Genomic DNA, 113,938 nt, shown 5'->3' with positions numbered 1-113,938 from the left:
AAGGGCAGCAGACATTTCACGAGTGCTACTGGAGTGAAACACCAGACGGATTAGAACTTCCAGTGGCCCTTCGCCCCTTCTCAGATGACGATGAGTCACTTTTTGCTGATGTAGCAACATATTTCCCCACCTTTGTTCCTATAACGGCATACATGCATGTATTTAGTCGCCTTTCGATGCCGCAGTCGAAGCAGCGATTCAAGGATATTCAGCCCAGCCTTAATACGCATGAAGTTAAATCAGCTATCGGCCTTGCTATCGGAGAACTACTAACATCATCAGCGAGAAGCTCAAAGTTTTCAACGGAACACGTTAGTTACAGTGCATCGAGACGCACGCTTTCATTCGCAGTATATCGATCGGCCGCATTATACAGCACAGTCCCCTCAAGCCAGGTTGTCGAAAGATGGCTGCGTATCCGCGAGATCGTGGGCATGGAATCCCAAATGGACTTAGCGGCCTCTATCGCATGGGTGGCTGCTCTACAGAGAAGGACGACAGCACACGATATAGAAGATAATATTCATGCAACCCTTGCGGAAGTCATTGCAGGGCGAAGCCCATTGAATTCATTTGGATATGCGCTTGCGTCGATATCAAGCGATATGCGGCGACATATCGATGCGATACGAGGCCCCTTTGATAACAGGGTGGAAGCATTTTCCCAGTTGATCAAAACTGTGAAATCCGAATTTCCGAGCGGAGAAATTGGAGCCATTTGTATTGGGTATTTCTGCAATGAAATCCTGCCCGGATCATTATCTCATTTTAGATTGCTCACACCATTGGCATTTTCCCACCCCACCGTGCTTTTATGGTATAGCATGTTCGCAAGTCTTTCGGAGAGATTTGATTGGCAGCAGGCATTTTCAGGGTTCGGTTTGAAGATGGCACGGGATCTTCTAAAACCTTTTTCGCCAAATCGTCGGCCAACATGCGACATCGCTTATGAAGAACTGGAGGTCTTATCTCGATTACCCCTCAAGGCTGACATTGTGAAACCTGAGCATCCTAGAGTTTGCTTAGTCAGCGTATTTCCTGGCGTCGAAGGGTACTTTAGGTTTGGTAGTGAGGAGGAAACTATGACACCGACTGACACCCCTCAGAAACCACCAGAAGATCAATTAAGGCGTGAGGCATTGCTAAGGGATCTGCTTCGCGAGGCACTTGATCTTGTTGCGGAGCCAATGCCACCTCCGCAACCCTCCATCCAAAAGCGCACCAAACGATCTCGTGATAATTAGAATGGCTTTGCAAATGGAATCCTTTGAAACACTTCCTTTTTTACGAGGAATATCTACCAATAGTGCACATCCATTTGTGGCACATGTGCGAAAAGACCGACAACCAAGAGACTTGGCAATAGAACTTCATGAAGCCGCTGACGAATGGTTTCTCCGACGCTTCGGTATAAAATTTCGGAGCCAGTCGATTTTCGTGACCAGCCTTCATGTGGTCGCCTCAGGGTATGGTTGTCAAACTGTTCGTATTATTCCGCTTGGAAACTATAGATATTGTTGGTCAAGGACTACTTCGGATTTGCTACTACTGCTCAAGGGTAAAAGTGCGAATGAGGTTTGGGGAATTCTCGACGCTGCGCAGTACGTAGATTCAGATCTTTCTGACGCTCACAGCAAAGGCCACGAAGTCATGTTGCACTGTGAGGAGTATGTAGCAATTCCCTTTGGGGGCAGCACGGACTCAACGTCGCACTCTGGAGGCGGTGGCAGTCTGATCATCATTGACTCAAACTAGCTCGCCAACCCTCGCGCGGCGCCTAGAAACCGTAGGGACTGACTCTTCTAGCGAATAGCCGCCACCGTGCAAGCCAGTCTTTGCTTTTATCAAAGTGACTGACCACAGTGGATCAACTTCAGCCCTATTAAACAAAAACCACCTTGATACCAAAGCATCAGGTGGTTTTTAATTGATCCAACCTTAGCACCCTATTGAGTACTAAGGTCTGTCAGATCAGTGGAACTGCTCTTCTTCGGTCGAACCCGTCAAGGCCTTCACGCTGGACGAGCCGCCCTGGATCACCGTAGTCACGTCGTCGAAGTAGCCTGCGCCCACTTCTTGCTGGTGCGACACGAAGGTGTAGCCCTTTTCGCGTGCTGCGAATTCTGGCTCTTGCACCATTTCGGTGTAGTGCTTCATCCCTTCGCCCTGGGCGTATGCATGGGCGAACTGGAACGTGTTGAACCAGTTGATGTGGATGCCGGCCAGCGTGATGAACTGGTACTTGTAGCCCAGAGCCGACAGGTCTTCCTGGAACGAAGCGATCTGCTTGTCGTTGAGGTTCTTCTTCCAGTTGAACGATGGCGAGCAGTTGTACGACAGCAGCTTGCCGGGGCAGGCGGCGTGCACAGCTTGCGCAAATTCACGGGCGAAGCCGATGTCTGGCACGCCGGTTTCGCACCACACCAGGTCGGCATAGGGAGCGTAGGCCACGCCACGGCTGATAGCTTGTTCCAGACCATTCTTGACGCGGTAGAAGCCTTCTTGCGTACGCTCGCCAGTCAGGAAGGGCTTGTCGTTGGCGTCGTGGTCGGACGTGATCAGGTTGGCGGCTTCAGCGTCGGTACGGGCCAGAACGATGGTGGACACGCCCATCACGTCAGCGGCGAAACGTGCGGAGATCAGCTTTTCGCAGGCTTCTTGCGTAGGCACCAGCACCTTGCCACCCATGTGGCCGCACTTCTTCACGGCAGCCAGTTGGTCTTCGAAGTGAACGCCAGCAGCGCCGCTTTGAATCATGTTCTTCATCAGTTCGAAGGCGTTCAGCACGCCGCCGAAACCGGCTTCTGCATCGGCCACGATGGGCAGGAAGTAGTCGATGAATTCCTTGTCGCCAGGGTTGATGCCACGGCCCCACTGGATTTCGTCGGCGCGCTTGAAGGTGTTGTTGATGCGGCGAACCATGGTGGGCACCGAGTCGTAGGCGTACAGCGACTGGTCGGGATACATGGTTTCGCTGGTGTTGCCATCAGCGGCCACTTGCCAGCCCGACAGGTACACGGCTTCGAGGCCTGCCTTGGCTTGTTGCATGGCCTGCCCGGCGGAGATGGCGCCGAACGCGTTGACGTAGCCCTTCTTGGCGCCGCCGTTGATCTTGTCCCACAGCTTTTCAGCGCCGCGCTTGGCCAGCGTGTGCTCAATGGGCAACGAGCCGCGCAGACGCACCACGTCGGCAGCGGAGTAGCCGCGCTTCACGCCCTTCCAGCGGGGGTTGGTCGCCCAGTCTTTTTCCAGGGCGGCAATTTGCTGTTCGCGGCTCAGTTGTTCGTTGAGGGATTGGGGCATGAGATCACTCCAGAGGTTGGTTGAAAACGCCGGGCTGCTTGTGCCGCCCTTGGAGACAACTTTAAGTCTTCTATAAGACTTGTGCAAGCTCTTATGTCTTATAGAAGAGATAAATTTTCTCTTTGAAAAACAACAACTTAACCACAGCATTTCTCAATACAGAAATTGATTTCTCATATCGAGAAAAAATGCGGCAATGCAACATCTATCGTATTCCACATTGAGGAATCAAAATTCCGTATTGCAAAAAACAAGGATCGTCATTCACAACACGGCCGAAGGCGGCGCTTGCAGCCAGTCCCCCCCGGCAATCCGGGGTGCAGAGACTACATACCGGGGATTGATCTCATAGACTAGGCAAGGCACGCCCTGCCCGCCCACATCAACCACGATCTCGCGCTTCACATACTCGTCACTGGGGGTCGCCCCCAGGTCCTCGATCTCGTCCAGTACGGCTTCCAGCGCTGGCTCGATGGCATACACCTCCCCGTGCACCACCCCCAGGGGCCCGCCCAATGCCATGCCGGGATAGGCCCCCAGGTGGTAGAGCACCCCAGGCACCTGGGCGGCCCCCATGAATCTTGGCGCCGGGCGAAGGCGGGTGATGTCATTGGATCCGCCGCGCCGCAAGGTGCCATAGACAAAGACATGGCGTGCAGGGCTGGCGGGCGGGGTTTCGTCGGGCATGATGCGCACCTCCTTTTCGTTGAGCGATCACCAGTCTAGTGAACACCACTCCCAGCCGCCCCTTTGCCTACCTGTGCCTGGCCCTCAGCATGGCGCTGGTGGGCAGCTACGTGGCGCTGTCCAAACCGCTGGCCGCCGTGCTGCCGGTTTTTCTGCTCGCATGGATGCGTTTTGGCATTGGTGGCGTAGCCATGTTGCATTGGCTCCGCAAACCTGTGGATGAGCCGCCCCTCGCCCCACAAACCCGGCGGCTGCTGTTTCTGCAGTCGTTTCTGGGCAATTTCCTGTTCACCATCTGCATGATCTATGGCGTGAGCCTCACCGATGCGGTCACGGCCGGAGTGACCCTGGCCGCGATTCCCGCCGCGGTGGCGGTGATGGGCTGGCTCTTTTTGCACGAACGCGTGGCGCCACGCACCTGGGCCGCCGTGGTTTGTGCCGTGGCGGGGATTGCCTTGTTTTCGCTATCAAAACAAGAGCATTCAGCGCATATTGGACAAGCGCCAGGCACCCAAAATACTCAAAACCTTGCATGGTTGGGGCCCTTGCTGCTGCTGGGCGCGGTGGTGTGCGAAGCTGCTTACACGGTGATCGGCAAGATGCTCACCAGCAGTCTGGGCCCCAAGCGCATCACCTCGCTCATCAACCTGTGGGGCTTTGTGCTGTCCACGCCGTTCGGGCTGTACGCCGCCTGGCATTTTGACTTTGCCGCCGTAGGCTGGGGCACCTGGACGCTGCTGGTGTTCTACGCGCTGGCCGCCTGCGTGTGGACGGTGTGGCTCTGGATGACCGGGCTCAAGGCCGTGCTGGCTGCTCAGGGCGGCGTCTTCTCGGTCATGTTGCCAGTGAGCGCGGCCCTGGTCGGCGTGCTCGTGCTGGGCGAATCACTGACCGTCTGGCAATGGGCGGCGTTTGCCATCGCGCTGGCCAGCATGCTGCTGGCCACCCTGCCCTCACGCACAGCGCTGCGTGTCGGCCGACGCGACAATCAAGCAGGGTGACGATAGCCCGACCGCGATCGCTACGCAGCCAAGGGCTGTGTGCTGACCACGATGCCATCCGCATCGGCATACAGCCAGTCGCCCGGCCGCACCCAGACCCCCTGGATCTGCACGGCCACATCGCGCTGCCCCTCGCCACGGCGCTCGGTGGGCAATGGCATCAACCCCAGCGCACGAAGGCCGACGGCTGCCGCGTTCAGTTCGGCCACGTCACGCACGCAGCCATCCACCACCAGGCCGGCCCAGCCATTGCGCGCAGCGGCAGCCGCCAGATTGCCACCCACCAGAGCGCGGCGCAGCGATCCACCCCCATCCACCACCAGCACGCGGCCCTTACCCGGTGACTCCACAGCAGCCTTGACCTGCGTGTTGTCCTCATGGCACTTGACGGTGCTTACGGGGCCCGCAAACGCGGCCACACCGCCAAAACTCTGGAAAACGGGGGGCAAAACGCGGAAAGACCCGCTCATATCACCCTTGTGCTCGTCGCAAAAATCACAGGTGCTGAAGGGGGTGGAGGAAGGTGCAGCAGTCATGTTTCGAAAGCCTTTCAGGCGGAATGAACAACAGGGAAAGCGGCTAGGAGGCTGCGCGGCAGAAGGAACATCGGCTGCAACGTGCGATAAACCGGTCTCGCGCGTTTCGCTTCGACGCCTTCTGCCGCGAAGCCTCCTGGCGCCGGGCCACGCAGGTTGCCCCGCATTGTCATACAGCCCCAGGGGCAGGCCCTCAAACGCGGCCCGCGCAGGCCGCTTTGTCAAGGCAGGAGCGCAGCGTGGGCAACTTATTGGCCTGCACGCGGCACCACGGCTACAAATCGAGGCAAAAAAAGCCGTTTCTCCCTTGGAAACGCGTTTTTTTCCCAGTAGCATCAGCCTGCCAGTGGGAAAGCCTAGTTTTCGCTGGTGAAAATTTACTTCCAACAAGGAAAACCCAACATGGCAACTGCAAAAAAAGCTCCGGCAAAAACAGCCCCCGCAGCCAAGACGGCTGCTGCCCCCGCCAAGAAGCGCACCCCCAACGCTGCTTTCATGAAAGCGCTCACGCCCAGCCCCGCGCTGGCCGCCGTGGTGGGCTCGGCACCGCTGCCACGCACGGAGATCATCAGCAAGCTGTGGGTCTACATCAAGGCCAACAACCTGCAGGACGCCACCAACAAGCGCAACATCAACGCCGATGCCAAGCTCAAGGAGCTGTTCGGCAAGCCCCAGGTCTCGATGTTTGAGCTGGCTGGCCTGATTGGCAAGCACGTCAAATAATCCCCGCACCTGGTGCACCAAAGAAGCCGGCTCAGCCGGCTTTTTTTCGCCTGTACTCCGGCAGACTGTGGCGCATTAACATCAATGCAAATGAGAATGACCCGCATTTGATGTAACATAATGAAGCAAGTCGAAGCACAGCCATGTTGACCTAGCCACTGCCTCTCGCCTGCGCCTGGCGCCCCGCGCGCCATCAGCACATCCCCACCGACGGAGGCCATCTTGGCAAAACCACGCGCTCAGCGCCGCAGCTCCGTGCTGCGCCCACAACAATCTTCTCCTTCCTTCGTGTCCACCACACCGCGCGGCCTGTCGTCCGACAAGGCCCTGCTCCCGCTGGGCGCACTCATGTTGGCTGCCTCTGTGGGCGCCATGGCACAGACCACCACCCCCGAGAAAACGCTGACCCCTGTGGTCGTCAAAGAACGTGCCGAAGCCCCCGAGGGCAAAGACAGCGTGCGCGCCACCGAGACCACCATTGGCAAGGGCAAGCAGCAGCTGCGTGACATTCCACAGTCCGTCACCGTGGTCACCGAACGCCTGATCGACGACCGCAACCTCGACACCGTCAAGGAAGCCCTGAAGAACACCGCCGGTATCACCTTCCTGGCGGCCGAAGGCGGCGAGGAAGACATCCGCCTGCGCGGCTTTGCGCTGCAAAGCACGGGCGACATGTTCATCGACGGCATGCGCGACCCCGCGTTCTACGACCGCGACACCTTCAACCTGGACCGCGTCGAACTGCTGCGTGGCTCGGCCTCGATGCTGTTCGGCCGGGGCTCCACCGGCGGCGCGGTCAACCAGGTGAGCAAGGCCCCGCGCCTTATCGATTCGCACCAGGTCGACCTGACCCTGGGCAGCCACCAATACCGCCGCATCACGGGCGACTTCAACATCCTCACCGGCGAAAACGCTGCCCTGCGCCTGAACGCGATGAGCACCACGGCCGACAACAACGGCTCGGGCAGCAGCATCGAGAAGAAGGGCATTGCCGGCACCTACGCCTTTGGCATCGGAACGCGCGACGAGTTCTCCGTGAGCCTGTACCACCTGGACAACAAGAACGGCATGAACTACGGCATGCCCTGGATCCGCCGCAGCGCAGGCTCGCCCGCCAGCGACACCACGCTGCTGCCGCTGGACCCCAAGGCCTACTACGGCGCAGCCAGCGACTACAACGCCGGCAGTGCAAGCTTTGCCACGCTGGGCCACATCCACCGCTTTGACGGCGATGCCGAGCTCAAGACGCAACTGCGCGTGGGCCGCTTCGAGCGTGACCAGCGCGCCGGCGCCATCCGCCTGGCAGCGGCCGCCCAGCAACCCGGCGGCGTGGCTGCCACGCTGGAGAACTTCGGCCCGGCCACGCGCCTGACGCGCGGCACGCACCTGAAGATCCAGGACATGGACACGGTGCACCTGCAAAGCGACTTCAGCAAGAAATTTGAAGCCCTGGGCTACAAGCACGAATTGCTGGCAGGTGCAGACTTTTCCCACGAAAAGAAGACCGTGTATGGCGCACGCACTGCAGCGCAAGGGGGCGTCAATATCACGAAACCGCCAACCACCGTGGGCACACCGAACGACGGCGTCGGCGTGGACGAATCCCTGCGCGTGCTGCGCGACACCAGCAACTTTGAAGCCAAGGGCTTTGGCATCTATGCCCAAGACCTGATCCAGATCGCTCCGCACTGGAAGCTGCTGGCCGGCCTGCGCTACGACAACATGGACGGCCGCTACAACACGTTCGGCATTCCTGCCGATGCGCCAGGCCCCGTCACCACCACCAGCTACCGCCAGAAGATTTCCGAGTGGAGCAAGCGTGCAGGCGTGCTGTACCAGCCCAACGACCTGCAGTCGTACCACTTCTCGTACGGCACGTCGTTCAACACCTCGGGCGACACGTATTCGTACAGCGCTGCCACGGTGAACACGCCCCCCGAATCGAGCCGCAACATCGAAATCGGCGCCAAGCTGGACTCGGCCGACAAGCGCTTCACCACACGACTGGCCGTGTTCCACTCCACCAAGTACCGTGAGCGCAACACCGACCCCGACCTGAACATCGCCGTACTGTCGGGCAAGCGCCACGCCGCGGGTGCCGAGATCGACATCACCGGCCGCTTGACGTCCAAGTGGGAGATCTATGGCTCGTACATGTGGATGCCCAGCGCAAAGATCGACATCGGTGCTGAAGGCGCCGAAGGCCAGGGCACACGCCCCTCGCTCACGCCCCGTCACAGCGGCACGGTGTGGACCACCTACCAGATCACACCCGAACTGCGCGTAGGTGGCGGCCTGAACTTCCGCAGCTCGCAAACCCCCAACCGCAACCCCGGCTGGGAAGTGCCCGGCTACGTGACCGCCGACCTGATGGCCGAATACGCCATCAACGAGCGCTACACGATCAAGGCCAATCTGAGCAACGTGACGAACAAGCTCTACGCCGACTCGATCTACAGCGGCCACTACATTCCGGGCGCGGGCCGCGTCTTCCAGGTCACGGCCAGCATGAAGTTCTGACAGGGCTCGCGCAGACATAGATGGCCACCTGCAGCTCGACGGGGCAGGCAGGTGGCAACCCTCTGTTTTGCGCGAGTTATCTCTGACCTGCGTCACAACGTTTCTTCAAGGTATTTGCCGCCCCCTTACCGGGGCGGCTTTTTTGCTTTACAACCCCCGCCATGCTCCTCACGCTCCCCGATCTTCTCTCGCCCCATGACCTGCAGACCGCCCGCCAGCTGCTGCGCAGCGCCCCCTGGGCCGATGGCAAGGACAGTGCGGGCACGCAGGCGCGCCAAGCCAAGAACAATGAACAGTTGCCCCGCGACTGCGAGGCTGCGCAGCGCATTTCAGCCCTGGTGATGGCGTCGCTGGACCGCAGTGCGCTGTTCCTGACCGCCACCCTGCCCAAGCGCGTCTTTCCCCCGCGCATCAACCGCTACGGCGGCGGCGCCAACCACTACGGCGACCATGTGGACAGCGCCGTGCGTCAGATGGCGGACCGGCGCGAACGCCTGCGCACCGACATCTCGTGCACCGTGTTTCTGTCCGAGCCCGACGAATACGACGGCGGCGAGCTCTGCATCGACGACACCTTTGGTGAGCAACGCGTCAAGCTGCCCGCAGGCCACGCGGTGATCTACCCCGGCACCAGCGTGCACCAGGTGCGCCCCGTGACCCGGGGGCACCGTATGGCCTGTTTCTTCTGGGTAGAAAGCATGGTGCGCAGCGACGAGCAGCGGCGCCTGCTCTACAACATGGACATGGCCCTGCTGCGCCTGCGGCAGGAGCACGGCGAATCGCCGGAGACCGTGGCCCTGACGGGTACGTACCACAACCTGCTGCGCATGTGGGCGGATACGTGAGCCAGCCTGCCTCCGATCCCCGCACCGTCCTGCCGCCTGGTATCGTGAACCTGGCGGACCACGAAACCCATGCCGCCACCCACCTGGAGCCTGGAGCCTGGGCCTATTTCAACGGGGCTGCGGCCGACGAGATCACGCTGGCTGCCAACCGCCATGCCTGGGACCGGATGGGTCTGCTGCCCCGCGTGCTGCGCCCGCTGGCGGGCGGGCACACGCGGGTGGAACTGCTCGGCCGCACGCTGGCCCACCCCATCCTGCTGGCCCCCATGGCCTACCAGCGCATGGCCCACCCCGATGGCGAACTGGGCGCCGCCTATGCCGCAGCCGCCCTGGGCGCAGGCATGGTGCTGAGCACCCAGGCAAGCACCCGGCTGGAGGCCGTGGCCAATGCCATCCGGGACGACGCGGGGCGAGGGCCATTGTGGTTTCAGCTGTACCTGCAGCACGACCGAGACTTCACCCGCGAACTGGTCGAACGGGCCGAGCGCGCGGGCTACGAAGCCCTGGTACTGACGGTAGACGCACCCTGCCATGGCGCACGCGACCGCGAGCGCCGTGCTGGGTTCCGCCTTCCGACCGGCATCACCGCCGTCAACCTGCTGGGCATGCTGCCGGCGCCGGAAGTCCCGCTCGCCCCCGGCCAAAGCGCACTGTTCGACGGCCTTCTGCACCACGCCCCCACCTGGGCCGATGTGCAGTGGCTGCAGTCCATCACCCGGCTGCCCGTGCTGCTGAAAGGCGTGCTGCACCCCGACGACGCCCGCGAGGCCACCAACCTGGGCGTGGCGGGGATCATCGTCTCCAACCATGGTGGGCGCACGCTGGACACCACGCCCGCCACCGCCACCCAGCTGCCGCACGTGGTCGAGGCAGTCCGCGCGGTGAGCGCAGCGATGCCTGTGCTGGTGGACGGAGGCATCCGGCGCGGCACCGACGTGCTCAAGGCCATGGCCTTGGGAGCCAGCGCCGTGCTGGTGGGGCGCCCCGCCGTCCACGGCCTGGCCAATGCCGGCGCAGCTGGCGTGGCCCACGTGCTGCGTCTGCTGCGCGATGAACTGGAAATCGCCATGGCACTCACCGGCTGTGCCACCCTGGCCGACGCGTCCCCGGCGCTGCTGGTGCCGCGTTGAGGACCTGCTCGCTCCGTGGGCCTTGTCCTCGTTGCGGGAAATGATTTATTGCAAATGCGATAGATTCGTATTTATAATAAGATCACCTTCAACAGCCAGCCACACTGCCTGCCGCCATGATCGTCTGTGTTTGCCGCCGGATTTCCGACCGTGAGATTGCCCGCCACGCACGTGCAGGCATGAGCTTTGACGAAATCCAGTTTGAGCTGGGCGTGGCCACCCAATGCGGGTGCTGCGAAAGCTGCGCCCGGGATGTGGTGGCGCAGTGCAGTGCATCGAGTCCGGTGGCCGCCCTGCACAATGAGGCAGCGCCGAAAACGATCCAGCTTGCCAGCTCCATCCTGGAAAGCAAGTCATGGAACTCCTCTCTACACTCGCAGGCAGCCTGATCCTCGTCGCAGGCTCGGCCTGGTGGATCTTTCGCAAATAATCGAGGTCTTTTAGGGCGCTAGCGCTTGATTTACAAGCGCTAGCTGCTATCATTTTTATGTCTCACCCAGATCGATTTGCCACCCCCGGGGGGCTCAGCCGCAATACCGTGATCGTGGGCTCCGTCGTCGCACTGCATGTTGCGGGCCTCTGGGCCCTGCAATCGGGCCTGCTGCGCAAGGCCGCCGAAGTCATCGTGCCAGCAGAACTGCTGACCGAGTTCATCGCGCCCCCCGCTCCGCCCAAGGTCACCCCCCCGCCGCCAGCGCCACCCCCACCGCCCAAGCCCGCCCCCAAGGTGGCTCCGCGCCCCGCACCCATGCCGGTGGCCATTGCCGACCCCACCCCGGCGCCCAACGCCCCCACGGGCATCACCACACCACAGCCACCTGCGCCGCCCATTGAGGCGCCCGTCGCCCCGCCTGCGCCTGCGCCAGCCCCCCCGGCTCCGCCCGCACCGCCCAAGATCGAACTGCCGTCGAGCGACGCCGCTTACCTGAACAACCCCAAGCCCAGCTACCCCGCCATCAGCAAACGCATGGGCGAACAGGGCAAGGTGGTGCTGCGCGTACTGATCGGCATCGACGGCACCCCGCAGAAGGTGGAAATCAACAAGTCCAGCGGCTTCGACCGCCTGGACCGGCAGGCCCAGGAGGCCGTCATGCGCTGGCGCTTCGTGCCCGGCAAACGCAACGGCGTGCCCGAGACCATGTGGAACCTGGTCCCTGTCAATTTCGTTCTCGAATAACCGCATTCACCACCAATCATCGCTTTAGGGAGTTTTCTCATGGAATCGCAATTCGGCATCGCCAACGTCTGGATCCAGGGTGACTTTGTCACCCGCGCCGTCGCCATCCTGCTGCTGGCCATGTCGCTGGCATCGTGGATCGTCATCCTCATCAAGGCGCTGGACATCATCAAGTTCAAGAAACACGCCCGCGCCGCCCAGGATTTCTGGCACAGCGAAGACTTTGCCGCCGGCCTGACCAAGCTGGGAGCCGACCCCACCAACCCCTTCCGCCACCTGGCGCTGGAAGGCCGCGAAGCCACCGCCCACCACCGCAACACCAAGGCCCACCTGCACGACAGCCTGGACGTGAGCGACTGGGTCACCCGCTGCCTGCGCAACTGCATTGACGAGTTCACTGCACGCCTGCAATCGGGCTTGGCCATCCTGGCCTCGGTGGGTTCCACCGCCCCGTTCATCGGCCTGTTCGGCACCGTCTGGGGCATCTACCACGCACTGCTGGCCATTGGCACCTCGGGCCAGTCCACCATCGACAAAGTTGCCGGCCCCATCGGCGAGGCGCTGATCATGACCGCCCTGGGCCTGGCCGTGGCCATCCCTGCCGTGCTGGGCTATAACGCGCTGGTGCGTGGCAACAAGTCCATCCTGGGCGGCCTCAACAGCTTTGCGCACGACCTGCATGCCTACTTTGTGACCGGCGCCCGCGTGAATGCGCCCGGCGAGCAAGGCAAGGTCCTGCCCATGAAGAAAGGTGGCTAAGCCATGGCCTTCGGAACCCAAGACGATGCCGATGACGTGATGAACGAGATCAATATGACGCCCCTCGTGGACGTCATGCTGGTGCTGCTCATCATCTTCATCATCACCGTGCCGGTGATGAAACACTCGGTGAACGTGGACCTGCCCCGCGCCACCAACCAGCCCGAGAACATCAAGCCCGAGACCGTGCGCCTGTCGGTGTCGGCCGATGGCAAATACTTCTGGAACGAGTTCGAGGTCACGGAGGAAGAACTCTTCCCCCGCCTGCAGACCGAGGCCGCCAAGGAACCCCAGCCCGACCTGCACATCCGGGGCGACAAGAACGTGCGCTACGAGTTCGTGGCCCAGGCCATGGCCGCAGCGCAGCGCGCTGGCGTGCGCAAGATTGGGTTCGTGACCGAGCCCCAGTCCTGAGTGGGTCGGGGTTTTCAGGCGCAGTGAATCCATTTCGCCCGAATCAACACCGCCTGCAGGTCACTTTCAAGAACGCTTTTACGCCTGTGCCCGGTGCAGCGACGCTGCCCGGGCACAGGCGTTGAAGGCCCTCAGAACCTGTTCAAAGTCTTTTCAGGGTCGCACAGGCCATAAAAAAACAACAAAAAGAAACACCAAACCCGCTTGACTCGTAATTGCGAATCGTTATCATTAACAAAACGCACTGCAACGCAACAGGAATACTCTTCATGCAAGCCACACTGACCGCCGCCTCGCTCCTGCGTACTGCCCCTTCAGACCTGCCCGTGCCACGCACGGATCGGGACACGCCCCACCCTGCCGACGCAGTGGCTGGCGCCGTGGACAGCAGTGCCCTGCTTCAGGGTCAGAAAGCGGTAGCGATCAGCCACAACGGCTCGGTATATCGCCTGCAGGCCACCAAGCTGGGCAAGCTCATCCTCACCAAGTAATTGCACCAGGAACCAAGTTTCATCGTGGGGCGACTCCCGGGCTTGCAACAAGCTCGAAAGGGTCGTTTTTGCCAGCCAACGGGTTCGCCCGCGTAGCCAGGCTTTTTTTCTCCCCAGCTCTCCTCGCCCCAGGATTCATCGAACCCCATAAAAAAACCGGCCAGTGGCCGGTTTTTTTATGGGAGATGCTGGTTTGCCATGAAGGCTTAAAGCATTTTTGGCTGCTAGCGCTTGATGGAAAAGCGCCAGCAGCTATTAAGTCTATAGCAATCTCCAGCAACCCGTGGGTATCAAAGCCCCAGCGCTGCAATCCCGGCGCGGGCAATCTGCGCATCTTCCGTGGATTTCACACCGCTCACACCCACGGCGCCCAGGCACTGGCCGTCCTTGAGGATCGGCACGCCGCCTTCGAGCAGGCCGTCGATCGTGGGGGCGCTCAGGAAGGATGTGCGGCCACCGTTGATCACGTCCTCGTACACCTTGCTCTCACGGCGCCCCAAAGCGGCCGTGCGCGCTTTGGACGGGGCGATGTGGGACGACACCGCTGCGGCGCCATCTAGGCGTTGCAGCCACAGCAGGTGGCCGCCGTCATCGACGATGGCGATGGTCACTGCCCAGTTGTTCTTGAGGGCTTCGGCTTCGGCCGCTGCGGCGACGGCCTTGACGTCGGCCAGTTCGAGTTCGTGTTTGGTTTTCATGGTGCGATCCGAGAAATGGAAAAGTAGAGAAACAGAGAGATGAAATGGGGGCTGTGCGGCTGCCAACGGGCCAGCCCGGCACAAGAAGCGGCAAGCATAGCGGCATCCCAACCGCCCTTCACCCCCAATCAGGGTGAAAGAACCCTTACCAAAAGTAGGTGACCGGATGCGGGTATTGCAGGGCCAAAAACCATCACCACCTAAAATTTGTCATGTCTGCGTTGTGCAGGCCAACAAGGAGAGACACAAGATGAATGACCAAGTCACCACCCTGGGCCACTCTGCGGGCTATGGCATCTCGCAGGAAGAGCGCCACAAGGTGCTTCGCAATACTTACTGGCTGCTCGCACTGAGCATGATCCCCACGGTGCTCGGCGCCTGGGTGGGCGTTGCCACAGGCATCACCCAGTCGCTGCGCGGCGGCGTGGGCCTGATCGTGTTCCTGGGCGGCGCGTTCGCTTTCATGTTCGCGATCGAAAAGACCAAGCGCTCGGCCGCTGGCGTGCCTGTGCTGCTCGCCTTCACGTTCTTCATGGGCCTCATGCTCTCGCGCCTGATCGGCATGGTGCTGGGCTTCAAGAACGGTACCGACCTCATCATGACGGCGTTTGCCGGCACGGCGGGCGTGTTCTTCGTGATGGCCAGCCTGGCCAGCGTGATCAAGCGCGATCTGTCGGGCATGGGCAAGTGGCTGATGGTGGGCGCTCTGGTGCTCATGGTCGGCGCTGTCATCAACGTGTTCGTGGGCTCCTCGGTCGGCATGATGGCGATCTCGGTGGCGGCCATCGGCATCTTCAGCGCCTACATGCTGTATGACTTGAAGCAGATCCTGGACGGCGGCGAAACCAACTACATCAGCGCTACGCTGGCGCTGTATCTGGACATCTTCAACGTGTTCCAGAGCCTGCTGGCCCTGCTGGGCATCATGGGCGGGGAGCGCGAGTAACCCGCGCACCTGCAAGCAGGTGATTTCCCTCAAAGGCTCCTTCGGGAGCCTTTTTTCTTGCGGCTTTGCACAGCCCGGGGCTCAATAGCGCGCACGGCGTGCCGATAATGCAAGTACATGTATCGCAAACCTTCCTCCACCGCACTACGGCTGCTGGCTCTTTCCAGCATCCTGCTGCTGACTGCCTGCGACAAGATTCCCGGCCTGGGCCCGGATCCGCGCGTCGCCCAGCGTGAGGAAGAAGCCAAGGCCATCGGCGGCGCCTGCCGCCACGCGCTGCGGGGCCTGGAAGACTGCTACACCTTGAACCCCAAGGCCCCCAAGGCCTCGGTGTTTGCCGGGTGGAAGGACATGGACGCCTACATGCGCGAAAACAAGATCGAAGGCGCACCGTCAGTGCTCGGCAAGGTCGAGAAACCCGAGCGCACCGAACGATCCAGCGACATCGAAACCGAGCCACGCGACCCGGCTGCCAGCCGCAATCGCAGCTAGCCCGTCCGTCAATCGACACCTGAGGAGGCAGGCAGCGCCGTCATCGGCCTCCCCCCTTCGCTCAGTCGCGCTCGAACACCGCCATGCTCTCAACGTGTGCCGTGTGCGGGAACATGTTCACCATGCCCGCCGCCGTGCACCGGTAGCCCGCCAGGTGCACCAGCAGCCCGGCGTCGCGCGCCAGTGTGGCGGGGTTGCAGCTCACGTAGACGATGCGCTTCGGCGGGGCCCAGCCCTCCGCCCCGTTTGGCAGCGGGCCCGCGCCTTCGGCGCCGATGCGCGCCTGCTCGATGTCGGCAAGGGCCTTGGCCAGGGCAAACGCCCCTTCGCGGGGTGGGTCCACCAGCCATTTGTCGGCAGATCCGTCGGCCACCAGCATTTCCGGGGTCATCTCGAACAGGTTGCGCGCTACAAAATCAGTAGCTGCTAGCGCTTTATGGTCAGGCGCCACGGCCTGATTCAATGCATAGTTTTCGCGCGAACGGGCCACCAGGGCCTCGCTGCCTTCGATGCCCAGCACCTCGCGCGCCTGTGTGGCCAGTGGGAGCGTGAAATTGCCCAAACCGCAAAACCAGTCGATCACGCGTTCGTGCGGCTGCACATCCAGCAGGCGCAGCGCACGCGACACCAGAACGCGGTTGATGTGCGGGTTCACCTGGGTGAAGTCGGTGGGCTTGAACGGCATGGTGATGCCAAAGTCCGGCAGCGCATATGACAGCAGCTCGCCCCCTTCGTCCAGCAGCTTCACCGTGTCGGGCCCCTTGGGCTGCAGCCACCATTGCACGTGGTGTTCGGCCGCAAAGGCGCGCAACCGGGCGAGGTCATCCGCACTCAGCGGCTCCAGGTGCCGCAGCACCAACGCGGTTACGGTGTCGCCGCAGGCCAGTTCGATCTGGGGGCAGGTGTCGCGCGCATCCATGCCGGCAATCAGCGCGCGCAAGGGCATCAGCATGGCGTCCACATGGGGGGGCAGCACGGGGCACTGCTGCATGTCGGCCACATAGCGGCTCTTGCGCTCATGGAAACCGATCAGCACCTGGCCCTTCTTGATCACATGGCGCACCGACAAACGGGCGCGGTAGCGATAACCCCAGGACGGGCCTTCGATGGGCCGCAGCATGGTCTGGGCTTTGACCTTGCCCAGGTGCCAGAGGTTGTCTTCGAGCACGCGCTGCTTGACGGCAACCTGGGCGCCCACGTGCAGGTGCTGCATCTTGCAGCCACCGCAGGCACCGGCGTGCAGGCCAAAGTGCTGGCAGCCGGGGCGCACACGCTGCGACGATTCGCGGTGAATCGCCACCAGGCTGGCCTGCTCCCAGTTGTTCTTTTTGCGGTGGGTGTTGGCTGTGACCAGCTCGAACGGCAGGGCACCGTCGATGAAGATCACCTTGCCGTCGGGCTTGCGGGCAACGCCCTGGGCATCCAGGTCCATGGACTGCACTTGCAGCCAGCCTTCGGGCAAGTCGCTCTGGGAATCCTGCGCGGTGGGTTCAAACGAGGGGGATAGTTCTTTCGGTTCGCTCATCCCCCGATTGTCTCAGGCCCGGGACAGCCCCCGCACGGGCCGCTGAACCGGGCGCTCAGCTGCGGTCTGCGCGGGCGGGACGACCGCCCATGCCCATGGAACCCGTAGCCCCTTGAGCAGACGCCAGGGGAAGCTTGTTGATGGGGAGGTCGCAGTTGTGGTTGTCAGGCGAGAACACCAGCGTGGAGCCCGGGGCAACCTGTGGCAGGGTCTGGTGGATCTGGTAGGACAGGTCCACCGGTGGCTGGGGGGCGCGGTACACGATGTCCTGGTCGGGGCCGTAAACCACGTAGCACGAGGCTGCAGCCGACTGGCTGAAAAAGGCCGCCGCCAGCAGGGCAGCAGTAGCGTATGGAAAGCGGATCATGGTTCTTCTCCTCAATCTGACAGGTCTGCCGGGCATTATGCGGGCTTTGGCAGGCAACGCCAATGTGGCCGCTGGAGGCTGCGGCGCGGCATCACGAACCCCGTGGCTTTCACCGCAGATGAAGATGGTTGGTGTGCTTGACCTCTTCCATCACCGCATAGGTGCGGGTCTCGCGCACGCCGGGCAGCTGCCACAGCACATTGCCCGCGAACACGCGGTAGGCGTTCATGTCGGCCGAGCGGGTTTTGAGCAGGTAGTCGAACCCGCCCGCCACCATGTGGCATTCCATGATTTCGGGGTGGACCTGCACCGCCGCCTTGAACTGGTCGAACACATTGGGCGTGGTGCGGTCCAGCAGCACCTCCACAAACACCAGCATGCCCGCGCCCAGCTTCAGGGGGTTCAGGCGCGCCTCGTAGCCCAGGATGAAGCCGTCGCGGGTCAAGCGCTGCACGCGCGCCAGTACCGCCGTGGGAGACAAGGCCACCGCCTCGGCCAGCTTGAGGTTGGCAATGCGGCCGTCTTCCTGCAGGATTGACAGGATCTTGCGGTCAATCCGGTCGAGATCGGGTTCTGCTTGCATCTTGATTAGCGATTAATTCGACGTAGAAGCCAATTTTCGACCATTTATTCACCACCAACCCAAGGATCATCGCCAATAACGCGCCCCACCAACACTTTCCCCGTGTTGGGCCCCGCCAAACCCCTGAAAGACTCCGTCATGACGCAGCCCTCCGCCCCGTTTGCAGACTTCGCGCCCCGCACGCCGCTCTCCAACCCGCTGCGCGCCGCCATCACCGCCGCTACCCGCCGCCCCGAGCCCGAAGCACTGGCCCCACTCCTGGCCCAGGCCCGCCTGCCTGCTGATCAAGCAGCGTCGGCCCAGCAACTGGCCCTGCGCATTGCCAAGGCACTGCGCGAACGCAAGGCCAGCGCCGGGCGCGCGGGCATCGTGCAGGGGCTGCTGCAGGAGTTTTCGCTGTCGTCGCAAGAAGGCGTGGCGCTGATGTGCCTGGCCGAGGCCCTGCTGCGCATCCCCGACAAGGCCACACGCGACGCGCTGATCCGCGACAAGATCAGCCACGGCCAGTGGGATGCCCACCTGGGCAAAAGCCCCTCGCTGTTCGTCAACGCTGCCACCTGGGGCCTGCTCATCACCGGCAAGCTGGTGGCCACGCACAGCGAAGGTAGCTTGGGCAACTCGCTCAGCCGCCTGATCGGCAAGGGCGGCGAGCCGCTGATCCGCAAGGGCGTGGACATGGCCATGCGCATGATGGGCGAGCAGTTTGTGACTGGCGAGACCATCGACGAAGCGCTGCGCAACGCCCGCGCGATGGAAGCCGAGGGCTTTCGCTATTCGTACGACATGTTGGGTGAGGCCGCGCTGACCAGCGAAGACGCCCAGCGCTACTACGCCTCGTACGAGCAAGCCATCCATGCCATTGGCAAGGCCTCTGCCGGGCGCGGCATTTACGAAGGGCCTGGCATTTCCATCAAGCTCTCGGCCCTGCACCCGCGCTACAGCCGCGCACAGTTTGGCCGTGTGATGGATGAGCTGTACCCGCTGGTGTTGCGCCTGACCGCGCTGGCCAAACAGTACGACATTGGCCTGAACATCGACGCCGAAGAAACCGACCGCCTGGAGCTATCGCTGGACCTGCTGGAGCGCCTGTGCCACGAGCCCACCCTGGCGGGCTGGAACGGCATTGGCTTCGTCATCCAGGCCTACCAAAAGCGCTGCCCCTTCGTCATCGACTACGTGGTGGACTTGGCCCGCCGCACCCAGCGCCGGCTGATGGTGCGCCTGGTCAAGGGCGCGTACTGGGACAGCGAAATCAAGCGCGCCCAGGTTGATGGGCTGGAGGACTACCCCGTCTACACCCGCAAGGTGCACACCGACATTTCTTACATCGCCTGCGCACGCAAGCTGCTGGCCGCGCCCGAAGCCGTGTACCCCCAGTTCGCCACCCACAACGCCGAGACGGTGGCCACCATCTACCAACTGGCGGGCAGCAACTACTACGCTGGGCAGTACGAGTTCCAGTGCCTGCACGGCATGGGCGAGCCGCTGTATGAGCAGGTGGTGGGGGCCATCACCGCCGGTAAATTGGGACGCCCATGCCGCATCTACGCCCCCGTGGGCACGCACGAAACCCTGCTGGCCTACCTGGTACGCCGTCTGCTGGAAAACGGCGCCAACACCTCGTTCGTGAACCGCATTGCCGACGAAACGATTGCGCTGGACGAGCTGGTGAAGAGCCCCGTGCTAGTGGTGGACCAGCAAGCTGCGGCAGAAGGCACCGCTGGCCTGCCCCACCCCCGCATTGCAACGCCCCAGGGCCTGTACGGCGCGCACCGCGCCAACTCGCGCGGGCTCGACCTGTCGAACGAGAACACGCTGACCGAACTGACCGCCGCCCTGCAAGCCACGGCGGCCCATGCCTGGAAGGCGACTCCCTTGCTGGGCACAGATGCCCCTGCAGGCCCCAACCAGCCCGTGCGCAACCCTGCCGACCACAGCGACGTGGTGGGCAAAGTTCAAGAGGCCACCACTGCCGACGTGGACCAGGCCCTGGCCCATGCCGAGGCCGCCGCAGCCCCCTGGGCGGCCACACCGCCCGCCGAGCGTGCTGCCGCGCTGCTGCGCACGGCCGACTTGCTGGAGGAGCGCATCCAGCCCCTCATGGGCCTGCTGATGCGCGAAGCAGGCAAGAGCGCCAGCAACGCCATCGCCGAAGTGCGCGAAGCCGTGGACTTCCTGCGCTACTCCGCAGCCCAGGTGCAAAGCACCTTCGACAACGCCACCCACATCCCGCTGGGCCCAGTGGCCTGCATCAGCCCCTGGAACTTCCCGCTCGCCATCTTCATGGGCCAGGTGGCGGCCGCGCTGGCCGGTGGCAACCCCGTGCTGGCCAAGCCGGCAGAGCAAACCCCGCTGATCGCCGCCGAGGCCGTGCGCCTGCTGTGGCAAGCCGGTGTGCCCCGTGCGGCGGTGCAACTGCTGCCCGGCCAGGGTGAGACCGTGGGCGCGCGCCTGATCGGTGACGCCCGCGTGATGGGCGTTATGTTCACTGGCTCCACCGAAGTGGCGCGCATACTGCAGCGCACCGTGGCGGGCCGACTCGATGCCGCAGGCCGCCCCATCCCGTTGATTGCCGAGACGGGCGGGCAGAACGCGATGATCGTGGACTCGTCCGCGCTGGTGGAACAGGTGGTGGGCGATGCCGTGTCGTCCGCCTTTGACAGCGCAGGCCAGCGCTGCTCCGCCCTGCGCGTGTTGTGTGTGCAGGAAGACGCCGCCGACCGCGTGGTGGAGATGCTGCAAGGTGCCATGGGTGAACTTCGCGTGGGCAACCCTGGCGAGCTGCGCGTGGACGTGGGCCCGGTGATCGACGCCGAAGCACAAGCGGGCATCACCCAACACATCGAGAACTTCAAGGCCCAAGGCCATCGGGTGTTCCAGCACCCGCAGCACCTTGCGACCGCGACCAGCCAAGGCACTTTTGTGCCCCCCACGCTGATCGAGCTGAATCACATCGGCGAGCTGCAACGCGAAGTCTTCGGCCCTGTGTTGCACCTGGTGCGCTACGCCCGCAACGACCTGGACCAGTTGCTCGACCAGATCAACGCCACCGGCTACGGCCTGACGCAAGGCGTGCACACCCGCATCGACGAAACCATTGCCCGTGTGGTGAACCGGGCCCATGCTGGCAACGTGTACGTCAACCGCAACATGGTGGGCGCCGTGGTGGGCGTGCAGCCCTTTGGCGGCGAAGGCCTGTCGGGCACGGGGCCCAAGGCAGGTGGGCCGCTGTACCTGCTGCGCCTGCTGTCGCAGCGCCCGGCCGATGTGCTGGCGCGCACCTTTGCCGACGCCGACCGCGCTACCCCGCCCGAAGAGGCAGTGCGCGAGCGCCTGCTGGCGCCCCTGGCCACCTTGCAGCAATGGGCGCAGATCCAGGGCAATGCAGCACTGGCCAACACTTGCCAACAGTTTGCCCAGCAAACCCAAAGCGGCACCGCCCGCACCCTGCCCGGCCCCACCGGAGAGCGCAATGTCTACACCCTGGCCCCCCGTGGCCGCGTGCTGTGCCTGGCGCAAAGTGTTAACGACCTGCTGGTGCAGACGGCCGCCGTGCTCGCCACCGGTGGCACCGCCCTGTGGCCCAACGCCCAGGCCCACCTGCGCACGCCATTGCCCACGCTGGTGCAGGCGCAGATCCAGTTGCAGGACAACACGCTGAACGACGGCACGCTGGAGCTGGATGCTGTGCTGCACCACGGCGACGCCCCCTCGCTGCAGGCCGTGTGCATCGCCCTCGCCCGCCGCGCGGGGCCTATCGTGGGCGTGACGGCACTGCAGCCCGGTACCACGGACATCCCGCTGGAGCGCCTGCTGATCGAGCGCGCGTTGAGCGTGAACACAGCCGCAGCGGGCGGCAACGCGAGCCTGATGACAATTGGATGAGGGACCAGCATCGGGCCATCATCCAACCTGGAGAAATTTGAATAAAATTGGCTGCTAGCGCTTATTCATCAAGCGCCAGTAGCTATTAATTTAATAGCACTCAAGATACCGATGCCAGCGGCAGATTGAGCAACAGGTTCTGCGGCTTGATGCGCACCACGCCCTCGGCGTTGGTCGCCAGCCCCAGGTACACCGGCTTGCCCGCCACATCGGCACGCATCTCGGCCGGGTTGGCAAAGGTCAGCGTGAACAGGCTCACCAGCCGCGCCATGCGCTCGCCATCCACCGGCCGATCCTGGTATAGGTCGTTAAGGATGGCGGTGGACTCCACATCCAGCCCCACATGCCAGCGCCACGCGCTGTCGGTGACCTGGTGCACAGGCTCGATCTGCACTTGCACGCCCAGCAAGTGGCCGACCCAGCGCTCCAGCACCCGCGCCAGCGCCTTCAGGCCAGAACGGGCGCGGGTCATCTTGAAGGTCAGGCCATGGCTCAGGTCCTGCGTCAGCTCATGGGTCAGGTCGAGCAGAAAGTGGTGGCGGTCGCTCTCCTGCCAATATTGCGCCGCATTGTCGGCCGACAGCACCTTGACCTGCGCCGTGGGCTGCAGTGCACCGCTTTGCAGCAGCAAGCGGCCCACCTCGCCCAGGCCCGCGGTCTCGTTGAGCATGTCGAGCGTCGCCCGGTCGCCTGCCAGCATTTGCCCATCTTGCAAGGTAATGCGCTGCGACCGAAACAGCATTTCGGCAGCGCGTGCTTCGAAGGCGTCGTTGCAGTTGTCCAGCAGGTTGCGCAGCAGGGCCTGCACCACGGCGTCGATGAACACGGCGGGCACGTTCACCACCCCACTGCGCATGAGCTGCAAGTAGTACGCCTCCAGCGTGCCGGCGGCCAGCAGGCCATCGCGAAAACGCAGGAACACGGTGTAGTTTTCGCGGGCGTCGTCGTCCTGCACCGCTGCCAGTTCGGCCGACAAAACCACCCGTGCAGGCGATAAGGCCAGAGATTCGTGCAGGGCGATCTCGGCCGCGCAGGACTCTGGCACCAGCGCCAGTTCAGGCCGGGCAAGCAGCCACTGCAGGTATTCATCGGAAGGCACCAGCCAGCCGCGCGCATCCCGGGCCAGCGCCTGAAAGCCACATCCGGGCCAGAAATCAGCAGCTGGCGTCATGTGAAGGACCTCTGCCCCAGGAAGAAGAACGTTGTGGCGGCGCGGTGGGAAGCGTCAAGGGTCGGACCATGGAAGACGGGAGGTGAATGCTGGGGTGAATGTGGGTGGGCAACAAGTGGCTTCACGGGAAGGTGCGACGCGGCGTTGACACAGTCCGTGAGTGTAGTTGTCGCACTCCTCACGCCTTACGCTGTGTGCGAACGCCTCTCGCTACCGATACCGCCCCATGGACGCAAAGGGACCCCCTCCTCTCGAAAAGCACCGTTTTTCCGCTGCTTACCCCGGGATTGGCCTGATCGAATTCAGGGACTATCAAGGCAACGTCCACAGAACCCCCATCGGCCCGGTGATCCACCCGATGCCACACCATGGACTGCCAGATCACCCGAGGAGTCGCAACATGCTCGATATTTCACAAGCCACCAACATGCTGACGTCCCTGGGCGTCTCCAGTTCCATGGCGGCCAAGGCGGCAGAGCGCACGGCCCAGAACCACGCGGGCGCGGACCCTGTCACCTTTCTCAAAGAATTGCAGACCACGCTGGAACAACTGTCTGCCGAGGCTGCACAGGGAAAAGCGACTGGCACCAGCACCGCAGGGGCCACCACGGTGGACGCACAAACCAAACCCTACCAATCCACCGCCGCCCTCTACAGCACCAAAGATGCGGTGGACACCGGGACCACCGAGGCCGCAGTCAAGGCGCCCTTCAGCAACCTGGAAGAATTCCGCGCCTGGGAGCGTGGCCTGGGCGATACGTTTGCCGAAGACTACGAAGTGCCGGACTATGTGCGGATGACAGCGATGTCTTTGAGCGGAGGCGACCAGGAGGTGGTTGGCCGCTACATGTTCTTCAAGAACCACCCCGAGTTTGCGGCGGACTACGAAGCCATTCGCAGCGGCAAACTGTCGCAGTTCCCAACGGATGGCTCGACGCTCGTCAAAAGCGACCTGACCGCAATGCCGTCGGAGACCGCCTCGTTCTACAAGAAGAACCCCGACATGCTGCTGGCGGCCGAAGGCTTCAACATGGACCCGACACTCGCCAAGATGCGCACGGACGGGACCGTCGCAACGCCTGAGGGCGTGAATCCCTCTGAATGGCTGATGAGCAATAAATGGACGGCTGATGGGGTAGTCCCCCAAGACAACCGCTTGGTTCTGGCCCAAGCGCCCTACATCGGTCTGGACGGCAAAGGTGCCGACACCTACCGGCTGACCACTTACGACTCGGCCACAAACAGCATCATCAACTTCGACGGAACCGCCTACGACCCTGTCACCGGTGAAGCCAGGGCCTGACCGCAGCCTGGCCTGGGGTTTGCCGTCTTCCCAGGGCGGGGAAGACGTGGTCCACCATGATCTTCCTAAATGAGCCGTTTCAACCAGGGGGTACGGTGGAACACCAGCGCCACCACCAGCGCGCCACCAAACACCACAGCGGCCACAAGCGGCACCGTGAGCAGCGGCGCGTGGTCCTCAGGCTTGAAACCGTATTCCCTGAACGATTCCAGCAAAATCGGGTGCACCAGATAGACGCCCAGCGTTAACGGAGCAACCCTCTGAACGCACTGCGCCCATCCCCCCGCCAACGTGCATTGTTTGAGCATCAGCATCAAGCTGATCGACATGGGGATGACGGAAAAGCTCAGGTAGCCATAGAAATACAGTCCCCTGTCCAGCCCCTGCGCGCGGCCCAGCCAGTAGCAGCCCACGGCGGTGACCGCCACAGCCAACCCAAAGACCGCCATCAACACAGCCAGGGGGATTTTCCTGTCTCTGGTCTGGATCAGGTAGCCGCAGAGGAAATACGGCAGGTACGGCAGAAACCAGTTGATGAAAAGGCCCGCCCCATCGCCAGAAAAGACGCGGGAAAACTCGTTCACGCCAGACAGCACAAACATCAAGGCCACAAGCCACCACAGATCGCGCTGGCTTGTGTTGCGCACCAGCGTCCTCAGGAAGGGAACGAACAGGTACAGGCACAGGATCATGTACAGGAACCACAGGTGGTAGTGAGGCCACCCTCTGGCAACGCTGTGCAAGACATCCATCGCGCGCAGCTCGGCCAGGGCACCCCGGTGGTTCCAAAGAATGTAGACAGCACTCCAGAAGGCAATTGGCAGCAGGACCCGTGCCGCCCGCTTGCGGTAGAACTCGGCCACGCCCTCGGTCTTGCGCGGGTCGAGCAACAACGCGCCGCTCACCATCACGAACACCGGCACACACCAGCGCACGAGGGCGTCGTACAGATTGCCGTACCACCAACCAGGGGAACCCAGCGCCGCCACGGTGACCACGCTGCCGACCACGTGCAGGACCACCACGGCCATGATGGAGACGACCCTCGCTGCATCAAGCCAGATCATTGTTTCTAGGTCTTTGGCGTGACAGTGCTTGTTTATTCCCACTCGATCGTCGCTGGCGGCTTGCTGCTCACGTCGTACGTTACGCGGTTGATGCCGCGGACTTCGTTAATGATGCGGCCTGACACCTTCTTGAGCAGCGCATAGGGCAGTTCAGCCCAGTCGGCGGTCATGAAGTCGCTGGTCTGCACGGCGCGCAGGGCCACCACGTAATCGTAGGTGCGGCCATCGCCCATCACGCCCACGCTCTTGACGGGCAGGAAGACGGTGAAGGCCTGGCTGGTGAGGTCGTACCAGGTCTTGCCACTGGATTCGTCACGGAAGTTGCGCAGCTCTTCGATAAAGATCGCGTCGGCACGGCGCAGCAGGTCGGCGTATTCCTTCTTCACCTCGCCCAGAATGCGCACGCCCAGGCCGGGGCCAGGGAAGGGGTGTCGGTAGACCATTTCGGGCGGCAGGCCCAGGGCAACGCCGAGTTCGCGCACTTCGTCCTTGAACAAATCGCGCAGGGGCTCCAGCAGCTTGAGGCCCAGTTGCTCGGGCAGACCGCCCACGTTGTGGTGGCTCTTGATGGTGACGGCCTTCTTGCTCTTGGCCCCGCCGCTCTCGATCACGTCGGGGTAAATCGTGCCCTGCGCCAGGAAGGTGGCACCCTTGTGGCCCCCGTCGCCCGCCTTCAGTTTCGCGGCTTCCGCCTTGAACACGTCCACGAACAGGCCGCCGATGATCTTGCGCTTGGCTTCGGGGTCGCTCACGCCCGCCAGCTTGCCCAGGAACAGGTCGCTCGCATCCACGCGGATCACTTTGGCGTGCAGCTTGCCGACGAACATGTCCATGACCATGTCGCCTTCGTTCAGGCGCAGCAGGCCGTGATCGACGAAGACGCAGGTCAGCTGGTCGCCAATGGCGCGGTGGATGAGCGCGGCGGCCACGGACGAATCCACACCGCCCGAGAGACCCAGGATCACTTCTTCATCACCCACCTGCTGGCGGATCTGCTCCACAGCTTCGGCGATGTGGTCACGCATCACCCAGTCGCGACGGGTGCCGCAAATGCCGAGCACGAAACGGTCCAGCAACGCCCTGCCCTGCACGGTGTGCGTGACTTCGGGGTGGAACTGCACGGCGTAGAAGCGACGGCTTTCATCGGCCATGCCGGCGATGGGGCAGCTGTCGGTGCTGGCCATGAGCTTGAAGCCCGGGGGCAGCTCGGTGACCTTGTCGCCGTGGCTCATCCACACGTTGAGCATGCCGTGGCCTTCAGGCGTGGTGAAGTCGGCGATGTCCTTGAGCAGTGCGGTGTGGCCGCGCGCGCGCACGGCAGCAAAGCCGAACTCGCGCTTGTGGCCCATTTCGACCTTGCCACCCAGCTGCTGCGCCATGGTCTGCATGCCGTAGCAGATGCCCAAGACGGGCAAACCCAGATCGAACACCGCTTGCGGCGCGCGGTCGGTGGTGTCTTCGGTCACGCTGGCGTGGCTGCCCGACAGGATGATGCCCTTGAGCGAACCGTCCTTGGCATAGTCGCGCACCCATTCGTCAGTCACGTCGCAAGGGTGCACTTCGCAGTACACATTGGCCTCGCGCACGCGGCGGGCGATGAGCTGGGTGACTTGCGAGCCGAAATCGAGGATGAGGATTTTCTGGTGTTGCATGGTGGTGGTCCGTCAGAGGCGGGAGAGGTCGAGAAGTGGGACACCGCTGCGCCGTGCGGCAGCGGCCTGTTGGGGATCAAAGGTGGCCAGGGGCAAGCGCAGCGAGCGGGCGAGCCACAGATAGGCCGCATCAAAGGTGGGCAGGCCGGTCTCCAGTGCCACGTCGAGCACGGCCTTGTGCTGGGCAGGGGCCAATTCATGGAGCTCTACCCGGTGACGGATGGCTTCGAGTACACCCCATAGGCCTTCGACGGATGTGGCGGGGATGCGCCCGCTGTTCACGCCACTGGCCAGGATGTTGTGGCACTCCCAGTGCCAGAGGTTGGGCGCCTGGGGCTCCACCTCATCGCGGCGGATCAGGGTGTAAAGACGGCGGGTATGTTCGCTAGCACTGTCAGGCAGCAGCCAGGCGGCGGTGACCGAGGCATCCAGCACGAAGGCGGTCATGCGTTACTCCGACCTGTGCGACGCAGGCAATCCACCGTCGATGAACCTGCGGGTTGAATGCTGGCATGAAGCGCATCCATCTGGCCCAGCTCGCGCGCAATCTGCTCGTCAGAAATCACTGGGCGCCGACGCACGGGAAGCATGCGCACCACCTCTTTGCCATGGCGCGTAATGCGCACTTCCTCGCCCTGCTCGACCAGTTCGATCAAGGCAGAGAACCTGCTTTTCGCTTCGTAGATGCCAACGGACTGCATAAAGTAAAAAAGTCTGGCCTGAATGGTGAATTCAGACCAGACTATATCAGTCTGACCAGATTTTTTCAATCAGGCCAGATCGGCTTGCAACGATCAGTCAGCGCGGTAGTTCGGCGCTTCCTTGGTGATCTGCACATCGTGCACATGGCTTTCGCGGATACCAGCCGTGGTGATCTCGACGAACTCCGCTTTGTTGTTCATCTCTTCGATCGTGGCGCAACCGCAGTAGCCCATGGAGGCACGCACGCCGCCAGCCATCTGGTAGACGATGCTGACCATGGAGCCCTTGTAGGGCACGCGGCCTTCGATGCCTTCGGGCACGAGCTTGTCGGCGTTGGGGTTGCCGGTGCTCGACTCCTGGAAGTAGCGGTCGGCACTGCCCTGCTGCATGGCGCCAATGCTGCCCATGCCACGGTAGCTCTTGTAGCTACGGCCCTGGAACAGGATGACTTCTCCGGGCGCTTCTTCGGTGCCTGCAAACATGCCGCCCATCATCACCGTGCCAGCGCCAGCGGCCAGGGCCTTGGCGATGTCGCCGCTGTAGCGGATACCGCCGTCGGCAATCAGCGGCACGCCCGTGCCCTTGAGCGCGGTGGCCACGTTGTCGATGGCCATGATCTGGGGCACGCCCACACCGGCCACGATGCGGGTGGTGCAGATGGAGCCAGGGCCGATACCGACCTTGACGGCATCCGCGCCCGCCTCGGCCAGCGCCAGGGCCGCCGCGCCGGTGGCGATGTTGCCGCCGATCACGTCGATCTGCGGGTAGTTCTGCTTGACCCAGCGCACGCGGTCGATCACGCCCTTGCTGTGGCCGTGGGCCGTGTCCACCACGATGGCGTCCACACCGGCCTTGACCAGGGCTTCGACGCGTTCTTCGGTGCCCTCGCCCACACCCACCGCTGCACCTACGCGCAGACGGCCAGCGGCATCGCGGGCCGCATTGGGGAAGCTGGTCTGCTTGGTGATGTCCTTCACCGTGATCAGGCCCTTGAGCTCAAAGGCGTCGTTCACGACCAGGATGCGTTCGAGCTTGTGCTTGTTGAGCAGCGCCTTGGCTTCGGCCGGCGTGGTGCCCTCTTTTTCATTGACCGTGATGAGCTTCTCGCGCGGGGTCATGATCTGGTGGACCTTGACGTCGTAACGGGTCTCGAAGCGCAGGTCGCGGCCGGTGACGATACCCACCACCTTGCCGCCGTCGCACACGGGAAAGCCCGAAATGCCGAGCTGTTCGGACAACTGCAGCACCTGCAGCACCGTGTGCTCGGGCGTGATGACCACGGGATCACGCAACACGCCAGACTCGTAGCGCTTAACCTTGGCCACATGAGCAGCCTGCTCCTGCGGCGTGAGGTTCTTGTGCACGATGCCGATGCCGCCCTCCTGGGCAATGGCAATGGCCAGACGCGCCTCGGTCACGGTGTCCATGGCGGCGGACACGAGCGGCAGGTTCAGCTGGATATTGCGGGAGAGTTTCGTCGCGAGGGACGTGTCCTTGGGCAGGACCTGGGAGTACGCTGGCACCAGCAACACATCGTCGAAGGTGAGCGCTTTTCCAAGAAGGCGCATGAGAAAGCTCCAAAAGACGGATTGTACCCGCGCCGCGTGTGGTGAAAACGCGCCCGCCCGTCTTCAACGCACTGGCGGGGGGTGAGTCACATGGATAAACTTGTCCGCATGAAAATGCACAAGTTTCTCCTGCTGGCCGTGGCCTGCACCTGGGCCATGGGCGCGGCGGCGCAATGGCAGTGGATCGACAAGGACGGCCGCAAGGTCTTCAGCGACCGCCCTCCACCCCAAGATACCCCTGAAAAGAACATCCTGAAGCAGCCCGGTGGCGGGGTTCCGCGTTCAGCACCCGCTCCAGTGGCAGCCGCGCCAGCGGAAGGAACCCCTGCGGCCACAACCACCGCTGCCGCCTCGGCCACCAAGCCTGCCGCCAGCGCGCCGGGTACCGGCAAAGACAAAGCCCTGGAAGAGAAAAAAGCCCAGGCAGAAGCGGCCGAAGCGGCCAAGAAAAAAGCAGACGAAGAAAAGCTGGCCAAGGCCAAGGCAGACAACTGCACGCGCGCGCGCCAGGCCAAGGCAGCGTTTGATTCGGGCAGACCCATCACCCAATCCAACGCCCAGGGCGAACGCATCTTCCTCGACGAAGCTGGCCGGGCGGCGGAATCCAAACGCCTCGACGGCATCATTGCCGCCGACTGCAAGCGCTAACCCAAGGCGACCTCAGTAGCCCGACTTACCCCCGGGCCGCTGGCGTGCAAAAAGCCCCGTGGTCCGCGCGCCCTGCCGTGCAAAACGCTCACGGCGGGCCACCTTGGGGTCCACTTTCAGTGGGCGGTAGACCTCCACACGGTCCAGATGCCTGATTGCGGCGTCAGGCAACACTGCACGCCCCCAGATGCCCAGGGTCGGCCGGTCTGCACTGCCCTGCGGCCCCAATGCGCCATCCGCCCCACACGCCCGCAACGCATCAGCCACGGTGGCACCTTCGGGCAGCTGAAGTACCCATTCCTGCGTTTTGCGAGGAGCAATACAGACCACCACCGTGACCTGCACAGTGCTCCCCGGCACCCGCTCAGCCATACACCTGCTCCGCACGCTTCACAAAGGCATCGACCATGCTGCCAGCGATGCGGTCAAACACCGGGCCTACGAGCGCCGCGAGCGTGGCACTGTCAAAACCGTAGTTCAGCAGCAATTCCACCTTGCATGCGCGCTGCGAACCATCGCCCACCGGGTGGAAGTGCCAGTCGCCATCCAGGCGCGAGAACGGCCCTTTGATGAGATGCATCTGCACGCGCCGACCTGCCTCGTGGGTATTGCGCGTCACAAAGGTCTGGCGGATGCCGCTGAACGCGATGCCCACTTCGGCGGTCATGCCGTCCTCGGTCTGCTCCAGCACGCCCGCGTGATCGCACCACGGCAGAAACTGGGGGTAGTGTTCCACCCCGGTGACCAGGGCAAACATTTCTTCGGGGCTGTACCAAATGAGGACGGACTTGTGAACGGTTTTCATGCAGACTGTGCCTGGCATCGGTGTGCGCCAAGCGGAGGAAATTAGAATCGCTGCCAGCGACACCCACACATTGTAGGGAGGCCTTTTAACTCCCGGTTTGTGCCGCATCTACCTCTTCATGGCCAAAAAACCCGATCCTACGTCCCGCATTGCCGACAACAAGAAAGCGGCCTACAACTATTTCTTCGAGGAACGCCACGAGGCGGGCATGGTGCTGCACGGCTGGGAGGTCAAGGCCCTGCGCGAGGGCAAGGTGCAGCTGACCGATGGCTACGTGCTGATCCGCGATGGCGAGCTGTATCTGCTCGGCTGCCTGATCCATGCGCTCAAGACCGCCTCCACCCACGTCAACCCCGAATCGGCGCGCACCAAGAAACTGCTGCTCAAGAAAGACGACATCAAGCGCCTGATCGGCAAGGTCGAGCAAAAGGGCTACACGCTGGTGCCGCTCAATCTGCACTGGAAAAACGGCTTTGTGAAATGCGAAATTGCCCTGGCCAAGGGCAAGGCTGAGCATGACAAGCGCGACACCATCAAGGACCGCGAAGGCAAGCGCGAGGTGGAACGCGCCATGAAAAGTCGCAGCCGCTGAGGCATGCGTGCGATGCGGTCTGCGCTCACCCAGCCCAGCCCTTGAGATTTTTTTGTGACGCCGTGGAATAAACCGCTGCGCCCATGTGTTTGTCCTGGTGCAAGGCAGCATTCGCCTCCGCCTGCACCACACCCTGGAGAAACCCATGAAAAAACTGATCTCGATGGCCGCCTTCGTCGCAGCAGCCGCACTGGCCGGCTGCGCCACCATGAACGACTCGCCCGTGAAGACCATGGACGGCGTACTGGTCGGAGCGGGCGGCATGACGCTGTACACGTTCGACCGCGACGCGGCAGGCAGTGGCAAGTCGGTGTGCAACGGCCCCTGCGCCACCAACTGGCCACCACTCATGGCCAGCAAGGCACCCGGTGGCGACTACAGCGTCATCACCCGTGACGATGGCAAGACCCAACTGGCCTACAAGGGCAAGCCGCTCTACTACTGGATCAAGGACACCAAGCCCGGCGACAAAACCGGCGACGGGGTGAACCAGGTCTGGCGCACCGCACGGCCCTGAGAACCCTTCAACGCCGCACAGGCCCCACACGGCATGAACCGCACCCAGGTCATCGAACAACTGCCCGGCCTGCGCAGGTACGCGCGGGTGCTCACAGGCGATGCCTGGGCGGCCGATGATCTGGTGCAGGACACGCTGGAACGTGCCTGCAGCAAGTGGTTGCTGTGGCGCACGGGCAGCGACCTGCGCGCGTGGTTGTTCACTCTGATGCACAACCTGTACCTCAACCAACGCCGTGCGCTGCCCGCGCTGGCGCAGGTGGACATCGACGACATTCACGACCAGTTGCCGGGTGCCCGCGCTCCCTCGGATGACGCCCTGGATCTGGAGTGCTGTCTGCAGCGCCTGCCCGCCGACCAGCGGGCCGTGCTGCTGCTGGTGGCCATGGAGGACATGAGCTACGAGGACACCGCGCGCATTCTGGGCATTCCGGCAGGCACTGTGATGTCACGCCTGTCCCGCGCCCGCACGCGCCTGCGCGCGCTGATGGACCGAGAGCCCGCGCCCAGCCCTATACCGGCCGCCCACGCAGACGCACCCGCAGCAGGCGCAGTGCCTGTGCTGCGTCGCCTCAAATAAAAAAGAGCCATGACCCGCCCCCCCACCATGGACCCGATCCACCCTGCCCCCCACCCACGCGCTGGCGAAAGCAGCACTTGGCACGCCCTCGTGGACGGCCAATTGCCGCCCGCACAGGCGCAGGCGCTGCGCGAGCAATTGCAGGATGATCAGGAAGCGCAGGCCACACTGGCGCACTGGCAGGCACAGAGAGAGCAGCTGCACGCCCTGCACAAGGACCTGCTCCACGCCCCCGTTCCCGATACGTTGATGGCCGCAGCATTGCGGGCCACGGACCGCCGGGAGCAGCAGGCACAGTGGTGGCGTTGGGGTGGCATGGCCGCCTCCGTGTTGCTGGCCTTTGTGCTGGGGTGGACGGGACGCGGCCAGTGGCCCGCCGTGGCGCCCGGCAAAACGCTGGCGACGGGCAACGGCACCATGCTGCTGGCTGCCGAACCGGCACAACGTTTCGCCCAGCAAGCCGCAGTCGCCCACGCGGTGTACCAGCCCGAAGTCCGCCACCCCGTGGAAGTTACAGCCGCCCAGCAAGACCACCTGGTGCAATGGCTGTCCAAGCGGCTGGACCGCCCGCTCAAGGTCCCCGCGCTGGGCGCGCAGGGTTATGAACTGGTGGGTGGCCGCTTGCTGCCTGGCGACACCGGGGTGCGCGCGCAGTTCATGTACCAGAACAGCGCAGGCCAGCGCATCACGCTGTACCTGGGCGCCTTGGCTGCGGCATCCACCAGCCCTGGCCCCGCCAGCGACAACACGCCCCGTCCACAGCCGCCGACCACCGCAAGCACGACCGCATTCCAGTTCACGCAAGATGGCCCGGTGCCAGGCTTTTACTGGACGGACGCGGGCTTTGGTTACGCCTTGAGCGGACAGCTGTCCCGCACCGAGCTGCTGAGCTTGGCGACAGCGGCGTACCAACAGCTGAACCCCTGACGCGCCGCCAGCGACTCTCCGGGTGGCCTGCCCGGCTACAACCGTCGCCGATCAGGACAAATGGGCCAGCGGGTGGGCGTGTGCAGGCCAGGGGCTGGTGAAGAACTGCGCCACCATATCGGGCGTCACGTCCTCGATGCGGCCAGGGTTCCATTGGGGCGCATGGTCCTTGTCCACGGCCAGGGCGCGGATGCCCTCCACCGTTTCGCTCTGGCCGGGGCGCAGGAAGAAGCAGTGGCGCACCATGTCGCGCTCCATGCGCAGGTCGTCGGCCAAGCCCATGTCCCGTGCGCGGCGGATTTGTTCCAGCACCACGTGCAGCATGAGGGGCGAGCGCTTGCGCAGCGTGGCCGCCGTGGCGCGTGCCCAGTCACTGTCGGCCGCTTCAAGCGCCGCCACGATCTCGCCCACGCTGCCCAACGAAAAATATTGGTCAATTTGGCCCCTAGCGCTTTTCTGCAAAGCGCTAGCAGCTACAAGTTTAGAAGCAACATAGTCTTTGACGGCAGCACCGCTGGCAAAGCTCTGGGTGCCCAGCGCCTCCCACACGGCCGCTTGCTGGTCAGCAGGCAGACAACCGTCCGCCAACCGGTTTTCGATGGCATCACCGGCGCCAATGGTGTCGCCGGTGAGCGCCAGCCATTCGCCCACACGACCGGGACACCGGCTCAGAAAATAGCCCCCCCCCACATCCGGGAACAGGCCAATGGCCGTCTCCGGCATGGCCATCTTCGTGCGCTCGGTCACCACACGCAGGGCGGCGCCCTGGCTGATGCCCATGCCGCCGCCCATCACGATGCCGTCCATGAAGGCGATGTAGGGCTTGGCGTAGTTGTGGATCAGGTGGTTGAGCGCGTACTCCTCGGTGAAGAAGTCCTCGATCAGCGGGTTGCCCTGGCTGCCCGCCTGGTGCAAAAAGCGGATGTCTCCACCGGCGCAGAAGGCACCAAACGGGCCTTCCTTGTTGCTGCCACGGATGGCCACGGCCAGCACCCGTGCATCGTTCTGCCACGCCAGCAAGATGCCCATCAGGTCACGCACCATGCCCAGCGAGAGGGCATTGAGCGCACGCGGGCGGTTCAAGGTGATGAAGCCCACCTGGCCTCGCACTTCACTCAACACATCAGGCAATACCGTCTCCGTCATTTTTGTTCCTTCCAACCCAATAGTTCGTTAAAAACCAGCGCGCCGATCACGAGCACGCCTCCCGTCAGCACCGCCGGAGCAGGCTTTTCGCCTGCCCCCAACCAAGCCAGCAAAATTCCAAAGATGACTTCGAGCAAGCCAAGCAACGCCATCTCTGGCGCCTTGAGCACCCGGCCGCAGCGCACGGCCAGCACACAAGGGATGGCCAATTGCACCACGCCCAACAGCGCCAGCAGGGCAAGGTCATGCCCTGAAGCCTGAAAAGGCAGTGCCAGCGGCAACGTAGCCACCACCGAGATCACCGCGCCGACCAGCACGGCAGGCACCAGGTCCACCGCATGGCCGTGGCGCTGCGAATGCTGCACCACCGTCCAATTGATGGCGGCTGCCACCGGCACACACAGCGCCACCAGCGTACCTGCCAGGGGCAGGCCCGCCATCTGCGAACCATACATCCACCCAATGCCCAGCCCCGCCACGGCAATCGCGGCCCAGGTGCGCGGGGCGATGTGGTGGCCGATAAAAATGCGCGCGAACAACGCCGTGAGCAGCGGCCCCACGGCCATCGTGACCAGCACATTAGCCACCGGCATGAGCACCAGCGCCACCATGAATGCCGTGAACATCACGCTCCAGCACACGCCAGAGATCCACAGCGCACGGCCGCTGTGGCGCATGGAGGCGAACACCGCCCTGCCCTGCAGCGCAGGCAGGATGACCAGCAGCGACAGCAGCGTGAAGAAGCTGCGCCAGAAGGTCACCTCAAAGCTCGCCGCATGCTCCAGGTGGCGCGTGACCACACCGGCAATGGACCACATGAGGGTCACGGCCACCATCAGCGCCACGGCACGGGAATGTGTCAATTTCAACAGAGGCTCCAGGATTCAGACGGCAAAAAGGCCACTGCGTCGCAGTGGCCCCTTTTTGAACGTGCTCTGAGCGCTTCTCTGAACGCTCCGCCGATCAGGACCGTGCAGCGCGCTTGCGCTCGTTCTCGGTCAGGTGGCGCTTGCGCAGGCGCACAGACTTGGGCGTGATCTCGACCAGTTCATCGTCCTCGATGAATTCCACGCCGTATTCCAGTGTGAGGTCGATCGGGGGCGTGATCTTGATCGCGTCTTCCTTGCCAGAGACACGGAAGTTGGTCAGCTGCTTGGTGCGCGTGGCGTTCACGATCAGGTCGTTGTCGCGGCTGTGAATGCCCACGATCATGCCTTCGTACACGGGGTCGTTCGCCTTCACGAACATGCGGCCACGGTCGTCCAGCTTGCCCAGGGCGTAGGTGAAGATTTCACCATCGTCCATGGAGATCAGCACACCGTTCTTGCGACCACCGATGTCGCCCTTGTGCGGCTCGTAGCTGTCGAAGATGTTGGAGATCAGGCCCGAACCACGCGTCAGGTTCAGGAATTCGTTGGTGAAACCGATCAGGCCACGTGCGGGGATGCGGTATTCGAGGCGTACGCGGCCACGGCCGTCGGACTCCATGTTCACCAGCTCGCCCTTGCGCTCGCCCAGGGCCTGCATCACGCCGCCCTGGTGGCCTTCTTCGATGTCCACCGTCACCAGCTCGATAGGCTCGTGCTTCACGCCGTCGATGTCCTTGAACACCACGCGGGGCTTGGACACGGCCAGCTCGTAGCCTTCACGGCGCATGTTTTCCAAGAGGATGGTCAGGTGCAGTTCACCCCGGCCCATCACTTCGAAGATACCTTCTTCATCGGTCTCAGACACGCGCAGGGCCACGTTGTGCTGCAGCTCCTTTTGCAGACGGTCCCAGATCTGGCGGCTGGTAACGAACTTGCCTTCGCGGCCGGCCAGGGGCGAGGTGTTCACGCAGAAGTTCATGGTCAGCGTGGGCTCGTCCACCTTCAGCATGGGCAGCGGCGACGGGTTGGCGGGGTCGGTCACGGTCACGCCGATGCCGATGTCCTCGATGCCGTTGATCAGCACGATGTCGCCAGGGCCCGCCAGCGGCGTCTGCATGCGATCAAGGCCCTGGAAGGTGAGCACCTGGTTGACACGGCCCTTGACGGACTTGCCATCGGGGCCTTCCATGACGAGCACATCCTGGCCGGGCTTGATGGTGCCCTGGCTGATGCGGCCCACGCCGATGCGGCCCACAAAGGTGGAGAAGTCCAGCGCCGAAATCTGCAGTTGCAGCGGAGCGGCTGGGTCACCCGTGTTCGGTGGAACGTGCGAGAGGATCGTGTCGAACAGGGCCGACATGTCGGGACCCCACTGCTCGCCCGGCGCGCCTTCTTCCAGCGACGACCAGCCGTTGATGCCCGAGGCGTACACCACGGGGAAGTCGAGTTGTTCGTCGGTGGCACCGAGCTTGTCGAACAGGTCGAACGCGGCATTCACCACCTTGTCGGGGTTGGCACCGGGCTTGTCCACCTTGTTCACCACCAGGATGGGGCGCAGGCCCAGAGCCAGGGCCTTCTTGGTCACGAAACGCGTCTGGGGCATGGGGCCTTCTTGCGCGTCGATCAGCAGCACCACGCTGTCCACCATGGACAGCGCACGCTCCACTTCACCGCCGAAGTCCGCGTGGCCGGGGGTGTCCACGATGTTGATGTGCGTGCCCTTCCAGCTCACGGCGCAGTTCTTGGCCAGGATCGTGATGCCACGCTCTTTTTCAATCGCGTTGTTGTCCATCACGGTGTCAACGACCTTTTCGTGGTCGGCGAAGGTGCCGGACTGGCGCAGCAGCTGGTCGACCATGGTGGTTTTGCCGTGGTCAACGTGGGCAATGATCGCGATATTGCGGATTTGTTTCGTCGTCATAGTTTTTCCAATGTGCCGCTGGCTTGAGGGTGCGGCATGCCTTCCAAAATTTGTTGAATTTCCAGCGGACTCAGGAGCCTGTCCGGCACCAGCTCCCCGCCCACGATGTGGCCCACCCCCAGCAGTGCCGGAGGATTCTCGCCGAACACCGCCACGGCACTGGCATCGGGCCAGGTGCCACGGCGACGCACGCCCGACAGGAATCGGGCTGCATTCTCGCCGTCCAGCGTGACACGCACGTGTTGTGCCAGCAGCGACTCGGGCGCCTCCAGGCTGCACAGGCGCTCCGCCTCCGGCATGGCTTCCAGCTGGGCCAGCGTGACGCAACGCTCCACACCGATTCCACCCGTGTCGATGCGGCGCAAGAAGGTCAGGTGCGCGCCGCAACCCAGCGCCGCCCCGATGTCTTCACCCAGCGTGCGGATGTAGGTGCCTTTGCTGCAAGTTACTATTATTTTGATAGCTGCTTGCGCTTTATCTGTCTGCGTCAGGGTCAGTTTTAATGCATGAATGACGACATCGCGCGCTTCACGCTCTACCGTGACACCTGCTCGCGCGTACTCGTACAGCGCCTTGCCGTCTTTCTTGAGCGCACTGTGCATCGGCGGCACCTGGCGAATAGGGCCGGTGAACTGCTCTTGCACGGCCGCAAGACGCTCAGGGGTCAGCTGTGCCAAGTCCACATCACAGCGTTGCACCACATCGCCTTCGGCGTCGCCGGTGGTGGTGGTGGTGCCCAGCAGTGCAACGGCTTCGTAGGTCTTGGGCGCATCCAGCTGCAGCTGGCTGAACTTGGTGGCCGCGCCAAAACACAGCGGCAACACGCCGGTGGCCAATGGGTCCAGCGTGCCGGTATGGCCCGCCTTTTCGGCGCGCAAGAGCCATTTCGCCTTTTGCAAGGCGTCGTTGCTCGAAAGGCCGAGCGGTTTGTCGAGCAGCAACACCCCATGCACAGGGCGCCGCTGCACCCTGGTGCGAGGCGCGTGCATGGACTACTCCTCTTTTGCGCGGGAAGAAACTGCCTTGGCGATCAAGGCATTCATGTCGGCCGCACGCTCGGAGGTGCGGTCGAACACAAAGTGCAGCGTGGGCACCGTGTGGATGTGCAGGCGCTTGAACAAGCCGTTTCGCAGGAACCCCGCAGCCTGGTTGAGCGCCGCCTGTGTCTCCACAGGGTCGCCCGTCAACAGGCTGAAGAACACCTTGGCGTGTGCGTAGTCTGGAGTCACCTCCACACCCTGCAGCGTCACCATGCCCACACGCGGATCTTTCAACTCGCGCGCGATCAGCTCCGTCAGATCGCGCTGGATCTGATCGGCGACCTTGAAGGCGCGGTTGGGGGTGGAAGATTTCTTCGCAGCCATGTCGTCGTCACCGATGCCTTACAGCGTCCGAGCGATTTCCTTGATGTCAAAGAATTCGAGGTGATCGCCTTCCTTGATGTCGTTGTAGTTCTTGAGCTTGATACCGCACTCAAAGCCTTCCTTGACATCCTTGACATCGTCCTTGAGGCGCTTGATCGAATCGACTTCGCCGGTGTAGACCACCACGTTGTCGCGCAGCAGGCGGAAGCGTGCGTTGCGATGGACCATGCCCGAAGTGATGTACGAACCGGCAATCGTGCCGATCTTGGTCGCCACGAACACCGTGCGGATCTCGGCGGTGCCGATGATTTCCTCGCGCTGCTCGGGGGCCAGCATGCCGGACATCGCCACACGCAGCTCGTCCACAGCGTCGTAAATGATGCTGTAGTAGTGCAGATCGACGCCATTGCCTTCGGCCAGCTTGCGCGCACCGGCATCGGCCCGCACGTTGAAGCCGATCACGATGGCCTTGGAGGCGATCGCCAGGTTGATGTCGGACTCGCTGATGGCGCCCACGGCGGCGTACACCAGCTGCACCTTGACTTCGTCGGTCGAGAGCTTGAGCAGCGACTGCGCCAGCGCTTCCTGCGAACCCTGTACATCGGCCTTGACGATGATGGGCAACATCTTCACTTCGCCCGCCGTCATGTCGGCAAACATGTTTTCCAGCTTGGCGGCCTGTTGCTTGGCCAGCTTGGTGTTGCGGAACTTGCCGGCACGGTAGGTCGCGATTTCGCGGGCACGGCGTTCGTCCGTGAGCACCATGAATTCGTCGCCGGCCTGCGGCACTTCCGTCAGACCCTGGATTTCCACCGGGATCGACGGGCCTGCGGTTTTGGCGACCTTGCCGTTTTCGTCCAGCATGGCGCGCACGCGGCCATAGGTCTGGCCAGCCAGCACAATATCGCCCACCTTGAGCGTACCGGACTGCACCAGCACCGTGGCCACAGGGCCGCGGCCCTTGTCGAGCTGGGCTTCGATCACCAGACCCTTGGCCAGTGAATCGACCGGTGCCTTGAGTTCCAGCACTTCGGCCTGCAGCAGCACTTGCTCCAGCAGGGTGTCGATGCCCATGCCGGTCTTGGAAGACACAGGCACGAACGGCGAATCGCCACCGTACTCTTCAGGCACCACCTCTTCGACCACCAGCTCCTGCTTGACGCGGTCGGGGTTGGCATCGGGCTTGTCGGCCTTGGTGATCGCCACCACGATAGGAACACCAGCCGCCTTGGCGTGCTTGATGGCTTCCTTGGTCTGGGGCATGACACCGTCATCGGCCGCCACCACCAGGATCACGATGTCCGTGGCCTGGGCACCACGGGCACGCATGGCCGTGAAGGCCTCGTGGCCCGGGGTGTCAAGGAACGACACCATGCCGCGTGGTGTTTCCACGTGGTAGGCACCAATGTGCTGCGTGATGCCACCGGCTTCACCCGCAGCCACCTTGGCGCGGCGAATGTAATCGAGCAGCGAGGTCTTGCCATGGTCCACGTGGCCCATGACGGTCACCACAGGAGCACGTGGCAACAATTCCACGTTCTGCTGGGTCGTATCGTCGTCGGTAAAGGCTTCTGGATCGTCCAGCGCTGCCACCACCGCCTTGTGGCCCAGTTCTTCCACCACGATCATGGCGGTGTCCTGGTCCAGCGGCTGGTTGATGGTGACCATCTGGCCCATCTTCATCAGCGCCTTGATCACTTCAGACGCCTTGATCGACATCTTGTGTGCCAGCTCTGCCACCGTGATGGTTTCGGGCACATGCACTTCAATGATGCGCGCCTCGACCGGTGCAGACTGCTGGTGATCGTCGCGATGGTCGCGGCTGTCGCCACGGCGGCCACGCGGGCCACCACGCCAGTTGTTGCGACCGACACCGCCGCTGCTGTCGCCACGGGTCTTGATTTCTTTCTTCTTGGCAGTGTCGTTGGCCCAGCTGGAGGACAGCTTGGCCGACTTCACTTCCTTGCCAGCGCCTGGCGCACCTGCGCCTGCCCCGGCAGTGGCGGGAGCGCCTGCGCGCGCCACACCGGTGCCGACAGCCGGCTTGTGCAGGGTGCCCTTCTTGGCATCCCCCACGGCAGCGGGCTTGGCCACTGGCTTGGGTTCTTCTGGCTTCTTGGCCACCATGACCGCCTTCTTGGGCGTGGCCATCATGGACCGGATCGCAGCAGCTTCCGCTTCGGCCTTGCGGCGACGGGCGTCCAGGTCAGCAGCGCGCGCTGTTTCCTCGTCGGCGCGTGCCTTGGATTCAGCGGCAGCCTTTTCGCGGGCTTCGGTTTGGGCTGCATTGCGTGCAGCGGCTTCGGCCGCTTGCTCGCGGGTGGCCTCCTGCTTGACAGCAGAGGCTTGTGCCTTCTTCTCGGCTTCCTGGGCGGCATAGGCGGCAGCGCGCTCTTCAGCTTCACGCTCACGCTTCTCACGCGCTTCACGCTCGGCACGCTTTTCGGCCAGCTCCGTCTCCTGGCGGCGGATCAGCTCGGCCTGGCGGCGAGCTTCTTCCTCGCGGCGGGACAGTTCCAGGTCTTCGCTGGAAACAGCGGCCTCTTCCGCAGCGGCGGGCGCGTGGGATTCGGCAGATGCCTCGGCACCTTCGTCGCGCTGGATGAACGTGCGCTTCTTGCGCACTTCCACCTGGATCGTGCGTGCCTTGCCCGTGGCATCCGCCTGCTTGATCTCGCTGGTGGACTTCTTCACCAGCGTGATCTTCTTGCGGTCGGCCGAGGCCGTGCCATGGCTGGCCTGCAGATAGGCCAGCAGCTTTTGCTTATCCGACTCGGTCAACGCGTCGGAAGGGGCGGCCTTGCCCACGCCCGCAGCTTTGAGCTGGTCGAGCAGGGTTTCAGGCGATTTTTTGAGTTCGGTTGCAAACTCGGCGACAGTATTACTGGACATATGTGGTTCGTGCCTCCCTGACCTTTACTCTTGCCCCGCGAACCAGTGTTCGCGCGCCTTCATGATCAAGGCTTTGGCATCCTCTGCAGACTGTCCGGTCAGGTCGGTCAGCTCATCAATGGCCAGATCGGCCAGGTCGTCACGTGTATGCACACCGCCTTCGGCCAACTTGGCAATCAGCTCGGGGGTGAGGCCTTCGAGGTCGCGCAGGTCCTGGGAGACCTCTTCCACGCTTTCCTCGCGGGCAATTTCCATCGTCAGCAGCGCATCCTTGGCACGGGCACGCAACTCGTTGACGGTGTCTTCGTCGAAGCTTTCGATCTCCAGCATTTCCTGCAGCGGCACATAGGCCACTTCTTCGAGGCTGTTGAAGCCTTCGGAGATCAGGATGTCGGCGATTTCCTCGTCCACATCGAGCTTTTCCATGAACAGCTTGCGGGCCGTGTCGGTCTCGTTGGCCTGCTTTTGCGCGCTTTCGGCGGCGTCCATGATGTTGATCTTCCAGCCAGTCAGGTCGGACGCCAGACGCACGTTCTGACCACCACGGCCAATGGCGATGGCGAGATTTTCCTCGTCCACGACCACGTCCATGGCGTGTTTTTCTTCATCGACCACGATGGAGGACACGTTGGCCGGGGCCAGGGCGCCGATCACAAACTGTGCGGGGTCTTCGGACCACAGCACGATGTCCACGCGTTCGCCAGCGAGTTCGTTGGTCACCGCATTGACGCGGGTGCCACGCACACCGACGCAGGTGCCAATGGGGTCCACGCGCTTGTCGTGGCTCAGCACGGCGATCTTGGCGCGCGAGCCGGGGTCACGGGCGCAGGACTTGATTTCCAGCAGGCCTTGTTCGATCTCAGGCACTTCGTTGCGGAAGAGTTCGATCATGAACTCGGGGGCCGAGCGCGACAGGATGATGGGAGCGCCGCGCAGCGTCAGGTCCACTTCCATGATCATGGCGCGCACACGGTCGCCACTGCGCAGGTTTTCCTTCGGGATCATCTCGCCACGGCGCAGACGTCCTTCCACACGGCCGGATTCGACAATGATGTCGCCCTTGTCCATGCGTTTGACGGTGCCGGTAAAGATTTTCTCGCCGCGCGACATGAAGTCGTTGAGCAGCATTTCACGCTCGGCGTCGCGGATCTTCTGCAGGATGACCTGCTTGGCAGCCATGGCGCCGATGCGGCCGATCGGCACGGACTCGACACCTTCTTCGATGTACTCGCCCACTTCGATGTCCGGAATGCGGTCCTTCGCATCCATCAGCAGCTCTTCGGCCTCGGGGTTTTGCAGGCCGGCATCATCGGGCACCACCAGCCAGCGACGGAAAGTCTCATAGTTGCCGCTGTCGCGATCCACGGACACGCGAATGTCCACCTCGCCCTGGTACAGCTTCTTGGTAGCCTGGGCCAGGGCCGACTCCACGGCGCCCAAGACCACATCACGCTCCACGTTCTTTTCGCGCGAAATGGCCTCAACCAACATCAACAATTCGCGATTCATGCGACGACTCTCCTGTTTCAATCACCCGAAGGCGGAGGCTGCGCGCGGCTGCCACCCACCCCAATTTTTCAGCAGCCACTCAGGCGGGTGCCGCCCCAGCCTTGCCTGCACGCCCCTTGAAATCCACGATGGGCGCCAGGCGCACATCCCGAACCTCGTCCAAGGTAAAGCCCAGCGCCTGCAATGGGGCGGGCACACGTTTCTTGCTGACCTTTTGACCTAGCTTGACCGGCGGCTCGTCACTCCAGACGATCTGCCACCCCCCAGCCTCGGCGCGCTCCAGCGTGCCGCGAAATTTCTTGCGGGTGGCATTCACCTGCCCCGCCGCCGCCGCAACGCCGATGGGCGCCTTCAGGGTGACGTCGATGACCGAACCCTCGAAGCGGACAAAGTCTTGCTCATGACGCAGGGGGCGATCGATGCCGGGGGACGACACTTCGAGGCGCTTGTACTCGACGCCATCGACCTCCAGCGCAAACTGCAGCTGGCGCGTGACCTTCTCACAATCCTCGACGGTCACGAACTGCTCAATCACGGGCTGGGGCGCATCAGCGGCCGGCTGCACCCAGGGCAAGTCGATGGTGACGCGCAGCAAACCGCCAGCGGAGCGTTCGATCTCCACCAGGTCATACCCCAGACCCGTCACAATTTGTTCAACGACTTGCTGCAATGCCACGTGTTCAGTTCAATCCCGGAAAAACAAAAAACCCGATAACCCCCGGAGACTCTTCCCCGACAGCTTCGAGCTCCAAAAGCGTTCGACCAAAAAAAACGGGCGGTTGGTACCCGCCCGTTTGGTCGTGAGAGTCGTATTGTAGCGCGCAAAGTGTTGATTTGCAAAGGCGCGGACGGGCAAAACTGTTGTCAACGCGCCCAGGCCAGTGTGCATGCGGCCTGCCGGACGATATGGTGCCAAAACGGCACCTGGCGCTTATCCAATCGGCGCGAGCAGCTATGACAGTGATAGCGGCTGCAGCAGCTCGGCCAGATCGCCCTCGGTGAACAGCGGCTCCTTGCGTGCAGCGGAGTCGCTGTACAGACTGCCCGCCAGCTGCGCCTTGCGCTCCTGCAGCGCCAAAATTCGCTCTTCGATCGTGCCCTGCGCTACCAGTTTGATCACCCATACGCTCTGTGTCTGTCCAATGCGGTGGGCGCGGTCGGTGGCCTGGTTTTCCACTGCCGGGTTCCACCAGGGGTCGTAGTGAATCACCGTGTCGGCCTGCGGCAGGTTCAGCCCCACCCCGCCCGCCTTCAGGCTGACCAGGAACAGGGGCACCTGCCCGCTGGTGAACTGTTCGATGATCGCGTCGCGCTTCTGGCTCTGCCCCGTGAGCTTGACCCAGGGCAGGTTGCGTTTTTTCAGCTCGGCCTCGATCAGCGTGAGCATGCTGGTGAACTGCGAGAACAGCAAAATGCGCCGCCCTTCGGCCAGCATCTCGGGCAGCAGCGCCATCAGCTGGTCCAGCTTGGCCGATGTCTTGACCTTTTTGGCGGCATCCAGCGGCACGAGTTGCGGGTGGCAGCACACCTGGCGCAGCTTGAGCAGCGCATCAAGGATGGTGATCTGCGACTTGGCCAGCCCCTTGGTCTGCAAGGCTTCGCGCACGGTTTTTTCCATACCCAGACGGATGGTTTCGTACAGATCGGCCTGCGTGCCGGTCAGTTCCACGGGCATCACCGACTCGACCTTGGGCGGCAGCTCGCCCGCCACCAGGGCCTTGGTCCTGCGCAGCATGAAGGGCGTGATGCGCGAGCGCAGCTGCGCCATGCGCGCGCCGTCGCCCTGCTTTTCGATGGGCGTGCGGAACACCTCCTTGAAGCGTGTTTGACTGCCCAGAAAACCTGGCATCAAAAAGTGAAACAGGCTCCAGATCTCGCCCAGGTGGTTTTCCATGGGCGTGCCCGACAGGCACAGCCGGTGGCGCGCCTGCAGCTGGCTGACCACCTGCGCAGCATGCGTGCTGGCGTTCTTGATGTTCTGCGCTTCATCCAACACCACCAGGTGCCACTGGTGCGCCAACCAGCGCTCGCGGTCGCGCTGCAGCAGCGAATACGGGGCGATGACCAGGTCATGCTCGGTGACTGTATCTGCCATGCCGTGTCGGCCGGCGCCATGCAGCACCAGACAACGTAGCCCAGGGCAAAAGCGGGCCGCCTCGCGCTGCCAGTTGCCCATGAGGCTCACGGGTGCGATGACCAGCGCAGGTGCGGTCAGCCGCCCCGCGTCTTTTTCGACCTGGATGTGTGCCAGGGTCTGCAGCGTCTTGCCCAGGCCCATGTCGTCGGCCAGCACACCGGCCAGTCCGTGGGCACTCAGAAACTGCAGCCAGTTCAGCCCCTGCTGCTGGTACGGCCGCAAGGTGGCCTGTACGCTGGCGGGCAAAGGCACCTCCGGCAAGGCGCCGACGCCCTGCAACTGGGCCACCATGGCGCGCAAGGCATCGGCGCCCTGCCACACCGCGCCCTCGCCCAACGCGGCGCTGGTGCGCAGCGCGTCCATGCGCGAGAGCTTGAGGCTGTCGCCGCTGAAGTCGTGCGCGCGGTCGCCCACCAGGTCCAGCAAGGCGGCCATCCAGGGGCGCAGCGCGTCGGTCGGCACCCGCACAAAACCCGATGTAACCACACCCCGCAGGTAAGCAAACGGCGGCAGCTGCGGCTGTCCAGTGACGGGGTCGGGCGGCTGCTGGGCGGCAGCGGCGATCAGCAGGGGCAGCAACGGCAGGATGTTGTGGCGCACGCCGTTGATTTCCATGCCCAGCGACAGCGCAAACCAGGGCGATGTGGCCTCATCTTCGCCACTGGGTTGCAGTGACACGTCCAGCGTGTCGGCATGGGTGATCCAGCCGTCCAGCGCCGCGTCCTGCGTCAGCACAAAACCGGCCTCGCGCAACACAGAAAACCCGTTGTCAAACCAGTGCATCCAGTCGTCCTGCGATTCCTCGCCGGGGATGCCGAACAGGCCATCGTCGGTGGCCAGCAGGCCCAGGTCCATCAGGCGTTCAATGGCATCCAGCTCGGCCGCCGCGTCGCGCTGCAGCAGCACCTGACTGCCGTCGGCGCCAGTCACCAGCACGCTCAGGTCCTGCCCGGCCCACCAGCCCACATGGCCCTGGTAGTCAAAGCGCAACTGGGCGGTGATGAGGCCCAGGCCCGGCACATCGGCTTCGGGCACGGGCGCCAGGTGCAGGCGCGCCACGGGCTTGACGCCCTGCACGCGTGTGAGAGGGCTGAGCACCGGCGGCAGCGGCAGCATGCCCACAAGGCGGCTCGCCACCTCGGCATGGTGTTTTTGCAGCGCGGCGGCGGCGAGCGGAGGCGCCTGCAGCAGCAGTTCCAGTTGTTCGGGGCTCAACCCCTCGGCCGACACGGGGCCGCACAGGCCCTGGGCGACATCGAGGTACAGGGGCGGATGGTTGGCACACAGCGTGGCGCTGGGGCTGGGCAGGCGGGCCTGCAAGGTCCAGGCGTTGTCGCCACCGTCGCCACCACCGGACGCGACTTTTTCTTTCCAGGCCCAGGCAATGGGCAGCGGATCGCCCCAGCGCAGCGGTACGCCCACCGTGGAGCCGCCTGCATCCACAAACAGACGCCCCGTGGCAGCCGCCTGCTGCAGTGCCAGCAGGCCTACAGCTCCCTCCAGCACACCCGTCGGCGCGCCGCTGTAGGCCGAGTAGTAGCCCACGCTGCGCGGCATGGCACGCAGCAGTTGCAGCAGCTGGCGGTCTGCATCCGCGGCGCGGTCATACACCGCCTGGCCGGGTCCAGGTTGGGTCCGGACGGCCTTGGGCTTGGCCCAGCCGCCGGTGAGTTTGGGGTAGGACACCACGGCCTCGATCTGCAGCTGTGGCGCGCCATTGCGCAGGCGCCCGACGGTGGAGAGCAGGTAGAGGTAACACTCCGGCCGGTCTGCCCGTGCGCCAGCCAGTGGCGGCGCGGCGTTGTCTGCCGCCAGATCCCAGTCGTTCAGCCAACGCACCAGGCGGGCCTCGGCCTCTGCGCGGGCCTGGGCGGCAACGCGCTCCTGCATAGCCTGCAGCGCTTGCGCGGCCTGCGCTGTAGGGGGCGAACGGGGGGCAGGCTCTGCGCCTGGGCGCATGTCCAGGGCCTTCAGCGTCAGGGCTACGGCGTGTTTGCAGTCTTCGCCCACCGGGCAGGTGCATTCGCCCGTCCAGGAGCGGACCTGGCCGTTGGGCGCCAGCACCAGCTCTACCGACAGCGCGTACGGCTCGGGTTGGGTGCCCTGCACTTCGCCGCCGATGCGCCAGACGCCTTTGCCTTCCTCTTCAACGTCGATGCGGACGACGGCGGACTGCCGGAAAAGTCCCATACCACGCGACCAAGCGCCTTGGTCGCAGTGGGCCTGCAGCGAGCTGAGGGAAAAGGACGGAGCAGTGGGGGAAGACACAAATAAAAGCGGAAAGTGGCCCTAGCGCTTTACTATCAAGCGCTAGCAGCTACTAAAAAATGAGCATTGAGTGAGTATTTAGAACGCGACGCTTACCGGCTACGCGCGGCGCGCACACGCTCAAAAACGCCCTGGGCCTCGCTGCCCGCCCCTGCGCTGCCGGGAGCGGCCTGTAGGCTGGCCAGCAGCCGCGCCAGCACGGGCGCCTGGGGCAGCAGCGGCCCCAGGAACAGCGCGCGCTGGCCGTCGGCAATCAGCAGGGTGGGAAAGGTTTCCACGTCCAGGTCGCCAGCCAGATCGGACTCGTCTTCGATGTCCACCCATTCAAAACGCACGTCCGGATGCGCGCGGGCCAGTTCGTCGAACAGGGGGCGGTAGATGCCGCAGGTGCCACACCACGCTGCGCACAGGCACACGGCCCACCAACCACCGGGCGTGGCGGCCGCCGGGCTTGGCGGGGAGGACGGGGGCAATGCGGCGGGGCTGGACATCAAACGGGCTCCTGGGGCTGGCGTGGCGGGAGCCCTGTGAAGACAGCAGGCCCCGCGCTACAAACCACGCCGTTCGCGGGCGCGGTAAACCTCGATGGTACCCACACCCGGCGCCTGGTTGCCCCAGCTGTTGCGCACAAAGGTCGTCACCGCCGCAACGTCCTCGTCGGACAGAAACTGCTGGAACGGTGGCATGCCGTGCGGGCGCGGGTTGCCCGCCGTGGCAGGCAGGTAGCCACCCTGCAGCACCACGCGCACCAGGTTGGTCGGGTCGCTCAGCGTGATGGCGCGGTTGCCCGCCAGCGCCGGGAAGGCGCCGGGTTCGCCCTGGCCTTTGTCGCCATGGCACTGGGCGCAGTGTTGTTCGTACACCTTGCTGCCGCGTGCCATGGCACTGGCTGGTGGGGCGGCTACGGTGGCAGGCACCTTACGATCCTGCTGCGGCAGGCCCTGCAGGTACACGGCCATGGCGCGCGCATCGGCATCGATAAGGTACTGGGTGCTGCGGAACACCACTTCGGCCATGGGGCCCAGCGCCGAGCCGTGCGGGGCCACGCCGGTTTTCAGCAAGGCCACCACGTCTTCGGTTTTCCATTCTTTGACAGCCGCCTCATGCGCAGCATTGAGCGCAGGGGCATACCAGTTCTGCACCGGGATCAGCCCGCCGGTAAAGGCCTTGGCGTCGGTGGTGGCGCCCAATGCGTTGCGCGGCGTGTGGCAGGCGGTGCAATGGCCCAGGCCGTTGACCAGGTAAGCGCCCCGGTTGTATTCAGCCGACTGCGTGGGTTCGGGTTGAGGCGCCCCGGGCGTGAAGAACAGCGCCCGCCAAACACCCAGAGCCGCCTGCGTGTTGTACGGAAAACGCAGCGCGTGGTCGCGGTTGGCTTCAGCGGCGGCGGGCAGGCTGTGCAGGTAGGCAAAGATGGCGTCCGAATCCTCGCGCGTCACCTGTGTGTAGTTGGGGTACGGAAAGGCCGGATACAACAGCCGCCCGTCCTTGCTGAGGCCGTGGTGGATGGCGCGCCAGAACTCGGCCGAGGTCCAGCTGCCAATGCCATGTGCCTTGTCGGGCGTGAGGTTGGAGCTGTGCACCACACCAAACGGCGTCTCGATGCCGCGCCCGCCGGCAAACGGCGCACCGCCCTGCGTGGTGTGGCAGGCCATGCAGTTGCCCACGCGGGCCAGGTACTCGCCGCGCTGAATCAATTCAGGTGTGCTCTGCAGCGTCTCGCCAGCGGGCAGAGGCTCTTCGCCGCGCAAGTTCAGGCTGATCAGCAGTGCTGCCGCAATGCCCAACGCGGCCAGAACGGAAGATATTGTCCAGAGGATGCGTTTCATCGGTGCATCTCTTCTCAACGTGCAGCCGCAGCGGCCACGGGAACTTCGGCCACACCACCGCAGCGCGCGGGCATCGCAGCAGGCAAGGTGCGGGCGGGCTTGCCCCCCGCCGCCACGGGCTGGGCGGCCAACCAGGCCGAGACAGCACTCACATCGTCGGGCGTGAGCTGGCGGGCAATGTCGGCCATGCAGTCGGGCAGATGCGCCCGGCGCTGGCCGGTCTTCCAGGCACCCAGCTGGCTGTTGAGGTAGTCGCGCGGCAGGCCTAGCAGGCCGGGTATGGACGGGGTCACACCCGTCATGGCTGCGCCATGGCAGGCCACGCAGGCGGGGATATTGCGGGCCACATCGCCCCCTTGCACCAGCTTGCGGCCTTGCTCCAGCACAGCGGCGGGCGCTTGTGGTGCGGGCGGCGGCGGGTAAGGCAAGTCCAGCGCTGCAAAGTGCTCGGCCATCTCGCGCAGGTAGTCGTCGGTCAGGTGTTCAATCAGGTAAGTCATCTGCGGGTAGCTGCGCCGCCCGTCCCGAAAGTTGAGCAGTTGGTTGGCCAGGTAGCCCGCCGGTTTGCCCGCAATGCGCGGAAAGTACCCATCTGGCGTGGCCCGGCCCTCTTTGCCGTGGCACGCGGTACAGGCCAGCACGCGCGAGGACATGGACGACACGGGCACCGTGGCCGCAGGGGTAGCAGGGGGCGTGCTGGCGGGCACCGTCTGGGCCGCAGCGCCAGCCGTCAACGCCAGCGCCACCAGGGCAGCCGCGCCGGGTGCAGAAAAAACAGGGCGCAGCAAGCCGCGCAGGCAATCGATCATGGGGATTTTTCCGTGGGGAAACGGTCGGCGGGCACCTACAAGCCGTGCGCTCGGGGCATGCACCAACACAAGCCGACACTCTACGCCCAGCGGCAAAAACAGTACAGATTCAGTTTCCTGTTAAAAATACAGATCAGTTTGACAAGCAGCCAGCCCCACCACCCCAATGAAACGCTACGAACGCCACGCTGACACCATCGCGCAGCTCATCCACAGCGGAGCGCTGCGGCCTGGCGACCGCGTGCCTTCGGTGCGCGAGGCCAGCCGCACGCGGGGCATCAGCCCGTCCACCGTGTTCGAGGCGTACTACCTGCTGGAGGCCCAGGGACTGATCCACGCCCGGCCGCGCTCGGGCTACTACGTCAGCGCCCGGCAACCCACCGCAGGCCAGCGCCCCGCCGAGCCCCTGCCCTCGCAGCCCGCGCACACCTCCACCGGCGTGGCCATCAGCGACCTGGTGTTCGAAGTGCTGGGCCTGGCCCGCGACCGCGACCTGGTGCCGCTGGGCTCGGCCTTCCCGGGGCTGGAGCTGTTTCCGCTGGACCGGCTGGCGCGGTGCCTGGCCAGCGGCATGCGCAAGCTCGACCCCTGGAACATCGTGCAAAGCCTGCCGCCCGGGGACGAGCGCCTGCGCCAGCAGATCGCGCTGCGCTACGGCCTGCACGGCAGCGCGGTGGATGTGGAAGAAATCATCATCACCAACGGCGCGATGGAGGCGCTCAACCTCTGCCTGGAGGCCGTCACCCAGCCCGGCGATGTGGTGGTGGTCGAATCGCCCACCTTCTACGCCGCGCTGCAGGCGCTGGAGCGGCTGAACCTGCAGGCGCTGGAGATCGCCACCCACCCACGCGACGGCATCGACCTGGCTGCGCTGGCCGAGGCGCTGCAGCGCCAGCCGGCCCACCAACCGGTCAAGGCCTGCTGGCTCATGCCCAGCTTTCAAAACCCGCTGGGCAGCCTGATGCCGGAGGACAAAAAACGCGAACTCGTGGCACTGCTCGCCCGCCACCAGATCCCGCTGATCGAGGACGACGTGTATGGCGAACTGCACTTCGGCCCCCAGCGCCCGCCGCCTGCCAAGGCGTTTGATGGCGAGGGACTGGTCATGCACTGCAGCTCGTTCAGCAAAAGCCTGGCGCCCGGCTACCGCGTGGGCTGGGTGGCGGCGGGCCGCTTTGCCACGGCGGTGCAGCGGCTCAAGCTGATGACCACCCTATCAGCCGCCACACCATCGCAGCAGGCGCTGTCCGAATACCTGGCCCAGGGCGGCTACGACCGGCACCTGCGCGCGCTGCGCCGCAGCCTGGAACAGCAGCAGGCGATTGCGCTGGCGGCGGTGGCCCAGCACTTCCCGCGGGGCACGCGCGTGTCGCGGCCCGAGGGGGGTTACTTTTTGTGGGCAGAGCTTCCGCAGGAGGTCGATGCACTGGCGCTGCATCGTCAGGCACTCGCGCAGGGCATCAGCCTGGCGCCCGGGCAGATTTTTTCGGCCGACCGGCGTTTTGCGCACTGCGTGCGCATCAACTACGGGCACCCGGCACATGACCGCCTGCAACCCGCCCTGGAATGCGTGGGCCGTCTGGCCACTGTGCTGGCGGCCGAGGGTGCGCGCACACCCCCTGGTGAGTGCACCAACAGCTCAAATTTATAGAGCGGCCACTGCAGCACAACCTGTCCGGCACAGACACGGGTCTGAGCCGGGGCGAAAACAAAAAAGCACGCTGAGGATGCCCCTCAGCGTGCTTTTCTTTCGATAGCTACCTGCGCTTGACGGATAAGCGCCAGGGCCTGTTTTTATCCATATCCCTCGTCGCTCTCCCTCAGGCGGGGGCATACCCGCTCAGAAGCTCTCCCATTCGTCGTCGTTGCCGCCCTTGGCGGCGGCTGCAGGCGCTGGCGCGCTGGCAACCGGGGGCCTGGTGCTGGCGGCAGGGGCGGCTGCAGGGGTGGCTGCGCTGGCCTTGGGCGCTGCCAGGCTGGCCTGGGGTTTGGCGGGCTTTGCGCTGCCGATCTTGCTGGCGCCTTTGGTCGCGCCTGCACTGCGTTGGGCGGTGAATGCCGGGGCAGCGATGGGCGCTCGGGGTGCCGGTGCGCTGCGCATGGCGTTGGCGTCGAGCTTGAAGACCGCCACGGCGTTGACCAGTTCGCCCGCCTGGGCGTTCAGGGCGCTGGCAGCAGCCGCCATTTCTTCCACCAACGCTGCGTTTTGCTGCGTGGCCTGGTCCATCTGCGTGACGGCTTCTCCCACCTGGCCCACTCCTGCGCTTTGTTCGCTGCTGGCGGCGCTGATCTCTCCCATGATGTCCGTCACTCTGCGGATGGAGGCCACCACTTCGGTCATGGTGGCCCCTGCCTTGTCCACGAGGGCCGTGCCTTGTTCCACGCGCTCTACGCTGGCGGTGATGAGGGCTTTGATTTCCTTGGCGGCTTCTGCGCTGCGCCCTGCCAGGCTGCGCACTTCACCGGCCACCACCGCAAAGCCCCGGCCTTGTTCTCCGGCACGGGCGGCTTCCACGGCGGCGTTCAGGGCCAGGATGTTGGTCTGGAAGGCGATGCCGTCGATCACGCTGATGATGTCGGCGATCTTTCTGCTGCTGTCGTTGATGCCTTTCATGGTCTCGACCACTTCGGCCACCACCTCGCCGCCTTGCACGGCCACGGTGCTGGCGCTCACCGCCAGCTGGTTGGCGGCCCGGGCGTTGTCGGCGTTCTGGCGCACGGTGGAACCCAGCTCTTCCATCGAGGCTGCCGTTTCTTCCAGCGCGCTGGCCTGCTGCTCCGTGCGTGCCGACAGGTCGTTGTTGCCCGAGGCAATCTGTGAGCTCGCCGAGGCAACCCCTTCCGCGTTCTGGCGCACCGAGCCCACGGTGTTCACCAGGCTTTGCTGCATGCGCTGCAAGGCGCCCAGCAGGTGGCCGGTTTCGTCCTTGGAACTCACGGTGATCTGGCCACTGAGATCGCCGCTGGCCACACGGTCGGCAGCCTCCACGGCCTGCGCCAGAGGGCGGGTGATGGAGCGGATGATGGTGATGGCGAGAAAGACGGCAATCGCAATGGCGAGCACGCCAGCGATCAACACATCCCGCTGCAGCGCAGCGGCGGCAGCTTCGGCCCGCTCACCTGCTTTGACCGTGGTCTGGGCCTGAAACTCAACCTGTTCGTCGATCGCAGCCTGGTAGGCCCGCTGTGCCGGGCGGTATTGCTCTTCCAGGAACTTGGTGGCTTCGTCCCTTTGACCTTGTTGGATCATCGTCAGATATTGATCCCTCAACTTCACGAAATCGGCACGCCGCTGCTGCATACGCGCGAGGAGTTCCTTGCCTTTTTCAGAGGTGATCAGCGCATTCAAGGTTTTGTATTGCGCCTCCACGTCCACTGCGGCGGCAGATATCTGGCTTGTTGCCGACTTCACGACGGACTCCGTGGTGAAAATCGCCAGATTACGCACCTGGATGGCTTGCTCATTCACGCCATCAGTGAGTGCGCCCAAAGCCTTGGTAATCGGTATACGAACGTCAATCACGTCCTTCAGCTCTGCGCGCTGGCTCGCAGACTGGATCAGGCTGACCGCCCCCAGCGCGATGAGCAACAACACCATGACGGCAAACGCTACGGTAAGTCGGGTTGATATCTTCAGCTGATTCATCCTGCTTCTCCTCTGGACTGGTGGTGGTTTGAAGGTGGTTTTTTTGGCTGTCACCACCTTATCCGTGAGCGATCTTTGTCACCAGTGCTATTTCGCCGCAGCGCAGCAACTCCGACCTGGGCGCCACAGATCACCCTGCACTCGCCCAGGCATTTATTGACAAAACGCCGCATCCGGTCGGTTCAGTGCGTTCTCCACCCCGCCGCAGCCCCGGCCTGCCCGGTTGGGATTGGAGAGCTAGCTCCAGTCCCAGCCCCGGTGCTCAGGCAAAAAAATGCTACCTTCCACAGCGGCCCTACCGCCGGTGCGCCCTCCGCTTTTGACTGACGATCCGATGCCCCTTTTCAGCAACAAAGAAACCGATCCCAACCACATCCCCGCCCCGGGCCTGCCCCTGCTGGCGCTGGAGCTGCGGGCGCCCTGGGAGTTTGGCGCGGTGCTGCCCGCCTGGCCGGTGCTGCAGCGCGCCCCGCTGGGCGACGGCCACACGGTGATCGTGTTCCCGGGCCTCACGGCAGGTGACGCCACCACCGTGCCGCTGCGCCGCTACCTGGATTCGCGCAACTACGACACCCTGGGCTGGGGCCAGGGCCTGAACCTGGGCCCCCGCGATGGCGTGCTGGAAACCGCCAAGCGCCAGCTGCAGGAGGCAGCCCAAGCCAGTGGCGGCAAGGTGAGCCTGGTGGGCTGGAGCCTGGGCGGCGTCTATGCCCGCGAGCTGGCCAAGGAGATGCCCGACCTGGTGCGCTGTGTGATCACACTGGGCACGCCATTCGCAGGGCACCACACCTCGACCAATGCCTGGCGCATCTACCAGTTCGCCAGCGGCCGCAACATCGAGCGCGAAACCGAGAGCTACAACCTGCCCGAAGCGCCCCCCGTGCCCACCACCAGCATCTACTCGCGCACAGATGGCGTGGTGGCCTGGCGCGGCAGCATCCAGGCCCCGGCGGCGCACAACCCGCACACCGAAAACATCGAAGTGGTGGCCAGCCACTTTGGCATCGGCCTGAACCCCAGCGCCTGGTGGGCCGTGGCCGACCGCCTGGGGCAACCGCATGGGCCGCAAGTGGTGTGGCAGCCTTTTCAGCGCCCCCGGGTTCCGGGCTTGCACCTGGTGTATCCAGATCCCCACCGCTAAGCGACTTGCGCGGGGCTATGCAGCCAGTCCGCCCACAGAAATAGAAAACAGAGAACAAAAAAAGCACGCTGAGGATGCCCCTCAGCGTGCTTTTCTTTCGATAGCTACCTGCGCTTGACGGATAAGCGCCAGGGCCTGTTTTTATCCATATCCCTCGTCGCTCTCCCTCAGGCGGGGGCATACCCGCTCAGAAGCTCTCCCATTCGTCGTCGTTGCCGCCCTTGGCGGCGGCTGCAGGCGCTGGCGCGCTGGCAACCGGGGGCCTGGTGCTGGCGGCAGGGGCGGCTGCAGGGGTGGCTGCGCTGGCCTTGGGCGCTGCCAGGCTGGCCTGGGGTTTGGCGGGCTTTGCGCTGCCGATCTTGCTGGCGCCTTTGGTCGCGCCTGCACTGCGTTGGGCGGTGAATGCCGGGGCAGCGATGGGCGCTCGGGGTGCCGGTGCGCTGCGCATGGCGTTGGCGTCGAGCTTGAAGACCGCCACGGCGTTGACCAGTTCGCCCGCCTGGGCGTTCAGGGCGCTGGCAGCAGCCGCCATTTCTTCCACCAACGCTGCGTTTTGCTGCGTGGCCTGGTCCATCTGCGTGACGGCTTCTCCCACCTGGCCCACTCCTGCGCTTTGTTCGCTGCTGGCGGCGCTGATCTCTCCCATGATGTCCGTCACTCTGCGGATGGAGGCCACCACTTCGGTCATGGTGGCCCCTGCCTTGTCCACGAGGGCCGTGCCTTGTTCCACGCGCTCTACGCTGGCGGTGATGAGGGCTTTGATTTCCTTGGCGGCTTCTGCGCTGCGCCCTGCCAGGCTGCGCACTTCACCGGCCACCACCGCAAAGCCCCGGCCTTGTTCTCCGGCACGGGCGGCTTCCACGGCGGCGTTCAGGGCCAGGATGTTGGTCTGGAAGGCGATGCCGTCGATCACGCTGATGATGTCGGCGATCTTTCTGCTGCTGTCGTTGATGCCTTTCATGGTCTCGACCACTTCGGCCACCACCTCGCCGCCTTGCACGGCCACGGTGCTGGCGCTCACCGCCAGCTGGTTGGCGGCCCGGGCGTTGTCGGCGTTCTGGCGCACGGTGGAACCCAGCTCTTCCATCGAGGCTGCCGTTTCTTCCAGCGCGCTGGCCTGCTGCTCCGTGCGTGCCGACAGGTCGTTGTTGCCCGAGGCAATCTGTGAGCTCGCCGAGGCCACGCCTTCCGCGTTGCTGCGCACGCCGGACACCACGTGCGCCAGGTTGGCACGCATGTCACCGAGCGCGGTGAGCAACTGGCCCATTTCGTCCTTGCCGCCAGGCGGCACCTCGGTGGTGAGGTCGCCCTCGGCAATTGCGCGGGCCGCCCGCACAGCATGGTGGGCCGGCCGGGAGACGGTGCGCGTAATGCCCACACCCAGCAAGGCCGCCAGCACCACACACACCGCCAGGGTGCCCAGCAGCCACAGGCGCGCCGTGGCGAATACTTCACGCCCTTCGGCACTGGCTTGCAGCGCGGCCTCGGAATTGATCTTCTGCAGTTCGCCCAGCGTTTCTGCCGCGGCGACAAAAGCGGCTTCCGACTCGCCCGCATAGAGCATGCCCAGGGCGTCGCCGGTGAGTTCCAGCGTCTCGGCGTTGGTGAAGTCCACGCCCGAGGCGATCTCCAGCAATTTGGCCTGGAGCTTGATGTACTCGGCCTTGCGCTGCTTGTAGGCGGTATAGACCTCGCGCTCCTTGTCCATGTCGATGAGGGCCTCGTACGCAACCTCGACCTTGTCCAGATCCTTGTGGCGCAGGGTTACCTGCTCGGAAAACGCCTTGACTTCCGCCACGCTGCGCGAGGTGACCACCCCCGCTTCGGAGCGCCGCATGCGGTTGAGCAACACGCGCAGCTCCCCCGTTTGCGCCACGCTGGGCAGCAAGTTGGTGGCGATCTGGTCCGCCCCCTGGTGGATGCGGGACATCTGCACCAGCGCCATCACACCCAGCAAGGTGGTGAACAGCACCACCGCCAAAAATCCCGCTCCCAGCTTGACGCCGATGCGCAGATCGGAAACTCTCATGGATCACCCTTCACATTGCGTTTGCCCAAAAGGCACTTCGACGCATGCCAATCTGTATTGCTCAGCACCGCATACTTGTAACCAAATGCAGTCTAGCAGTGCCTGCCGCGCTGCAAAGTGGGCTTTCCCCTTACAGAACAACACCGCGCGGCCAAAAAAAAGCATGCGGGCTTGTGGCTCGCATGCCTTTTTCGGGGACGCTGGAATGCTATTGTATTTGTAGCTACACCTGCTTTACCCAAAAGCCCAGAGGCAATTTGATACCCAATTTTCTTCAGGCGTTCGACTTCTTGAAAGCCTCGATGCCGTCCGTGATTTCCTTCTTGGCGGCGTCAATGCCTTCCCAGCCCAGCACCTTGACCCACTTGCCCTTTTCCAGGTCCTTGTAGTGCTCGAAGAAGTGGGCGATGGCGTTGCGGCGCATGGCATTCACGTCGTCGATGTTCTGCCAGTGGTCGTACATGGGCAACACTTTGGAGGTGGGCACGGCAATGACCTTGCCATCCACACCGGCCTCGTCTTCCATCATCAGGATGCCCAGCGGGCGGCACGGCACGACCACACCGGGGTGCAGCGCGTAGGGGGTGATCACCAGCACGTCCACCGGGTCGCCGTCGCCCGACAGCGTCTGCGGCACGTAGCCGTAGTTGGTGGGGTAATGCATGGCCGTGGTCATGAAACGGTCCACGAAGATCGCGCCCGATTCCTTGTCCACTTCGTACTTGATCGGGTCAGAGTTCATCGGGATCTCGATGACCACGTTGAAGGCTTCGGGGACGTTCTTACCTGGGGGGACGTTGTTGAGGGACATGTCTTTGGAGAGTGGTTTGTTGACGGTAACCCGCGAAGCGGCCGACGCTGACACAGCGCAACGAACCGTCGGGATTAACCCTGATTTTAGGCGCATGCCCCTTTCTGCCCGCTTGCAAACCGGCGTTTGCCTGTAAATTGGGTCTGTTGGCCAATCGACTCCTCCCGCACAACGCACGGGGAGCACGAGGAAGCAACGCAGCGGGGATGCCACCGATGCGTTGGTCCCCCTCCGTGCAACACAACCCTAGGAGAATTGAATGGCTGCAAGTTCAGCACTGACATCCCCTCTCATCCTCGCCCTCGTTTGCGGGCTCATCGCGGTGGCCTACGGCATCTGGGCTCGGGGCTGGATTCTTTCCAAAGACCCGGGCAACGCCCGCATGCAGGAGATCGCCGCCGCCATCCAGGCCGGCGCGGCGGCCTACCTCGCCCGCCAGTACAAGACCATCGCCATCGTGGGCGTGGTGCTGGCCATCCTGATTGGCATCTTTCTGGACATGACGACGGCCGTTGGCTTCGTGCTGGGCGCCTTTCTGTCGGGGGCCTGTGGCTTCATCGGCATGAACGTGTCGGTGCGCGCCAACGTGCGCACCGCGCAGGCGGCCACCCACGGCATTGGCCCAGCGCTGGACGTGGCGTTTCGCGGCGGGGCCATCACCGGCATGCTGGTGGTGGGGCTGGGCCTGTTGGGCGTCACGGGCTTTTACTGGTTCCTGGCGGGCAACGGCAACCTCACACCCACGGCCAACCTGGCCACGCTGCTCAACCCGCTGATCGGCTTTGCGTTCGGCTCGTCGCTGATCTCGATCTTTGCGCGCCTGGGCGGCGGCATCTTCACCAAGGGCGCCGACGTGGGCGCCGATCTGGTGGGCAAGGTGGAGGCCGGCATTCCTGAAGACGACCCGCGCAACCCCGCCGTGATCGCCGACAACGTGGGCGACAACGTGGGTGACTGCGCCGGCATGGCGGCCGACCTGTTCGAGACCTATGCGGTGACGCTGATCGCCACCATGGTGCTGGGCGCGCTGCTGGTGGCCACCGCGCCCGTGAACGCCGTGGTGTACCCGCTGGCGCTGGGGGCCGTGTCCATCATTGCATCCATCATTGGCTGCTTCTTCGTCAAGGCCTCGCCCGGCATGAAGAATGTGATGCCCGCGCTGTACAAGGGCCTGGCGATTGCGGGTGCGCTCTCGCTCGTCGCCTTCTACTTTGTCACCGTCTGGATCATGCCGGACAACTCCATCACCGCCACCGGCAGCCAGATGAAGCTGTTCGGTGCCTGCGCCACCGGGCTGGTGTTGACGGCTGCTCTGGTGTGGATCACCGAGTTCTACACCGGCACGCAGTATTCGCCCGTGCAGCACATCGCGCAGGCGTCCACCACCGGGCACGGCACCAACATCATCGCGGGCCTGGGCGTGTCGATGCGCTCCACCGCCTGGCCCGTGATCTTTGTGTGCCTGGCCATCCTGTCGGCCTACCAGCTGGCGGGCCTGTACGGCATTGCGGTGGCGGCCATGTCGATGCTCTCCATGGCGGGCATCGTGGTGGCGCTGGACGCCTATGGCCCCATCACCGACAACGCAGGCGGCATTGCCGAAATGGCCGAGCTGCCCAGCAGCGTGCGCGACATCACCGACCCGCTGGACGCCGTGGGCAACACCACCAAGGCCGTGACCAAGGGCTACGCCATCGGCTCGGCGGGCCTGGCCGCGCTGGTGCTGTTTGCCGACTACACGCACAAGCTGGAGAGCTACGGCAAGGCCATCACGTTTGACCTGTCCGACCCGTTGGTCATCATCGGCCTGTTCATCGGCGGGTTGATCCCCTACCTGTTCGGCGCCATGGCGATGGAGGCCGTGGGCCGCGCGGCTGGCGCCGTGGTGGTGGAGGTGCGCAGACAGTTCCGCGATATTCCCGGGATCATGGAGGGCACCGCCAAGCCTGAATACGGCAAGGCGGTGGACATGCTGACCACCGCCGCCATAAAGGAGATGGTGATCCCCAGCCTGCTGCCTGTGGTGGTGCCCATCGTGGTGGGCCTGCTGCTGGGGCCCAAGGCGCTGGGCGGTTTGCTCATGGGCACCATCGTCACCGGCCTCTTCGTTGCCATCAGCATGTGCACGGGCGGCGGCGCATGGGACAACGCCAAGAAGTACATCGAGGACGGCCACCATGGCGGCAAGGGCAGCGAGGCCCACAAGGCCGCAGTGACCGGGGACACCGTGGGCGACCCCTACAAGGACACGGCCGGCCCGGCCATCAACCCGCTGATCAAGATCATCAACATCGTGGCGCTGCTCATCGTGCCGCTGGTGGTCAAGTTTCATGGTGGGTGAAGCCACAGCCCCGGTCTGACAAGCCGGGAATCCAGGTAAACAAGGGGCCGCGGGCCCCTTTTTGCCGCGTACCATGGCGGGCACCGGTTCCCGTCCTCCCAGAAGATGGCCTTGAAACACACCACACCGTCGGCCCCTGCCCCCTCCGCCAGCGACACCACGCCCTACCAGCACATCGTGCGCGACGTGCTGGCACAGGCCCGGCCCCTGATGGAGCGCGTCGCCGAGGCCACGCGCATGTCCCTGCTCACGCGCCAGGACCAGGCCCGCACACCGGGCGAACACAACGCCATGCACGAAGCGCGGCAGCAGCTGTCGCGGCTCACGTCCGTGATGGGCGAGCGTTACCCCGACGCGCTGCGCAAGGCACTCGACCAGGAGGCGGCACAGAACCAGGAAAAACCCACACGCTCCCTGTTCACCGTCCATTTCGACGACCTTGAACTGATGGACGAGGCGCAGATCAACGACAGCGTGGAGCGCGCCCGCGCCCGGCAGGTGCTGATCTCGGCCGTGGAAGGGCCGCTGGCCGACCTCGACGCTCTGGTGTGCGCGGCCCTGGGCCTGGCCCGCGTTCAGCCGCAGCACAACCCCCTGCGCCCCGAAGTCTTTCTACAGGCGCTGCAGACCGTGGTGTCGCAGATGCAGGTCACGCCGCAGGTGCGGCACGACTGGATGGGCCCCATGGCCCAGGCGCTGGGCACGGAGCTGCGGGGGCTCTATCTGGCGCAGATTGATCGGCTCAAGCTCAGCGGCGTGCAGCCCGTGGGCTATGCGATGCGCCAGGCCGATGGCCAGGTGGTCTACGTGGCGCCCACCGAAGGCGGCGCATCCCCCGGCTTTGCAGCCGACAACGACCTGTCCACAGCGGAAGGCCACGCCGACTCCCTGCTCACACTCGACCGCCTGCGCCGCCTGCTGCTGGGCGAGTTCAGCGAGAACCCGGCCCCCACGTCGGCGCCAACACACACGCCCTCCCCCCATTCAGACGAGAGCTTCGCGGACCAATTCGCACGCGAGTTCGATAACCCCAACCTGCTTCCCCCCATCGACCCACCCGCCACGGACTTCGCAGCCACCGTGCCCGCCGCCTTCGAAGCGCTGCAGGCCATGAACCAGGTCGGCCACATGATGGAGCGACTGGGGGGCCAGCGCCCGCAGCAGGTCGGCAGCAGCACAGAGGGCAGCCCTGCAGCCCCGCCGCGCAAACATTCCGGCGGACTGGGAGAGGCCTTGAGCATGGAGGTGGTGGCGCTGATGGTGGACAACATCGCGCGCGATGGTCGGCTGCTGTGGCCGGTGCAACAGTTCATCCGCGCGCTGGAGCCGGCCTTGATACAGCTGGCCGTAGCCGACCCCCGTTTCTTCAGCCACAAGGAGCACCCCGCGCGCCGACTGCTGCAAGACATCACCGACCGCAGCCTGGCCTTCAACAGCCCCGAAGCTCCCGGCTTCCAGAGCTTCATGCGCTCGCTCATGAACATCGCGGGCCCGCTCGCCACCGCCACCATCGACGGGCCCGACGATTTCGAGCATGTGCTCCAGCACTTGCACGCCAAATGGGCAGAAAAGGACCAGCAGCGCAAACAGGAACGCCAGCGCGCCATCGAGGCCCTGCAGCACGCGGAACAGCGCCACCTGCTGGCCGCCCGGATTTCGCGCGACCTCTCGCTGCGGCCTGATTTCGGCAAGGTGCCCGACGAAATTTCCCGTTTTCTGCTCGGCCCCTGGTCCCAAGTCATGGCCCAGGCGCGCCTGACCGACACCACCCGCAGCGCCGACCCAGGCCGCTACGAGGAGCTGGTGGACGCCCTGATCTGGAGCACGCAGCCCGCCTTGACCCGCGCGAACACAGGCCAGCTGGCGCGCCTGCTGCCCAAACTGCTGGCCAAGCTGCGCGAGGGCCTGGCGTCCATCGACTACCCGGCCGCCCGAACCGAGGCCGTCTTCGAACTGCTGATGGAACTGCACCAGCAAGCCTTCAAGCCCGGGCCCCGGGTGGCCACCAAGCCCGCCGCCCCGCCGCCCCAACCACCGGCTGTGGCGCAGCCCGCCCCGCTGGAGGATGACGACCCATGGGTCGCCCCCTCCGAGGCCAGGGAGTCGGGCTATGTGGATATCTCTCAGTCCCCCGTATCGGAGAGCGCCGAGCATGTGCCCGAATCCACCAGCACCACCAGCGGCCCGGCCACTTTGCCCCACCTGGCCTCAAGCGCGCCCTTGGCCCCATTGGCTGTTGGGACCTGGGTCAACCTGCAAGTGGCAGGCCAGTGGGAACGCACCCAGCTGTCCTGGATCGGCTCGCAAGGCCAGCTTTTCCTCTTCACCAGCGCATCGGGCCGGACCCAATCGATGACCCTGCGGCTGCTGGAGCGGCTCTTCCACCAGGGCGCCGTGCAGGTGTTGATCGAGCAGACCGTGGTGGACGGCGCCCTGGACGCCGTGGCACAGGCGGCCATGCGCAACAGCGTGGAGAGCAGGCTATGAATTTACTCCTAAAAACATAGCTTATAACGCTTGATGGATAAGCGCTAGAGCCCATTTTCAATCAAAATTAATATCCCATCTCCTTGGCCATCCGGCCAAGGTCCGCCACCTTCGCGGCACACCCTGGTGTTCCCCGGGTAGTCAAACTCCAACGGGGGTGCTACGCTGGGGGCGTCCAGTCCAAGGCTTTGCGACATTCGAGAGATTGAAGGGATTTGTCAGGGCCTTAGCCCGCTTCGGCGGGCTTTTTTACGTCCCTCTGCTTCGGCGGGCTTTTTTACGCCTCTGTCACTGACAGGCGGGCTTTTTACGCCGCCTCCCGAGCGGCGGGCAACACAAGCACCACACGCAGGCCGCCCAGGTCGGCAGGCTCCAGCTCCAGCCGCCCGCCGTACAGGGCCGCCAGGTCCTGCACGATGGCCAGGCCCAGCCCCGTGCCCGGCACCGTTTCGTCCAGCCGCACGCCACGCTCCACCGCCTGCGCACGCTGCGCCGCACCGATGCCGGGGCCGTCGTCCTCGACACTGACGACCATCTGGGGCGGCTGCCCACCAAGGACCTGCGCCTGCAAGCGCACCGTGGACTGCGCCCATTTGCAGGCGTTGTCCAGCAGGTTACCCAGCATTTCCTGCAGGTCCTGCGCCTCGCCCGCAAAGAACAGCGGGGCATCGGGCAGCGCCACCGTGATGTCCACCCCGCGCCCGGCATGCACCTTGTTCATCACGCGCACCAGTCCGCCCACCACCGACTCCAGCGCCGTGCGCTGGCCCGGCAGGTGTGCCGATGCAGCCACGCGGGATCGCGCCAGGTGCCAGTCGATGTGGCGCCGCGCCACCTGCACCTGCTCGCGCACCAATGCAGCCAGCGCTGCGCCATCACTGGGTGCTGGCGCGCAGGCCGCGTTCTCCAGCACCGAAAGCGGGGTTTTCAGGGCATGCGCCAGATTGCCTGCCTGCATGCGCGCGCGCTCCACCACTTCTGCATTGCGTTCCAGCACGCCGTTGAAGTCATCCACCAGCGGCTGCATCTCGGCAGGGAATGCGCCCTGCAACCGTGTGGTGCGTGCCTGCTGCACATCCAGCAAGCCCCGCTGCAACGCCTGCAGAGGCCGCAGGCCCACGGCCACCTGGGCCCACGCGGCCGCTGCCAGCAGCACCAGCAGGGCCGCCAGCGACAGCGCCAGCACGCGCGTGAACTGCGCGGTGGCCGCTTGGGTGGCCTGCAGATCGGCCGCCACGATCAGGCGCCAGCGTGCTGCATCCACGCCCTCGGCACGCACGGTGCGCTCCAGCACCAGCAAGGGCGCGCCCTGCGGGCCTGCCACTTCGTGCACATGCACGGCACCGTCAGCCAGCGCATCCACCTGGAGCGTCAGGCTGGTGTCCCACAACGAGCGCGAACGCAGCACCCCGGCCCGGCCGCGCCCATCGGGCGCCATGGCGTCCACCTGCCAGTACAGGCCCGAATAGGGTTTGAGCCAGCGCGGGTCTGACAAAGCCTGCGCGGCAATCACCGGCTGGCCCTGGGCATCAAACTCCAGCCGCGCCGTGACCTGGTCCAGCTGCTGCACCAGGGCCGCCTCGAACTGGCGCTGCACATGCTCGCGGAACAGCCCACTCAGCACCAGGCCCGCCAGCACCACCGCCACCGTCAGCCCCGTCACCGTCACGGCCAGCAGCCGAAACCGCAGGGAGCGTGACCAGTGCAAACCGCCCCGGTTCGCGCCCCGATTCATGGCGGCACCAGGCGGTAGCCCATGCCACGCACCGTCTCGATACGGGCCGCGCTGGCCGACGGCGACTGCAGTTTTTTGCGCAGGCGCCCCACAAAGACTTCGATGGTGTTGGAGTCCCGGTCAAAGTCCTGCGCGTAGATGTGTTCGGTCAGCTCGGCGCGTGACACCAACACGCCAGGCCGGTGCATGAGGTAGTCGAGCACCTTGTACTCGTGCGCCGTGAGCGCCACGGGCTGGCCCGCGCAGGTCACGCGGCCGCTGCGGGTGTCCAGCGACCAGTCGCCACACTGCAGCACCGCAGACGCCTGCCCGCTGGCGCGGCGGATCAGCGCACGCAGGCGTGCCAGCAACTCTTCGAGGTGAAAGGGCTTGGTCAGATAGTCATCGGCACCCGCATCAATGCCCGCCACCTTCTCGTGCCAGTTGTCGCGCGCGGTGAGGATCAGCACCGGCATGTTGCGCCCCTCGGCCCGCCAGCGCTTGAGCACCGTGAGCCCGTCCACCACCGGCAGGCCCAGGTCCAGCACCACGGCATCCACGGCCTCGGTGTCGCCCAGAAACTGCGCGTCGCGCCCGTTGTCGGCCTCGTCCACGGTGTATCCCGCGCCTTGCAGCGCGGTGCGCAACTGGGTGCGCAGCTGCGTGTCGTCTTCTACGAGGAGGATGCGCATGGGCTATAGAACCTGTTCAGTGTCTTTTTAGGGTCGCACAAGTACCTTGCCCGAAGGGTTGGAGCGAAATCGGGCGATTGGAAGCCTCGTCTGCTTGCATGGGCACGAGCCCACGCGGGGCAGTCTTAGCGGTGTTCTCGGCCGGTACGTTGATCGTCGCGCGATTTGACGCGCAGCACCTCGCCCGTGCGTGCATCAAGCTTGACCTTGGTCAATTGCCCCGCAGGTGTGAGCAGCTTGATCTCGTAAATCCAGCGATCCCGCTCCTGCTCCAGCTCCACTTCGAGCACCTGGCCGGGCACTTCACGCTGCAGGCGCTCCAGCACTGCAGGCAGCGGCAGCACCTGGCCCGCCTGTACGGCCTGGCGGGCGCGGTCGTGGTCGTCCTTGCCGCTGGCCAAGGCGTTTGGCGCGATTACCGCTGCCGCCCACAGCAGACAAGCTGCCGCACCCCAGCGCATGGCGTGGCAGCGCTCTGAAGCACGGTGGGGGGAAAAAAGCATGGGTGCATTGTCCCGCGCAGTGTCTGAACGGCCGATGAACAGCCCTTTCACGCGCCGTTCAGGCTGGGGTTTCAACAATGGCTGCATAGGACAACCAACACCTACAAGGACACCACGATGACAACCGTTCGCACTCTGGCCCTGGCTGCACTGTGCCTCTGGGCCGCAGCCAGCCCCAGCCACGCCGCCGACACCACCGCCGCCCAGCAGCTCGCGCACTGGAGCGCACAGGCAGGCAGCCCCGGCAATGCCGACAAGGGCAAGGTGTTCTTCACCACCCGCCACGGTGGCGAGTGGTCTTGCGCATCCTGCCACGGCACGCCACCCACCGCCCAGGGCAAACATGCCAGCACCGGCAAGTCGATAGCTCCTCTGGCCCCCGCCTTCAACCCCAAGGCCTATACCGACACCGCCAAGGTGGACAAGTGGTTTCGCCGCAACTGCAACGACGTGCTGAGTCGCGAATGCACGGCTGTGGAGAAGGCCGATGTGCTGGCGTACCTCAACGCCCTCAAGCCCTGAGACCGACACCATGAAAAAACCTGCCCCCCTACGCCCTGCGGCCCTGGCCGCCGCTGTGTGCGCACTGACCCTGCTGTCAATCTCCAGCGCCCATGCGGACAGCGGGCGCGCCATGCCCCGCAACGTGCCCAGTGCTTTCACGCAGGAATGCGCCGCCTGCCACACCGCCTACCCGCCCGGGCTGCTGCCCTCTGCGTCGTGGAACCGCGTGATGACGGGGCTCGACAAGCACTATGGCACCGATGCATCGCTGGACGCGGCCACCGTGCGCCAGCTCAACCAGTGGCTGCAGGCCCACGCCGGCACCTACAAGCGCGTGAGCGAAGAGCCTCCCGAGGACCGCATCACCCGCTCGGCCTGGTTTGAGCGCAAACACCGAAAGATCGAGCCCGCCGCCTGGAAGCTTGCCAGCGTGAAAAGCGCCGCCAACTGCGCGGCCTGCCACACGGGTGCCGACCAAGGGCAATTTGACGACCACGACCTGCGCATGCCCGCGGGGCTGGATGCCCGATCACGCCGCGCCTGGAACGACTGAGAGCGGTGAACAGGACTCTTCTGGCGTCGTTGCTGTGTCTTGTCGTACTGGCCGTACTGCCTGCGACACAGCGCCTAGCCAGAACCGCTTCGCTGAGCCCTGTTCGCCGCTCTCGCTCTGCGTTGAATCTGAGATGCATCCCATCAAGGAAAACACTATGAACAACACCCCTTCCCTCCAACCCGCCAGCGCCGCAGCGCAGCCAGCCGCTGCCAAGGGCCCCAGCCGCCGGGTCACCGACGCGCCCACGCGCATGTTCCACTGGCTGTTTGCGCTCTGCTTTGTGGGTGCCTACGCGACCGCCGATGGCGAGCACTGGCGGCTGCTGCACGTCACGTTGGGCTACACCATGGCGGGCCTGCTGGGCTTTCGCGTGCTGTACGGAGTCTTTGGCCCGCGCACTTCGGGCCTGGGCCTGCTGTGGCGCAAGCTGGCCGGTGCTCCCGCATGGCTGCGCACCCTGTCCCAAGCACGCTCTGCCAGCCAGGTGAGCCAGGTGAACTGGCGCCAGGGGCAAAACATGCTGATGACACTCGCGGTGGTGCTGCTGGTGGTCCTGGTCGTTCCTATCACCTTGAGCGGCTATGCCACCTACAACGATTGGGGCGACGTGTTGGGTGGCGACTGGATCGAAGAAGTGCACGAGTTCTTCGGAGAAGCCATGCTGTTTGTCGTGCTGGCCCACCTCGCATTGATTGCCGGCCTGAGCATGCTGCGGCGCAAGAATCAGGCGCTGCCCATGCTGACCGGGCGCGTGGAAGGCCCCGGGCCCAACCTGGTGCAGAAAAACCGCACCTGGCTGGCGGCAGCGCTGCTGCTGGCAGTGCTGGCCTTTGGCGCATGGGAGTGGCAGCAATCGCCCAATGGTTTGATTGCGAGCGGCACGACGAGCGAGCGCAGCAGACACCACGATGACGACTGAAGCCCGTCAAAACTACTATCAGGATCAACCCATGAAAATCTATATGTGTGTGGTCTGCGGCTGGATCTATGACGAAGCTGCGGGTTTGCCCGATGAGGGCATTGCGCCAGGCACCCTGTGGGCCGATGTGCCCGACGATTGGCGGTGCCCAGAGTGCAATGTGGGCAAGGCAGACTTTGTGCTGTGCGAGGTGTGAGGTGCAAGGTGTGATCTGGGAAACAGCTGCACCAGCACACTGACACTTTCACCGATCAAAGGTATAAGAAAGATCGCCTCAAGACTCCCCACGCCCCCAGATGCCCGCACAACCCCCACCGACTGGCCTTGACCCGGCCGTTGCCGTCCAGCGCCTGCGTGAAGAAGGCCCCAACGAACTGGGCATCAGCCAGCGCCGCACGCTGCGCGACATGGCCTGGGACGTGGTGCGCGAGCCCATGTTCTTGCTGCTGCTGGGCGCAGGCGGCATCTACCTGGCAATGGGCGACGCGCACGAGGCCCTGATCCTGCTGGGCTTTGTGGTGATCATCATGACCATCACGGTGCTGCAGGAGCGCCGCACCGACAACGCGCTGAACGCCCTGCGCGACCTCTCCAGCCCCCGCGCGCTGGCGCTGCGAGGCGGCACCATGGTGCGCATCGCAGGCCGCGATGTGGTACGCGAGGACCTCTTGATGATTGCCGAGGGCGACCGCATCCCGGCTGACGGCACCCTGCTGCAGGCGCACGAGCTGGCCACCAACGAATCGATGCTGACCGGTGAATCCGAGCCCGTGGCCAAGCAGATTGCCGACAAGGTATTTGCAGGCACGCTGGTGGTCAGCGGCCAGGGCCTGCTGCGGGTGACTGGCGTGGGACGCCACACCGAACTGGGCCGCATTGGCCAGTCGCTCGACACCATTGCGCTGCAGGCCTCGCCCTTGCGTGAAGAAATGGCACGGCTCACCCACAAGCTCGTGCTGATCGGCCTGTCGCTGTGCGTGCTGCTGGTGGCCCTGTTCTGGGCACTGCGCGGCGACGCGTTGCAAGCCGTGCTGGCAGGCATCACGCTGGCCATGGGCATCCTGCCGCAAGAGCTGCCGGTGATCATGATCGTCTTCCTGGCCCTGGCTGCACGGCGGCTGGCGGCACAGCAGGTATTGACACGGCGGCTCAACGCCATCGAAACGCTGGGGCAGACCACCGTGCTGTGCGTGGACAAGACCGGCACCCTCACGCAAAACCGCATGGCCGTGGCCGCACTGTGCATTGCGGGCGAGGAGCTGGATGTGCAGAACCTGCCCGAAAAAGCAGCCGAAGCAGGTGGCACGGCGCTGCCAGAGGCCTTTCACGAACTGCTCGAATACGCCGTGCTGGCCAGCGAGATCGAACCGCACGACCCCATGGAGCAGGCCTTTCACCGCATGGCGGGGAATCATCTGGCAGGCACCGAGCACCTGCACCCCGCCTGGTCGCTGGCGCGCGAATATGAGCTCTCGCCCCAGCTGCTGGCCATGAGCCACTTGTGGCGCGATGGCACATCCGCGCACGACACCGTGGCCACCAAGGGTGCGCCCGAAGCCGTGGCCGACCTGTGCCACCTGCCTGACGCCGAGCGCGCCACCGTCAGCGCCCAGGCCGCCCGGCTGGCCGATCGGGGCCTTCGGGTGCTGGGCGTGGCCAAGGCCCGGCACCGCGTGCAAGACGACTGGCCAGGCATTCAGCACGACTTTGACTTTGAATGGCTGGGCCTCGTGGCCCTGGCCGACCCCTTGCGACCCGAGGTGCCCCAGGCGATTGCAGAGTGTCACCAGGCGGGTATCCGCGTGGTGATGATCACAGGCGACCACCCCCGCACCGCACGCGCGATTGCAGCCCAGGCGGGCATCGCCCACGACCAGGTCGTCACCGGCGATGAAATGGCCTTGATGTCCCCCGACATGCTCACCGGCAAAGTCCGGCAGGTCAGCGTGTTTGCACGCATCAAGCCGCACCAGAAACTTGCGCTGGTCGAAGCCCTCAAGGCTCAGGGTGAGGTGGTGGCCATGACGGGCGATGGCGTGAACGACGCCCCCGCCCTCAAGGCCGCCCACATCGGCATCGCCATGGGCCAGCGCGGCACCGACGTGGCGCGCGAGGCCGCAGCGCTGGTGCTGCTGCACGACGACTTCGCAGTCATTGTTCAGGCCATCCACCGGGGGCGGCAGACCTTTGCCAACCTGCGCCAGGCCATGGTCTACACGCTCGCCGTGCATGTGCCCATCATCGGGCTGGCGCTGCTGCCGGTGCTGTTTGGGCTGCCGCTGGTGCTGGCACCGCTGCACATTGCGTTTCTGGAACTGGTCATCGACCCGGCCTGCTCCATCGTCTTTGAGGCCGAGGAAGGTGCGGCCGACCTTATGCAGCAGCCGCCGCGCCGCGCCGATGAACCCTTGCTTTCAGCCCGCCACATCCTGCTGAGCCTGGTGCAGGGCGGCGTGGTGACGGCTGCCGTGGTGGGCCTCTATGCCTGGCTGCTGGGCCAGGCCGCGCATGCCGCCACGGCCAGCACGGTCGCCTTCGTGGTGCTGGTGTCTGCCAACGCAGCGCTCATCCTGCCCAGCCGCAGCAACCAGACGAGCTGGCGCAGCCTGTGGGCGGGCCTCACACCCGTCAGCCTGTGGGTGCTGGGCGGCACACTGGCGGCGCTGACTGCCATCACCACAGTACCTTGGCTGGCCTCAGCCTTCAAGTTTGCGCCGTTGCCGCCCCTGCATTGGCTCATGGCGATGGTGGCCGGGTTGACATTGACAGGGCTCTTTGCAGCCAACAAACGATGGCTCCGCCCCACAACGCTGGCGCACAATCATCCGACCGTCTGACCACCCCGCCACACGCCATGCCAATTGTTCTGGAATCGCTCGACCACGTTGTACTCACCGTTGCCAGCATTGAAAAAACCATCGCGTTCTATGAGCGTGTGCTTGGCATGACTGCGCGGGAGTTCAAGCCCCGGCGGTATGCGCTGCACTTCGGCGATCAAAAGATCAATCTGCACGAAGTAGGCACGGTGGTGGACCCGAACGTGCGACATGCCACCGCGGGTTCTGCCGACCTGTGTTTTCTCACGCAAACCCCGTTGGAAGAAGTGGTGACACATCTGCAAACTGAAGGCGTCTCCGTCGTGCAAGGCCCGGTGGGTGCTACGGGAGCGTGCCACAAGTTGCTGTCGGTTTACATCTATGACCCGGACGAAAACCTGATCGAGATCGCCAACGAAGTGTGAACGGTCAAAGATCCGTCGAGGTGGCCGCGCGCAGCAGCGATGCAGCGGGCGCCACCAGCTCCTGCAGCTGTCCGGCGCGCCCCTGCTCGATGGACTGGAGCACCATCTCGTTGATACCTCCCACCACCGCCATGGCCATCATGGGCTGCAGCGGGGCCTTGCGCAGGGGCGCCCCCGGGCGGTTGTTCACCACCTCCAGCATCAGGTCTACCAACTGCTGGTTGACGCGCCGCCGCGCGGCCAGGCCGGGCATGCCCAGGCCCAGGATTTCAATGAACAGAGTGCGCAGCAGAACCGGATTGCAGGCCAGCGCACCAAAGTACGCCGACAGCGCCTGCTCCACCTGGGCCTGCCAATCGCTTTGGGGGTTGATGGCGCCACGCAGCACCGCCAGTGCGTTGCCGCTTGCCGATTCGTACAGCGCTGTCAGGCATTCGGCCTTGTCGGCAAAGTTCTCGTAGAAAGTACGCCGCGAGACGCCAGCCTCGCGCACGATGTCTGCAATCGTGGTGTCGGCATAGCCTTTGGTCGCCACGGCGCGGGCCATACCCTGCAGCAGGCGATCCCGATGTTCCCTACCCTCGGTGGCGCCAGGTCGGGGTGCGGCTTGCAGTTCGGTCATGCTGGCAGATTCCCTTGGGGTTAACAGGTACTTGACAGTACCACATGCGCACTCCATGATTCCTCACCGCTGGTACTACAACGTACCAAACCACAAAGACGTTATCTTTTTACCGAGCTCCCGGAGATCCATCCCCATGACCGAACTCGTCGTGCGACGCCTGCTCATTGACCTGGAAACGCCTTTTGACCGCCACTGGTGCGGCGGCGATGCGTTTCGCACGGCGTTCTTCAATGCGCTGTCGATGAGCTTCCCGGTGGGCGAACAGTTCTTCATCGACGCTGTGAAGGGCGGGCACAAAGCCATGCCGCCCGAGCAACACGCGCAATTTGCCGACGAGGTGCGGGGCTTCATCGGACAAGAGGCCACTCACCGCCGCATCCATGCGCTGTTCAATGGGCACCTCGAAAAGCAGGGCCTGGTCAACGAATGGGCGTCCCGCGCGCAGGAGCGCATGAAGCTTTTTGCCGGAGCCGACCCACGCCACCCCCTGGCCGTGACGGCTGCCAACGAGCACTTCACCGCGCTGCTGGCCGAATGGCTGCTGGCCCACCCCGAAACACTGGCGGGCGCCGAACCCCGCCTGGCCACGATGTGGCAATGGCACTGCGCCGAAGAGGCCGAGCACAAGAACACGGCGTTCGACATCTACCAGGCGCTGGGCGGCAACCACGAGTGGCGCGTCACCTGGTTCCGCCGCATCACCCTCGTCTTCTTGGGCGACGCCCTGCGCCAGACGGTGCTGAACCTGCGCCGCGACGGAACGCTGTGGAAATGGACCACCTGGGCCAGTGCGGCGCGCACGCTGTTTGGCAAGGGCGGCCTGGTGCGCGAAACCTGGCGCCCATGGCGCGAATACCTGCGCCGCGACTTTCACCCCAGCCAGCACGGCACGGACCTGTCACAGCAATGGCTGACCCAGCACAGCGACGCCTACGTGCCCGTGGGCGCACGCTGAGCCACAACGCCAGAATGCGGTTTCAGGCGCTGACGGCGGCCGCTGGCTGGGCACCACGCCGCAGCACCAGCCCACCAAACAGCGTCGCCAGTATGTACATGCTGACCGAGTAGATGGCCGCGGGCAGTGCCAGCTGAAAGTTGCCCAGCACCGACAGCGCGATGAAGATGGCCAGCGTGGAGTTGTGGATGCCGATCTCGAAACTGATGGCCGTGGCCATGGACTTGTCGAGCCCCGCCGCCCGCGACAGGTAGTACCCCGACGCAAGACTGATCGCATTGAACAACAACACGGCCGGACCGATGCCCGCGAAGGACTCGACCAGCGCCGTCCACTCCTTGGCAATCGCAATCAGCGCAAAAGCGGCCAGCACCACGGCGCTGAAAATCTTCATGGGCTTTTCCATGCGGGCGCTGAAGGCCGGCGCGCGCCGGTGCACCGCCATGCCCAGCACCACCGGCACGAGCACGATGATGATCACCTCGACCACCTTGCCAAACTGCAGCGGCACCACCTGGCCCGTGTGCGCAAAGGTGTTGATCGCCCAGTTGGTGATGAGCGGCAGGCTCACGATGGACAACACGGTGTTGATGGCGGTGAGCGAGATGTTCATCGCCACATTGCCACCAAAAAGGTGGCTGAACAGGTTGGCCGACACCCCGCCCGGTGAAGCCGCCAGCAGCATCAGCCCCACCGCGTAGAGCGGCGCCACGCCCAGCAGCACGATGAGGGCGTAACAGGCCGATGGCAGCACCAGCACCTGCAGCACCAGGGCCAGCACCACGGCACGCGGATGCTGCAGCAGGCGCTTGAAGTCGCCCACCGTGAGCGAAAGGCCCAGGCCGAACATGACCAGCCCCAGGGCGATGAACAACAAGGTGGGAAGTATGGAAACAAAGCTCATGGGTCACGCGCGGGGCTTATGCAGGTGCCTGGCCGGTGCGCAGTCGCACCGGGCCGCTGCGCTGCTCGATCGCCGCCTGCACTTCCTTGCGCAAACCCAACGCAAAGGCCCACTCGGCCACCACAAACAGCGGGCCGACGATCAGGCCCACCAAGTCGTCCACAAACGCGGGCTTGCGACCTTCGTAGTAGTGGCCCACGAACTGAATCACCCAGCCGACGGCAAACAGGCCAATGCCCGTGGCCAGCCACACCGCCATGCTCTGCAAAGCTACCCACTGCCCCCCCACCAGCATGGCCGCCAGCAGGGTCGCCATGGCCAGGCCAAAACGCATATCCAGCCGGAAGTAGAAGACGCTGGCCGCCAGCGCAGCGAACAGCGCAGGGCTCAGCGGCAACGCGCCCGCCATCCAGGTCGGGCGCGACAGCAGGATGACCACCGCAAACATGATCATCGGGACGCCCACAAAATGGGTGTGGATGTTGCGCGGGTCGCGGTGGTAGTCGGCGTACTGCGCAAGGTGGTCGATCAGGGTTTTCATGGGTGTCTCCGGCTGTTGTTTTGAGCAGCATCAATACTCGCCCCGGGGCATTGCCAGCGTCTGTCGTGCAGACGACAAAAAGGCACACTCCCACGGCACCGCCCCACCCTGCCTCGCGCCCAATCTGCACTGCATGACCGACCCCGCCACCTATCTGCCCGTCCTCCAGTCCGGCCGCTGGTTTGCCCACCTGCCGGCCGACTTTGCCCAGCCGCTGCTGGCCATGGCACAGGCGCGCCATTTGCAGACGGGCGAAGTGCTGTTTCTGCGTGGCGATGCGCCCTGCGGGCTGTATGCGGTGGTGCGCGGCGCGGTCAGCATCTCGGGCACGGGTGGCCGGGCCGACGAGGCGCGGGCCGCGCTGCTGATCCGCCTGGAGCCGCCGCACTGGTTTGGCGAAATCTCGGTGTTCGACAACTCCGCACGCACGCACGACGCGCAGGCCACCGAGCCCACCACGCTGCTGCACATTCCGCACGAGCGGCTGCAGGCGTGGCTGCAGGCCCACCCGCAGCACTGGCATGCGCTCGCGCTGCTGCTCACCGACAAGCTGCGCTCGGCCTTTGTGGCCATGGAAGAGCTGGCCCTGTTGCCTGCGCCACAACGCCTGGCGCGCCGTCTGGTGATGATGGCCGAGGGCTACGGCCAGTGGACGGCCGAGGGGCGGTCGCGCCGCGTGCTGTCCATATCCCAAGAGCAGTTGTCGCTGATGCTGGCCATCTCGCGCCAAACCACTAACCAGATCCTCAAGGACCTGGAATCGCGCCACCTGGTGCGCGTGCAACGCGGCGAGCTGGAGATTCTGGACCTGGCGGCGCTGCGCGCCACCTGCTATTGAATTGCTATTAAATTTATAGCTACTAGCGCTTTACCAACAGGCGCCAGAAGCATTTTTTACTTAAATAATAAGCACACATTTCATTTCCGGGCAAAATGACGGCTATGCAACTGAACTACATCGCCAACGCCTCGGTGCCGTCCGCCTCGGGCCGCATGATTGCCATGATCGACCCGTCCGACGGCCAGCCCTTCGACGAGATCCAGCGCAGCAACGCCGACGACATCGACGCGGCGGTGCATGCGGCCCGCCAGTGCTACAACGCGGTGTGGCAGAAGTTGGCCCCGGTGGAGCGCGGCCGACTGCTGCAAAAGCTCTCGGCCAAGATCCTGGAGCATGCGGACGAGCTGACGGCGCTGGAGCAGCGCGACTGCGGCAAGCCCACCAAGCAGGCACGCGCCGACGCGATTGCGCTGGCGCGCTACTTCGAGTTCTACGCTGGGGCGTGCGACAAGTTCCATGGCGAGACCATCCCCTACCCCGACGGCTACAGCGTGCTGACCTGGCGCGAGCCCCACGGCGTCACGGGCCATGTGATCCCCTGGAACTACCCCATGCAGATCTTCGGCCGCAGCGTGGGCGGCGCGCTGGCGGCAGGCAATGTGTGCGTGGTCAAACCGGCCGAAGATGCCTGCCTCTCGCTGATCCGCGTGGCGCAGCTCGCGGCCGAGGTGGGCTTTCCCTCCGGCGCGCTCAACATCGTCACCGGCTACGGCCATGAGGTGGGCGACGCATTGGCGCGCCACCCCGGCATAGACCACATCAGCTTCACCGGCAGCCCCAAGATCGGCACGCTGATCCAGCAGGTGGCCGCCGAGCGCCACTGCCCCGTGACGCTGGAACTGGGCGGAAAAAGCCCGCAGATCATCTTTGCAGATGCGGACCTCGATGCCGCCATCCCCGTGGTCATCAACGCCATCGTGCAGAACGCCGGGCAGACCTGCTCGGCGGGCTCACGGGTGCTGATCGATTCGCTGATTTACGAACCGCTGCTGGAGCGCCTGGGCAAGGCGTTTGAAAAGTTGCGCGTCGGCCCCGCCGCCATGGACCTGGACGTGGGCCCGCTGATCCGCCAGACGCAGCAGCAGCGCGTGTGGGATTTCCTCTCCGACGCGCAGGTGGCAGGCATCCCCATGGTGGCGCAGGGCGTGGTGGTGGACGAAGCGCCCGAGACCGGCTACTACCAGGCCCCGACCCTGCTGCGCGATGTACCGGTAGGCCACCGCCTTGCGCAGGAGGAAGTGTTCGGCCCCGTGCTGTCGGCCATGGCCTTCCAGGACGAAGACCACGCGGTGGAGCTGGCCAACGCCACGCAATTCGGCCTGGTGGCCGGCATCTGGACGCGTGACGGCGCGCGCCAGTTCCGCATGGCCAAGCGTGTGCACAGCGGCCAGGTGTTCATCAACAACTACGGCGCGGCCGGCGGTGTGGAGTTGCCGTTTGGCGGCGTCAAATCCAGCGGCTATGGACGCGAAAAGGGCTTTGAGGCGCTGTACGGCTTCACCACCTTGAAGACCGTTGCCATCAAATATGGATAACCCCCTGTGTCGCTGCGCGCCTTCCCCCTTGGGGGGACGCCGCCAGCGCGGCGGGGCGGCCCTTGCGCGGCGGCCCTGGCGTAGGCCGCGCCAGTTCCAGTCTCTCGCTACCTAGTCACCATAAAAAACGCATGCCCCTGAGTCCCCCCGCCCCCCGCACCCTGAAACATGTCCGCCGGGTGAACTACCAGGGCTTTGAACGCGACGATGGACTGTGGGACATTGAAGGCGAGTTGCACGACAGCAAGGCCTACGACGCCACCTCTTTTCGCGACCCTACCAAACAGCGCCTCGCGGGCGAGGCCATCCACCACATGTGGCTGCGCGTGACCGTGAACCGCCAGTTGGTGGTGCAGGCGATCGATGTGGCGATGGATTCGCACCCCCTCCAGGGCTGCACCGAGGCCCAAACTGCACTGCAGCAAATGGTGGGCTGCAGCATGGCGCGCGGCTGGCGCCAGTCCATCCAGAAGCACCTGGGCGGCGTGGCGAGCTGTACCCACCTGCGCGAGCTGTTGTTCAACCTGGCCACCGCGGCGTTCCAGTCGGTGCCCGCCGTGTTTTCGTCCAGCCACCCCGACGAGCCACCGCGCCACCTGGGCCAGTGCACGGGGTGGGACTTCAACGGCCAGGGGGTCAAAGAGTTCTTTCCGCAGTTCTATGGCAGGGAGCCCAAGGCACCCGCCCCGGCAGCCCCTACGGCTCCTGCCACTGAAATTTCAGCCCCATCGGGCGCTAGCGCTAGTTGAATATGCGCTGCTAGCTATCAATTTTGATATATCACCACAACCCATCGGAGACACCCATGCGTGTGCAGAACAAATCCATCATCGTCACCGGCGCTGGCAACGGCATTGGCGAAGGCATCGCCAAACGCCTGGCCGCTGAAGGCGGCAAGGTCATCGTCAACGACATCAACGAGGTGGGCGGCCAGCGCGTGGTGGCCGAAATCACGGCCGCCGGCGGCACCGCCGCGTTCTTCAAAGCCGACGTGACGAAGTCCGCCGAAGTGAAGGCGATGGTCGACGAAGCCGTGCGTCTGTACGGCCGCCTGGACGTGGTGGTGAACAACGCAGGCTGGACGCACCGCAACCGTCCCATGCTCGAAGTGAGCGAGGACGAGTTCGACAAGGTCTATGCCATCAACATGAAGAGCATCTACCTGTCGGCCATCCACGCCGTGCCCGCACTGCGCCAGGCCGGTGGCGGCAGCATCATCAACATCGCATCCACCGCCGGGCTGCGTCCGCGCCCGGGCCTGACCTGGTACAACGGCTCCAAGGGCGCCGTCATCATCACCAGCAAGTCCATGGCGGCCGAACTGGGCCCCGACAACATCCGCGTGAACTGCATCAACCCCGTGTTCAACCCCGACACCGGCCTGGCTGCCGAGTTTGCAGGCGGCCCGGTGGACGATGCACGCCGCGGCAAGTTCCTGGCCACGATTCCGCTGGGCCGCTTCTCCACCGCGCTGGACGTGGCGAATGCGGCGCTCTACCTGGCCAGCGACGAGGCATCGTTCATCAGCGGCGTGTGCATCGAGGTGGATGGCGGACGCTGCGTGTAAACAAGAGTCCAAGCGCGCTCGCAAACCACCATCACTTGCGTTTGCGCGCGCGCCCAATCCGCACCAAGGCAGTGCGGATTGATTTGACGGTCTTGAAACCGCTGCCTATAGTGCCGCCGATGTTTGCGAGCCACTCCACCGCCACGACCGCCAGCGCCACAGCGCCGCTGCGCCGTGCCACGCGCTCGCAGGCCACGCTCCAGGCCGGTGACCGCCAAGTCTGCACGCTAGCTGCAGATTCCTGAGCCCGGCGACACCCTCTCCCCTTCGCATTCTTTTCGCGCACCTCCTGTCGCCGGGCCCCACGCCCAGCGCCAGCTTGCGCCTTGGCAACGGCCGGGGCGCGAACGCCAGGAGTGTCCATGCCCCCGTTTCCTTCGGGCGAGATTTCGCTCGCCCCGTGCGCCCCTGCGCGCAGCCTGCCCGCCGATGAGGCCATCGCCAGCGCGGCGGTCGCCCCCGACATCACCCGCCACTTCATCCGTGCCAAGCAGCCCTGCGCCGACGGCTACCGCTGGTACCTGCGCCGCCAGGAGGGCGCCAGCAACTACCAGGCGCTGCTGGACGACCTGGTGCGCGAAGGTCGCGTGGAAGACGCTTGCTGGATGCTGGACCAGTTCGGCCCCACCAACGATGTGCTGGAGGTGGACCACCTGGAAGCAGACGCGCTGGTGTTTGCGGGCAGCGTGCGCTGCCGGGGCCACACCGACGTGGAGGGAGTGCTGCGCACCGGCCGCAGCCTCAGCGTGCTGGGCGGCCTGCGGGTGGGTGGTGCACTGCGCGTGGGCGAAGACCTGCGCGTGGTGGGCGCAGTGCGCTGCGAGGGCAGCGCGCGGCTGCACGGCGATGCGCGCGTGGGCTGGTCGCTGACAGTGGCGCAGCGGCTGCAGTGCACAGGCAGCCTGCGCGTGGGCGGCGAGCTGGACTGCGGGGCTGCCGCCCACGTCGGTGGCCACTGCCGGGTGACCCAGGATCTGCGGGTGGTAGGCGACCTGGGTTGCGACGGCGGCATCAAGGTGGGTGGCCACTTGCAAACCGATGCTGCCGTGCAGGCTGCCCGGGGCGTGTGGGTAACGGGCGACGTGGACTGCAAGGGCCACCTGCAAGTGGGCTGGGGTGTGCGGGCCGGTGGGCACATTCACGCCGGAGGGGCCATCCGTGCGGGCGAGAGCCTGTGGGCGGGCGAAACCATTGCGGCGGGTGAGGCCTACGGCGTGTACGCAGGCTTGGTGGTGCCGCTACCCGACTGGCCCCACAGCGCCCAGGTGTGCGCCCGCGAACAGCCTGCACGCCTGCTGAGCGGCTGCTGGATCGATGGCCAGGGGAACACGCCATGATGGCCATCGCCTGCAGCCTGTGCGACCCACGCGACGCCACCGTCATCGCCAACACGTGGCCCGGCCAGGGCTTGCTGGGCCGGTGGGCCCAGCGGCTGACCGAACTGCGCATCGACGTGGATCTGTCGGGCCGCGACATCCAGCGCGAGTTCGAGGCGCTGTACGACCGCATCCGCACCAACCACCGCACGCGCGATGCGATGCAGCCGTTGCCCTTGCATCTGCATGGGCTGGTGTTTCGCCTGCGCGAGGCCGACGGCGAATACTTTGTGTATGCCATCGACCCGCAGCGCAACCGCATCGTGGCCTACACCGTGTTCAACCGGCTGGTCGAGGTGGACCGCCGCACCGACCGCCACCTGCGTGCGCCCCACACCAAGGTGGTGGACGGCTACCGCCGCATGGGCATTGCATCAGCCATCTACCGATGGTGGCTGGACTCAGGGAGGAGCCTGATAACAGGCGCACGCCAGTCGGCCGGCGCCCATGGCCTGTGGATGGCCCTGGCACGCGACTACGAACTGGCAGCGGCGCGCATCGACACCCACAAACGCGTCCAGCAGCTGCCGCTTCCACCACCCCCAGGGTTTTTCAACGCGCTGGACACCCGGCTGGTTCTGGTGGGGCGCGATTGCCGCCTGGCGGACTTCATGCAGCATGCGGGCTGGGGCGGCTGATCGGGTGACCCCGGCCGTTCCCCGCCTCTCAGCCCAGCACCTCGCGCAGGGCAGCGTCGTACAGGCCGGTGAGCTTGTCCATCACCCCCAGCAGGCGTTCGCTGGTGGTGGCCACGGCGTTCAGCCCCGCGTCATCGGCCGCGCGGCGCAGCGCGGATTCAAAAAACAGCCACTGCGAATCGGCCAGCTCCAGCTCGTTGCGGATGGACGATGTGGACACGGGCGCCGCCTTCAATGTCTGCAAGGCCTGGCGGAAGTCCGCCGCATCGGACGCCAGCTGCGCCTGCACCACCTTGGAATCCACCTTGGCAGCACTCAAAAAGTAGTTCTTGGCCAGGCGCTGCGACAGCATGCGCTGGCGGCCCGCCAGGTTCACCAGGCGGGCACTGGGGGCCTGTGCCATTTTTTCGATGGCCTCGGTCACGGCCTGCGCAATGAGCAGCGTTCGATCGGCCTGTTCCGATGCCGCCGCTACCAGGGCCGTGGTGGTGGCGGGCGCCGAAGTCATCTGGTTGAGCAGGGCAAACTGCTTTTGCACTTCTGCCAGCTGCCGCCCGACTTCTGCAGGCCACTGGCCCGACTGCATGCCTCGGGCCAGTTCGCCGCTACCCGTCTGCACCATCTTGCGCGCCAGCCCCATCACATCCACCGCCGCAGCAGGCAGCACCTGCAGGTACTGCTGGCAATAGGCCTTGGCCATGCGCTGCGACAGTGCGCGAAACCAGCCCGCATAGTTGATGGCCCCCGACAACCCCATCTGCGCCTGGGCTCCAGTCGCCCAAGTTGCCCAGGTGGGCAGCAGAACACCCGCCGCCACCCACTGAAGGGCCACACGGCGCTGGCATGGCGTGGCATCGGCAGAAAATTCGCGCGTCAACATGGGAATCCCCTTGAAATCGAATGGGCAGATTGTTGCAACGCAGCAACCAGAACGCCCTGCGCCATGTCAAAGGCGGGCCATACCAGCGCCTGGGCAAAACTTGACCGCGATCAACTCCGCGCGCAGGGGCTTGCCCCCTCTGCAGGCCCCCTTGCGGCAAAATCACGCCATGGCCGAACGTGTGATTCCTCTGGTGGACCAACGCATCGCCGCTCTGGCGGCGCGGGTGCCCACACACCCCGTGGCCCCCACCGGCCTGCTCACCGACACCCGGGGCCGCCCGCTGCGTGACCTGCGCATCAGCGTGACGGACCGCTGCAACTTCCGCTGCAACTACTGCATGCCCAAGGAAGTGTTCGACAAGGACTACCCCTACCTGCCCCATGGCGCGCTGCTGAGCTTTGAAGAGATCACGCGGCTGGCAAAGCTCTTCCTGGCGCATGGCGTGCGCAAGATCCGCCTGACCGGTGGCGAGCCCCTGCTGCGCAAGAACCTGGAAGCGCTGGTGGCGCAACTGGCCCAGCTGCGCACGGTGGACGGGCTGGCGCCCGACCTCACGCTGACCACCAACGGATCGCTGCTGGCGCGCAAGGCTAAAGCGCTGAAAGACGCGGGCCTGAACCGCGTGACCGTGAGCCTCGACGGCCTGGACGACGCCGTGTTTCGCCGCATGAACGACGTGGACTTTCCGGTGGCCGACGTGCTGGCGGGCATCGAAGCGGCGCACGCCGCCGGGCTGTCGCACATCAAGGTCAACATGGTGGTCAAGCGCGGCACCAACGACCACGAAATTTTGCCCATGGCCCGCCACTTCCGGGGCACGGGCACCACGCTGCGTTTCATCGAATACATGGACGTGGGCGCCACCAACGGCTGGCGCATGGACGAAGTGCTGCCCTCGGCCGAGCTGATCAACCGCCTGCGCGCCGAGCTGCCGCTGGTCCAGCTCGACCCGAGCAGCCCCGGCGAAACTGCCGAGCGCTGGGGCTATGCCAATGCCGCAGGCCAATATGACCCCGCCCTGGGCGAGGTGGGCGTGATCAGCAGCGTGACCCAGGCGTTTTGCCACGACTGCAACCGCGCGCGCCTGTCTACCGAAGGCAAGCTCTACCTGTGCCTGTTTGCCTCCGAGGGCTACGACCTGCGAACCCTGCTGCGCGGCGGCGCCAGCGACGAGGCGATTGCCTCGGCCATCGCGCCCATCTGGCAGCAGCGCGCTGACCGCTACTCCGAGCTGCGCAGCACCCTGCCGGCAGACAATACGCCAGGGGTGCGGCGTGTGGAAATGAGCTACATCGGCGGGTAAGCAAAGTGCCGACTTTTTAGGGCACCATCGGTGGCTTCGGTCCTCGCGTTGTCCTTACAGCCACCCATGTCCCTTCAACCCAAACACCGCGCACTGTTTCTGGCCAACGCCGCCGTTCTGGTCACCCACCAGATCGACGCCGCGTACTGGCACGAGTGGGAGCTGTTTCACATCCCCGGCGGCAACCAGGTCAACTTGCTGCTGAACCTGCCCATCATTGCGCTGGTGCTGTACGCGCAGTCGCAAGTGGCCCGTGGCGAGGGTTCAGCGGCCCTGATGTTCTACAAACTCATGCCTTGCCTCGGTGCCTTGACCGTGGTGATCCACGGGCTGTTTTTTGCCCTGGGACACGAGGCCTTTGTACAACCTGTGTCCCTGGGCCTGCTGGTCGGCACGGCTGTCCTTTCCTGCCTGCAGTTGACCGCGCTGCGCACCCGGCCGCTGCGGTAGCCCTCTATTTCACGCTCCATCGCGCGCACCATGACCAAGATTGACACCCAAGACATTACCGGCATCGTCCTTGCCGGCGGCCGCGGCTCCCGCATGGGCGGGGTCGACAAAGGCCTGCAAAACTTTCGGGGCCTGCCCCTGGCCCTGCACACCCTGATGCGACTGCAGATGCAGACCGGCGCCACCATGGTCAACGCCAATCGCAATCTGGCCGCCTACGAAGCCTTCGGCGCACCGGTGTGGCCCGACGTGCTGAGCGACTATGCCGGGCCGCTAGCGGGTTTTTTGACAGGACTGGAGCGTTGCGAAACGCCCTGGCTGCTGACAGTGCCCTGCGACACCCCGCTGTTCCCCCTGGACCTGGCCCAGCGCCTGGCGGCGGCGGCTGACGCCCAGGACGCCGACATCGCCATGGCCGCAGCGCCCGAGGACGATGGCACGGGCCGCACCACCGTGCGCACCCAGCCGGTGTTCTGCCTGCTGCGCGTGGACCTGCTCGAAAGCCTGGTCGCTTTCACCCAGGCCGGTGGCCGCAAGATTGACGCATGGACGGCACAGCACCGCTGCGCCATCGTGCCGTTTGACCAGCCCGGCGACGACCCCAAGGCCTTTTTCAACGCCAACACCCTAGCTGAGCTGCACGCGCTGGAAAGCGCGAGCGCACCGCAGGCCTGATCACGCACCGCTGCGATGAACGCGCACACGCCTGCGGCCGCCCGTGCAGTGTTGATCCGCCCGTTGGTCGCATCGGACGCTGTGGCCTACAAAGCCCTTCGCGACGAGGCTTTGCGCACCGCGCCGGATGCGTTCACGTCCGACTACGAATCCTCGGTGGGCCGCGATGCCAGCGAGTACGTGGCGCGGTTTGGCGCGCCGGAGTCGGGTCAGTTCTTCCTCGGCGCCTTCGATGCCGCAGGCCAGCTGGTCGGCTGCCTGGGCTGTGAGCGCGAGCAGCGCACCAAGCAGCGGCACCTCGCCACGCTGGTAGGCATGATGGTTGCGCCACAAGCCCAGCGCCAGGGCATCGGCCAGCAGCTGGTAGCCGCCTGTGTTGAGGCCGCCAGCCGCGTGCCCGGACTGACCCAGCTGGTGCTGACGGTCACGGCCTCCAACACGCATGTCGTGCGCTTGTACGAGCAGGCCGGGTTCCGCGCCTGGGGCCTGCTGCCCCACGCCATCGTGGTGGACGGCGTGGGCTTTGACAAGCTGCACATGGTGCGCGTGCTGTACGACTGATTGAAAGTTACTGAGACCCATGAAAACCATTGCCCAGATTGCCGCCGAACTGCAAGGCTACGACCCGCAGGCCCTGAGCGCTGCCGATGTGAACACGTTCTTGGAACGGCTGGTCGAGCCCGTGAGCGCCACCGAAGACTTGCCCCTCTTCAGCGCCCTGGGACGCGTGCTGGCGCAGGACGTGATTTCGCCCATCAGCGTGCCACCACACGACAACTCGGCCATGGACGGCTATGCGTTTGCCGGCGACCAACTGGTCGCAGGCCAGCCTCTCACGCTGCGCGTGGTGGGCACGGCGCTGGCGGGCAAGGCCTGGGTGGGCACCGTGGCGGCGGGCGAGTGCGTCAAGATCATGACCGGCGCCATCATGCCCACGGGCCTCGATACCGTGGTGCCGCAGGAGTTCACCACAGCCGCCGCAGCTGACGGCCACATCACCATCGCGGCCGATGTGCTCAAGACCGGCGACAACCGCCGCTTCAAGGGCGAAGACTTGATGGAGGGTAGCGTGGCGCTGGCCAAGGGCACGCTGCTGGCGCCAGCTGCGCTGGGCCTGGTCGCCAGCCTGGGCCTGCCCACCGTCACGGTGTACCGCCGCCTGCGCGTGGCGTATTTCTCGACCGGCGACGAGATCCTGAGCCTCGGCGAACCACCCCGCGAAGGCGCCGTGTACGACAGCAACCGCTACACCGTGTTCGGCCTGCTCACGCGGCTGGGCGTAGAGGTGATCGACCTGGGCGTGGTCCGCGACGAGCCGGAACTGTTGGAGGCCGCATTTCGCAACGCAGCGCAGCGCGCGGACGCCATCATCACCAGCGGCGGCGTGAGTGTGGGGGAGGCCGACCACACACGCACCATGATGAAGAAGCTGGGCGACGTGGCCTTCTGGCGCATTGCCATGCGGCCGGGCCGCCCCATGGCGGTGGGGCGCATTGCCACCACAGAAAATCAAGCCAAATTGGCCTCCAGCACTTATCCATCAAGCGCTAACAGCTATCAAAATGATACCAATCACCCCCACAGCGGTGCGGTGTTGTTCGGCTTGCCAGGCAACCCCGTGGCGGTGATGGTGACCTTCCTGGCCTTTGTGCGCCCCGCCCTGCTGCGCATGATGGGCAGCAACCACAGCGCCCCACCGCTGCTGCGCGCCACCAGCACCGAGGCCATGCGCAAGAAGCCTGGCCGCACGGAGTATCAGCGCGGCACCATCACCACCGCCGCCAACGGCACCCTGCAGGTGCGCACCACGGGCAACCAGGGCTCGGGTGTGCTCAGCTCGATGGTGCAGGCCAACGGACTCATCGTGCTGCACCACGGCCAGGGCAACGTGGCCGTGGGCGATGCGGTGGATGTGATGGTGTTTGACGGCGTTATTTGACCCCCTGAATCGCTTTGCACCTTCCCCCAGGGGGACCGACGCCTTCACTGCGGGGCGGCCCTTGCCAAGCATCCCTCACAGGAGCCGCGCCCGTGGCACCCCGCGCGGGCGAAGCACAGCACAATGGCTCTTTTCATTTGCACCCGTTTGGAAATCTTGCGCCCATGCCCTACACCGCCCAGCACCTTGCGCAACCCCCATCCCGTGACGAGGTGGACCGCCTGACAGGCGCCGCCGTTGTGGAATTTGGCACCCCCTGGTGCGGCCACTGCCAGCGCGCGCAGCCACTGATCGAACAAGCGCTGAAGGACCGCGCAGACGTAGCGCACATCAAGGTGGAAGATGGCCCCGGCCAGCGCCTGGGTCGCACCTTCGGCGTCAAGCTGTGGCCCACGCTGGTGGTCTTGAAGGACGGCAAGGAGGTCGCTCGCCTGGTGCGGCCGCAGGGGCAGCAAGACGTTCTGGACGCCGTAAACACCGTCTCGGCACCTGAATGAGGCACGCGTCCGACTCCGAATAGAAAGAAGCCCCATCGGGGCTTCTTATTGGGTCGCACCGCTCCGCCGTTGGGGCTCCGCATGGCTACTTGGCCACGTAATCGTGCGGCGGGTGCAGCGGATGCTCAGGCTCCTCGGCAGCCACGGCCGTGTTCGCACCCGGCACTGCCTTGCGCGCAAACAGGGTGTACATGGTGGGCACCACAAAGATCGTGAGCAGCGTGCCCAGCGACATGCCTCCCACAATCACCCAGCCGATCTGCGTGCGCGTCTCGGCGCCAGCGCCTGAAGCCAGCGCGAGCGGGATGGCTCCCAGCACCATGGCGCCGGTGGTCATCAGGATGGGGCGCAGGCGCTGGGCCGAGGCCTTGACGAGCGCATCCACCATCTCCATGCCTTGCTCGCGCAGCTGGTTGGTGAACTCCACGATCAAGATGCCGTGTTTGGTGATGAGCCCCACCAGCGTGATCAGCCCGATCTGCGAGTACACGTTGAGCGAGCCGCCGCTCCACTTGAGCGCCAGCAGCGCACCAATCATCGACAGCGGCACCGAGACCATGATGACCAGCGGGTCGATGAAACTCTCGAACTGCGCGGCCAGCACCAGGAAGATAAAGACCAAAGCCAGTACGAAGACGATGCCCAGCGCCCCCTGCGAGCTCTTGAACTCGCGCGAGGTGCCGTTGAGTTCGGTGGTGTAGCCGGGCTTGAGCACTTTCGCCGCCGTGGCGTCCATGAAGCTCAGCGCCTCGCCCAGCGAGTAGTCAGGCGACAGGTTGGCCGTGATGGTGGCCGAGCGGCGCTGACCAAAGTGGTTCAGCTCGCGCGGGCTCACGCTTTCGCGCACGTTGACCAGGCTGGACAGCGGGATCATGGCTTCGTTGCGGCCGCGCACGTAGATGGTGTCGATGTTCTCGGGTGTGGTGCGGCCCCTGGCCTCGGTCTGCACGATCACGTCGTACTGCTCGGCATCGCGCTTGTAGCGCGTCACTGTGCGCCCTCCCAACATGGTCTCGATGGCCTTGGCCACCACATCCACGCTCACGCCCAGGTCGGCGGCGCGTTCGCGGTTGACTTCGATGCGCAGCTCGGGCTTGTTCAGCCGCAGGTCCACGTCAGGGCCGACGATGCCGGGGTTCTGCGCGATCTCGGCCATGAAGGCGTTGGTGACGGCGTTGAGGTTTTCGTAGCTGTCCGAGGTCTGGATCACGTAGGTGAGCGGACGCGAGCGAAAGCCCTGACCCAGCGACGGCGGCGTGATGAGAAAGGCGTTGACGCCAGGCAAGCCCGACACCTTGGGCTGCAGCTCGCGCGCCAGCTCCAGCGTGGTGCGGTCACGCTTCTCCCAATCCACAGTGCGGTAAATCACGCTGCCCTGGGCCACGGTGGGGTTGCCGATGTTGGCGAAGATGCGGTCGAACTCGGGGTAGTCCTGGCCGATCTTTTCCAGCTCCAGTGCGTAGCGGTTGGTGTAGTCCAGCGTGGCGCCGTCGGGGGCGGTGACGCTGGCCAGGATGGTGCCCCGGTCTTCCAGCGGCGACAGCTCTTGCCGCATGCTGGGGTACACCACCACCAGCGCCGCACCACTCACCGCCATCACCGCCAGCACGATCCAGCGGGCCTGGAAGATGGCGCCGCGCACACCCCCGCGCTCGCTGCCCTTGGCCGACCAGCGGGCCGTCACCAGCCACCGCAAAAGGCGGCCATAAGCGTCTGACAGAGACGTGAGCCAGCGCTCCATCGAGCGGTCGAACCAGTTGGGCTTCGGGTTGTGCTTGAGCAGTAGCGAACACATCATGGGTGACAGCGTCAGCGCCACGAAGCCGGACACCACCACCGCGCCCGCCAAGGCCAATGCGAATTCCACAAACAACCGGCCTGTGCGGCCCGGGGTAAAGGCCAGCGGGGCATACACCGCCACCAGCGTGAGCGTCATGGCCACGATGGCAAAGCCGATTTCGCGCGCGCCCTTGATGGCGGCTGAGAACGGGTCCAGCCCTTCCTCGATGTGGCGGTAGATGTTCTCCAGCATCACGATGGCATCGTCCACCACCAGGCCGATGGCCAGCACCAGCGCCAGCAACGTGAGGGTGTTGATCGAAAAACCCGCCAGCGACATCAGCGCAAAACTGCCCACCAGGCTCACCGGGATGGTGATGATGGGAATGATGGACGCGCGGAAGGTGCGCAGAAACACGAAAATCACCAGGGCCACCAGCACCACGGCCTCGGCAATGGTGGTGTAGACGCTTTTGATGGACCGGTCGATGAACAGCGAGTTGTCGTTGGCAATGTCGATGCCGATGTCCGGTGGCAGGTCGGCCTTGAGCGTGGGCAGCATGGCGCGCACGCCCTGCGACAGCTCCAGCGGGTTCGCGGTGGCCTGGCGGATCACGCCCACGGAAATGGCTTCGCGCCCGTTCAGGCGCACGCGGCTGCGGTCGCTGGCGGCGCCCTCTTCCACCCGCGCGACGTCGCGGATTCGGACCGGGAAGCCGTTCACGGTGCGGATCACCACCTCGGAAAACTGCGACGGCGTGGCCAGGTCGGTCTGTGAGGTAACGCTGAACTCGCGCTGCTGCGACTCGATGCGGCCTGCGGGCAGCTCCAGGTTGTTGCGGCGGATGGCGTCTTCCACGTCCTGCGTGGTCAGGCGGTAGCCCGCCAAACGCTCGGGGTCCAGCCACACGCGCATGGCGTATTTCCGCTCGCCGTAGATGGGCACATCGGCCACACCGGTCACCGTCTGCAGCCGCGGCTTGACGATGCGGTTGATAAGGTCGTTGATCTCCAGCGGCGTGCGTGTCTCGCTGCTGAAAGCCAGCCACATCACGGGCGAGGCATCGGCCTCCACCTTGGCGATCACGGGCTCATCCACAGCATCGGGCAGGCGGTTGCGCACCCGCGCGGTGCGGTCGCGCACCTCGGCGGCGGCGTTGTCGGCGTCTTTCTCCAACCGAAAGCGCACGCTGATCTGGCTTTGCTCGGCCCGGCTGATGGAGGTGATGACGTCCACCGCGTCAATGCCCGCAATGGAGTCTTCGAGCGGCTTGGTGACCTGGGATTCGATCACCTCGGCCGACGCGCCCGCATAACGCACGCTGACGGTGACCACGGGTTCGTCGATCTTGGGGTATTCGCGCACCGACAGGCGCGTGAAGCTCACGGCGCCGATCAGCAGCACCAGCAGCGAGAGCACGGTCGCAAAGACCGGTCGGCGTATCGATATTTCAGCGAGTTGCATGGCAGTCCTGGAACTTCATCGATCACGCAGGATGGCGTGGGCTGCCTTGTGGTGCGCGGCCGGGCGTGCCCGCAAGCTGGCAAGGATTAGGGCCGGGCAACGGCGCCACTACGGCATTGGCCGATGCTGCAGTGGCAGTGGCAGCGGTAGCAGCATTGGCAACGGGTGCGGCTGCCATCGGCTGCGCCGCTGCGCGGGGGCTGCTGGCGCTGCCAGCCCCAGTGGGCGCTGGTGCATCGGTCGGTGCCACGGCACCTGCAGCACGGTCTGCACCTGCCGCCCCGGCCGAGGCGGCTGCGCGCGCTGGTGATGGCGCGCCGCCATTGCTCTGCTTGCCTGGCTTGCCCAGTTCCACCACACGCACTGGGGTGCCATCCTTTTGGATGCGCTGCTGGCCTGCGGTCACCACCACATCTCCCATGGCCAGACCATCCACCACTTCCACAAACCCGGGGGTGCGCGCACCCAGCTTGACGGGTGTGCGCCGCGCCACGCGGCTGCCAGGCTCCTTGCCATCCACAATCTTGAACACATACGGGCTGCTGCCGTCGGGCACGATGGCTTCCTCGGGGATCACCCGGGCATCGCTGCGCTCTGAAAACACGGCCGTCACGCGCGCAAACATGCCGGGGCGCAGTTGCAAGCGCCGGTTGTCAATGCAGCCGCGCACCACCACCGAGCGGCCATCGGCGTCAATCTGGGGGTTGATGGCCTGCACCACGGCGCTGTAGCGCACGCCGGGCAAGGCGTCGAACGCCACCTGGGCGGTCTGGCCCGTGCGGACCTTGCTCTGCAAACGCTCGGGCAGGCGGAAGTCCACATACACCACATCCAGGTCTTCGACATTGACGATGTCGGCACCGTCCTTGAGGTAGTCGCCCACGTTCACCCCGCGAATACCGGCGATGCCGTCAAACGGCGCCACGATCTTCAGGCGCGAGGCCGTGGCCTGCGCCAAGGACAATTTGGCCCGCGCCACTTCGAGGTTGGCGGCACTTTCATCGACCGAACGCTGGCTGATGAAGCCCTGGGCTACCAGTTCCTGATTGCGCTTGTGGTTGGCCTGGGCGATGGAGAGCTCGGCCTGGCTCTGCTGCACCTGGGCGCGGGGCAACTGGTCGTCAAACTGCACCAACACCTGCCCGCGCCGCACGCGCTCGCCGTCGCGAAAGTTGAGCGCCGTGATGCGACCGCTCACCTCGGGGCGCAGCACCACGCTCTGGCGCGACCGCAGACTGCCCACGGCCTCGGCATCGTCGCGCAAGGCCATCTGCCGCACGGCCACGGCCTCTACCGCCACGGGGCGGCCTGCGCCCCCCCCCTTGGCCGCCGTACCAGCTGGCGCGGCGCTACCCCTGCCGTCGGCAGGCGCCTCGCTGCGCACGGACTGGGCCGGTTTCTGAAGCCACCAGGCTGCGCCCGACGCGGCAGCGATGCCGATGACAGCGAAAAAGATGTATTTGTTCTTGGACGCCATGGATCAATGAAGCGGGTGATGTGGGGAAGGCAGCCAAACAATGTATCAGTGCGTGTCTTGCGCTGCAGCAATCCTTGGCATACCCACAAGGGCAATTGCGGCAGATTTACGCAGGCTTTACATGCTGCAGAGACAAAAAAAGCCCCGGAGGGGGCTTCTGATGCCGTGGTGCACAGACGCTGCGCACCGATAGACGCCCACCGTCACCCACGCCCCAGGGCTTTTTCGACACCCCGGTTGGCCAGTGCATCGGCCCGCTCGTTGCCTGGATCGCCCGAATGCCCTTTCACCCAGCGCCATTCGATACGGTGGCCAGCCGTGCTCACCAGCGCGTCCAGCCGCTGCCACAGCTCCACGTTCTTGACCGGCTGCTTGGAGGCCGTGCGCCATCCCTTGGCCTTCCAGCCGTGAATCCACTCGGTGATGCCCTTGCGTACATATTCGCTGTCGAGGTACAGCGTCACGGCGCAGGGGCGCTTCAAGGCCGACAGCGCCTCGATCACGGCCATCAGCTCCATGCGGTTGTTGGTGGTGCCCAGCTCACCCCCAAAAAGCTCTTTTTCAGTCGATCCCGAACGCAACCATGCACCCCATCCCCCAGGGCCGGGGTTGCCCTTGCAGGCGCCATCTGTGTATATCTCTACCTGGTTCAAACTGTGTTCCTGTCTCTGTCGTCGCTGTCTGTGAATATGCGCGAGGTGCTGCCCGTTGCACCCGCCGGGCCTGCCCGGTTGGCAATGGGCACTGTGGAGGCGGCACGCTGTCGGCTGGACCGCCAGGCGGGCTCCAGCAAACGCATGCCGTGAACCCGCTTGACCGCCACCAGAAAATAGGCCGCGCCAAAAATGGGCCACCACCGCTCGCCCAACGGGTCCATGAAACCAAAACGCTCCAGCCACTGGGTGCTGCGCACCGCCGGACGATAACAGCCAAACTGGGCCGACTCGACCTCAAAACTCAAAAGCCTGAGCCAGTCGCGCAGGCGCCGGTAGCCAATGAACTCGCCCACATCCGGCAGGTATAGAGTGCCCCCACCCAGACGCTGGATCATGCGGGCACGCCACTGGCGCAGCCCCCACAGGCTGGTCGGGTTCAGCCCGCTGATGACCACCCGGCCCTCAGGCACGAGCACGCGCTCCACTTCACGCAGGGCGGCGTGGGGGTCAATGCTCAACTCCAGGGTATGGGGCAACACCAGCAGATCCAGGCTCGCTGCCGCAAACGGCAAGGCCACGGGCTCTGTCAGCAGATCCACCGCGCGGCGCTGCAGGGGGGCATCGCCATTACCGGTCTCCAGAAAGGCGATGGAACCCCGCACCGCCTCCTGCCCCAGCGCCAGCCATTGGTGCGGCATGCGGTTGGTGCGAAGGCCATCCAGCAAGGGCATTCCAAGCTGCAGGCTGTGGTAGCCAAAGATATCGGCCACCGCCTCATCGAAGCGCGCCTGCTCCCACGCCAGCAGGTACCGGCCCGGCGGGGAATCGAACCAGTGGTGCAAACCTATAATTTGATCGCTCATGAACTTGCTGCCGCTGCCCGCCTTTACCGACAACTACATCTGGATGCTGCACGACGGCCGCCAGGCGATCGTTGTGGACCCGGGAGATTCCGCGCCTGTGCTGCAGGCCCTGCAGCACCTTGGCGTGCAGTTGAAGGCCATTCTAGTCACGCACCACCATGCCGATCATGTCGGCGGTGTGGATGCAGTGCGCAGCGCCACCGGCGCCGTGGTCTACGGCCCCGCACGCGAGAAAATCCCCGAGCCGCTGCACCGCCTGGCGCACGGTGATGCCGTGGAAACCATGGGACTTCGGTTCGAAGTCATGGATGTGCCTGGCCATACCGCTGGCCACATTGCCTACTACTGCCCCGACATCGACGGGGAGCCCCTGCTGTTCTGCGGCGACACGCTTTTTTCGGGCGGCTGTGGCCGGCTGTTTGAAGGCACGCCCGCCCAAATGCTGAACTCCCTGGACCAGCTGGCGGCGTTGCCCGGCAACACCCGCGTATGCTGCACCCATGAGTACACCCTCTCCAACCTGAAATTTGCGCGGGCCGTGGAACCCGGCAATGCGGCCTTGCTCCACTACAGCAGCCAGTGCGAAGCACTGCGGGCCCGCCACCAGCCCACACTGCCGTCGCGCATGGCCCTGGAGCAAGACATCAACCCCTTCCTGCGCGTGCGACAGCCTGCAGTGGCCCAGGCGGCCCATGGCTACGACGCAAAGGTGAATCAAGACGATGCCGTGGCGGTACTGGCCGCACTGCGTCAATGGAAAAACGAGTTTCGATGAAAATTTTGCACATCGCCTGCCTGGCGTGCGCGCTCTGGCTCACGGGCTGCGCCACCACCGGGCCTTCGCAGGACAGCGCGGCTGACAGCGCACCCTCCACACCCACCGGTGCACCACCCCGGACCGCACACACCCCCGTCATCCCCAACGGCCCGCTCAGGCCCATCACCGCCGCGCAGGCCTCCAGCGGCGAGGTCGCATCGCTCTCGGCCCCCGCCGACCTGTGGGACCGCATCCGCCGAGGCTTTGCCATGCCAGACCTGCAGCACGAACTGGTGCAGGACCGCGAGCAGTGGTACGCCACGCGACCCGACTACATGCAGCGCATGACCGAGCGCTCCAGCAAGTACCTTTTCCATATCGTTGAAGAGCTGGAGCGACGCGGCATGCCCACCGAGCTGGCGCTGCTGCCCTACATCGAAAGCGCGTTCAACCCGCAGGCTGTGTCCAGCGCCAAGGCGGCCGGCATGTGGCAGTTCATGCCCGCCACCGGCAACTATTTCGACCTCAAGCAGAACGCCTTCCGCGACGACCGCCGCGATGTGCTCGCCTCCACGCGCGCTGCACTCGACTACCTGCAAAAGCTCTACGGCATGTTTGGCGACTGGCACCTGGCCCTGGCCGCCTACAACTGGGGCGAAGGCAGCGTAGGCCGGGCCATTGCCCGCAACCAGAAGCAGGGACTGGGCACCAGCTACACCGACCTGAACATGCCGGCCGAAACCCGCATGTATGTGCCCAAGCTGCAGGCCGTGAAGAACATCGTAGCCAACCCCGAGGCCTTCCGCACCGAGCTGCCCCTCATCGAAAACCACCCCTATTTCCAGACGGTGGACATCACCCATGACATCGACGTTGCGCTGGTGGCCACGCTGGCAGGCATTCGCGAGGAAGATTTCCGCGCGCTGAACCCGTCGTTCAACAAGCCTGTCATTCTGGCTGCCGGTACGCCACAAATCCTGCTGCCCTGGGACAACGCCAAGGTGTTCCAGCGCAACCTTGAAGCGCGCCGCGAGGGCCAGTATGCAAGCTGGACCGTGTGGTCCGTGCCCTCCACCATGACGGTCTCCGAAGCCGCGCAGCGGGCAGGCATGAGCGACAACGACCTGCGCAGCATTAACAACATTCCTCCCCGCATGCTGATCAAGGCAGGCTCGGCGTTGATGGTCCCGCGTTCATCCGCCATCCGGCAGGACGTCTCCTCGCACCTGGCAGACAACGGCCAGGTCGCTTTCTCGCCAGAGATCGTGACCCGCCGCACCACGGTGCGAGCCCGCAAGGGAGAAACCGTGGCCAGCATTGCCCGGCGCTACAAGCTCAGCGCTGCCAGCGTGGCCGACTGGAACGACGTGCGCGCCAGTGCGGCTTTCAAGCTGGGCGAGCAGGTGGTCGTGTACCTGCCCGTGCGACAGGCCGCGCAGGCGCGTGGCACGGTGGCCCGCTCCGGTTCTGACAAGCGCTCGGCTGCTGCGCCTGTACGCCGAGGGGGAACCCCCTCCAAGGTCAAGCGCCGCTAAAACGCCATTGGAACGCCGCGGGCAACGCGCAAGAAGGCGTCACCAGGCGCCTCAGAACTTCAGCGAGTGCATGCCCAGAAGCCCCAGTATGCCCATGATGATGAGGTACAGCGCCACGATGGTGCTGAGCAGACGGGGCATGACGAGGATGAGAATGCCCGCGATCAAAGAGACAAGCGGGCCGATGCTGAGGGTAAAAGACATGGAGCAATCCTGGTGAGGTAGATGACTGGTAGGCCGAGGCTACGGCAAACCGAACGCCGACGAATGTAAGCCATCTTCCCGACCCGGATGCCGACGCATTGCGACAGCGCGCGGCATCCACTGATCAATCTGGGTCCTGCACTGCCACCGCTCCTCTGCGGTTACCCCCAAAGTGGCCCAGCGGGTATCCGGCGCGCAAGCTCAGACGTTGAATTTCTGCCGCGCCTTGCGCACGAAATCGTTGGTGTAGGTGCGTGCCAGCTCCACCTTGAAATCCGCCAACTCGGGGTGCACGCGCGAGAGCACGCGCAAGGCCGTGGCTGCGCCATCGTCGGGCATCATCCCGTGGGTCGAATAGGTCTCGCGCACCCGGCTGAAGGCCGCCAGATACAGCCCCCGGTCTCCCATCAGGTAGCCCGGAGGCACCGCCTTGACAAGGTCTGCCGGGGCAGCGGTCTGCAGCCATTTGAGGGCATGCACGATGCCGTTGGCCAGTGCCTGGGCCTGGGCGGCATGTTTTTGCAGGAAGGGCTGCGGCGCATAAAGACAGCTGGCTGGCAGGGCGCCGCCAAACATCTCCTGCGCGGCCTTGAGTGAGCGCATGTCGCCCGCAATGCGTGTGTCTGCCTTCTGCTCCAGCAGCGTCATGATCGGGTCGGCATGGCACAGCGCATGCACCTGTCCGGAACGCAGCGCATTCATCGCGGCCATACCAGAGCCCACGCCCACAAACGCCACGTCACGCGGCCCCATGCCCGCTCGGGCCAGCACCACGCTGGCCGCCAGGTGCGTAGACGACCCTACCGATGACACGCCAATGCGCCGTCCCTGCAGATCCGCCAGATCCTTGTACGCAGGCAGCGAGCGTTGCGAAACCCCCAGCGCCAGTTGAGGCGCACGCCCCATCACCACCAGCGAGCGGTAGGACTGGCCACGCACCTGCTGCCGGATGGTGTGCTCGAAGGCTCCGGCACAGACATCGGCCCCACCCTCCTGCACCGCCTGCAGGGCCAGGGCGCCGGCCGAAAAATCGCGCACTGTCACGTCCAGGCCTTCCGCCTTGAAGTAGCCCAGCTGGTCGGCCAGCGCCAGCGGCAGGTGGTAGAGCACGCCCTGCCCGCCCACGGCAATGGTGACGTTGCCCAATGCTGCTGCCCCCTCTGCCTGCGCCCGCACAATGGCAGGCGCAAACACCCCCGCCGCCGACAGGGCGGAGACGGCGCCAAAGGCGCGGCGGGTGAGCAATGGGCGGGTCATGGAAATCCGTGAGAATCAGTGGAAGCAGCAATGCTGCATTGCAACAATCGTGCCCCAGAGCCCAAAAACCCGCATCAGGGGGAATCCCTGCGGGTTTCTACGTACCAGGGTTGAAAGAAACTGGAGCCCGACCAGCAGCCCCCCAAAAGAGTGACGCCAGCCCTTCTTCAAAGGCCGGGCTGGCAAAGATCAGCGGTAGCCGACGAACAGGATGCCGAGATTGACCAAAAACGCTGCGGCCCAGACCACACTGCGCACGGTGGGCATGTCGGACACGTACATCATGATGTAGAAGATGCGCAGCATGACGTACAGCAGCGCCAACATGTCCAGCAACGTCTGCCCCGCCCCGAGCAGGTGCGCGATGATCACGGCACCGATGAAGAACGGCAAGCCTTCGAAACTGTTGGCCTGCGCCGCATTGGCGCGGGCCCGCCAGTCGGTCTGCCGAGCCATCCAGGCGCGGGGGTCGCGGTTGTCAAAGCCACCGTCCTTGCGCGACTTGCCGAAGCTGCCACTCTTGGCCAGCCAGGCGCAGCCCATGGGAAGCAGGGCTGCGATCAGCACGCACCAGTAGGCCACTGTGAACCGTGCGACATGCATGGTGGTATTCATTTTTAAGCCTTTTTGGGCTCTAGCGCTTGATACACAAGCGCTAGCAGCTATTAAATTGTGAGTATTCTAGCCGCCGCAGGTACAAATTTCGCGAACAACCACCTAGCGGCGATCCACCAGCGCATGCGCAATCGTGCCCAGGTCCACATACTCCAGCTCGCTGCCCACGGGCACGCCACGCGCGAGCCGTGTCACGTGCAGCCCCCGGCTCCTGAGCGCCTCGCTGATCACATGGGCCGTGGCCTCGCCTTCGGCATTGAAGTTGGTCGCCAAAATGACCTCTTGCACCGTGCCATCGGTGGCCCGGTCCATGAGCTTTTGCAGGCCTATTTCCTTGGGGCCAATGCCATCGAGGGGGCTCAGCCGCCCCATCAGCACAAAGTAAAGCCCCTTGAACGCCCCCGTGCGCTCCAGCGCCGACTGATCGGCCGGTGTCTCGACCACGCAAAGCCGCGTCGCATCGCGCTCAGGGTCCAGGCAGGTACTGCACACCTCGGCCTCGGTGAACGTGTGGCAGCGCGCGCAATGGTGCACGGTGCCCACCGCATCGCCGAGCGCCCGCGATAAGGCCAGCGCCCCCTCCCGATCATGCTGCAGCAAATGAAACGCCATGCGCTGCGCAGACTTCACCCCCACCCCCGGCAAGCGGCGCAGCGCCTGGATCAGAACGTCGAGGGAGTTGGTGGTGGACATGGACAGACTAGAGGCGATGCGCGTGACGTTGTAGGGAGCGGCGGAGCCAGGCTTCGACAAGCTCAGCCCAAACGGATGTAGGGAAGAACAACAGGTGCTCGCCCTCTGCCTTCACACCCCACCCTCAAGGGCGTAGCGAGCGGGATGAGCTGCTAGGCGGACGGAGCACAGGAACCGGAACGTACTTCCTGTACGTGAGGATTCCGAGCACCGCCCAACGACGCAGATCGCCCGCTCGGTAGCCAACCCTCAGAAAGGGAATTTCATGCCGCCGGGGAGGCCTGGCATGCCTTGGGTGAGCTTGCCCATCTTCTCCGAAGAAGTCTCTTCCGCCTTGCGCACCGCGGCATTGAACGCCGCAGCAACGAGGTCTTCCAGCATGTCCTTGTCTTCGGCCAGCAGGCTCGGGTCGATGGTGATGCGCTTGACGTCGTGCTTGCACGTCATCACCACTTTCACCAGGCCCGCGCCCGATTCACCTTCCACCTCGATGAAGGCCAGCTCGTCCTGCGCCTTCTTGAGGTTGTCCTGCATCGCCTGGGCTTGCTTCATGAGGCCTGCAAGTTGTCCTTTGTTGAACATGGTGTGGTTTCCTTTGCTTTCTTTCTGGTTGATCGATTCCCACGAAGGGACAGAGATTCGGTATCCGAGATGCACGGTATTGTGCTGTGCAATGTCAGCGGCCGTCGAAACTGGCACGCGCCAATCCAGTGCACTCGTGGAGCTGGCTTTGCCAGGCCACCGAGTGCGTCCCCCTCCCGCGAAGCAAGAGAGGGGGAACGCGCCGAAGGCGACTCAGGGGGCGCTTCATCTCACGCAGGCTTGATGCTACCCGGCACGATTCTCGCGCCATAGTCGCGCACCAGCGACTGCACATAGGGGTCGTTGTTCACAATCTCCTCAGCACGGCGCTGGCGCTCGGCAGCGGCAGCGGCATTGCGGCGGGCAGGGCTGTCAATGACGTGGCCCACCTCCACACTGATCTGGGTGGCATGGCCAGCAGCCTCCAGCGCGGCGCGCAGGCGCTCGCGTGCAGTAGGCTGGTTCAGCGATTCACGCTCCACACGCAGCAACCAGTGCCCCCCATCGCGCGCCACCAGTTGCGACTGCAGGGCCAGTTCGCGCACCAGGGCGGTAATCGATTCTGCCGCCACCATCTGCTGCACAGTGGCATGCCAGACATCGCCCTCCTCGGTGGGCGTGTAGCGCGCAGAGACGGGCGTTGGCGCAGAAAGCGGCAACGGTTGCAGACGCTCCCCTGGTTCGGGCGATTCACGCACCGGGATTGCTACATATTCAGGAGCGCCTTGCGCATGCTGAGGTTGCGCTGGGTGCTTATTTTTTCCAAATCTCTCGGGCGTACGCACCGGCAGTGCCGTGGCGGCGGAGTTTGCAGGTGATGCAGCACCCGGCTCTTCCGAGCCTGGCCAGGGTGGTGGCTCCGCAGAGTCCACGGATTCGCCGGGTTCTGCAGAAATCTCCGGTGGCAATGCTGGCGAAGCACCTGCTGCAGGCGCTGCGGGAGGCACCGCTGGTGGCACCTGAGAAGCAGGCGCGGGCGTCGGCGCCGTTCGCGCCACGGGGGCTGGCACCGCCACGGCAGCCGCTGCGGGAGCGGCAGAAACCGCAGCTGGTGGGCTGGAAGACGCCGCTTCAGCCCGCGTCAGAGTTTTTTTTTCAGCCGATTCGCCAACGCCGCCAACACCGCTTACAGGCTTGAACGCCAGCAAGCGCAGGAGCACCATGGTCAGTGCCGCGTACTCATCGGGCGCCAGACCCAGTTCACCGCGCCCGTGCAGGCACAGGCTGTAGAGCAGCTGGGTTTCGTCAGCAGGCATCAGCGCGGCAAGACGGGCCGTTTCTGCGGCCTCGGGGTCGTCGGCATCCACGGCGCCTGCCAGCTGCGGCACGGCCTGGAACACCGCCATACGCTGCAGCACGGCGCTCATTTCTTCGAGCGTGGAGGCGGCCGACAGGCCATTGAGACGCAGCGTGTCCGAGGTTTCCACCACGGTCTTGCCGTCGCCCTCGGCCAACGCGCCGATGAGGCGGAACACGTAGGAGCGGTCCACCGCGCCCAGCATCTGGCGCACGGCGGCTTCCTGCAACTGGCCGCTGCCAAAAGCGATGGCCTGGTCGGTGAGCGACAGTGCATCGCGCATGGAGCCCCGCGCGGCGCGCGACAGCAGCCGCAGAGCCTGGGGCTCGGACGATACGTTTTCCGACGCCAGCACCTGCGTGAGGTGGCTCAGGACCGTCTCGGGCGCCATGGGCCGCAGGTTGAACTGCAGACAGCGGCTCAGCACCGTCACCGGCACCTTCTGCGGGTCGGTCGTGGCCAGCACGAACTTGAGGTATTCAGGAGGCTCTTCCAGCGTCTTGAGCATGGCGTTGAACGCCGTGTTCGTGAGCATGTGCACTTCGTCGATCATGAAGACCTTGAAGCGGCCCTGCACTGGCTTGTAGACCGCCTGCTCCAGCAGGCTCTGCACCTCATCCACACCCCGGTTCGATGCAGCATCCAGCTCGGTGTAATCCGGGAAGCGACCACTGTCGATATCCGTACAGGCCGAGCACACGCCGCAGGGTGTTGCGGTGATGCCGCCCTGACCGTCGGGCCCCTGGCAGTTGAGCGATTTGGCCAGAATGCGCGACACCGTCGTCTTGCCCACACCCCGCGTGCCTGTGAACAGGTAGGCATGGTGCAGGCGCTGTGTGTTGAGCGCATTGGTGAGGGCCTGCACCACATGCTCCTGCCCCACCATTTCGGTGAAATTGCGGGGGCGGTACTTGCGGGCGAGCACGAGGTAGGACATTCGGCAGATTCTACGGGCTGTGCCGAGTGTCCTTCCAGCGCCCACGGCAGCGGGGCTGTTCAGAAAAGTGCATCCGCATCCGTCGTACAATCGACGGTGACGGGCCTCCTCGCATGGTGAAGCGGCCAACCGGGTCAGGTGGGGAACCAAGCAGCCCTAACTGTGGAGTCAGTGCCGGGGGTAAGGCTCGTCAACTTCTTTTTTTGCGCTGTCGCGCAGCCCCCTCCCATAGGCGACATCCTTCGCGATGTCCTCTTGCCTGGCGAGGCCAGGCCCTTCGCCTCAGGCGCAAGCACCTTTCGTTCAGCGTGTTCAAGTTCCGGCAGCTTGGCGCAGCCAGTGCAGCGCGCCCAACCCCGCCACGCGGCCACTGGCCAAGCTGGCCGTGAGCAGATAGCCCCCGGTGGGCGCCTCCCAATCGAGCATTTCGCCCGCGCAGAACACGCCCGGTATGGCATGGGCCATGAGGTGCGTGTCCAGCGCCTCAAATGCCACACCACCGGCGGTGCTGATGGCTTCGTCGATGGGCCGTGTGGCCACGACCGTGATGGGCAGTGCCTTGATGGCGTGTGCCAGAGCCACAGGGTCGTTCATGCCGTCTTTACCCAGGTGTTCATACAGGATGCCCGCCTTGATGCCATCGAGCCCCAGACGGCTCTTGAGGTGGCTGGACAATGAACGTGATCCGCGTGGATGGCGCACTTCCACCAGCACGCGTTCCGGCGTGTGGTCGGGCAGCAAATCCAGATGAAAAGTGGCATGGCCGTGGGCCTCGATCTCATCGCGCAGCAGGTGCGACGCGGCGTAGACCAGGCTGCCCTCGACGCCTGTCGCTGTGGCCACGAATTCACCCCTGCGGCTGAACGTGCGGCCCTGGCTGTCGGTGAAAGCCAGCGCCACCGTCTTGAAGGGCTGGCCTGCAAAACGCTCGACAAAATGGGGCGTCCAGCCCACAGCGGGAACGGGGGTGCGGCCGATCAGCTCCTGCAAGAACGCGCGGCGCGTCTCACCCGCCGGCGCATCGGCGCGCAGCACGTCAAAACCACAGTTGGAGGGCCGCAGCGGCGCCACAGCCACACCGCGCTGCGCCAGCAGCGGCACCCAGGCACCATCCGACCCCAGGCGTGCCCAGCTGCCGCCGCCCAGCGCCAACACCACCGACCTGGCGGCCACTGGCACCTCGCCCGCAGGGGCTGCAAAACGCAGGGCACCGTCGTCCGACCAGCCCAGCCAGCGGTGTCGCATGTGGAACACCACGCCCTGCCCGCGCAGGCGCTGCAACCAGGCGCGCAGCAAGGGCGCGGCCTTCATGTCGGCGGGGAACACGCGGCCGGAGGTGCCCACGAAGGTCTCTACACCCAGGCCTTGCGCCCAGGCCCGGACCTCGGGCCCACCAAATTCCTGCAGCAAAGGTTCGAGCTGAGGCTGGCGCTCTGCATACCGGCTGACAAACGGAGCATGGGGCTCGGAATGTGTGAGGTTGAGCCCGCCCTTGCCCGCCAGCAGAAACTTGCGCCCCACCGAAGGCATGGCGTCGAACAGATGAACGGCCACCCCCGCCTGGGCCAGCACCTCGGCCGCCATCAGGCCCGCCGGGCCACCGCCGACGATGGCCACATCGCACGGCAAAGTCCCCGCAGGCAGGGCTGGTGCGACGGGTGAATCGGAAGGAGAAAGGGTGTGAGACACGGGAGAACCTTGCTAAAAGTGGGGGCGTTGCGCGGGTTGGAAGCCCTGGGTGCGGGTCAAAACAAAGAGCCTTGCGCAGAATATGCAGGCCCCGGCGTGGGGCGCGGACGCTCGGGCTTTGCCGGGGCACCCGGCGCAGCGGGGGCGAGAGTATGCCCGAGGGCGGCAAGGGTGGGCCCGCCCCCTGCCCGCACCAAACGCCCATCGCCTGTGAGAAAGGCCGCGTGCACGGCCTCGCCCGGCATCAGGGCCTGTACGGCTTCTTGGTAGCGCTGCAGTTGCGCCACCAGCGCTTGCTGGCGCTGAGGCTGGGCGGCGCTTTTGTAGTCGAGCACCCACCAGCCTGCCACGGCGTCATCTGCAGACAGGGCACGGCGCAGCACCAGCCGGTCGATGCGCAGGCTTTGGCCCTGGTAATGCAGCGGGGCTTCGTTGATGGCGGTCTGCACCTGCTCCGGGTCCCACGCCCAGGCGCCCTCCCCGGCCAGGATGCCCTGTGCCATGCGGGCTGCCAACTCGGCCGCTGCAGGGGCAATGTCGTGGTCGCTGGCCAGCCGGGCGATGCGCGCAGCAGGCCAGCCGTGGGCGCGCAGGTCGGCCAGCGGGGCACCGGCCACACCGGCCTGCTCCAGCAGCTGGTGCATGGCGTCACCCTGACGTGACAGGGGGGTGGACTCCGCGTCGCCAGGCATGGCAACGGGCGTAGCACTGGTGGGGTCGGCGGCTGCAGCACCCGGTTTGGTGCGGGCGCTTTGCAGGGCTTCGGGCAGGGGGTGCAGCGCGGCGATGGTGAAGGTGTCGGGGGTCGCACCGGCTCCAGCGGAAAGCGCAGGGGCCGTGCCCGTGTCCACCTCGGTCACCAGTGGTGCCAGTCGGTTCCACCAACTGCCCGGCGCCGAATTGCTGGGCAATACGGACGACAGCGCCAGGCAATGTTTGGCGCGCGTCATGGCCACGTAGAGCATGTTCAGCTCTTCGCGGCTGCGGGCCTGCTGCTCGGAGGCCAGCGCGGCTTCTGCGCTGGGCGGCGGGTTCGATTCGCTGGCCAGAAAGACAAAGGCCGAGGGCACGGCCTGCTCGCCAGGCCAGTCCACCAGCACACCCATGGTCTCGGCTTTTTGCGGGCGGGTGTCGGTGTCCAGCAGCAGCACGCAGTCGGCCTCCAACCCCTTGGCGCCGTGCACCGTCAGCAGGCGAACGGCCTGCGCATCGGCCCGGCCGGGGGCGCGCACGCCGCCCTTCTTCATGGCCCGCACAAACGCATAGGGCGTGAGGTAGCGGCCGCCATCGTGCTGCAGCGATGCCGCCAGCAGCGCGCGCAGGTTGGCCTGCACTGCCTGGCGCTGGGTGACCGGGGCAGCAGCGGCGAAGCGGGCCAGCACGTCGCCGTGCTCGTAGATGGCATGCAGCGCATCGTGCGGCGGCAGGCCACTCACCCAGTCTTGGTATTGAGTCAAAACAGGCCCCAGCGCTTTCAAGTCAAGCGCAAGCAGCTCACTTTTTAATAGCAAATCGAACCAGCTGCAGCCCGCATGCTCCGGCTGGCGGCGCAGCACGGCCAAGGCCACCAGCGCATCATCGCCCACGCCAAACAACGGCGACTTGAGCGCGCGGGCCAGTGACAGGTCGTGCGTCGGCGAGACCAGTGCATCCAGCAGCGCCACCATGTCCTGCACCTCGGGTGCGTCGAACAGGTCGGCCTTTTCAGGCTGCACACAGGGCAGGTGCAGGGCGCGCAGGGCGTCTTGCATGCTGGCCAGGCGATCACGCTTGCGGGCCAGCACCAGCACCTCTTTGGGCGGGGTGCCGTTGGCAATCTGCGCGGCCACCCAGGCAGCGGCCTGCGTGCACTCGCGCATGCGCTGGGTTTCTTCGGCCTCGTGCCGGGGTTCGGTCAGGCTGTCGCGCCAGGCCAGCGGGTCGCGCGCTGCGCCCTGGCCATCGTCGTCCGCGTCGGTGATGGCGGGCAGGCGCAGCAGCTGGCCTGTATGTTTCGATTCAGTGGTGTGATCGCGGAAACCGCTGGTCTCTTGCTGCGCCTGGGCCTGGCCCATGACGGCGTTGACCGCGGCAATCACGCCCTGTGCGTTGCGGCGCGTGTGATCGCAGCTGAGCAGGTCGCCGCGCAGCCCATCGCGCACAAACGCCTGCGCAGCGATGAACACCTGTGGTTCGGCGCGGCGAAAGCGGTAGATGCTCTGCTTGGGGTCGCCCACGATGAACACGCTGGGCGCGGCCGAACCACCGCCCGAGCCCGCATAGCCGGACAGCCACGCGTGCAGCGCCTGCCACTGCAGCGGGTTGGTGTCCTGGAACTCATCGACCAGCAAGTGGCGGATGCGCGCGTCCAGCCGCTCCTGCACCCAGCCACTGAGCACCGGGTCGGCCAGCATGACCAGGGCCGTGCGCTCCACATCGTTCATGTCCACCCAGCCGTGCTGCTGCTTGACGGCCACAAACTGCGCAATCAGGCAACGCGCCAGCCGGGCCATGCGCTGCTGGTGCTGCCAGGCGTCGTGCTGGCGGCGGGCGGTGAGCAGGCGCTGCAACTCGGGCTCGGCCTCCTGCGCGGCGGGGAACTTCTCCAGGTTCTTGGAGAGGCGGTCTTCCTTGGCCACAAACATCGCTTTGCGCAACATGTCCAGGCGCTGGTTCAGGTCGGTGCAGGCCAGCGCCTCGATGATAGCGTCCGCCGCCTTCTGCGGGGTCTTGTTGGCCTCTGCGCCCAGGGCGCTGGCGCGGCTGCGCCAGCGTTGCAACGCGGCTTCGGTCTGCAGGGCCTCGGCGGGCTCGGCCAAGGCGGCCAGATCGGGGTACGCGAGCTGGAATGGTGGCACCGACGCATCCACCACGCCTGCCTCGTCGGCCAGATCAAACTCCACCCGCTTGGCCAGCGCTGCCGCTAGGGCCTTGTGGGTTTGCGAGCGGCCGTGGCGAGCCACCACGGCTTCGTAGTCGGCACGCAGGCTGGCGCTTTCGGCCACGGTCTGCAAGAACGGGGGCCAGACCTCGCGCACGGCCTCGGCATCGTCTTCGAGCAGCTCAAAGTGCGCGGGCAGGCCCTGTTGCTGCACCAGCGCCAGCGGGGCTGTGCCCAGCAGCGCGGCAAACCAGCTGTGGAAAGTGCGGATTTGCACCGGGCGGCCCGCTTCGAGCAGCTGGCGGTATAGATTTTGTAGCGCCTCGCGCTTTTCCAGCGCGCCTTGGGGGCTGATTCCGCGTGCAATCAGCTCGGCCGTAAGCTCTTCCAGCGGCTTGTGGCTGAACTGCTCCAACCATTCTTGCAGGCGCTGGCGCATCTCGCCCGCGGCCTTTTTGGTGAAGGTGATGGCCAGGATCTCGTGCGGCGCGCAGCCGTCGAGCAGCGCTCGCAGCATGCGCGAGACCAGCATCCAGGTCTTGCCCGCCCCCGCGCAGGCCTCCACCGCCACGCTGCGTGCGGGGTCGCAGGCAATGGCGTAGAAGGCTTCGCGCGAAACGGGGCGGCCGTTGTGTTCGTAGGCGGCCTGGGTGGGTTGTGGAATGCTGACGGTCATGGCGTCTCTTGCGCGGGCAACGCCTGTTCGGCGTCCGCCCAGTAGTCTTTGCGGCACAGGCCGCGCACGGCGCAGAACTCGCACACCGAGCCCTCGCCCAGCGCGGGCAGCGGCGCACCGGCGGCGATGCGGGCCATGTCGTGCTGTATGCCTTCGATGAGCACATCGCGCAGGTGCACCACCTCGTCCTGTTCGTGTATCTGTGTCTCGCCGCGCTCGCCCACGTTGACGTAGGCAGCGCGCAGGGTATCGTGGCTCAGCAGGGCGGCGTAGAAGGCCAGTTGCGTGTCCTCCGCTCCGCTCTTGATGCGCTGGCGGGTCACGCTGTCGCTTTCGGTTTTGTAGTCAATCACCAGCACCGTGGGCTCGCCGGTAGACGAGACACCATCGATGCGGTCGAGGGTGCCGACCAGCTCCAGATCGCCCAGCGGCTGGCGCGCCTTGACCTCGGCCTGGCGGAAGGTGGCGCCCTGCTGCTCGTGCCCTGCCAGCCATTGCAGGTAGCCGTCGCGCAGTTGCGCCCAGCCTGCGGCAAAGGGCAGAAAGTCTCCGTCTTGCAACCGCTGTTCGCGGGTGACAGCCTCGGCGGCGGCGTCCATGCGGGTGCGGCGCTCGTCCGGGTGGTCGGTGGGCTCAGCCAGCAACGCCTCGTGAAAGTTTTGCAGCACGGCGTGCAGCCAGTTGCCAAAGTCGCGCTTGTCCACTTCGGCATCCAGTTCCTCGGCCTCGCGCAGACCCAGCTGGCGCTGTGCAAAGAAGCGGTACGGACAATGGCGCAGGTCGGAATACGCGGTGGACGACAGATGCGCCACCGGCAACGCCTGGCCCACGGGCTGGGGACGCAGTGTGGGGGTGGCGGCCACGGCACGGGCCGCACGGTCGTCCGTGCCGGGTGTAGCGGCGCCATCCAGTTGCAGGGCCAGCACCAGGGCGCTGGCCAGCAGGGGCTCGCCGCCCTCATCGCCGGTGCGCCACAGCACGTCCACCACGGGCGTGCGCAGGGCGTGGGCCCAGGCGGCCCGCTGGGCGGCTTCGAGCGACTGGCGTGTGGGCAGGCCCCAGGCCTCGCGCTGAGCCTGCGACCAGTCGCCCGCAGGCTCCGGCGCGGCTTGCAAACGCTTTTCATCGCAGCCCGGCAGCACGGCGGCGGCAAAGGGACGGGCCAGCAGTTGCGGCAGGGGCACCACCACCACGGGCGCATCGGCGGCCTGTGCGGCCACGTAGCGCCCGGCTTCGAGCACGTCCTTGGCCCATCGGGTGAATTCGGCCAGCGTCATGCGCCGGCCCGCGCTGTCACCCCAGGCGTCCAGCTCGGCCTGCTGGCCGTCTTGCAGGCGCAGGGCAGCCAGCACACGCATGCCGGCCGGGTCGGCCGAGAGTCCTTGCCACTGGCCCGCCTGCTCCAGCACGGCGCGCAGGGCGAGCAGCCACTTCGCCAGCGGGCGCGCAGTGCGCAGGGTGTCGCGCCAGGCCTCCACGGCGGCCACGGTGCGGGCCAGGTGGGGCTGCGCACTCAGATCCCGCGCGGTGGCGGCGCTCCAGTGCTGCACCACGCCCTTGCGCAGCCATTGCTCCAGCCGATTCACCTCGCCTGGCATCAGCGCAGGGGTGTGCTTGATCCAGTCCAGCACCTCGTTGGATGATGCGTTCCACGCCGCAGCCTGAAGCGCGGCCATGACCCGCGAAGCGGCGCGTGTGGTCGAGAGAATCCAGCCACTTTCATCGCGCACCAGCACACCGCTGCTGTCCAGGTGGGCGAGCACGCGGCGGATCAGTGCGCGGTCGGTGGCGGCCAGCGCGACGGGCACCCGGCCATCTCGCACGTGGGCCAGCACGCAGGCAGCGGCGCGGTGGGCTTCGTCTTCGGCATCGGTGGCGGCATGCAGAGAGCGTTTTGGCGGCGCGGGAGCTTCATCGACCAATGCTGGCAGCGCAACACAAGCCCCCTGCTCGCCCCAATGGGCCAGCAGGGCCTGGGGCAGCGCGTCGGATTGAAAGCCTTCGAGCACCACCAGCGCATCCACCGCCGCGCGCACACCGGGCTCGAACAGCACATCGGTGGCGTGGCGCGAGGCCAGCACCCATTCCAGCGCCAGGCGCGCCACCAGGGCCTCGTAATGCAGACTGCTGCCTTCATCGGCGGTGGCCAGCAGTTTACGGGCCTCGTCGCCCCAGGCCGCGCGCTGCGCCGGGGGCACAGCGGCCACGGCGGTGGCCAGTTGGGCGGCGGCTTCTTGCAGGGGCGTGGCCAGCATCTCGCGCTGGGCGCCCTGCCCCACACGATCGAGCAAGGCGCGGGCCGTGAGGGTGTCGCGCGCCACGTCGCCCGCAAAGTCGTCGGCCGAAGGCTCAAACACCTGCAACTGGCGAGCCCAGTTGCGGGTGGTTTCAAAGCGCGGCGCAAAGCCTTGCGGAAACTGCAGCGCCCAGTGGCGCTGGGCCCAGGGCATGAGCTGGGCGTAGGGCACCAACACCACTGTGCGCGCCAAATGGGCGCCATGGGCCTGGGCATGTGCGGCCACCAGGGCCAGAGCACGTTGCCACAAGGCGGTGCTGGCGACAGCAAACCCACTGGTTTGATCGCTTTTCGCTATGACTGTCATAGCGTCGCAAGGCCCGGCCACACCGGTGAACGTGGGATTGGTTTCTGTCACAATGCCCAGACTTTAAACGTACACCGGTCACAACCCGCTCAAAATCAAGGAATCCGCCATGGCCAGCGAACTTATCAAACATGTCTCTGACGCCAGCTTTGAAGCCGACGTGCTGCAACCCGGCTCCGCCGTGCTGGTGGACTACTGGGCCGAATGGTGCGGCCCCTGCAAAATGATTGCCCCCATCCTGGACGAAGTGGCAGGCACCTACCAGGGCAAGCTGCAGATCGCCAAGATGAATGTGGACGAAAACCGCGAGATCCCCGCCAAGTTCGGCATTCGCGGCATTCCCACACTGATGCTGTTCAAGGACGGCCAGCTGGCCGCCACCAAGGTCGGCGCCATGAGCAAGGCGCAACTGACCGCCTTCATCGATCAGCAACTGGCCTGATCCGCTCCCACAACCCCGCGCCTGCCCATGCACGCGGGGTTGTTTGTTTTCACGACACCACTTGCAGCGCCAGACACAGACCGAATTCGGATCCCGTGAATCTCCCGCTTTTTTTCCTGTCATAATTCCTTCAGATCACCGGCCTGCACGCATTGGCAGCCGGACCGAGATCCCCGGCGAGCCAGACCTGCAAACAGCAGCCCATCTGGCACCAGCCCTCCTCCCCCAAGATTCATACCAGCTCCGCCAAGGAGTCATTCCATGCACTTAAACGAACTCAAGGCACTGCACGTGTCTGAAGTCCTGAAGCAAGCCGAAGAACTCGAAATCGAAAATACCGGCCGCATGCGCAAGCAGGAGCTGATGTTTGCGATCATCAAGAAGCGGGCCAAGACCGGGGAACAAATCATTGCCGATGGCGTGCTGGAAATTTTGCCCGACGGTTTCGGCTTCCTGCGCAGCCCGGACACGAGCTTTACTGCCAGCACGGACGACATCTACATCAGCCCGAGCCAGGTGCGTCGCTTCAATCTGCACACCGGCGACATGATCGAAGGTGAAGTCCGCACACCCAAAGACGGTGAACGTTACTTCGCTCTGAACAAGCTCGACTCTGTCAACGGCGGCCCGCCGGAACAGAACAAGCACAAGGTGATGTTCGAGAACCTGACGCCCCTGTTCCCCAAGGAACAGATGAAGCTGGAGCGCGACTTCAAGGGCGAAGAAAACATCACAGGCCGCATCATCGACATCATTGCGCCCATCGGCCGTGGCCAGCGCGCGCTGATCGTCGCCCCGCCCAAGAGCGGCAAGACGGTGATGATGCAGCACATCGCCCACGCCATCACGGCCAACAACCCCGACGTGCACCTGATGGTGCTGCTGGTGGACGAGCGCCCTGAAGAAGTGACCGAAATGCAGCGCACGGTGAAGGGCGAGATCATCGCCTCCACCTTCGACGAGCCCGCCGCCCGCCACGTGCACGTGGCCGAGATGGTGATCGAGCGCGCCAAGCGCCTGGTCGAGCTCAAGAAGGACGTGGTCATCCTGCTGGACTCCATCACCCGCCTGGCCCGTGCCTACAACAACGTCGTGCCCTCCAGCGGCAAGGTGCTTTCGGGCGGTGTGGACGCCGCCGCACTGCAGCGCCCCAAGCGCTTCTTCGGTGCCGCGCGCAAGGTCGAAGAAGGTGGCTCGCTCACCATCATCGCCACTGCGTTGGTCGACACCGGCAGCCGCATGGACGAAGTGATCTTTGAAGAATTCAAGGGTACGGGCAACTGCGAAATCCACCTGAACCGCCGCCTGTACGAAAAGCGCGTGTTCCCCGCCATCGAACTCAACAAGAGCGGCACGCGCCGCGAAGAGCTTCTGCTGGCGCCCGAGATCCTGCAAAAGACCCGCATCCTGCGCCAGTTCATGTACAACATGGACGAGATCGAGTCGATGGAGCTGATGATCAAGAACATGAAGGCCACCAAGACCAATGTGGACTTCTTTGACATGATGCGAAGAGGAGGGTGACAACCCCCTGAGGCGCTTTCGCGCCTTCCCCCCTTCTCTCGAATTGCTACGCAATTCAGGAAGGGGGACACCGCCAGCGCGGCGGGGCGGCCCTTGCGCGGCGGTTCTGGCCAAGGCCTTGCCCGTTTCAGCCGTTACGGGCCGTCGCGAAAATGCCATCAAACCGCCTGTGCAATAATAGAGGGCTTTTTCTGCGGAAAGTACGTTGGATGTTCCACGGCGCAAAGGTTGCTCCGGGTTCAGCGCGGCTCCCGCACTTGACAAGGATTGATCATGAAAGAAGGCATTCACCCCAACTACCGCGAAGTCCTGTTCTCGGACCTGTCCAACGGCTTCAAGTTCGTGACCCGTTCGTGCGTGAACACGAAGGAAATGGAAACCTTCGAAGGCAAGGAATACCCGCTGTTCAAGCTGGACACGTCTTCTGAATCGCACCCCTTCTACACCGGTACGCAAAAGTCGGTGGACAACATGGGTGGCCGCGTGGAGCGCTTCCGCAATCGTTTCGGCAAGACCGCAGCGAAGTAATTCGCCCTTGCGTTCCCGCCAAAAAGGCAGCCCGGGCAACCGGGCTGCCTTTTTCCGTTGGTTTTGCCCTTATTCTCGGTGGCTTCGCTTTGCCGCCCTCTGACGCGTGAATCCACCGACCCCCGCCATCGTTACCCAGAACGCTGTCAGTCCCCTGCCACGCTGGGCACTGGTACTGCTGTGTATTGCCTATGTCGTGCCCGGCTTCGTGGGGCGCGACCCGTGGAAAAGTGCGGATGTCACGGCGTTTGGCTACATGCTGGAGCTGGCCCACGGGCGCACGCCCTGGCTGAGCCCCCTGCTGGGCGGCATGCCCCCGGAAACCGAGGGACTGCTGCCGTACTGGCTGGGCGCTTGGGCAATTCAGCTGGCGCCCCAGTGGGTTTCTGCCGAGATGGCGGTGCGCCTACCCTTCGCACTCCTGCTGGTCATCACCCTCATTGCCACGTGGTACGCCGTCTACTACCTCGCACGCAGCCCCGGCGCCCAGCCTGTGGCCTTTGCCTTTGGGGGCGAAGCCAATCCACCCGACTACGCCCGCGCCATTGCCGATGGCGGGTTGCTGGCCCTGATTGCCTGCCTGGGCCTCGCGCAGCTCTCGCATGAGGTCACCAGCTATCTGGTGCAGCTCAGTTGCACGGCGCTGATCTTTTTTGCGGTTGCAGCCATGCCCCACCGCACCGTAGCCCCTGCCGTGGCGCTGGCCACAGGCATGGTGGGGCTCACGCTGGCAGGCGCGCCGGCGCTTGCAGCATTGCTGGGACTGGGCAGCATGGTGGTGGTGGTGTATGCGCCAGGCAGCCAGACAGACCATCGCCTGCGCTGGGCCCTGGCCCTCGGGGCAATCACGTTGGCAGCAGCGCTGATCGCCTGGGGGCTCGATCTCTGGCGCTGGCGAATTGTGGATTCCGGCTCCGGCGGCAAGGAGTGGCAGAGCCTGGCGCGGCTGCTGCTGTGGTTTGGATGGCCCGCCTGGCCCCTGGCCCTGTGGACGCTATGGCGCTGGCGCAAGCAGATCATCAGCCGCCAGGGGCACAGGCACCTGCTGCTCCCGCTGTGGTTCTCGGCAGTCTCCATTGCTGCCACCATCACCACCCAACCTGCAGACAGGGCCCTCCTGCTCGGTCTGCCGGCCCTGGCGGCACTGGCAGCGTTTGCACTGCCCACGCTGCGGCGCAGTGTGGGGGCGCTGATCGACTGGTTCACGCTGCTGTTCTTCACCGTTTCAGCGCTGGCGATCTGGGTGATCTGGATTGCCATGCAAACGGGCGTTCCCGCCAAGCCTGCAGCCAATGTGGCCAAGCTGGCCCCTGGTTTTGTGCCGCAGTTTTCCGCACTGGCGCTTGTCGTGGCCCTGGCGGCCACCGTGGGCTGGTGCAGCCTGGTGTGGTGGCGCGCCGCGCGCAACCGGGCGCCCATCTGGAAGAGCCTGGTGCTGCCAGCCAGCGGCGCTGCGCTGGGCTGGCTGCTGCTGATGACTTTGTGGTTGCCGCTACTGGACTACGCCCGCAGCTATCGCCCCCAGGTTCGCAGTGTGATGGCCGCACTGGGCCCATCCCCGGGCTGTGTGCAGACGGTAGGGTTGAACCGTGCACAGGTGGCGGCTCTGCAGTACCACGGTGGCCTATCGCTGCAGAGGGCGGGCCTGCAGGACGAGTGCGACTGGCTGGTGGCTGACATCGCCTCCTGGCCTCCGTCCGAGCGCATGGTGAATGTGGCGCGTTGGGAAGCCCGGGCCACCATTCCACGCCCCACTGACAAGAACGATCACCTCCTGGTGTTTCACCGTGCGGGGCCTGCACGCTGATGCCCGAATGATGCCGGAGTAATGTCGGAGCTTTCGACCATCTCGCGCCACGCCATCACGGTGCTGGCCGGGCAACTGGCAGTGATGGCGTTTGGCGTGACAGACACCATCGTCGCCGGGCGCCATGGAGAAGCCTCGCTGGCGGCACTCTCGGTGGGCAGCGCCATCTTCATCAGCGTGTATGTGGCGCTGATTGGCGTGCTGCAGGCGCTGCTTCCGGTGTGGGCCGAGTTGCGCGGCGCCCGGCAGACCGACGGCCTGGGCCGGTCTCTGCGGCAGTCGCTGTACCTGTGCGGCGCGGCCTCACTGGTGGGCATGGCCATCCTGCTGTCCCCCGCACCTCTGCTGCGCTGGACCGAGGTGCCGCCAGCCCTGCGCACCGAGGTGGAGAGTTACCTGGCCGTGCTGGCCCTGGCACTGCCGCCTGCCCTGCTTTTTCGCATCTACAGCACCTTGAACCAGGCACTGGGCCGCCCCAAGCTGGTGACCTGGCTGCAGATGGGCTCGCTGTTCATCAAGCTGCCACTGTCGATCTGGTTCACCTTTGGCGGCGCAGGGCTGCCTGCGCAAGGCGTGGTGGGATGCGCGTGGGCCACCCTGGTGGTCAACGGCAGCATGCTTGCGCTGGCCATCTGGCTGCTGCGCACGCAGGACATCTATGAACCCCTGCGCATCTGGCGCCGTATGGAGCCCCCGCACTGGCCCACCATTGCGGGCTTTGCCCGCCTGGGCATCCCGGCCGGTCTGGCTGTGATGGTGGAGGTGACGTCGTTCACGCTGATGGCGTTGTTCATTGCACGCCAGGGCACCACCGCATCGGCGGCGCACCAGATCGCGGCCAATGTAGCGGCTGTGCTCTACATGGTGCCGCTGTCGCTGGCCATCGCCACCAGCGCCCGCGTCAGCTACTGGCTGGGCGCTGGCGATCCCGCACGCGCGCGCAAGGTGGTTTTTATAGGTTTTAGGCTTTCAGCGCTTATTGGTATTGCGCTAGCAGCTATATTATTAATAGCAAAGAATCACATTGGCGGTTTGTACTCCACCAACACCGGCGTGCTGGCCCTGACGGGCGGGGTCATCGTGTGGGTCGCTGCGTACCACGCAGCCGATGCAATACAGACGCTGTGCGTGTTTGTCTTGCGCTGCTACCGCATCACCGTGGCGCCGCTGGTGGTGTATTGCGTGTTGCTGTGGGGTGCGGGCTTGGGGGGCGGCTACCTGCTGGCCTACCGGGGCCTGGGGCCTTGGGCAGCGGAGCCATCGCCCACACCCTTCTGGGCCGCAAGCGCGGTGGCGCTGTGGCTCACTGCCGCGCTGTTCCTGGCCATGCTGTGGCGTGCGGTCAGACCGGCAGCGAAAACCCGCGCAACCGGTTCGCAGGGAAGGTGACCGAGAACACCGAGCCCTTGCCCAGGGTGCTGGCAATGTCCAGCGTGGCACCGTGCCGCTGCAGCACATGCTTGACGATGGCCAGCCCCAGGCCGGTGCCACCGGTCTCGCGGGAGCGGCTGCGGTCCACGCGGTAAAAACGCTCTGTCAAACGCGGAATGTGTTCAGGTGCGATTCCTGGGCCTGTGTCCTGCACCGAGAAAACTGCGCAGCCATCTTCCATGCGGTGCCACGCCACCGTGATCACCCCACCCGCAGGCGTGTAGCGCACCGCATTGCTGATGAGGTTCGACAATGCGCTTTGCAACTCGGTGGGCACGCCTGCAATGTCGCCCTCAGCATGCAACGCGTCCTTCGACGGAAACACCATGACATGCTGGCGCGGCTGGTTTTGCGAGAGCACGGCCGACAGCGCACGCCCCTCCTCCTCGCACCGCTGCATGAGCGCCTGCACGGGCGTCCACTCCGCCATGCCCGGTGGCGGACTGCCCTCCAGGCGCGACAGGGTCAAAAGGTCTTGCACCACACTTTGCATGCGCAGCGCCTGCTGGGCCATCATGCCCAGGTAGCGCGAGCGCTCGTCGGCACTCAGGGGCAAGGTCTGCAGCGTTTCGACAAAACCGGTCAGCACCG

Annotated in this window: 102 protein-coding genes and 1 other RNA gene (2 of these 103 running past the window's edge); 51 read left to right on the top strand and 52 right to left on the bottom strand. The window is 64.8% G+C overall.

Translation table 11 applies throughout. The features are described from left to right. Window positions 1-1,244: the 3' portion of a hypothetical protein gene (locus C8C93_RS24920; protein ID WP_147433725.1), read on the top strand. It extends 85 nt beyond the left edge of the window; only the last 1,244 of its 1,329 coding nucleotides appear in the window; its start codon lies off the left edge, out of view; it ends in the stop codon at window positions 1,242-1,244. A 727-nt stretch (window positions 1,245-1,971) separates the two neighbouring features. Here C8C93_RS24920 and aceA read toward each other — a convergent pair. Together aceA and C8C93_RS04485 are read right to left on the bottom strand one after the other, a co-directional pair. Then, window positions 1,972-3,303 carry an isocitrate lyase gene (gene aceA / locus C8C93_RS04490; RefSeq protein ID WP_055402695.1) on the bottom strand — a complete coding sequence of 444 codons (1,332 nt, stop codon included), beginning with the start codon at window positions 3,301-3,303 and terminating at the stop codon, window positions 1,972-1,974. 264 nt (window positions 3,304-3,567) lie between these two features. Beyond that, the gene (locus C8C93_RS04485) at window positions 3,568-3,990 is read right to left on the bottom strand and encodes a gamma-glutamylcyclotransferase (protein WP_055402715.1); all 423 of its coding nucleotides are present in this window, start codon (window positions 3,988-3,990) and stop codon (window positions 3,568-3,570) included. 38 nt (window positions 3,991-4,028) lie between these two features. On the opposite strand from C8C93_RS04485, the gene C8C93_RS04480 reads away from it, so the two are divergent. Then, the gene (locus tag C8C93_RS04480) at window positions 4,029-4,991 is read left to right on the top strand and encodes a DMT family transporter (protein WP_121506043.1); all 963 of its coding nucleotides are present in this window, start codon (window positions 4,029-4,031) and stop codon (window positions 4,989-4,991) included. Window positions 4,992-5,011: 20 nt separating this feature from the next. On the opposite strand, the gene rraA is transcribed toward C8C93_RS04480, so the two are convergent. Further along, window positions 5,012-5,527, bottom strand: a complete 516-nt coding sequence (gene rraA / locus C8C93_RS04475) for a ribonuclease E activity regulator RraA (RefSeq protein WP_121506042.1) — start codon at window positions 5,525-5,527, stop codon at window positions 5,012-5,014. Window positions 5,528-5,929: 402 nt separating this feature from the next. Here rraA and C8C93_RS04470 point away from each other — a divergent pair, with 402 nt between their 5' ends. From C8C93_RS04470 to hemP, 9 genes are all read left to right on the top strand, one after another. Then, a complete protein-coding gene (locus C8C93_RS04470) occupies window positions 5,930-6,250 on the top strand; it encodes an SWIB/MDM2 domain-containing protein (RefSeq protein ID WP_055402700.1) in 321 nt (106 codons plus the stop codon). A 348-nt stretch (window positions 6,251-6,598) separates the two neighbouring features. Continuing rightward, window positions 6,599-8,770 (top strand): TonB-dependent siderophore receptor, encoded by a 2,172-nt coding sequence (locus tag C8C93_RS04465; RefSeq protein WP_233559572.1) that lies wholly within the window; start codon window positions 6,599-6,601, stop codon window positions 8,768-8,770. Window positions 8,771-8,931: 161 nt separating this feature from the next. After that, window positions 8,932-9,615 (top strand): Fe2+-dependent dioxygenase, encoded by a 684-nt coding sequence (locus tag C8C93_RS04460; RefSeq protein WP_121506041.1) that lies wholly within the window; start codon window positions 8,932-8,934, stop codon window positions 9,613-9,615. Then, complete coding sequence (locus tag C8C93_RS04455) at window positions 9,612-10,745, top strand: alpha-hydroxy acid oxidase (RefSeq protein WP_121506040.1); 1,134 nt, start codon at window positions 9,612-9,614, stop codon at window positions 10,743-10,745. The genes C8C93_RS04460 and C8C93_RS04455 overlap by 4 nt, the downstream gene beginning before the upstream one ends. A gap of 116 nt (window positions 10,746-10,861) precedes the next feature. Beyond that, complete coding sequence (locus C8C93_RS04450; RefSeq protein ID WP_055402706.1) at window positions 10,862-11,134, top strand: bacterioferritin-associated ferredoxin; 273 nt, start codon at window positions 10,862-10,864, stop codon at window positions 11,132-11,134. A gap of 98 nt (window positions 11,135-11,232) precedes the next feature. Beyond that, the gene (locus C8C93_RS04445; protein WP_121420470.1) at window positions 11,233-11,922 is read left to right on the top strand and encodes an energy transducer TonB; all 690 of its coding nucleotides are present in this window, start codon (window positions 11,233-11,235) and stop codon (window positions 11,920-11,922) included. Window positions 11,923-11,961: 39 nt separating this feature from the next. Next, window positions 11,962-12,681 carry a MotA/TolQ/ExbB proton channel family protein gene (locus C8C93_RS04440; RefSeq protein WP_055398135.1) on the top strand — a complete coding sequence of 240 codons (720 nt, stop codon included), beginning with the start codon at window positions 11,962-11,964 and terminating at the stop codon, window positions 12,679-12,681. 3 nt (window positions 12,682-12,684) lie between these two features. Continuing rightward, window positions 12,685-13,095 (top strand): biopolymer transporter ExbD, encoded by a 411-nt coding sequence (locus C8C93_RS04435; protein ID WP_055398136.1) that lies wholly within the window; start codon window positions 12,685-12,687, stop codon window positions 13,093-13,095. Between the two features lie 269 nt (window positions 13,096-13,364). Next, entirely contained in the window at window positions 13,365-13,586 is a 222-nt protein-coding gene (gene hemP, locus C8C93_RS04430; RefSeq protein WP_055398137.1) for a hemin uptake protein HemP, read from the top strand. 290 nt (window positions 13,587-13,876) lie between these two features. Here hemP and C8C93_RS04425 read toward each other — a convergent pair whose 3' ends face one another. Then, entirely contained in the window at window positions 13,877-14,284 is a 408-nt protein-coding gene (locus tag C8C93_RS04425; protein ID WP_121420472.1) for a heme-binding protein, read from the bottom strand. A gap of 250 nt (window positions 14,285-14,534) precedes the next feature. Here C8C93_RS04425 and C8C93_RS04420 point away from each other — a divergent pair, with 250 nt between their 5' ends. Both C8C93_RS04420 and C8C93_RS04415 read left to right on the top strand, forming a co-directional pair. Next, on the top strand, window positions 14,535-15,230 hold the full coding sequence (locus C8C93_RS04420) for a Bax inhibitor-1/YccA family protein (protein WP_055398139.1): 696 nt from the start codon (window positions 14,535-14,537) through the stop codon (window positions 15,228-15,230). A gap of 117 nt (window positions 15,231-15,347) precedes the next feature. After that, on the top strand, window positions 15,348-15,722 hold the full coding sequence (locus C8C93_RS04415; protein WP_055398140.1) for a hypothetical protein: 375 nt from the start codon (window positions 15,348-15,350) through the stop codon (window positions 15,720-15,722). Window positions 15,723-15,783: 61 nt separating this feature from the next. Here the strand turns inward: C8C93_RS04415 and rlmD are convergent, their stop codons facing one another. From rlmD to C8C93_RS04400, 3 genes are all read right to left on the bottom strand, one after another. After that, the gene (rlmD, locus tag C8C93_RS04410; protein WP_121506039.1) at window positions 15,784-17,247 is read right to left on the bottom strand and encodes a 23S rRNA (uracil(1939)-C(5))-methyltransferase RlmD; all 1,464 of its coding nucleotides are present in this window, start codon (window positions 17,245-17,247) and stop codon (window positions 15,784-15,786) included. A 55-nt stretch (window positions 17,248-17,302) separates the two neighbouring features. Beyond that, a complete protein-coding gene (locus tag C8C93_RS04405; RefSeq protein WP_055398142.1) occupies window positions 17,303-17,614 on the bottom strand; it encodes a hypothetical protein in 312 nt (103 codons plus the stop codon). A gap of 109 nt (window positions 17,615-17,723) precedes the next feature. Further along, complete coding sequence (locus C8C93_RS04400; RefSeq protein WP_121506038.1) at window positions 17,724-18,197, bottom strand: Lrp/AsnC ligand binding domain-containing protein; 474 nt, start codon at window positions 18,195-18,197, stop codon at window positions 17,724-17,726. A 138-nt stretch (window positions 18,198-18,335) separates the two neighbouring features. On the opposite strand from C8C93_RS04400, the gene putA reads away from it, so the two are divergent. After that, window positions 18,336-22,082: a trifunctional transcriptional regulator/proline dehydrogenase/L-glutamate gamma-semialdehyde dehydrogenase gene (gene putA, locus C8C93_RS04395; protein ID WP_121506037.1), complete on the top strand. Its 3,747-nt coding sequence runs from the start codon at window positions 18,336-18,338 to the stop codon at window positions 22,080-22,082. A gap of 100 nt (window positions 22,083-22,182) precedes the next feature. On the opposite strand, the gene C8C93_RS04390 is transcribed toward putA, so the two are convergent. Then, window positions 22,183-23,253 (bottom strand): DUF6352 family protein, encoded by a 1,071-nt coding sequence (locus C8C93_RS04390; RefSeq protein WP_121506036.1) that lies wholly within the window; start codon window positions 23,251-23,253, stop codon window positions 22,183-22,185. A 400-nt stretch (window positions 23,254-23,653) separates the two neighbouring features. Here C8C93_RS04390 and C8C93_RS04385 point away from each other — a divergent pair, with 400 nt between their 5' ends. Beyond that, complete coding sequence (locus C8C93_RS04385) at window positions 23,654-24,556, top strand: hypothetical protein (RefSeq protein WP_121506035.1); 903 nt, start codon at window positions 23,654-23,656, stop codon at window positions 24,554-24,556. Window positions 24,557-24,621: 65 nt separating this feature from the next. Here C8C93_RS04385 and C8C93_RS04380 read toward each other — a convergent pair whose 3' ends face one another. The 5 genes from C8C93_RS04380 to guaB all read right to left on the bottom strand — a co-directional run bounded on the left by C8C93_RS04380 (window position 24,622) and on the right by guaB (window position 29,545). Next, window positions 24,622-25,623 carry an acyltransferase gene (locus C8C93_RS04380; protein ID WP_121506034.1) on the bottom strand — a complete coding sequence of 334 codons (1,002 nt, stop codon included), beginning with the start codon at window positions 25,621-25,623 and terminating at the stop codon, window positions 24,622-24,624. Window positions 25,624-25,655: 32 nt separating this feature from the next. Beyond that, complete coding sequence (guaA, locus tag C8C93_RS04375; RefSeq protein WP_121506033.1) at window positions 25,656-27,275, bottom strand: glutamine-hydrolyzing GMP synthase; 1,620 nt, start codon at window positions 27,273-27,275, stop codon at window positions 25,656-25,658. 12 nt (window positions 27,276-27,287) lie between these two features. After that, entirely contained in the window at window positions 27,288-27,722 is a 435-nt protein-coding gene (locus C8C93_RS04370) for a type II toxin-antitoxin system VapC family toxin (RefSeq protein ID WP_055398149.1), read from the bottom strand. After that, a complete protein-coding gene (locus tag C8C93_RS04365) occupies window positions 27,719-27,976 on the bottom strand; it encodes a type II toxin-antitoxin system Phd/YefM family antitoxin (RefSeq protein ID WP_055398150.1) in 258 nt (85 codons plus the stop codon). Before C8C93_RS04365 ends, C8C93_RS04370 begins: the two co-directional genes overlap by 4 nt. Before the next feature lie 93 nt (window positions 27,977-28,069). Next, window positions 28,070-29,545, bottom strand: a complete 1,476-nt coding sequence (gene guaB / locus C8C93_RS04360; protein WP_121506032.1) for an IMP dehydrogenase — start codon at window positions 29,543-29,545, stop codon at window positions 28,070-28,072. 108 nt (window positions 29,546-29,653) lie between these two features. Between guaB and C8C93_RS04355 the strand changes: the two genes are divergently transcribed. Next, on the top strand, window positions 29,654-30,193 hold the full coding sequence (locus C8C93_RS04355; protein WP_121506031.1) for a DUF4124 domain-containing protein: 540 nt from the start codon (window positions 29,654-29,656) through the stop codon (window positions 30,191-30,193). Window positions 30,194-30,205: 12 nt separating this feature from the next. On the opposite strand, the gene C8C93_RS04350 is transcribed toward C8C93_RS04355, so the two are convergent. Next, on the bottom strand, window positions 30,206-30,565 hold the full coding sequence (locus C8C93_RS04350; RefSeq protein ID WP_055398152.1) for an RnfH family protein: 360 nt from the start codon (window positions 30,563-30,565) through the stop codon (window positions 30,206-30,208). Further along, entirely contained in the window at window positions 30,558-30,998 is a 441-nt protein-coding gene (locus C8C93_RS04345) for a type II toxin-antitoxin system RatA family toxin (protein WP_121420481.1), read from the bottom strand. The genes C8C93_RS04350 and C8C93_RS04345 overlap by 8 nt, the downstream gene beginning before the upstream one ends. 118 nt (window positions 30,999-31,116) lie before the next feature. Here C8C93_RS04345 and smpB point away from each other — a divergent pair, with 118 nt between their 5' ends. From smpB to C8C93_RS04325, 4 genes are all read left to right on the top strand, one after another. Continuing rightward, window positions 31,117-31,590: an SsrA-binding protein SmpB gene (gene smpB / locus C8C93_RS04340; protein ID WP_055398252.1), complete on the top strand. Its 474-nt coding sequence runs from the start codon at window positions 31,117-31,119 to the stop codon at window positions 31,588-31,590. Window positions 31,591-31,735: 145 nt separating this feature from the next. Then, window positions 31,736-32,107 (top strand): hypothetical protein, encoded by a 372-nt coding sequence (locus tag C8C93_RS04335; RefSeq protein ID WP_199726981.1) that lies wholly within the window; start codon window positions 31,736-31,738, stop codon window positions 32,105-32,107. Window positions 32,108-32,140: 33 nt separating this feature from the next. Next, window positions 32,141-32,686, top strand: a complete 546-nt coding sequence (locus C8C93_RS04330) for an RNA polymerase sigma factor (RefSeq protein WP_121506030.1) — start codon at window positions 32,141-32,143, stop codon at window positions 32,684-32,686. 9 nt (window positions 32,687-32,695) lie between these two features. Beyond that, window positions 32,696-33,613, top strand: coding sequence for an anti-sigma factor (locus tag C8C93_RS04325; RefSeq protein WP_370108192.1), 918 nt, complete (start codon window positions 32,696-32,698; stop codon window positions 33,611-33,613). Window positions 33,614-33,664: 51 nt separating this feature from the next. On the opposite strand, the gene C8C93_RS04320 is transcribed toward C8C93_RS04325, so the two are convergent. The 12 genes from C8C93_RS04320 to C8C93_RS04265 all read right to left on the bottom strand — a co-directional run bounded on the left by C8C93_RS04320 (window position 33,665) and on the right by C8C93_RS04265 (window position 50,357). Next, window positions 33,665-34,759 (bottom strand): enoyl-CoA hydratase/isomerase family protein, encoded by a 1,095-nt coding sequence (locus C8C93_RS04320; RefSeq protein ID WP_121506029.1) that lies wholly within the window; start codon window positions 34,757-34,759, stop codon window positions 33,665-33,667. Beyond that, window positions 34,756-35,631 carry a DMT family transporter gene (locus C8C93_RS04315; RefSeq protein ID WP_121506028.1) on the bottom strand — a complete coding sequence of 292 codons (876 nt, stop codon included), beginning with the start codon at window positions 35,629-35,631 and terminating at the stop codon, window positions 34,756-34,758. Before C8C93_RS04315 ends, C8C93_RS04320 begins: the two co-directional genes overlap by 4 nt. 91 nt (window positions 35,632-35,722) lie before the next feature. After that, the gene (typA, locus tag C8C93_RS04310; RefSeq protein ID WP_055398157.1) at window positions 35,723-37,549 is read right to left on the bottom strand and encodes a translational GTPase TypA; all 1,827 of its coding nucleotides are present in this window, start codon (window positions 37,547-37,549) and stop codon (window positions 35,723-35,725) included. Further along, window positions 37,546-38,538: a tRNA pseudouridine(55) synthase TruB gene (gene truB, locus C8C93_RS04305; protein WP_121506027.1), complete on the bottom strand. Its 993-nt coding sequence runs from the start codon at window positions 38,536-38,538 to the stop codon at window positions 37,546-37,548. Before truB ends, typA begins: the two co-directional genes overlap by 4 nt. A gap of 3 nt (window positions 38,539-38,541) precedes the next feature. Continuing rightward, complete coding sequence (rbfA, locus tag C8C93_RS04300) at window positions 38,542-38,913, bottom strand: 30S ribosome-binding factor RbfA (RefSeq protein WP_010458038.1); 372 nt, start codon at window positions 38,911-38,913, stop codon at window positions 38,542-38,544. Window positions 38,914-38,931: 18 nt separating this feature from the next. Next, window positions 38,932-41,805, bottom strand: a complete 2,874-nt coding sequence (infB, locus tag C8C93_RS04295) for a translation initiation factor IF-2 (protein WP_121506026.1) — start codon at window positions 41,803-41,805, stop codon at window positions 38,932-38,934. A gap of 24 nt (window positions 41,806-41,829) precedes the next feature. Next, the gene (gene nusA / locus C8C93_RS04290) at window positions 41,830-43,314 is read right to left on the bottom strand and encodes a transcription termination factor NusA (RefSeq protein WP_121506025.1); all 1,485 of its coding nucleotides are present in this window, start codon (window positions 43,312-43,314) and stop codon (window positions 41,830-41,832) included. Between the two features lie 79 nt (window positions 43,315-43,393). Beyond that, on the bottom strand, window positions 43,394-43,990 hold the full coding sequence (gene rimP / locus C8C93_RS04285; RefSeq protein ID WP_121506024.1) for a ribosome maturation factor RimP: 597 nt from the start codon (window positions 43,988-43,990) through the stop codon (window positions 43,394-43,396). 276 nt (window positions 43,991-44,266) lie between these two features. Next, a complete protein-coding gene (locus C8C93_RS04280; protein ID WP_121506023.1) occupies window positions 44,267-47,641 on the bottom strand; it encodes a DEAD/DEAH box helicase in 3,375 nt (1,124 codons plus the stop codon). A gap of 170 nt (window positions 47,642-47,811) precedes the next feature. Next, complete coding sequence (locus tag C8C93_RS04275; RefSeq protein WP_121506022.1) at window positions 47,812-48,210, bottom strand: thioredoxin family protein; 399 nt, start codon at window positions 48,208-48,210, stop codon at window positions 47,812-47,814. Between the two features lie 57 nt (window positions 48,211-48,267). Beyond that, window positions 48,268-49,548, bottom strand: coding sequence for a c-type cytochrome (locus C8C93_RS04270; RefSeq protein ID WP_121506021.1), 1,281 nt, complete (start codon window positions 49,546-49,548; stop codon window positions 48,268-48,270). Window positions 49,549-49,562: 14 nt separating this feature from the next. Further along, entirely contained in the window at window positions 49,563-50,357 is a 795-nt protein-coding gene (locus C8C93_RS04265; protein ID WP_121506020.1) for a c-type cytochrome, read from the bottom strand. 166 nt (window positions 50,358-50,523) lie between these two features. Between C8C93_RS04265 and C8C93_RS04260 the strand changes: the two genes are divergently transcribed. Beyond that, complete coding sequence (locus tag C8C93_RS04260; protein WP_121506019.1) at window positions 50,524-52,008, top strand: PLP-dependent aminotransferase family protein; 1,485 nt, start codon at window positions 50,524-50,526, stop codon at window positions 52,006-52,008. A 189-nt stretch (window positions 52,009-52,197) separates the two neighbouring features. On the opposite strand, the gene C8C93_RS04255 is transcribed toward C8C93_RS04260, so the two are convergent. Next, on the bottom strand, window positions 52,198-54,003 hold the full coding sequence (locus C8C93_RS04255; protein ID WP_121506018.1) for a methyl-accepting chemotaxis protein: 1,806 nt from the start codon (window positions 54,001-54,003) through the stop codon (window positions 52,198-52,200). A 334-nt stretch (window positions 54,004-54,337) separates the two neighbouring features. Here C8C93_RS04255 and C8C93_RS04250 point away from each other — a divergent pair, with 334 nt between their 5' ends. Beyond that, window positions 54,338-55,144: a triacylglycerol lipase gene (locus C8C93_RS04250; RefSeq protein WP_055398168.1), complete on the top strand. Its 807-nt coding sequence runs from the start codon at window positions 54,338-54,340 to the stop codon at window positions 55,142-55,144. Between the two features lie 187 nt (window positions 55,145-55,331). Here C8C93_RS04250 and C8C93_RS04245 read toward each other — a convergent pair whose 3' ends face one another. Continuing rightward, the gene (locus tag C8C93_RS04245; protein WP_055398169.1) at window positions 55,332-57,173 is read right to left on the bottom strand and encodes a methyl-accepting chemotaxis protein; all 1,842 of its coding nucleotides are present in this window, start codon (window positions 57,171-57,173) and stop codon (window positions 55,332-55,334) included. A 274-nt stretch (window positions 57,174-57,447) separates the two neighbouring features. Then, window positions 57,448-57,984: an inorganic diphosphatase gene (gene ppa / locus C8C93_RS04240; protein WP_055398170.1), complete on the bottom strand. Its 537-nt coding sequence runs from the start codon at window positions 57,982-57,984 to the stop codon at window positions 57,448-57,450. 259 nt (window positions 57,985-58,243) lie between these two features. Here ppa and C8C93_RS04235 point away from each other — a divergent pair, with 259 nt between their 5' ends. Both C8C93_RS04235 and C8C93_RS04230 read left to right on the top strand, forming a co-directional pair. Then, window positions 58,244-60,325 (top strand): sodium-translocating pyrophosphatase, encoded by a 2,082-nt coding sequence (locus tag C8C93_RS04235; protein ID WP_121420493.1) that lies wholly within the window; start codon window positions 58,244-58,246, stop codon window positions 60,323-60,325. 105 nt (window positions 60,326-60,430) lie between these two features. Continuing rightward, entirely contained in the window at window positions 60,431-62,812 is a 2,382-nt protein-coding gene (locus tag C8C93_RS04230) for a DUF1631 family protein (protein ID WP_121506017.1), read from the top strand. Between the two features lie 307 nt (window positions 62,813-63,119). On the opposite strand, the gene C8C93_RS04225 is transcribed toward C8C93_RS04230, so the two are convergent. The 3 genes from C8C93_RS04225 to C8C93_RS04215 all read right to left on the bottom strand — a co-directional run bounded on the left by C8C93_RS04225 (window position 63,120) and on the right by C8C93_RS04215 (window position 65,721). Next, window positions 63,120-64,547 (bottom strand): sensor histidine kinase, encoded by a 1,428-nt coding sequence (locus tag C8C93_RS04225; protein ID WP_121506016.1) that lies wholly within the window; start codon window positions 64,545-64,547, stop codon window positions 63,120-63,122. Further along, window positions 64,544-65,218: a response regulator transcription factor gene (locus C8C93_RS04220; protein WP_121506015.1), complete on the bottom strand. Its 675-nt coding sequence runs from the start codon at window positions 65,216-65,218 to the stop codon at window positions 64,544-64,546. Before C8C93_RS04220 ends, C8C93_RS04225 begins: the two co-directional genes overlap by 4 nt. Before the next feature lie 125 nt (window positions 65,219-65,343). Beyond that, window positions 65,344-65,721: a PepSY domain-containing protein gene (locus tag C8C93_RS04215; protein ID WP_121508650.1), complete on the bottom strand. Its 378-nt coding sequence runs from the start codon at window positions 65,719-65,721 to the stop codon at window positions 65,344-65,346. 117 nt (window positions 65,722-65,838) lie between these two features. Here C8C93_RS04215 and C8C93_RS04210 point away from each other — a divergent pair, with 117 nt between their 5' ends. The 6 genes from C8C93_RS04210 to C8C93_RS04185 all read left to right on the top strand — a co-directional run bounded on the left by C8C93_RS04210 (window position 65,839) and on the right by C8C93_RS04185 (window position 70,941). Further along, window positions 65,839-66,243 (top strand): DUF1924 domain-containing protein, encoded by a 405-nt coding sequence (locus C8C93_RS04210; protein ID WP_121506014.1) that lies wholly within the window; start codon window positions 65,839-65,841, stop codon window positions 66,241-66,243. Between the two features lie 10 nt (window positions 66,244-66,253). Next, the gene (locus C8C93_RS04205) at window positions 66,254-66,778 is read left to right on the top strand and encodes a diheme cytochrome c (RefSeq protein ID WP_121506013.1); all 525 of its coding nucleotides are present in this window, start codon (window positions 66,254-66,256) and stop codon (window positions 66,776-66,778) included. Window positions 66,779-66,935: 157 nt separating this feature from the next. Next, window positions 66,936-67,700 (top strand): cytochrome b/b6 domain-containing protein, encoded by a 765-nt coding sequence (locus tag C8C93_RS04200; protein WP_121508649.1) that lies wholly within the window; start codon window positions 66,936-66,938, stop codon window positions 67,698-67,700. A gap of 31 nt (window positions 67,701-67,731) precedes the next feature. Beyond that, on the top strand, window positions 67,732-67,896 hold the full coding sequence (locus C8C93_RS04195; protein ID WP_055398177.1) for a rubredoxin: 165 nt from the start codon (window positions 67,732-67,734) through the stop codon (window positions 67,894-67,896). A gap of 100 nt (window positions 67,897-67,996) precedes the next feature. Further along, window positions 67,997-70,537 (top strand): cation-translocating P-type ATPase, encoded by a 2,541-nt coding sequence (locus C8C93_RS04190; RefSeq protein ID WP_121506012.1) that lies wholly within the window; start codon window positions 67,997-67,999, stop codon window positions 70,535-70,537. Window positions 70,538-70,554: 17 nt separating this feature from the next. Continuing rightward, window positions 70,555-70,941 (top strand): VOC family protein, encoded by a 387-nt coding sequence (locus tag C8C93_RS04185; RefSeq protein WP_121506011.1) that lies wholly within the window; start codon window positions 70,555-70,557, stop codon window positions 70,939-70,941. Between the two features lie 4 nt (window positions 70,942-70,945). Here the strand turns inward: C8C93_RS04185 and C8C93_RS04180 are convergent, their stop codons facing one another. Continuing rightward, on the bottom strand, window positions 70,946-71,563 hold the full coding sequence (locus C8C93_RS04180) for a TetR/AcrR family transcriptional regulator (protein WP_121506010.1): 618 nt from the start codon (window positions 71,561-71,563) through the stop codon (window positions 70,946-70,948). A 136-nt stretch (window positions 71,564-71,699) separates the two neighbouring features. Here C8C93_RS04180 and C8C93_RS04175 point away from each other — a divergent pair, with 136 nt between their 5' ends. Beyond that, a complete protein-coding gene (locus tag C8C93_RS04175; RefSeq protein WP_121506009.1) occupies window positions 71,700-72,521 on the top strand; it encodes a metal-dependent hydrolase in 822 nt (273 codons plus the stop codon). Window positions 72,522-72,543: 22 nt separating this feature from the next. On the opposite strand, the gene C8C93_RS04170 is transcribed toward C8C93_RS04175, so the two are convergent. Next, window positions 72,544-73,425, bottom strand: coding sequence for a bile acid:sodium symporter family protein (locus C8C93_RS04170; RefSeq protein ID WP_121506008.1), 882 nt, complete (start codon window positions 73,423-73,425; stop codon window positions 72,544-72,546). Between the two features lie 16 nt (window positions 73,426-73,441). Next, complete coding sequence (locus C8C93_RS04165) at window positions 73,442-73,966, bottom strand: DUF962 domain-containing protein (protein ID WP_121420505.1); 525 nt, start codon at window positions 73,964-73,966, stop codon at window positions 73,442-73,444. Between the two features lie 133 nt (window positions 73,967-74,099). On the opposite strand from C8C93_RS04165, the gene C8C93_RS04160 reads away from it, so the two are divergent. The 4 genes from C8C93_RS04160 (at window position 74,100) to C8C93_RS04145 (ending at window position 77,909) form a co-directional block, all read left to right on the top strand. Continuing rightward, the gene (locus C8C93_RS04160) at window positions 74,100-74,804 is read left to right on the top strand and encodes a Crp/Fnr family transcriptional regulator (RefSeq protein ID WP_121506007.1); all 705 of its coding nucleotides are present in this window, start codon (window positions 74,100-74,102) and stop codon (window positions 74,802-74,804) included. 104 nt (window positions 74,805-74,908) lie between these two features. After that, a complete protein-coding gene (locus tag C8C93_RS04155) occupies window positions 74,909-76,342 on the top strand; it encodes an aldehyde dehydrogenase family protein (RefSeq protein WP_121506006.1) in 1,434 nt (477 codons plus the stop codon). A 131-nt stretch (window positions 76,343-76,473) separates the two neighbouring features. Next, on the top strand, window positions 76,474-77,091 hold the full coding sequence (locus C8C93_RS04150) for a DUF2889 domain-containing protein (RefSeq protein ID WP_121506005.1): 618 nt from the start codon (window positions 76,474-76,476) through the stop codon (window positions 77,089-77,091). 56 nt (window positions 77,092-77,147) lie between these two features. Beyond that, window positions 77,148-77,909 carry an SDR family oxidoreductase gene (locus C8C93_RS04145; protein WP_121506004.1) on the top strand — a complete coding sequence of 254 codons (762 nt, stop codon included), beginning with the start codon at window positions 77,148-77,150 and terminating at the stop codon, window positions 77,907-77,909. A gap of 31 nt (window positions 77,910-77,940) precedes the next feature. Here C8C93_RS04145 and C8C93_RS25335 read toward each other — a convergent pair whose 3' ends face one another. Beyond that, window positions 77,941-78,135, bottom strand: a complete 195-nt coding sequence (locus C8C93_RS25335) for a hypothetical protein (protein ID WP_233559239.1) — start codon at window positions 78,133-78,135, stop codon at window positions 77,941-77,943. A gap of 136 nt (window positions 78,136-78,271) precedes the next feature. Here C8C93_RS25335 and C8C93_RS04140 point away from each other — a divergent pair, with 136 nt between their 5' ends. After that, the gene (locus C8C93_RS04140; RefSeq protein ID WP_121506003.1) at window positions 78,272-79,246 is read left to right on the top strand and encodes a hypothetical protein; all 975 of its coding nucleotides are present in this window, start codon (window positions 78,272-78,274) and stop codon (window positions 79,244-79,246) included. After that, window positions 79,243-79,923 carry a hypothetical protein gene (locus tag C8C93_RS04135; RefSeq protein WP_233559238.1) on the top strand — a complete coding sequence of 227 codons (681 nt, stop codon included), beginning with the start codon at window positions 79,243-79,245 and terminating at the stop codon, window positions 79,921-79,923. Before C8C93_RS04140 ends, C8C93_RS04135 begins: the two co-directional genes overlap by 4 nt. Window positions 79,924-79,951: 28 nt before the next feature. On the opposite strand, the gene C8C93_RS04130 is transcribed toward C8C93_RS04135, so the two are convergent. Further along, the gene (locus C8C93_RS04130) at window positions 79,952-80,803 is read right to left on the bottom strand and encodes a type IV pili methyl-accepting chemotaxis transducer N-terminal domain-containing protein (protein ID WP_121506002.1); all 852 of its coding nucleotides are present in this window, start codon (window positions 80,801-80,803) and stop codon (window positions 79,952-79,954) included. A gap of 169 nt (window positions 80,804-80,972) precedes the next feature. On the opposite strand from C8C93_RS04130, the gene moaA reads away from it, so the two are divergent. From moaA to C8C93_RS04100, 6 genes are all read left to right on the top strand, one after another. Further along, the gene (gene moaA, locus C8C93_RS04125) at window positions 80,973-82,109 is read left to right on the top strand and encodes a GTP 3',8-cyclase MoaA (RefSeq protein ID WP_121506001.1); all 1,137 of its coding nucleotides are present in this window, start codon (window positions 80,973-80,975) and stop codon (window positions 82,107-82,109) included. A 66-nt stretch (window positions 82,110-82,175) separates the two neighbouring features. After that, window positions 82,176-82,559, top strand: coding sequence for a DUF6713 family protein (locus C8C93_RS04120; protein ID WP_121506000.1), 384 nt, complete (start codon window positions 82,176-82,178; stop codon window positions 82,557-82,559). A 30-nt stretch (window positions 82,560-82,589) separates the two neighbouring features. After that, window positions 82,590-83,234 carry a molybdenum cofactor guanylyltransferase MobA gene (mobA, locus tag C8C93_RS04115; RefSeq protein WP_121505999.1) on the top strand — a complete coding sequence of 215 codons (645 nt, stop codon included), beginning with the start codon at window positions 82,590-82,592 and terminating at the stop codon, window positions 83,232-83,234. 15 nt (window positions 83,235-83,249) lie between these two features. After that, window positions 83,250-83,795, top strand: coding sequence for a GNAT family N-acetyltransferase (locus C8C93_RS04110; RefSeq protein WP_121505998.1), 546 nt, complete (start codon window positions 83,250-83,252; stop codon window positions 83,793-83,795). Window positions 83,796-83,814: 19 nt separating this feature from the next. After that, window positions 83,815-85,173 carry a gephyrin-like molybdotransferase Glp gene (gene glp / locus C8C93_RS04105; protein ID WP_121505997.1) on the top strand — a complete coding sequence of 453 codons (1,359 nt, stop codon included), beginning with the start codon at window positions 83,815-83,817 and terminating at the stop codon, window positions 85,171-85,173. Window positions 85,174-85,337: 164 nt separating this feature from the next. Next, window positions 85,338-85,670 carry a thioredoxin family protein gene (locus C8C93_RS04100; protein ID WP_121505996.1) on the top strand — a complete coding sequence of 111 codons (333 nt, stop codon included), beginning with the start codon at window positions 85,338-85,340 and terminating at the stop codon, window positions 85,668-85,670. An 85-nt stretch (window positions 85,671-85,755) separates the two neighbouring features. Here C8C93_RS04100 and C8C93_RS04095 read toward each other — a convergent pair whose 3' ends face one another. The 4 genes from C8C93_RS04095 to C8C93_RS04080 all read right to left on the bottom strand — a co-directional run bounded on the left by C8C93_RS04095 (window position 85,756) and on the right by C8C93_RS04080 (window position 91,910). Further along, entirely contained in the window at window positions 85,756-88,914 is a 3,159-nt protein-coding gene (locus C8C93_RS04095; RefSeq protein ID WP_121505995.1) for an efflux RND transporter permease subunit, read from the bottom strand. 22 nt (window positions 88,915-88,936) lie between these two features. Next, window positions 88,937-90,391, bottom strand: coding sequence for an efflux RND transporter periplasmic adaptor subunit (locus C8C93_RS04090; protein WP_121505994.1), 1,455 nt, complete (start codon window positions 90,389-90,391; stop codon window positions 88,937-88,939). Between the two features lie 203 nt (window positions 90,392-90,594). Continuing rightward, window positions 90,595-91,044 (bottom strand): ribonuclease HI, encoded by a 450-nt coding sequence (rnhA, locus tag C8C93_RS04085; RefSeq protein WP_055398194.1) that lies wholly within the window; start codon window positions 91,042-91,044, stop codon window positions 90,595-90,597. After that, the gene (locus tag C8C93_RS04080) at window positions 91,041-91,910 is read right to left on the bottom strand and encodes a class I SAM-dependent methyltransferase (protein ID WP_233559237.1); all 870 of its coding nucleotides are present in this window, start codon (window positions 91,908-91,910) and stop codon (window positions 91,041-91,043) included. The genes rnhA and C8C93_RS04080 overlap by 4 nt, the downstream gene beginning before the upstream one ends. On the opposite strand from C8C93_RS04080, the gene gloB reads away from it, so the two are divergent. Continuing rightward, a complete protein-coding gene (gene gloB, locus C8C93_RS04075; RefSeq protein WP_121505993.1) occupies window positions 91,909-92,685 on the top strand; it encodes a hydroxyacylglutathione hydrolase in 777 nt (258 codons plus the stop codon). The genes C8C93_RS04080 and gloB overlap by 2 nt on opposite strands. Beyond that, on the top strand, window positions 92,682-94,202 hold the full coding sequence (locus C8C93_RS04070) for a transglycosylase SLT domain-containing protein (protein ID WP_121505992.1): 1,521 nt from the start codon (window positions 92,682-92,684) through the stop codon (window positions 94,200-94,202). The genes gloB and C8C93_RS04070 overlap by 4 nt, the downstream gene beginning before the upstream one ends. Before the next feature lie 51 nt (window positions 94,203-94,253). Here the strand turns inward: C8C93_RS04070 and C8C93_RS04065 are convergent, their stop codons facing one another. The 6 genes from C8C93_RS04065 to dnaX form a co-directional block, all read right to left on the bottom strand. Beyond that, window positions 94,254-94,406 carry a DUF3096 domain-containing protein gene (locus C8C93_RS04065; RefSeq protein ID WP_082437438.1) on the bottom strand — a complete coding sequence of 51 codons (153 nt, stop codon included), beginning with the start codon at window positions 94,404-94,406 and terminating at the stop codon, window positions 94,254-94,256. Between the two features lie 201 nt (window positions 94,407-94,607). Next, on the bottom strand, window positions 94,608-95,663 hold the full coding sequence (locus C8C93_RS04060; RefSeq protein WP_121505991.1) for an ABC transporter substrate-binding protein: 1,056 nt from the start codon (window positions 95,661-95,663) through the stop codon (window positions 94,608-94,610). Window positions 95,664-95,852: 189 nt separating this feature from the next. Beyond that, entirely contained in the window at window positions 95,853-96,278 is a 426-nt protein-coding gene (locus C8C93_RS04055; protein ID WP_121505990.1) for an MAPEG family protein, read from the bottom strand. Between the two features lie 102 nt (window positions 96,279-96,380). Next, the gene (gene recR / locus C8C93_RS04050; RefSeq protein ID WP_121505989.1) at window positions 96,381-96,971 is read right to left on the bottom strand and encodes a recombination mediator RecR; all 591 of its coding nucleotides are present in this window, start codon (window positions 96,969-96,971) and stop codon (window positions 96,381-96,383) included. Between the two features lie 249 nt (window positions 96,972-97,220). Next, window positions 97,221-97,553, bottom strand: coding sequence for a YbaB/EbfC family nucleoid-associated protein (locus C8C93_RS04045; RefSeq protein ID WP_055398201.1), 333 nt, complete (start codon window positions 97,551-97,553; stop codon window positions 97,221-97,223). Window positions 97,554-97,783: 230 nt separating this feature from the next. Continuing rightward, window positions 97,784-99,787, bottom strand: coding sequence for a DNA polymerase III subunit gamma/tau (gene dnaX / locus C8C93_RS04040; RefSeq protein ID WP_121505988.1), 2,004 nt, complete (start codon window positions 99,785-99,787; stop codon window positions 97,784-97,786). Window positions 99,788-99,885: 98 nt separating this feature from the next. Between dnaX and ffs the strand changes: the two genes are divergently transcribed. After that, window positions 99,886-99,982: signal recognition particle sRNA small type (gene ffs / locus C8C93_RS04035), an RNA gene on the top strand. Between the two features lie 117 nt (window positions 99,983-100,099). Here the strand turns inward: ffs and C8C93_RS04030 are convergent. From C8C93_RS04030 to C8C93_RS04020, 3 genes are all read right to left on the bottom strand, one after another. After that, window positions 100,100-101,431 carry a TIGR03862 family flavoprotein gene (locus C8C93_RS04030; RefSeq protein WP_121508648.1) on the bottom strand — a complete coding sequence of 444 codons (1,332 nt, stop codon included), beginning with the start codon at window positions 101,429-101,431 and terminating at the stop codon, window positions 100,100-100,102. A 101-nt stretch (window positions 101,432-101,532) separates the two neighbouring features. Continuing rightward, on the bottom strand, window positions 101,533-105,012 hold the full coding sequence (locus tag C8C93_RS04025; RefSeq protein WP_121505987.1) for an exodeoxyribonuclease V subunit beta: 3,480 nt from the start codon (window positions 105,010-105,012) through the stop codon (window positions 101,533-101,535). Then, window positions 105,009-107,615, bottom strand: a complete 2,607-nt coding sequence (locus tag C8C93_RS04020; RefSeq protein ID WP_121505986.1) for a PD-(D/E)XK nuclease family protein — start codon at window positions 107,613-107,615, stop codon at window positions 105,009-105,011. The genes C8C93_RS04025 and C8C93_RS04020 overlap by 4 nt, the downstream gene beginning before the upstream one ends. 109 nt (window positions 107,616-107,724) lie before the next feature. On the opposite strand from C8C93_RS04020, the gene trxA reads away from it, so the two are divergent. The 5 genes from trxA to C8C93_RS03995 all read left to right on the top strand — a co-directional run bounded on the left by trxA (window position 107,725) and on the right by C8C93_RS03995 (window position 113,305). Next, window positions 107,725-108,057 (top strand): thioredoxin TrxA, encoded by a 333-nt coding sequence (gene trxA, locus C8C93_RS04015; RefSeq protein WP_008906761.1) that lies wholly within the window; start codon window positions 107,725-107,727, stop codon window positions 108,055-108,057. A gap of 261 nt (window positions 108,058-108,318) precedes the next feature. Next, complete coding sequence (gene rho, locus C8C93_RS04010) at window positions 108,319-109,581, top strand: transcription termination factor Rho (RefSeq protein ID WP_055398205.1); 1,263 nt, start codon at window positions 108,319-108,321, stop codon at window positions 109,579-109,581. A 273-nt stretch (window positions 109,582-109,854) separates the two neighbouring features. After that, window positions 109,855-110,109, top strand: coding sequence for a type B 50S ribosomal protein L31 (locus C8C93_RS04005; protein ID WP_008906759.1), 255 nt, complete (start codon window positions 109,855-109,857; stop codon window positions 110,107-110,109). Window positions 110,110-110,215: 106 nt separating this feature from the next. Then, window positions 110,216-111,916 carry a hypothetical protein gene (locus C8C93_RS04000; protein WP_121505985.1) on the top strand — a complete coding sequence of 567 codons (1,701 nt, stop codon included), beginning with the start codon at window positions 110,216-110,218 and terminating at the stop codon, window positions 111,914-111,916. A 21-nt stretch (window positions 111,917-111,937) separates the two neighbouring features. Then, the gene (locus tag C8C93_RS03995; RefSeq protein WP_121505984.1) at window positions 111,938-113,305 is read left to right on the top strand and encodes an MATE family efflux transporter; all 1,368 of its coding nucleotides are present in this window, start codon (window positions 111,938-111,940) and stop codon (window positions 113,303-113,305) included. On the opposite strand, the gene phoR is transcribed toward C8C93_RS03995, so the two are convergent. Beyond that, on the bottom strand, window positions 113,259-113,938 hold the 3' portion of the coding sequence (gene phoR, locus C8C93_RS03990; RefSeq protein ID WP_055398208.1) for a phosphate regulon sensor histidine kinase PhoR. 664 nt of this gene lie beyond the right edge of the window; the window shows 680 of its 1,344 coding nt (coding positions 665-1,344); its start codon lies beyond the right edge, outside the window; it ends in the stop codon at window positions 113,259-113,261. The genes C8C93_RS03995 and phoR overlap by 47 nt on opposite strands.

Source organism: Acidovorax sp. 93 (genome assembly GCF_003633835.1).
In the GTDB taxonomy this organism is placed as follows: Bacteria; Pseudomonadota; Gammaproteobacteria; order Burkholderiales; family Burkholderiaceae_C; genus Acidovorax; species Acidovorax facilis.
This window is presented reverse-complemented; position numbering and strand designations above follow the sequence as displayed.

Coding starts and splice junctions, on each gene's coding strand:
- rlmD (WP_121506039.1), bottom strand. CDS start 17,247: ATGAGCGAACCGAAAGAACTATCCCCCTCGTTTGAACCCACCGCGCAG.
- dnaX (WP_121505988.1), bottom strand. CDS start 99,787: ATGTCCTACCTCGTGCTCGCCCGCAAGTACCGCCCCCGCAATTTCACC.
- C8C93_RS04065 (WP_082437438.1), bottom strand. CDS start 94,406: ATGTCTTTTACCCTCAGCATCGGCCCGCTTGTCTCTTTGATCGCGGGC.
- C8C93_RS04220 (WP_121506015.1), bottom strand. CDS start 65,218: ATGCGCATCCTCCTCGTAGAAGACGACACGCAGCTGCGCACCCAGTTG.
- gloB (WP_121505993.1), top strand. CDS start 91,909: ATGAACTTGCTGCCGCTGCCCGCCTTTACCGACAACTACATCTGGATG.
- C8C93_RS04270 (WP_121506021.1), bottom strand. CDS start 49,548: ATGAAACGCATCCTCTGGACAATATCTTCCGTTCTGGCCGCGTTGGGC.
- C8C93_RS04330 (WP_121506030.1), top strand. CDS start 32,141: ATGAACCGCACCCAGGTCATCGAACAACTGCCCGGCCTGCGCAGGTAC.
- C8C93_RS04260 (WP_121506019.1), top strand. CDS start 50,524: ATGAAACGCTACGAACGCCACGCTGACACCATCGCGCAGCTCATCCAC.
- C8C93_RS04275 (WP_121506022.1), bottom strand. CDS start 48,210: ATGTCCAGCCCCGCCGCATTGCCCCCGTCCTCCCCGCCAAGCCCGGCG.
- C8C93_RS04145 (WP_121506004.1), top strand. CDS start 77,148: ATGCGTGTGCAGAACAAATCCATCATCGTCACCGGCGCTGGCAACGGC.
- C8C93_RS04450 (WP_055402706.1), top strand. CDS start 10,862: ATGATCGTCTGTGTTTGCCGCCGGATTTCCGACCGTGAGATTGCCCGC.
- C8C93_RS04235 (WP_121420493.1), top strand. CDS start 58,244: ATGGCTGCAAGTTCAGCACTGACATCCCCTCTCATCCTCGCCCTCGTT.
- guaB (WP_121506032.1), bottom strand. CDS start 29,545: ATGCGCCTTCTTGGAAAAGCGCTCACCTTCGACGATGTGTTGCTGGTG.
- C8C93_RS04190 (WP_121506012.1), top strand. CDS start 67,997: ATGCCCGCACAACCCCCACCGACTGGCCTTGACCCGGCCGTTGCCGTC.
- rho (WP_055398205.1), top strand. CDS start 108,319: ATGCACTTAAACGAACTCAAGGCACTGCACGTGTCTGAAGTCCTGAAG.
- C8C93_RS04175 (WP_121506009.1), top strand. CDS start 71,700: ATGACCGAACTCGTCGTGCGACGCCTGCTCATTGACCTGGAAACGCCT.
- hemP (WP_055398137.1), top strand. CDS start 13,365: ATGCAAGCCACACTGACCGCCGCCTCGCTCCTGCGTACTGCCCCTTCA.
- typA (WP_055398157.1), bottom strand. CDS start 37,549: ATGACGACGAAACAAATCCGCAATATCGCGATCATTGCCCACGTTGAC.
- C8C93_RS04370 (WP_055398149.1), bottom strand. CDS start 27,722: ATGACCGCCTTCGTGCTGGATGCCTCGGTCACCGCCGCCTGGCTGCTG.
- C8C93_RS04160 (WP_121506007.1), top strand. CDS start 74,100: ATGACCGACCCCGCCACCTATCTGCCCGTCCTCCAGTCCGGCCGCTGG.
- C8C93_RS04110 (WP_121505998.1), top strand. CDS start 83,250: ATGAACGCGCACACGCCTGCGGCCGCCCGTGCAGTGTTGATCCGCCCG.
- truB (WP_121506027.1), bottom strand. CDS start 38,538: ATGCACGCGCCTCGCACCAGGGTGCAGCGGCGCCCTGTGCATGGGGTG.
- C8C93_RS04140 (WP_121506003.1), top strand. CDS start 78,272: ATGCCCCCGTTTCCTTCGGGCGAGATTTCGCTCGCCCCGTGCGCCCCT.
- nusA (WP_121506025.1), bottom strand. CDS start 43,314: ATGAATCGCGAATTGTTGATGTTGGTTGAGGCCATTTCGCGCGAAAAG.
- C8C93_RS04465 (WP_233559572.1), top strand. CDS start 6,599: ATGTTGGCTGCCTCTGTGGGCGCCATGGCACAGACCACCACCCCCGAG.
- mobA (WP_121505999.1), top strand. CDS start 82,590: ATGACCAAGATTGACACCCAAGACATTACCGGCATCGTCCTTGCCGGC.
- C8C93_RS04420 (WP_055398139.1), top strand. CDS start 14,535: ATGAATGACCAAGTCACCACCCTGGGCCACTCTGCGGGCTATGGCATC.
- C8C93_RS04350 (WP_055398152.1), bottom strand. CDS start 30,565: ATGGCTGAGCGGGTGCCGGGGAGCACTGTGCAGGTCACGGTGGTGGTC.
- guaA (WP_121506033.1), bottom strand. CDS start 27,275: ATGCAACACCAGAAAATCCTCATCCTCGATTTCGGCTCGCAAGTCACC.
- C8C93_RS04460 (WP_121506041.1), top strand. CDS start 8,932: ATGCTCCTCACGCTCCCCGATCTTCTCTCGCCCCATGACCTGCAGACC.
- C8C93_RS04165 (WP_121420505.1), bottom strand. CDS start 73,966: ATGAAAACCCTGATCGACCACCTTGCGCAGTACGCCGACTACCACCGC.
- C8C93_RS04055 (WP_121505990.1), bottom strand. CDS start 96,278: ATGAATACCACCATGCATGTCGCACGGTTCACAGTGGCCTACTGGTGC.
- smpB (WP_055398252.1), top strand. CDS start 31,117: ATGGCCAAAAAACCCGATCCTACGTCCCGCATTGCCGACAACAAGAAA.
- C8C93_RS04205 (WP_121506013.1), top strand. CDS start 66,254: ATGAAAAAACCTGCCCCCCTACGCCCTGCGGCCCTGGCCGCCGCTGTG.
- C8C93_RS04280 (WP_121506023.1), bottom strand. CDS start 47,641: ATGGGACTTTTCCGGCAGTCCGCCGTCGTCCGCATCGACGTTGAAGAG.
- infB (WP_121506026.1), bottom strand. CDS start 41,805: ATGTCCAGTAATACTGTCGCCGAGTTTGCAACCGAACTCAAAAAATCG.
- C8C93_RS04025 (WP_121505987.1), bottom strand. CDS start 105,012: ATGACCGTCAGCATTCCACAACCCACCCAGGCCGCCTACGAACACAAC.
- C8C93_RS04045 (WP_055398201.1), bottom strand. CDS start 97,553: ATGTTCAACAAAGGACAACTTGCAGGCCTCATGAAGCAAGCCCAGGCG.
- rraA (WP_121506042.1), bottom strand. CDS start 5,527: ATGACTGCTGCACCTTCCTCCACCCCCTTCAGCACCTGTGATTTTTGC.
- C8C93_RS04150 (WP_121506005.1), top strand. CDS start 76,474: ATGCCCCTGAGTCCCCCCGCCCCCCGCACCCTGAAACATGTCCGCCGG.
- C8C93_RS04415 (WP_055398140.1), top strand. CDS start 15,348: ATGTATCGCAAACCTTCCTCCACCGCACTACGGCTGCTGGCTCTTTCC.
- trxA (WP_008906761.1), top strand. CDS start 107,725: ATGGCCAGCGAACTTATCAAACATGTCTCTGACGCCAGCTTTGAAGCC.
- C8C93_RS04250 (WP_055398168.1), top strand. CDS start 54,338: ATGCCCCTTTTCAGCAACAAAGAAACCGATCCCAACCACATCCCCGCC.
- C8C93_RS04320 (WP_121506029.1), bottom strand. CDS start 34,759: ATGACGGAGACGGTATTGCCTGATGTGTTGAGTGAAGTGCGAGGCCAG.
- recR (WP_121505989.1), bottom strand. CDS start 96,971: ATGTCCACCACCAACTCCCTCGACGTTCTGATCCAGGCGCTGCGCCGC.
- C8C93_RS04225 (WP_121506016.1), bottom strand. CDS start 64,547: ATGAATCGGGGCGCGAACCGGGGCGGTTTGCACTGGTCACGCTCCCTG.
- C8C93_RS04335 (WP_199726981.1), top strand. CDS start 31,736: ATGAAAAAACTGATCTCGATGGCCGCCTTCGTCGCAGCAGCCGCACTG.
- C8C93_RS04380 (WP_121506034.1), bottom strand. CDS start 25,623: ATGATCTGGCTTGATGCAGCGAGGGTCGTCTCCATCATGGCCGTGGTG.
- C8C93_RS04095 (WP_121505995.1), bottom strand. CDS start 88,914: ATGCAACTCGCTGAAATATCGATACGCCGACCGGTCTTTGCGACCGTG.
- putA (WP_121506037.1), top strand. CDS start 18,336: ATGACGCAGCCCTCCGCCCCGTTTGCAGACTTCGCGCCCCGCACGCCG.
- C8C93_RS04210 (WP_121506014.1), top strand. CDS start 65,839: ATGACAACCGTTCGCACTCTGGCCCTGGCTGCACTGTGCCTCTGGGCC.
- C8C93_RS04005 (WP_008906759.1), top strand. CDS start 109,855: ATGAAAGAAGGCATTCACCCCAACTACCGCGAAGTCCTGTTCTCGGAC.
- C8C93_RS04230 (WP_121506017.1), top strand. CDS start 60,431: ATGGCCTTGAAACACACCACACCGTCGGCCCCTGCCCCCTCCGCCAGC.
- aceA (WP_055402695.1), bottom strand. CDS start 3,303: ATGCCCCAATCCCTCAACGAACAACTGAGCCGCGAACAGCAAATTGCC.
- C8C93_RS04385 (WP_121506035.1), top strand. CDS start 23,654: ATGCTCGATATTTCACAAGCCACCAACATGCTGACGTCCCTGGGCGTC.
- C8C93_RS04425 (WP_121420472.1), bottom strand. CDS start 14,284: ATGAAAACCAAACACGAACTCGAACTGGCCGACGTCAAGGCCGTCGCC.
- C8C93_RS04355 (WP_121506031.1), top strand. CDS start 29,654: ATGAAAATGCACAAGTTTCTCCTGCTGGCCGTGGCCTGCACCTGGGCC.
- C8C93_RS04245 (WP_055398169.1), bottom strand. CDS start 57,173: ATGAGAGTTTCCGATCTGCGCATCGGCGTCAAGCTGGGAGCGGGATTT.
- C8C93_RS04400 (WP_121506038.1), bottom strand. CDS start 18,197: ATGCAAGCAGAACCCGATCTCGACCGGATTGACCGCAAGATCCTGTCA.
- C8C93_RS04060 (WP_121505991.1), bottom strand. CDS start 95,663: ATGACCCGCCCATTGCTCACCCGCCGCGCCTTTGGCGCCGTCTCCGCC.
- C8C93_RS04080 (WP_233559237.1), bottom strand. CDS start 91,910: ATGAGCGATCAAATTATAGGTTTGCACCACTGGTTCGATTCCCCGCCG.
- C8C93_RS04215 (WP_121508650.1), bottom strand. CDS start 65,721: ATGCTTTTTTCCCCCCACCGTGCTTCAGAGCGCTGCCACGCCATGCGC.
- C8C93_RS04265 (WP_121506020.1), bottom strand. CDS start 50,357: ATGATCGATTGCCTGCGCGGCTTGCTGCGCCCTGTTTTTTCTGCACCC.
- C8C93_RS04445 (WP_121420470.1), top strand. CDS start 11,233: ATGTCTCACCCAGATCGATTTGCCACCCCCGGGGGGCTCAGCCGCAAT.
- C8C93_RS04100 (WP_121505996.1), top strand. CDS start 85,338: ATGCCCTACACCGCCCAGCACCTTGCGCAACCCCCATCCCGTGACGAG.
- C8C93_RS04195 (WP_055398177.1), top strand. CDS start 67,732: ATGAAAATCTATATGTGTGTGGTCTGCGGCTGGATCTATGACGAAGCT.
- C8C93_RS04435 (WP_055398136.1), top strand. CDS start 12,685: ATGGCCTTCGGAACCCAAGACGATGCCGATGACGTGATGAACGAGATC.
- C8C93_RS04255 (WP_121506018.1), bottom strand. CDS start 54,003: ATGAATCAGCTGAAGATATCAACCCGACTTACCGTAGCGTTTGCCGTC.
- C8C93_RS04135 (WP_233559238.1), top strand. CDS start 79,243: ATGATGGCCATCGCCTGCAGCCTGTGCGACCCACGCGACGCCACCGTC.
- C8C93_RS04120 (WP_121506000.1), top strand. CDS start 82,176: ATGTCCCTTCAACCCAAACACCGCGCACTGTTTCTGGCCAACGCCGCC.
- C8C93_RS04470 (WP_055402700.1), top strand. CDS start 5,930: ATGGCAACTGCAAAAAAAGCTCCGGCAAAAACAGCCCCCGCAGCCAAG.
- C8C93_RS03995 (WP_121505984.1), top strand. CDS start 111,938: ATGTCGGAGCTTTCGACCATCTCGCGCCACGCCATCACGGTGCTGGCC.
- moaA (WP_121506001.1), top strand. CDS start 80,973: ATGGCCGAACGTGTGATTCCTCTGGTGGACCAACGCATCGCCGCTCTG.
- C8C93_RS04155 (WP_121506006.1), top strand. CDS start 74,909: ATGCAACTGAACTACATCGCCAACGCCTCGGTGCCGTCCGCCTCGGGC.
- C8C93_RS04170 (WP_121506008.1), bottom strand. CDS start 73,425: ATGAGCTTTGTTTCCATACTTCCCACCTTGTTGTTCATCGCCCTGGGG.
- rbfA (WP_010458038.1), bottom strand. CDS start 38,913: ATGGCTGCGAAGAAATCTTCCACCCCCAACCGCGCCTTCAAGGTCGCC.
- C8C93_RS04485 (WP_055402715.1), bottom strand. CDS start 3,990: ATGCCCGACGAAACCCCGCCCGCCAGCCCTGCACGCCATGTCTTTGTC.
- C8C93_RS04440 (WP_055398135.1), top strand. CDS start 11,962: ATGGAATCGCAATTCGGCATCGCCAACGTCTGGATCCAGGGTGACTTT.
- ppa (WP_055398170.1), bottom strand. CDS start 57,984: ATGTCCCTCAACAACGTCCCCCCAGGTAAGAACGTCCCCGAAGCCTTC.
- C8C93_RS04020 (WP_121505986.1), bottom strand. CDS start 107,615: ATGACAGTCATAGCGAAAAGCGATCAAACCAGTGGGTTTGCTGTCGCC.
- C8C93_RS04185 (WP_121506011.1), top strand. CDS start 70,555: ATGCCAATTGTTCTGGAATCGCTCGACCACGTTGTACTCACCGTTGCC.
- C8C93_RS04365 (WP_055398150.1), bottom strand. CDS start 27,976: ATGCAGTCCGTTGGCATCTACGAAGCGAAAAGCAGGTTCTCTGCCTTG.
- C8C93_RS04390 (WP_121506036.1), bottom strand. CDS start 23,253: ATGACGCCAGCTGCTGATTTCTGGCCCGGATGTGGCTTTCAGGCGCTG.
- C8C93_RS04070 (WP_121505992.1), top strand. CDS start 92,682: ATGAAAATTTTGCACATCGCCTGCCTGGCGTGCGCGCTCTGGCTCACG.
- C8C93_RS04405 (WP_055398142.1), bottom strand. CDS start 17,614: ATGATCCGCTTTCCATACGCTACTGCTGCCCTGCTGGCGGCGGCCTTT.
- C8C93_RS04090 (WP_121505994.1), bottom strand. CDS start 90,391: ATGGCGTCCAAGAACAAATACATCTTTTTCGCTGTCATCGGCATCGCT.
- C8C93_RS04325 (WP_370108192.1), top strand. CDS start 32,696: ATGACCCGCCCCCCCACCATGGACCCGATCCACCCTGCCCCCCACCCA.
- C8C93_RS04345 (WP_121420481.1), bottom strand. CDS start 30,998: ATGAAAACCGTTCACAAGTCCGTCCTCATTTGGTACAGCCCCGAAGAA.
- C8C93_RS04130 (WP_121506002.1), bottom strand. CDS start 80,803: ATGTTGACGCGCGAATTTTCTGCCGATGCCACGCCATGCCAGCGCCGT.
- glp (WP_121505997.1), top strand. CDS start 83,815: ATGAAAACCATTGCCCAGATTGCCGCCGAACTGCAAGGCTACGACCCG.
- C8C93_RS04180 (WP_121506010.1), bottom strand. CDS start 71,563: ATGACCGAACTGCAAGCCGCACCCCGACCTGGCGCCACCGAGGGTAGG.
- C8C93_RS04200 (WP_121508649.1), top strand. CDS start 66,936: ATGAACAACACCCCTTCCCTCCAACCCGCCAGCGCCGCAGCGCAGCCA.